This window comes from Nocardia stercoris (genome assembly GCF_003696265.1).
In the GTDB taxonomy this organism is placed as follows: Bacteria; Actinomycetota; Actinomycetes; order Mycobacteriales; family Mycobacteriaceae; genus Nocardia; species Nocardia stercoris.
This window is the reverse complement of sequence record NZ_RFFH01000009.1, coordinates 173,015-265,417: the sequence shown is the minus strand read 5'-3', so window position 1 is coordinate 265,417 and position 92,403 is coordinate 173,015. Positions and strand designations below refer to the sequence as shown.

Here is a 92,403-nt window from a genome sequence, read left to right as displayed (position 1 = left end):
GGCGGCGCGACCGGCGGCGCGACCGGCGGCGCGACCGGAGGAGCCACCGCAGGCCTGGGCGGGGCGACCGGCGGCGCCACCGGCGGGGCCACCACCGGGCTGAAGTAACAGCCACGCCAGAGGTATTCGATCCGGCCGGCGGCCGGGCACCGCGACGGCGCCCGGCCGCCGGTGTGCGTGAGGCGATTCGGTGCGACACCCGGCGCGACGCGCGGTCCCGCACCGAATCTGGCAAATCGTGCATAATCCCTCCGACGCGTATTGCATCTCACGTCCTCGCACCGAGATATGCAGTAGGAGGTCATTCGGTTGCCTGCCCTCGCGGACTTCGGCACGCTTCGCTGGACGACTCCCGAGACCGCGGCGGTGCCACCGCCGAGCAGGCCACACGCCGAACCCGATCCGGTACCTCATGTTCAGGTGTGGCCGTTCGGCGTGGTCGATCTACTCCGCATCCCCGCCGACCCGGCGCACGGTGACTGCGCGGACTGCCCGAACGAAGATCACCGGCCGTCGGTGTCGATCGCGTTGCAGCGCAACACGACAGCAAATCGGGCTACCCCCGAGCACCCGCTCGGTGTGTGCACGCTGATCGACCCGGACCGGCCGGCCGACACGACCACCGGATCGGTCGCCCTGGTCTTGCGACTGCCCCTGGAACGGATCGATCCGCACCTGCGCACGCCCGCCGTCGACGCCGCGGATCTGATCGACAGCCCGCTGCACGATGTCATGGCGTCGCACATGTGGCAGCTGGCCGCCGACGCCGAGAAGCTCAGCACCGACGCGGGTGCCGATGCGATCGGCGACGCGTGCGTCGAGCTGGCGGCCGCGCTGCTGGCTTCGGCGGCGGGCCGGGCGAATCCGAATCCGGCCGCGCCGGATTCACTGCTGGACCGGATCCGGCAGTTCGTGCGGACCGAGGCGACCGATCCCGACCTGAGTCCCGCGACCATCGCCACCGCCCACAACCTTTCGGTGCGCAGCCTCTACCGGCTGTGCGCCGAGGCGGGAATCTCGTTGCGGCAGTGGATCATCGAGGAGCGCGTCGCACACGCCGCAGCACTGCTGACCGACCGCGCCGACCTGACCGTCACCGCCATCGCGCACGCCAGCGGTTTTCGCGACGCCACCCACTTCACCCGCCGTTTCCGCGCCCGCTACGGCGCTACCCCCGCCGCTTGGCGGCACCGGCACCACACCCTCGCCACCCATCCCTCGTCGCCGCGTTCACCTATCGTTCCGCACCTGGCCACGACATCGATATACGCTGCCGCGCAAGTGGTCTGAAGACCCACAACACAGACCGCCCGGTGCCGGTGCCGTCCCCGTTCGCCACCCCCGATCACCGACGTCCGAGCCGCCGGCTCGACGACCACCACCACCGCGCCGCCGGCCCGCCCACACTAGAGATACTCGACGGGACACTGCATACAGCGCGAACCAGCCGGAGGAGTGCGATGAACGTCGGCGACAACACGGTCGTGACCGCCAGATACACCCTGACCGATGCGCAGAACGCCCCCATCGAAACCGATGCGTACCTGACCTACCTGCACGGTGGTTACGGGGGCACGCTGCCCAAGCTCGAGGAGGCCCTCGACGGCAAGGCCGTGGGCGACCGTGTCCTGGTGCAGATCGAGCCCGAGGACGCCTTCGGCGACTACGACGAGAACCTGCTCCGCCTCGAATCTCTCGCCGCCCTCCCCGCCCCCGTGGAGATCGGCACATACATCGAACGCCCACTCCGCGAAGACGACCCGGCCGGCGAAACCGACCAGTTCCTGGTCACCGACATCGCCGAGGGCGCAGTGATCCTCGACGGCAACCACCCCCTCGCCGGCCTCGCCCTGCGCTTCGACCTCGAGGTCACCGACGTCCGCCCCGCCACCGACACCGAACTCGCCGAACGCCGCGTCACCGGCGACACCGCCATCCGCCTCCACCGCCCCTGAGCGGCCAGGCAGCCGATCTCGAGCGGATACGTCTGAACCCGAAGCGGCGCATCCCGTTTGCGGGTGCTACGAACAGCGAGGACAGCGGCGAGACGCGGGACAAGGCCGGACCGTGGACGCACCCACGGTCAGCCGATCTCGAACGCATATTCCGAACCCGAAGCGGCGCATCCTGTTTGCGGGTGCCGCGAACAGCGAGGACAGCGGTGAGGGCGCGGGACAAGGCCGGACCGTGGACGCACCCACGGTCAGCCGATCTCGAGGGGATCGATCTGAACCCGAAGCGGCGCATCCTGTTTGCGGGTGCTGCGGACGGCGAGGGCGGCGGTGAGGGCGCGGGAGAGGGCCGGGCCGTGGGCGCGGTCGGTGCGCAGGATCATGCGTTCCACCTCGGCGGGAGATTCGCCGGCGGAGAACGGTTTCCGGGCGCCGGGTGGGAGCGGGACCGGGCCGAGGATCTCGGTGCCCGGGGGGAGCTGCGCCTCGGCGAGCAGTTCGGCGACCGAATCGGCGGTTCCGTCGAGGGCGGCCAGCCGGACGGTCGGCGGGAAGCAGACCTCGGCGCGGGCGGCAAGTTCGAATGCCGCGTGGCCCACTGGATCCCAGCGGACCAGGGCCTGCACGGTCGGCAGCGACGGTTCGGCCATCACGATCACCTGGCCGGACGGGCGCACCAGGGTGGCGGCGGTCATCCAGCGGCGCAACGTGTCCTCGGCGGCCCGCAGGTCGGCGCGGCCGAGCAGCGCCCAGCCGTCGAGCAGCAGGCCGACACCGTAGCCGCCAGGCACCACCGGCTCGGCGCCGATCGTCGAGACCACCACCTGCGCGCCCTCGGGCACCGAATCCAGTACCGCCTTCCCGCCGGAGCCCCGGATCGGCACTCCGGGGAAGGCGCGGCCCAGCTCCTCGGCGGTCCGCGCGGCACCGATCACCACCGCCCGCAGCGCACGGGAACCGCACGCCGGACAGCGGAACGCCGCCTCGACCTTGCCGCACCAGCGGCAGGCCGGACTGTGCGCGACTTCGCCGGACCCGCTGCGCGACAAGGCGACCCCGAGTTCACGAGCACTGGCCCGCGGCCGCGACTCCTGGTCCCGGCTGCCGCCGGGCAGCTGCGACCAGCCTCGATCCGGTCCGTGCGTCACACCGGAACTGTTGTCCGGCAACGCGAGTGGACCGTTGCAGTGCCGGCAGCGTGCCGGGGTACGGCATTTCGCGCACGACAGCGCCGGAACGTACCCCCGCCGCGGCACTTGGACCAGCACCGGCTCCCCCGCGGCCAATGCCCGCCGCGCGGCAGCGAACGCCACTCCCGGGATCCGGACCGCCCGCGCGACCGGATCCCGCTCCAGCGCGATATCGGTGTCACCGGGCGCACTGATCCGCGGCGCGCACGCACGCACCTCCGCGCGGTCGGCCACGAGATCGTGCGCCCACCCGGATTCCACGATCGCCTGCGCCTCGGCGGTCCGGGCGAACCCGCCGACCACGAAGGCCGCACCCGTCTCGTGGGCGCGCAGCATCGCCACTTCCCGGCCGTGCGGGTACGGCGACCGCGGCTCGGCGTACGTGTCGTCACCGTCGTCCCAGATGACGATCAGTCCCAGATCACGGGCGGGCGCGAACACCGCACTGCGCGTCCCCACCACCACCTGCGCCGTCCCCCGTAGCACCGACAACCACCGCCGGTACCGCGCCGCCGGCCCCAGCCCCGCCGACAGCCCGACCGCCGCCTCCCCCACCATCTCGGTGCACGCCGCCAGCACCCGATCCAGATCCCGCTGGTCGGGAACCATCAGCACCGCCGACCGCCCCCCACCGACCACCACCGCCGCCAACTCCGCCAGCCGCCGAGCCCAGTCCTCCCCCGGCAGCGCCTGCCACGCCGCCCGCGGCCCCTTCCCCTCCCCGAGCGACTGCAGAAACGACATCCCGTGCCGATACCGCCCCCACGCCGCGAATCGCGAAACACCCTGCGTCGCAACCGGATTTGCGCGATCGGCCACATCCCCCACACCAGCCGCACCCACTCCCGACGGGCCTTCACCGCCCGCCCGGAACGTCACTGCCGCGGGCACCACCGATCCGACCCCGGCGACCGGCTCCGGCTCGCCGACGTCCTCAGGGCGGCTGACCGGCTGAGTGCCACCAACCGGCTCCGAGCCACCAACCGCCGAGTCCGACTTCGGGCCTGCGAGAGGCACATTCACCGATGCGGTGATCGACCCTCTTCCGTCCGGCGGGATATCGGATGCGCGGCCGGCCGACGCTGTGCCGACACCGGATTGCTCCAACGCCGCCGGCCCGGGCAGCGTGCCGGAATCTCCCACCCCGACGGCTGGGTGGCCGTGCGGAATCGATGCCGCGCGCCCGGCACGACCCTTCAGGCCATCGTCTTCGGGCGTCCGCTGGTCATCCGACCCCCCCACCGGCCCTGATCCGGCATGCACCGTCGCGACCGACTGGACACCGGCGGCAACGGCGTCCTCATCGCCACCATCCCCAGCCGCCGAGCGCGGTCCATCGCTCGGGGCCTTGTTCCTGACCGCCGTTTCGGAAACTTCCTGTGGCACAGCCGAATCCACATCCGAGGCGGCCGACCCCACCGCCTCGGCCGCGGCCTTCGCGGCCTCGCCCTCGACCTTTGCGTGCCGGGGCGGCACCGCCAGGCGCAGGACGTCGGCGCGGGTACCGGCGTAGCGGGCGGCGACGGCGGTGACCAGGCGCAGGATTTCGGGGGTGAGGACCTGTTCGCCGGAGACGACTCGTTCCAGGCGCATGAGGCGGCCGGTGTGGTCGGACCGTTCCAGGCGTTCGAGGAGGTAGCCGTCGACGAGGCGGCCGGAGAACCGGACGCGGACCCGGACTCCGGGCTGTGCGATCGCATCCAGTTCCGGCGGGACCAGATAGTCGAAGTCCCGGTCGAGGTGAGCGGGTTCCAGCAGCGGCAGGACGCGGGCGATCGGGCGCTCCGGCGTCGTGCCCGGTTCCGGTGCGGCGGACGGCGCGACCTCGGCAGGTCGCGCACCGACCTCCAGCTCGGCTTCGTCCACACAAGGAGGTTACTGGGTGGGACGGACACGACCGCCGAGGCCCGAGCCCGAGTCCGCCCGCCACCAGCGCCGGAGCGGAACCCGTTCCACCACAACGCATCGAGCCCGAGCACTCATAGGTGCCCCGTGCCGCCCGGCCTGAGCGCACAATCATCGCCCCTTCACGGCAAGAATTGCCTCCGGAGGCCCAAGATTGTGCGCTCAGGCCGGGCGGGCCCGGGTAGCGGAGGGACTGCAGCACTCCCGACAGGCCGGGCGCCGGGCGGGCATTCCTGCTCAGCTCGATAGGTCGTCGATCCAGCGCTGCAGGCGGGCGCCTTCCGCCACCATCAGCTCCGGGTCACGGAAGGTGTTGGTGAGCAATGAGATTCCCTGGTAGGCGGCGATCAGGGCGACTGCGAGTTCGGGGGCGTCGGTGCGGCCGAGGGCGGTGAACTGGGCCTGGGCCCAATCCACGAGACGGCGCATGACCTGTGCGAGTTCGCCGGCGGGGCCGTCGGGCCGCTTGTCGAGTTCGGTGGCGAGGGTGCCGGACGGGCAGCCGAATCGGACGGCCACGTCCCGCTGGTCGACCCAGCCCTGGACGAGTGCGCGCAGGCGCGCCGCCGGATCGTCGAGGCGATCGAGTTCGGCGAGCAGCGTCGTGAGGGTGTCGTCGTGGGCGCCGATGGCGGCGTGGACCAGGTCGTCCTTGGTTTTGAAGTAGTAGTACACGTTGCCGACCGGCACTTCTGCCGCCCGCGCGATATCGGCGATGGTCGTCTTCTCCACGCCCTGTTCGTGGAACACCCGGGCCGCCGCGGCGGACAACCGGTCCCGCTTCATCTCCGGGGTCATGCGCGCACCCGCCACTGAGTTAGCCATACAACTAACTATAGACAAACCGGCCCCGGGACTCGTACTGTCGATTTTAGTTAGTCAACCAACTAAGGAGCTCGACATGATCGCAGTAACCGGCGCCACCGGGAACATCGGCCGCACCCTCGTCACCACCCTCGCCGCCGGCGGCGCGAAGGTGATCGCAATCTCCCGCGGCGACAAGGAGATTCAGGTTCCCGACGGCGTCGAACACCGCACCGCCGACCTCGGCGACCTCGGCTCGCTGTCCACTGCCCTGGCCGGCGCGGACACCCTGTTCCTGCTCATCACCGGCGCGCAGCTGGTGTCCGGCCCCGACCCCGACGAGGTACTCGCGACCGCCGCCGCGGCCGGGGTGCGAAAGGTGGTCTTCCTGTCCTCCCAGGGTGCCGCCACCCGGCCGGGCAGCGACGCCTACGCACGCACTCTCGCCTTCGAAAATGCCCTGGCCCGAACGGATCTGGAGTGGACGGTGCTGCGCCCGAGCGGCTTCTTCACCAACACCTACGCCTGGATCGAGCCGGTCCGGACCCGGCGCACCGTCCCCGCCCCCTTCGGCGATGTCGGCCTGCCGGTGGTCGATCCGGCGGATATCGCCGCCGTCGCCGCGGCCGCGCTGACCGAACCCGGTCACGCCGGCCGGACCTACACCTTGACCGGCCCGGCCGTGATCACCCCGCGCGAACAGACGGCCGCACTGTCGGCCGCGCTGGGGGAACCGCTGCACTTCCACGAGCTGACCCGCGCCGAGGCCCGCACCGGCATGCTGCGCTTCATGCCGGAATCCGTCGCCGACCACACGCTGACCATCCTCGGCGAGCCCACCGGCGCCGAACAGCAGGTGAGCGGCGACATCGCGGCCGTACTGGGCCGTCCCGCAACGGATTACGCGACGTGGGCCACTCGCACCGCGGCCGCCTACCGCTGAGCACGGCCCGCGGAACGGCAACGGCCGCCGTGTCCGTCCGGACACAGCGGCCGTTGCAGCCGAAGCGAGTTCCTACAGACCGGCAGCCGCGCGCAGCTTCTCGGCCCGGTCGGTGTTCTCCCACGGCAGGTCCACATCGGTGCGGCCGAAGTGGCCGTACGCCGCGGTGGGCGCGTAGATCGGACGCAGCAGGTCCAGGTCGCGGATGATCGCGCCGGGACGCAGGTCGAAGACCTCGGCGATGGCCTGGGAGATGATCGCCGGGGCGACCTTCTCGGTGCCGAAGGTCTCGACGAACAGGCCGACCGGGGCGGCCTTGCCGATGGCATAGGCGACCTGCACCTCGACGCGGTCGGCCAGGCCGGCGGCGACCACGTTCTTGGCGACCCAGCGCATGGCGTAGGCGGCCGAGCGGTCCACCTTCGACGGGTCCTTGCCGGAGAACGCGCCACCACCGTGGCGGGCCATGCCACCGTAGGTGTCGACGATGATCTTGCGGCCGGTCAGGCCGGCGTCACCCATCGGGCCACCGAGCACGAACTTGCCAGTGGGGTTGACCAGCAGCCGGAAGTTGCTGGTGTCCAACGGGTTCGGCAGCTGCAGCTCGCGCAGCACCGGCTCCACGACGTGCTCGCGGATGTCGGGGGTGAGCAGGTTGTCGAGGTCGATGTCGGCGGCGTGCTGGGTCGACAGCACCACGGTGTCGAGCCGGACCGGGACGTCGCCGTCGTATTCGATGGTGACCTGGGTCTTACCGTCGGGGCGCAGGTAGGGCAGCACACCGGACTTGCGGACCTCGGTCAGCCGGCGCGACAGCTTGTGCGCCAGCGCGATCGGCAGCGGCATCAGCTCGGGGGTCTCGCGGGTGGCGTACCCGAACATCAGCCCCTGGTCGCCGGCGCCCTGGCGGGCGATGGCGTCGTCCTCGCCGCCGACGCGCGCCTCGTGCGACACGTCGACGCCCTGGGCGATATCGGGAGACTGCGCGCCGATGGCCACGTTGACACCGCAAGAAGCGCCGTCGAAGCCCTTGGCGGACGAGTCGTAGCCGATCTCGAGCACCTTCTCGCGCACGATCGTCGGGATGTCGACATAGGCCTCGGTGGTCACCTCGCCGGCCACGTGCACCTGGCCCGTGGTCACGAGCGTCTCGACCGCGACCCGGCTGCGCGGGTCGCGGGCCAGCAGCGCGTCGAGGATCGAGTCGCTGATCGCGTCGCAGATCTTGTCGGGGTGACCTTCGGTCACGGACTCACTGGTGAACAGCCGGCTACCGGATGTGGGCACGGTTCTTCCCTCTCCTCGCATGTTTCTCGTCTCGGACTGCACGGTAGCGATGTCCCGCTACGACACAACCCTTGGATTCAGACTATTCCAAACCACGCAGATGGTGGTTGCGGACCGGCCGCACCCGACCGGAATCGGCCACCGCCCCTTTTTACCGTGGCCGTGAAGTGTTGTCGCTCAGCGCAACAGCGGACCGAGCGCGTCGAGTACCCGGCTCGCCAGCAGCGCCTTCGACCCGTGGTCGAGCGCCTGCTCGGTGCCGTCGGCACCCAGCAGCCAACCGTCGTTGTTGTCCACCTCGAAGGCCCGGCCTTCACCGACGGCGTTCACCACCAGCAGATCGCACCCCTTGCGCTGAAGTTTCGCGCGCGCGTGGGTGAGAACGTCGGCGTGCTCGTCACCGGTCTCGGCGGCGAATCCGACGATCACGGTGCCGGTCAGCTGGCCGTCCCGGCGTGCCTGCACCAGCCCGGCCAGGATGTCGCGGTTCTTGGTGAGCGGAATCGAATCCGGTTCGTTCCCGCTGCCCTTCTTGATCTTCGCGACGGCGACCGTGGTGGGCCGGAAATCGGCGACCGCGGCGGCCATGATGACCGCGTCGGCGCCGACGGCGTGCTTGTCGACGGCGGTGCCCATCTGCTCGGCGGTCGTCACGTGCAGCACGTCGACGGCGGCCGGCGGCTCGATGCCGATGGTGTTGCCGGCGATCAGGGTCACCTGGGCGCCGCGCTGAGCGGCCACCCGGGCCAGCGCGTACCCCTGCTTGCCCGAGCTGCGGTTGCCGATGAAGCGCACCGGGTCCATGGGTTCCCGGGTGCCGCCGGCGGTGATCACGACCCGGCGACCGGTCAGGTCGCGCGGAATCGCGTCGGCGCGTTCGAGCAGCAGCGAGGCCAGGCCGAAGATCTCGTCCGGTTCGGGCAGCCGCCCGGCACCGGTGTCGGCGCCGGTCAGCCGGCCCGAGGCGGGCACCATGACGGTGGCGCCCCGGGATCGCAGCGTCTCGACGTTGGCGACGGTCGCGGGGTGCTCCCACATCTCGGTGTGCATCGCGGGGGCGAAGAGGACCGGACATCGAGCGGTCAGCAGGGTGGCGGTGAGCAGATCGTCGGCGCGGCCCATGGCGGCCCGCGCCATCAGGTCGGCGGTGGCGGGGGCGATCACCACGAGGTCGGCCTCCTGGCCGATCCGCACGTGGGGAACCTCCGGCACGTCGGCGAAGACGCCGGTGTTCACCGGATTGCCCGAGAGGGCCTCGAAGGTGGCCTTGCCGACGAACTGCAGCGCCGACTCGGTCGGAATCACCCGGACCTCGTGCCCGGTCTCGGTGAACTTGCGTACCAGCGAGCACGCCTTGTAGGCGGCGATTCCGCCACCCACGCCGACAACGATCCGCATCTGCCTGTGCCTCTACTCGGGTCCGGTGGGGTAACGCCGGGTCACTCGCCCTCGGAGTGCTCCAGCAGGTCCGAGTGGATCTCGCGCATGGCGACCGACAGCGGCTTCTCCTGCAGGCCGGGCTCGACCAGCGGGCCGACGTACTCGAGGATGCCGTCGCCGAGCTGGTTGTAGTAGTCGTTGATCTGGCGCGCGCGCTTGGCCGCGTAGATCACCAGCGCGTACTTCGACGACGTCCGCGCGAGCAGTTCGTCGATCGGCGGGTTGGTCAGGCCGACCGGGGTGTCGTATGCGGGTACGGCGGTCGTGTCGCTCACTACAGAGGCTCCCTGGGGACGAAGGGTTACGTCTAAATCGAATTTGTGCTAACAAACAACGATACCAACTGCTCGCAGGCAGTCTGCACGTCGTCGTTCACGATCACGGTGTCGAACTCGTCACACGCGGCGAGTTCCACGCGGGCGGTGGTCAACCGCCGTTCGATGACCTCCGGGGTCTCGGTGCCGCGGCCGGTGAGCCGCGCGACGAGCTCGTCCCAGCTGGGCGGGGCCAGGAAGACCTGGTGTGCCTCCGGCATCGACTGTCGGATCTGGCGCGCTCCCGCGAGGTCGACCTCCACGAGAACCGGCTTGCCCGCTGCCAGGGCCGCACGCACCGGCGCTGCCGGGGTGCCCGAGCGCTGCAGGCCGCCGTGGATGTCGGCCCATTCGAGCAGGTCGCCCCGCTCGATCATGGAGTCGAATTCGACTCGGGTGACGAACCGGTAGTCCCGGCCGTCGACCTCTCCGGGCCGAGGGGCCCGGGTGGTGGCCGACACACTGAATACCAACTCCGGCAGCCGCTCGCGGACACAGCGGACCACAGTGGACTTACCGACGGCGGACGGGCCGACCAGGACGATCAGACGACCCTTCTGAGTGTGTGCGACCACCGCCGGATCAGGCCTCGGGCGAGAACTTGGCCAGCAGCGCCTTGCGCTGCCGGTCACCCAGACCCCGCAGACGGCGGGTCGGAGCGATCTCGAGTTCGGTCATGATCTCGGCAGCCTTGACCTTGCCGACCTTGGGCAGGGCTTCGAGCAGCGCCGACACCTTCATCTTGCCGAGCACCTCATCGGTCTCGGCGTCCTTCAGGACCGTCTTCAGGTCGGTGCCGCCACGCTTCAGGCGCTCCTTGAGCTCTGCCCGAGCGCGGCGAGCGGCAGCCGCCTTCTCCAGAGCAGCGGCGCGCTGCTCGTCAGTCAGCTGGGGAAGGGCCACGGTTCCTCCGTCTCATCGTTCAACTGCATAAACTCCCACCGGGTTTAACCGGCAGTCTGTGCGACCGTACCCACGCACTGCGCCGATTGCTAACCCACCCCCCAGGTCAGCGACGGATTCGACAGCGGCTACGGTGCGCCGCGACCGGTCCCGGGCGGCCCCGCGGACCTGCGGCGGGACCAGCGAGCGCTTCCCCGAGAATGCCTGTGACCTGCGGTTTCTCCCCTGTCCAAGGTCACGGATCGGACACCGACCGGGTCGTCCGGTAGCGCCACGCGGATGTGCACATCGCCTACCAGGATGTTTCTCGAAATCATCGGCGTGTCGCGCGAATTCGCTTCCGCGTGTCGCGCCTCGGCGGGCTCCGGACGCCCCTGCCGCGAACTCGTGCACTCCGGGCAATCGGGAGGAAAACATCAGCTGACAGCGGAAAACACAGTGATGTAATTCGCATTCCGGACCGAGGCCGTGGACCCGGAAACGCGAACCGGGCCGGTCGTCGACGACGACCGGCCCGGCGCACCGAACTGGATTTCACAGCCGCACATCGGCGGCCGCGCACCCGACGCACTCGAGCGCCGGGATCGCGCTGTCAGGCCTGCAGGAAGGCGAACGCGTCGTTCAACTCCCGCACCCGGGCCCGGATCGCGTCCACCGACGGACCGGCCGCCAGCACCTCACGAGACACGTTGGGCACCACCGCGTTCAGCGACGCGGCCGGCACCAAGGCGCGGATCGACTCCGGTCCCCCGCCCTGCGCGCCCACACCGGGCATCAGGATCGGACCGTTGAGCTCGCTCAGATCGGGCGCCTCGGTCAGCGTGGCGCCCACGACGACGCCCACCGAGCCGAACTCGGCGCCGGCGTTCACCGCCGCCGCGTCGTCCACCATGGTCTGGGCGATCGTGCGGCCGTCGGCGGCCCGGGTCCGCTGTAGTTGCGCCGCTTCGGGATTCGAGGTGGCCGCGAGGACGAACATGCCGCGCCGGTTGAGTTCGGCGAGTTCCAGGGCCGGCGCCAGCGCACCGAACCCCAGGTACGGCGAGACCGTCACAGCGTCGCTGGCGAGCGGCCCGTCACCGAGCCATGCCTGCGCGTAGGCCGACATGGTCGAGCCGATGTCACCGCGTTTGGCGTCGGCCAGCACCAGCGTGCCGGAGCGCCGCAGCACGTCCGTGGTGCGTTCCAGCACCGCGTACCCGGCCGAACCGTAAGCCTCGAAGAACGCCACCTGAGGTTTCACCAGGGCGACCACACCGTCGAAGGCCTCGACGCAGATCTCGGCGAAGGCCTCGAGACCCTCGGCGTCCTCGGTCAGACCCCAGGACCGCAACAGCGGCGGATGCGGGTCGATGCCCACGCACAGCGGACCGTGGCGGCCCATCGCGTCCCGCAGCCGCACACCGAATGATTTCACCGGGCCGCCGGATCGGCGGCGACCGCCTCGCGGTGCCGCTCGATGTCGCCCTCGCCCTCGGATACCGCGCCGACCACGGCCAGTTCGCGGTCGATCGGCGGGATCTCACGGAAACCGGGCATGCTGTAGCCGCCCACCTTCCGCATCCCGCGCACATCGCCGCCGCCCGAAGGCTCCGGCAACGTGCCTACATCGATCCTGCGTACCCGGCGAGGCTTGACCCGGCCGGCACCTACCGGTCGAGGGCCCGCACCGAACCCGATGGCTCCCACTGATTGTCTCCTGTCAGAACTCGACACGACGTACGCGGAGCCCAATGTGGTGACACACGGCTGCCTCCTCCGGGCTCGTCCCTGAAACGCTGAACGCACTACCGCCGAACGCGCAGCACAGCATGCGCCATCAGATAACGAGCGCACACGTGTGCCATCGTCGATCGTAACGCCGGTCGTGCCCGGATCCGTACTCGGGGGCCATACTTCCCCGCTCGAGAGCCGGTCGCTCCGCGTGTCGCGGTGGCACCGGAACACGCCTGCACCCGGGGTGCGGCGGACCGCACCCCGGGTACCGGTCAGCCGCGCAGCGTCGCGTGCAGTTCCTGCAGCGACCGCACACCGATCCCGCCGCGGATGGTGGCCTCGATGCCCTGCACCGCGGCCGCCGCGCCCTGCACCGTGGTGATGCACGGGATGTTCGCACCGACTGCGGCGGTGCGGATCTCGTAGCCGTCCACGCGCGGGCCGTTGTTGCCGTAGGGCGTGTTCAGCACGAGGTCGATCTCCCCGTCCTTGATCATGTCCACGATGCTGGGCTGGTCACCGGCACCGACCTCGGAGTGCTTGCGCACCATCTCGCAGGGAATACCGTTGCGGCGCAACATCTCCGCGGTGCCCTCGGTGGCCACGATCTTGAAGCCCAGATCGGCGAGGCGCTTGACCGGGAACACCATCGCGCGCTTGTCCCGGTTGGCGACCGAGACGAAGGCGGTGCCCTCGGTCGGCAGCGAACCGTAGGCGGCGCTCTGGCTCTTGGCGAACGCCGTACCGAAGTCGGCGTCGATGCCCATGACCTCACCGGTGGACTTCATCTCCGGCGACAGCAGCGAGTCGACCCCGGTGCCGTCGGGCCGTCGGAACCGGTGGAAGGGCAGGACAGCCTCCTTGACCGCGACCGGCGCGTCGGGGGCGGCGTGTCCGCCGTCGCCCTCGGCCGGCAGCAGGCCCTCCTTGCGGAGTTCGGCGATGGTGGCGCCCAACGCGATTCGCGCCGCGGCCTTCGCCAGCTGTACCGCGGTGGCCTTCGAGACGAACGGAACCGTCCGGCTGGCACGGGGATTCGCCTCCAGCACGTAGAGCACGTCGTCCTTGAGCGCGTACTGCACGTTCAGCAGGCCCTTGACGCCGATCCCGTGCGCGAGCGCCGCGGTGGAGCGACGGACGGCCTCGATGTCGCTGCGGCCCAACGTAATCGGGGGCAGGGCACACGCCGAGTCACCGGAGTGGATACCGGCCTCCTCGATGTGTTCCATGACGCCGCCCAGGTAGACCTCCTCGCCGTCGCACAGGGCGTCGACGTCGATCTCGATGGCGTCCTCGAGGAACCGGTCCACCAGCACCGGGTGGTCCGGGGTGATCTCGGTGGCCCGGGAGATGTAGTCCTCGAGCGAGGCCTCGTCGTAGACGATCTCCATGCCGCGCCCGCCCAGCACGTAGGACGGGCGGACCAGGACCGGATAGCCGATCTCGGCGGCGATCTTCTTGGCTTGCGCGAAGGTGGTCGCGGTGCCGTACTTGGGCGCCGGCAGACCGGCCGCCACCAGCACGTCACCGAACTCGCCGCGGTCCTCGGCCAGGTCGATGGCCGCGGCCGAGGTGCCGACCACCGGCACGCCGGCGTCGGTGAGCCGCTGCGCCAAGCCCAGCGGAGTCTGGCCGCCCAGCTGGCAGATCACGCCCACCACGTTCCCCGACTCCGACTCCGCGTGGTAGACCTCGAGCACGTCCTCGAAGGTCAACGGCTCGAAGTAGAGCCGGTCTGCGGTGTCGTAGTCGGTGGACACGGTCTCGGGGTTGCAGTTGACCATGATGGTCTCGAACCCGGCGGCCGACAGCGTCTGCGCCGCGTGCACACACGAGTAGTCGAACTCGATGCCCTGGCCGATCCGGTTCGGGCCCGAACCCAGGATCATCACCTTGTCCCGGTCGCGCTGCTCGGCGACCTCGGACTCGGCGGCTGGGTCCAGCTCGTAGGCCGAGTAGTAGTACGGGGTCTTGGCCTCGAACTCGGCCGCGCAGGTGTCGACGGTCTTGAAGACCGGGCGGATCGCGAGCCGGTGCCGCAGCGCGCGGACACCCGCCTCACCGGCGAGTTCCGGTCGCAGCTCGGCGATCTGGCGGTCGGACAGGCCGTAGTGCTTGGCGCTGCGCAGCAGGTCGCCGTCCAGCACGGGCGCGTCGAGGATCTCGCGGCGCAGGTCGACCAGTGCGGCGACCTCGGCCACGAACCACGGGTCGACACCGGACGCGGCGGCGACCTCCTCGATGCTCGCGCCGAACCGCAGCGCCCGCTCCACCTGGTAGATGCGGCCTTCGGTCGGCACCTTCAGGTCGGCGAGGATCGCGTCGATCGCGGCCCGCACCGAGGCCGGGTCCGCCGGGTCGGCCGGAGCCCACGGGCCGTCGGCCTGGGTCCAGAAACCGGCGGCCTTGGTCTCGAGCGAGCGCAGCACCTTGCCGAGGGCCTCGGAGAAGTTGCGGCCCAGGCTCATCGCCTCACCGACCGACTTCATGGTGGTGGTCAGCGTCGGGTCGGCGCCCGGGAACTTCTCGAACGCGAACCGCGGCGCCTTCACGACCACGTAGTCGAGCGTGGGCTCGAAGCAGGCCGGGGTCTCCTTGGTGATGTCGTTGACGATCTCGTCCAGCGTGTAGCCGATGGCCAGCTTCGCGGCGATCTTGGCGATCGGGAAACCCGTTGCCTTGGAAGCCAAGGCGGACGAGCGCGACACGCGCGGGTTCATCTCGATGACGATCAGGCGGCCGTCGCGCGGGTCGACCGCGAACTGGATGTTGCAGCCACCGGTGTCGACACCGACCTCGCGCAGGATGGCGATACCGAGGTCGCGCATCTTCTGGTACTCGCGGTCGGTGAGCGTCATGGCCGGGGCGACAGTCATCGAGTCGCCGGTGTGCACGCCCATCGGGTCGACGTTCTCGATCGAGCAGACGATCACCACGTTGTCGCGGCGGTCGCGCATCAGCTCGAGCTCGAATTCCTTCCAGCCCAGGATGGATTCCTCGATGAGCACGTTCGCGGTCGGCGACGCGGCCAGACCGCCACCGGCGATCCGGTCCAGGTCGTCGTGGTTGTAGGCCATACCGGAACCGAGGCCACCCATGGTGAACGACGGGCGCACGACCACCGGGAAGCCCAGTTCCGCAACGGTTTCCCGGACCTCGTCCATGGTGTAGCAGACGCGTGAGCGCGCGGACTCGCCACCGACCTTGGCGACGATGTCCTTGAACTTCTGCCGGTCCTCACCGCGCTGGATGGCGTCGAAGTCGGCGCCGATCATCTCGACGTTGTACTTCTCGAGGATTCCGCGTTCGTGCAGGGCCACCGCGGTGTTCAGCGCGGTCTGGCCACCCAGGGTCGCCAGGATCGCGTCCGGGCGCTCCTTGTCGATGATCTTCTCGACGTACTCGGGGGTGATCGGCTCGACGTAGGTGGCGTCGGCGTACTCCGGGTCGGTCATGATCGTGGCCGGGTTGGAGTTGACCAGCGTGACCCGCAGGCCCTCCGCGCGCAGCACGCGGCACGCCTGGGTGCCCGAGTAGTCGAACTCGCAGGCCTGGCCGATGACGATCGGACCGGAGCCGATCACCAGGATGTGGCGGAGATCTTCACGGCGAGGCATCAGTTCTCCTCCATCAGTCCGGCGAAACGATCGAACAGGTAGGCCGCGTCGTGCGGGCCCGCGGCGGCCTCGGGGTGGTACTGGACCGAGAAGGCGCGGCCGTCGACCAGCTGAACCCCTTCCACCGCACCGTCGTTGGCGCAGGTGTGGCTGACCTCGGCGAGGCCGAACGGGGTGTCGAAGCGCTGCCCGGCCTCGCCCTCGAGCGCGAACCCGTGGTTCTGCGCGGTGATCGAGATGCGGCCGGTGTTGTGGTCGACCACCGGGATGTTGATGCCGCGGTGGCCGAACTTCATCTTGTAGGTGTTCAAACCCAGTGCGCGGCCGAGGATCTGGTTACCGAAGCAGATACCGAACAGCGGCATCCCTTCGCCCAGAATCTCTTTGGTGAGCGCGACGGCGGCGTCCTGAGTGGCCGGGTCACCGGGACCGTTGGACAGGAAGACACCGTTCGGGTTCAGCGCCTTGATCTCGTCGAGGGTGACGTTCGAGGGCACCACGTGCACCCGCATGCCGCGCTCGGCGAACATGCGCGGGGTGTTGGTCTTGATGCCGAGATCGACTGCCACGACGGTGAACCGGTGGTCACCGGCGGGCTCGATGGTGTACATCCGGTCGGTGGTGACCTGGGCGGCCAGGTCGGCGCCCAGCATCGCCTGCTGGCCGTTCACCCGGGCGACCAGGTCCTCCACCGAGTTCGCGGCGGCGGCACCGGAGAAGATGCCGGCCTTCATCGAACCGCGCGAACGCAGGTGCCGCACCACCGCGCGGGTGTCGATGCCCGCGATCCCGACGATCTGCTGGTCCACCAGCTGATCGGCCAGCGTGCCGGTGGCGCGCCAGTTGGAGGCGCGCCGCGCGGGGTCACGCACGGCGTAACCGGCGACCCAGATCCGCCCGGACTCGTCGTCCTCGTCGTTCCAGCCGGTGTTGCCGATCTGCGGCGCGGTCGCCACCACGATCTGGCGGTGGTAGCTGGGGTCGGTCAGGGTTTCCTGGTACCCCGTCATCGCGGTGCAGAACACCGCCTCTCCCAGGGTCTCACCCTCGGCTCCGAACGACGTGCCGCCGAACACCCGGCCGTCCTCCAGAACCAGCACAGCCTTGCTCATGCCTCTCCCGTCCTCTCGCTGCTCGTCGCCGTCCACACCGGGTAGACCGACTTGTCGTCGCCGCGGAACCCGGTGTCCACCTCGGTTCCGGTCGGCAGTGTCCAGCGAATCACCAGCACACCATCTTCTGTCATCACCTTGCCCGCATGGCCACGCTCGGCACGCACCGACGCGATGGCCTCGTGCGGGATCCACAACACCGCGGCACCGCTGCGTTCCAGCAGGATGCCGCGCTCGAAGCGGGTCATCTCCGCGGTCGCGCGGAAGCCCAGATCCCCGGTCTTCACCCGGCTCAGCCAGCTCGGCGCGAAGGTCGTGCCGAGGTACATGCCGGTAGCCGGCTCGGTCAGCTGGGCGCCGAGGTCGGCGGGGACGGCCGGCAGGTCACCGATCGACTCCGCCTGCCGCGCCGCCGCTTTGGTCCAGGCGCGATACATGCCCCAGAGCACCAGCGCGAAGAGTGCGAGCAGACCCAGCACCCACAGTGTTCTCTCCATTACCGTCCTACTTTCACACCGGCGGCTCCGCGTGCGCCGTCCATCTTCCGCACGAGCACGCGACCTGCGCCGCAGTGCTCGGCTACCACCTTCGGCCGGTCACCGCTGGTGCTGTGTCCGTTCCGCGCGATCGACCGGCCCGCGTCGTGACGCCGGTCACCGCTCGTAAGGATGTCCATCTCGACCGGAAACGACCGGCCCGCGGCGTCGCGGACGCCGCTGCTGGTCGCTGCCGGCCTGCTCACGACCGGTCCGCTCCCGCGGTACCGACCTTGCCGTCGCGGGCGGTGACGCGGCCGCGGAGCAGGGTCGTCGTGACCCGTGCCGGCAGCGTCATCGCCTCGAAGGGCGTGTTCGCCGAGATGCTGGCCAGTTCCTTCGCCCGCACCGTCCACGAGGCGTCCGGGTCGACCAGCACCAGGTTGGCGGGTTCGCCGACCGCGATCGGGCGGCCCTGGTCGTCGAGTCCGGTGATGCGGGCGGGGTTTTCGCTCATCACCGCCGCGACGCCGCGCCAATCCAGCAGGCCGGGGGTGACCATGGTGTCGACGATGATCGACAGCGCGGTCTCCAGGCCCAGCATGCCGGGGCGGGCGGCCGCGAACTCGCAGCACTTGTCCTGTTCCGCGTGCGGCGCGTGATCGGTTGCGACACAGTCGATCACGCCGTCGGCGAGGGCCTGGCGCAGCGCGGCCGCGTCTCCGGACTCGCGCAGCGGCGGGTTCACCTTGTTGACCGCGTCGTAGGTCTCGAGCCGCGAGTCGTCCAGCAGCAGGTGATGCGGGGTGACCTCGGCGGTGATCGAGATACCTTGCGCCTTGGCCCATTTCAGCAGCTCGACGGTCCCGGCGGTGGAGGCGTGGCAGATGTGCACGCGCGCACCGGCGTCGCGGGCCAGCAGCGCGTCGCGGGCCACGATCGACTCCTCGGCCGCGCGCGGCCAGCCGGCCAGGCCCAGCCGGGCGGCGTTGGGTCCCTCGTGCGCGACCGCGCCCTTGGTGAGCCGCGGCTCCTCGGCGTGCTGCGCGATCAGGACACCGAGCGAGTTCGCGTATTCCAGTGCGCGGCGCATGATCAGCGGGTCGTCGACGCAGTGGCCGTCGTCGGAGAACATCCGCACCCCGGCCACGCCGGCGTTCATGGTCCCCATCTCGGCCAGCTGCTTACCGTTCAGGCCCACGGTGACCGCGCCGACCGGGTGCACGTCGACCAGCCCGACCTCGCGGCCGCGCCGCCAGACGTAGTCGGTGACCACCGGATTGTCGGCGACCGGGTAGGTGTTGGCCATCGCGAAGACCGCGGTGTAGCCGCCCAGTGCGGCTGCGGCGGAACCGGTTTCGATCGTCTCGGTGTCCTCGCGGCCCGGCTCGCGCAGATGCGTGTGCAGGTCGACGAAACCGGGCAGCAGGATCTGGCCCGCGCCGTCGATCACCTCGACGTCACCGGCGGCGAGGTCCGCGGCGATCTCGACGATCACCCCGTCGCGGACCCGGACGTCGACCGGCTCGCCCTCGCCGTAGGGACGGACGTTCTTGATCAGCAACTCGGTCACTGCGGCACTACCTTTCACGCGACTGCCTCCTCGGTACCGACCAGCAGCCGGAACAGGACCGCCATGCGCATGTGCACGCCGTTGGTGACCTGTTGCAGGACAGCTGCTTTCGTCGAGTCGGCGACCGCGGGCGCGATCTCCATACCGCGCAGCATCGGGCCGGGGTGCAGCACGACCGCACCGTCGTCGAGCAGCCTCATCCGGCGTTCGTTGAGGCCGTAGTGGATCGAGTACTCGCGGGCCGACGGGAAGAATCCGCCGTTCATCCGCTCCGCCTGCACGCGCAGCATCATCACCGCGTCGGCGCCGGGCAGTTCCGCGTCCAGGTTGTGCGAGATCCGCACCGGCCACTGCTCGACCCCGATCGGCAGCAGGGTGCGCGGCGCGACCAGCACCACCTCGGCACCGAGGATCGACAGCAGGAAGGCGTTGGAGCGGGCGACCCGGCTGTGCAGGATGTCGCCGACCAGCACGATCCGGCGGCCGTCGAGCGAACCGAGCCGCTGCCGCAGAGTGAGCGCGTCCAGCAGCGCCTGGGTGGGGTGCTCGTGGGTGCCGTCACCGGCGTTGATGACCGCCGGGCCGGTGCCGGTGTAACCGCCTGCGCCGGTGTTCATCTCGGCGAACCAGCGCGCGATCTGGTGCGCCGCCCCGGAGGCCGGGTGCCGCACGATCAGCGCGTCGGCGCCGGCCGCGTGCAGGGTCAGCGCGGTGTCGCGCAGCGACTCCCCTTTGGAGACCGAGGAACTGGAGGCGCTGACGTTGATCACGTCCGCGCTCATCCACTTTCCGGCCACCTCGAAGGAGACCCGGGTGCGGGTGGAGTTCTCGAAGAACACCGTCATCACGGTGCGGCCGCGCAGCGTCGGCAGCTTGCGCACCTCGCGCCCGAGCAGGGCCTGTTCGAAACGCTCTGCCTCGTCGAGCAATTCGGTGGCGGTGGCGCGGTCGAGGTCGGTGACCGACAGCAGGTGCCTCACTGGCCGCCCTCCTGGGACAGGTAGACGCCGTCGCGGCCGTCGAGTTCGGTGAGCAGCACCGCGATGTCCTCGCTGCGCGAGGTGGGGACGTTCTTGCCGACGTAGTCGGCGCGGATCGGCAGTTCGCGGTGGCCGCGGTCGACCAGGACCGCCAGCTGCACCGCGCGCGGACGGCCCAGGTCGCGCAGCCCGTCCAGGGCCGAGCGCACGCTGCGGCCCGAGAACAGCACGTCGTCGACGAGCACGACCAGGGTGTCCTCGATCCCGCCCTCGGGGACCGAGGTGCGTTCCAGCGGACGGTGCGGCCGGTTGCGCAGGTCGTCGCGGTAGAGGGTGATGTCGAGAGAGCCGACAGCGGGACGGACCCCGGAGAACTCCTCGATCTTGCCGGCGAGCCGGACCGCGAGCGGCGTGCCCCGGGTCGGGATGCCGATCAGCACGACGCGCGGCGTCGCGGGATCGTCGGAGTCGAGGGCGGTCTTCTCGATGATCTGGTGGGCCATCCGCGCCACCGTGCGACCGACATCGGAAGCCGACAACAGTTCGCGCCCGGTGAGCACCCATTCGGGGTCGTGCCGCTGCGAATATTCGGCACCGCTCGACCTGGCAGCCCGATCTTCGGGCACCACCATGCCGACCTCCTTCCCCGCCTCACCGGACGGTCCGTTAAAGGATGTCTGTCAGCGAGCCAGCGTAGCAGTCCCGCGGGGGCGCTCCGACCGGGGATCCCGGCCCGCGCACCCGCCGCGCAACCCGCGGCCCGGCGCGCGGTGGAATGCGTTCGGGCGGCGGCCGATCGGTCCAGCTCAGCGGCCGTTGCCGTGCGGTTCGGTGAGCCGCGACACAGTCGGTGCGATTCCGGTCACGTCCCGGTCGAAAGTACCGCAGCAACCGATCTGCAATCGATGCCGGTACGCCGTCGCGTGCGACCAGAGATCCCTACTGGCCGCTGACCCCGGGCGGCAGCAGGTTGGGCAGGCTGCTGCCCGCCGGGAGCAGGCTGGTCACGCTGCCGCCGCCCGGGATCAACTTGTCCACGCTGCCGGCATTGGTAGCGCCCTCGACCGCGGGCGCGGCACCGGTTCCCTGCAGCGTGTAGGTGTAGGGACCGAGTTCGTACGGTGCGCTGTCGGTCGACAGGTCGCTGCAGTAGCCGTAGATGTCCCAGGTGCCGTCCGGCACGGTGATGCTGGCGGAGCCGCCCGCGCCACCGAAGGGCACCTTGACGTCCTTGCCGGTACCCAGCACGGTCGGGTCGTCCACGGCGGTGTAGGCCAGGTGGCAGTTCGCGAAGGAGTCGGTCGAGCTGATCACACCGGTGAAATGACCGGTCACGGTGTCACCGGCGGTGCTGATGGTGACCGCACCGTTGAACACACCCGCCTCGGCCGCGCCGGCCGCGAGCAGGCCGGCGCCCACGACACCGGCGGCCGAAACCGATACGGCGGCAAGCTTTCTCGGCAGAGATCGGATACGACCGTCGGTTGCGGACTGGGCGGATGAACAGTGACCGTCGGTCGTAGCGCTACGCATCTGGCTGGCGTCCTCTCAAAGATCCGAAAGATATACCGCCACCTTACGAAGAAACGGTCACCTTCCACTCGCGGGCCATCCTCTCAGCTGTGACGGGGAACTGGGAGCCGTTCGGCGAGTCCTGTCCCACACCAGCCGTTTTCAGCGGTGGACGAGATCAGTGCACGACATCGAAGACGTTCTTCTGAATACCGTTGCGGTAGACCGCGTGCTCGACCAGGCGCAGCTGCCGCGCGTCGGCGTCCGCCGTGCTGAACAGGCGCTTTCCGGCGCCGAGCAGCACCGGGAAGACCAACAGGTGATAGCGGTCGATCAGCCCGGCGTCGGACAGGCTGTGGTTCAGATCGGCACTGCCGTGCATGATGATCGGGCCGCCGTCGGTCTGCTTCAGCGCGGCGACCTCGTCCATCGAGCGCAGGATCGTCGTCTCACCCCAGTTCGTCACCAGGTCGGCGTCGACCATGGTGGTGGACACGACGTACTTGGGCATCGCCTTGTAGCCCGCGAATTCCGCCATGTCCGGCCACACGGTGCTGAAGGCCTGGTAGCTGGCCCGGCCCAGCAACAGCGCGGAAGCCTCCTCCTGTTCGGTGCCCTTCAGCTCGTAGGCCTCGGGCACGAATTCGATGTCCTTGAAGGTCCATCCGGCGTTGCGGTAGCCGGGCTCGCCGCCCGGGCCCTCCATGACGCCGTCGACGGAAATGAACGCGGTGCTGATCAGGGTGCGCACGATGTCTCCTCGTGAGTTCGTAGGTCAGTTGTCGGTCAATGTGGCGAGCCAGTGCTGCCACGCGGTTTCGGCGCCGGCGGCGCCGGATCCGAAGAGGTGATGGAAGATCAGGGTCAGGCCGGGGCCGGTGTGGAAGCTGTACAGGCCGTCCGCGGTGCGGATGGCGAAGCGCTCGTCGTCGGCCCAGGTGATCTCGCCGTCGAGCACCGGCAGCCCGACCGGTTCGGCATGAACCGATGCGCCGGGGACGAGCGGGTCCGGCAGGGTCAGCGCCGCGGCGAGCGCGGTGCGCGCGGCGGCGGCCGGCATTCCCGGCGCGACACCGAACACCGGCACACCGGTCCGGCCCCGGAAGTGGGTGAGGTATTCGCGCAGCTCGAACAGGTGGAACGGCCAGCCGCGGCGCAGCGCGTCGTATTCGTCGGCCCAGTCGTCGCCGAGCAGGCCGCTGTGCACGACCCGCAGCACGGTGCTGCCGCCGTCGCGGCCCTCGATCAGGTACTCGAAGGCCGCGAACCGGCCGTCCGGCCCGGGCGCGGTACGGGTGGCGAAGCAGCTGCCGGGCTCGTAGCTGGTGACGACCGCCTCCTCGCGGTGGCCACCGGTGTCCATGGACGCGACCCCGCCGACCCGCGGCTCGACCTCGTTGCGGCCCATGAACCAGGAATCGATGCCGGGGCCGGTGGCGATCGCCGCCCACACCTGCTCCGGACTCGCGGGCAGTGCGATGTCGAATTCGAGCTCGAACGGATGGGTCACTGCCGGTTCTCCTGCGTCGCTTCGGGTTCGGTGGGCTCGGGGGCGGCCGGGACCTGGTGCATGCCGACCACCACCCGATAGGTGCGACCGCCGGGCGCGGATTCGTCGTGATAGCGGCCGACCAGGGTGGCGACGGCCCGGGACAGTTCCGCTGCGAACGCCGCCCGGTCGGCTGCGCCGGCGAACCGTACCTCGGCGTCGATACCGAAGGTGGCGACCCGCCGCTGCGCCTTGGCGGCGCCGGTGATCAGTGTCCCGACCTCCTGCACCAGGCGGGCGCCCAGGGCGAGCAGCCACCGCGCGGAGAGCTGATCGGGGGCACGGGCCGGGTCCGGACTGACCGCCGCCAGCGCGCTGGGCGAGATCACGTAGGAACCGGCGGTGGCGCGGTAGATCCGTTCGGCCACATTGCCTTTGCGTCGCTCCTCGAGCAACTCGACCAGGCCGTGCCGCTCCAGCTCCTTGAGGTGGTAGTTCAGCCGCTGCCGCGGCAGGCCCAGCCGAGTGGCGAGCATGGCGGCCGACGCCGGTTCGGTGAGGGCGGCGAGGATCGCGGACCGGGTGGGATCCAGCGACGCCTCGGCGGCAGCCGGACTTTCGATCACTGCGACATCGAGCATGGTTCCATGATGGTGCCGACAAATAAATTTGTCAAGACAAGAGAGATTGTCGGTCAGCGACTCAGACCCCGGGACCGGCCCCGCCCCGATCTCGTCCACCCAACGACCATCCGATGCCGCGCCGAAAGTTTGCCGATTCCGTTGCGCCGCAACAGCTCTCACAGGTGCGCCGATCCCTCCTCGCCACGGCCCCGGTCCGCGACTAGCCTTCGGAAAGACCCGCCCGCACCGGAACGGAGAGCGACATGGCGTCAGTGAACATCGACGGCAGTGACGTAGTGGTTCGGCTGAGCACCCTGGAGAAACTCGGCGCGTTCCACGGCGACGTCCGCATCCCGCTGCTCGCGATCACCGGAGTCCGGGTCACCGAGAATCCGTGGTCGGAACTGCGCGGAATGCGCTTCCCCGGCACCGGTTTTCCCGGCGTCATCGCCCTGTGCACCCTGCGTGGCCGCGGCATCCACGATTTCGCGGCGGTCTACGGCAAGCGCCCCGGCGTGGTGATCGACGCCCAGGGCGCCGACTTCGAACGCGTGACCGTCACCTGCGACGACCCGCAGACCGTCGTGGACCGGATCACCGCCGCCCGCAACGGATCCGCCCGCTAGGGTCGTCGCAGCGCCGCCACACCGGTGGCCCGATCGACGAGAGCAGTGCCGATTGACTCCGCACGACCCGCCACCGCCGCCAGCTCCCCCGTGGTCGTACGGCCCGGGCGGCTGGCTGGGCCCACTCGACGCCGACGAACAGCCCGGGATACACCCGCCACCAATGGATTCCGCGCCCGGCGGCCACCTGGCACCGATCCCGCCGATCGAAGCGCCGACCGCGGTGTTCGTCTGCGACGCGGGTACGGCGGAGGCCGCGACCCGAGCCGCTGTGCGCGCGGCACTGTTCGGCGTGCGACCGCTGGGCGGGCTGGCCCTGTTGCTCACGATTCCGACCGCGGCATCGGCCTACGTATACGGCCCGCCCGGACTGCTGGCCTTTCCGATCTACTACGCCTTCTACCTCGGACTTCTGCTGGCGCGGTTCGGTTCTCGGGTGCGGAAGTCGCTGCCGTCCCGTCGGCACTGGACCACCGGCGCGGTGCTGGCCACGCGATTCGGACCGGATACCGTGGACATCCAGCAGCCGAACTGCCGCACCCGGATTCGGTACGACCTACTCTCGGTGATCGCCGTCTACGCCGAGCATGTCGTGCTCCGAGTCGGTGCGGTGCCGGCCGCGTACCCGCGCGTGCTGTTCCCGGACCACGCGCTCGCGTATCTGCGGCAGGCCCGCGAGAATCCACCGGCACCGGCCGCCCCTGCGCCGCTGCCGCCACCGGCGCAGCCGACCGTGGCGACGATCGCGCAGCCGGACACGGCTCGGGCGGTGGCCGGGGCCATGGCCGCGGCGACCACCGCGAAATACGCTGTCGCCCTGGGTGTCGCCTTCGCGCTCGTAGCGGAGTTCAGCGTCCTGCCGGTCCTGTTCACGCATCAGCGAGTCGATTGGACGCCGCTGTTCACTGTCGGCGCTATCGGACTGAGCCTGCTCGGACTGGCGGTCGCGCGATACCCGAGAAGGGCCGCGCGGGTCATCGAGCAGCGGGCCCGCAACGGCCTCTCCCCCGGTCAACGGGTCAGCCTGACCGTCGAGGGCGACGCACTGGAGGTGTACTGCGAGACGGATCGCCGGCAGATCCCCTATGCCGCGATCAGCCGGATCGAGGTTCGCGAACACGCGGTCCTGCTCACCACGAACGGGGTGATGTACGGCTATCCGCGCGAATTGTTCCCGGACCATGTGCTCGCGACGATCCGAGCGGCCGCTCCGGACGCGGACCGAACGGGGCCGTGACCCCGCGGTCGCCGCACCGATGGCGCTTCCGCCTCGAATCGGTTCCCGGATCAGGTGCCGCACACAGTGTTCCAGCACGATCCGGTATCGACAGCCGCACGCACACCGGCGGGCCGGGCACTGCCGACCCGCCTGTGATCGTCAGATTCGTTCCGGTGCGGCGATTCCCAGGAGATCCAGGCCCTGCGCCACGGTGTCTCCGGTCAATTCGCACAGCGCGATCCGGTTCTGCCGCACCGCTGGATCCTCCGCCTTCAGGACCGGGCAGGACTCGTAGAAGGTGGTGAACGCCTGGGCCAGGGCGTACAGGTAGCCGGCCAGCCGGTGGGGTTCGAGGGTCTCGGCCACGTCGGTGACGGCTCGGGCGAACTCGTCGAGCAGCAGGGCGAGGGCGCGTTCGGCAGGGTGGAGGGGCAGGCCCGGGTCGACGACCGGGGCCGCAGCGGGCACCTTACGCAGGATCGAGCGGATCCGGGCGTGCGCGTACTGCAGGTAGACGCCGGTGTCGCCGGTGAAGTCGACCATGCGGTCGACGTCGAAGGCGTAGTCCTTGATCCGCGATCCGGACAGGTCGGCGTATTTCACCGAGCCGATTCCGGCTGCCTCCGCGACCGCCTCCAGGGTGTCGGCGTCCAGGTCGGGGGCCTTCTCCGTGAGCACCTTCCGCGCCCGGTCGACGGCGGAGTCCAGCAGTTCGGCCAGGGGAATCGTCGAACCGGCCCGGGTCTTGAACGGTTTGCCGTCCGCGCCGAGGATCGTCCCGAACGGCACGTGGATCGCCTCGACCGCGTCGGGCAGCCAGCCGGCCCGCCGGGCCGCGGCGAAGACCAGTTCGAAGTGTTGCGCCTGCCGGGCGTCGACCACATAGAGGATCTTCGTCGCGGCCAGGGTCTGCACCCGATACCGGAGGGTCGCGAGATCGGTTGCCGCATAACCGTATCCGCCGTCGCTCTTGCGGACGATCAGCGGGACCGGCTTGCCGTCGGGGCCGGTGGAACCGGCGGAGAACACGCACAGCGCGCCCTCGCTCTCCACCGCGACCCCCAGCCGGGTCAGTTCCGCGGCAACCTCGTCCAGGAACCCGTTGTAGGTCGATTCCCCGGATACGTCCTGCGGAGTGAGCAGCACCCCCAGCCGGTCGTAGAGCGCCTGGAAGGAGCGCTGCGACGCGGTGACCAGGCCGGCCCACACCGCCGTGGTGGCGGGGTCACCGCTCTGCAGCGCCACGACCCGGGACCGGGAGCGGTCGGCGAAATCGGCGTCGGCGTCGAACTTCTGCCGTGCCTGCCGGTAGAGCCGGTCCAGTGCCTCGATCGGGGTGTCGGCATCGGCCTGCTGCCGCGCCGCCGGGTGCTCGTCGAGGTACTGGATGAGCATCCCGAACTGAGTTCCCCAGTCGCCCAAGTGGTTCTGCCGGATCACGGTCGCGCCCAGGAACGACAGGACCCGCGCCAGCGCGTCGCCGATGATCGTGGTCCGCAGGTGCCCGACGTGCATCTGCTTGGCGACGTTGGGCGAGGAATAGTCGATGACGATCCGTTCGCCGGTGAGCGGCCGGCCGACGCCGACCCGCTCGTGGTCGGCCCGCGCCGCGACCTGCGACCAGATCGAGCGGTCGGTGACCGTGATGTTCACGAAGCCCGGTCCGGACACCCGCGCGCTCGCGATCACGTCGGCATTCAGGTGTCCGGCGATCGTGTCGGCGATCGCCCGCGGCGGCGTACCCAGCCGCGCGGCGGACGGCAGCGCGACGTCGGACTGGAAGTCCGCGTGGTCGGAGCGGCGGACGAGCGGGCCGATTCCGGCAGCCGCGGCGGGTAACGCGGCGCTCAGGCTCCGCGACACCGCCTCGGCGACTGTGGCCGCGAGCGGCCGCACCGATTGCCCGTTCTCCGTCATCGTCCGTCCGATCCTTTCCGTTGTGCCGGTATCCATCGACCATGCAATCGCATGCGCGACATAGGAACCACCGGTTTTCAGCTACCCTCCCGCGCCGCGTCGTACACCTGCCGAGGGCGCGCGGGGACGAACCGGACGAGCTTCGATTCATAAGCAACCGATGGTTGCGCATTGCGCGCCGAGCGACTACCGTCATACGCAACCAAACGTTGCACATGAGAGGAGTTACGCATGGAGTACGGGCGCATCGAACGGGAACTGTGGATCGACGCGGCCCCGGAGGTCGTCTTCGACGTGGTCAGCAATCCCGAACACATCACGCACTGGTGGCCCGACGAGGCCGACTACGAACCCACCCCGGGCGGCACCGGCGAGGTGGTGTTCCACCACGAGGGACAGCGGATCACCGAGACGTTCGAGGTCGTCGACGCCGAGCCGTACCGGATGTTCTCGTTCCGCTGGACGCAGCCGAAGGGCGAACCGGCCCGGCAGGACAACTCGTACCTGGTGGTCTTCGAACTGACCCCGGAAGGCACCGGCACGCGACTGCGCATGACCGAGGACGGATTCCGCGAACGCGGCTGGGAGGCAGCGGTTCTGGAGGCCGCCTACCTCGACCACAGCACCGGCTGGGACTACCACCTGGCGCGGCTGGCGCCCTACATCGCGTCCTACGTCGGAGCGTCGTGATGACCGGCACGTTCGACGACGAACTGTGGTCGGCCATCGGGGATCCCACGCGCCGCCGGATGCTCGACATCCTGCTCGCCGACGGCCCCGCCACCGCGACCACCCTCAGCACCCGCCTACCCGTCACGCGGCAGGCGGTGGCCAAACACCTGGCCGTCCTGGACCGCGCCGGACTGGTCCATCCGAACACCGCGGGCCGGGAGAAGCACTACCGGCTCGATGAAGCCCAATTCGAACGGGCCGTCGCCCAGCTCGCCGCCGTCGGCGCCAGCTGGGACCGGCGCCTGCAACGGATCAAGAAACTCGCCGAAGCGATCGAGAAAGCGAAGAAGGAGAAGAACGACAATGGTTGACATCCTGCACCGGATCGGCGCGAAAACCACCACGCCGCAAGCGATCTACGAAGCCCTCACCACCGTCGACGGCCTGTCCGCCTGGTGGACCCGGGACACGAAGGGCACCCCCGGCGAGGTCGGCGGCATCACCGAATTCCGCTTCCCGCCGGTCGGCGGATTCGACATGGAGACCGCCGAACTCGTCGACGGCAAGCGAGTCGTGTGGCGGGTCGTCGGCGAAAGCCCGGAGGAATGGCTCGGCACCACCATCGAATTCGATCTGAGCCAGGACGGCGACTACACGATCGTGCTGTTCAAGCACTCCGGCTGGCGCGAACCCGTCGAATTCATGTACCACTGCAGCACCAAGTGGGCCTCGTTCCTGCTGAGCCTGCAGCAGCTCGTCGAAACCGGCACCGGCGCACCGGCTCCCGACGATCAGCGGATCAGCAACTGGCACTGAGCTGTGCCGCGACCCGGTGCCACCGTTGTGGCGCCGGGTCGACGCCCGACCACGGGCCGGGGTCACCAGGCGGCCCGTGACCGGGCCGGACGCCGTCGCGTCTGGCCGGGTCGTACCCTCGACCTCACCGATGGAAGGCATGGGGGCCGCGATGACTGATCCCGCTCGTCGAACTCGAGTTCTCGACCGTTCCGGCGTCGTGTTGCGCGGTGAGGAGGCGGGTGACGGGCCGACCGTGTTGTTGCTGCACGCCGGTGGCGAGGACCGCGCGGTGTGGCAGCCGGTGATCGATGTCCTGGTCGGTGCCGGATTGCGTTGTGTGGCCTTCGATCAGCGCGGCCACGGCGCCAGCGGCGGCTCCGCGGACACGCTGGAACCATGTGCGGCCGACGTCGCCGCGCTGGTGTGCGCCGAACCCGCCGGCTGTGTCCTGGTCGGCGCCTCACTGGGCGGGTACGCCGCGCTCGCCGCCCTGGAGGCGACGGCCGTGCGGGAGCGGGTGGCCGGGCTGATCCTGGTGGACGTCCCACTGAGCTTCGACCTCGACCGGGTGGTCGGGACCGCGAACGCCCGGGGACTGGACGACACCCGGATCGTCGCGGACATCCATACCCATATTCCCCGGCTGCAACGGATCGTCGCCGCGCTCGACCTGCCGATCACGCTCGTCCGTGGCGGCCGGCGGTCGTGGGTCGCCGACGACCGAGTGGCCGAACTGCTCCGGCTGGCACCGCACGCCGAGGTCGTCCCGATCCCGGGCGCGGGCCACCTGGTCGCCCGCGACTGCCCGGCCGCGCTCGCCGAAACCGTTGCCGCCCAGGCGACCACCTGGCCCGCACTCGCCCTGCTGCGCGAGCTGGGCGCCCACACCGTAGACCATCCCGGCGGGAACCTGCTCGACCACCTCCGCCGGGTCCACGCCGCGCTCGGCGCCCGCGGCGCCCGCCCGGCCACCTGCCTGGCCGGACTCTGCCACGCCACCTACGGCACCGACGGATTCCCGCATCCGCTGCTCCCGCTCACCGAACGCGACCGCCTCCGCGCGGCGATCGGAGCCGAAGCCGAGGCCATCGTCTACCGCTACGCCGCCTGCGACCGGGCCGCGACCTACGCCGCGCTCGGCACGCACCCGCTCCCGCTGACCGACCGATTCACCGGCGGCACAACGGTTCTCACCGACACCGAGTTCGCCGACTTCGCGCTGCTCACCATCGTGAACGAACTCGACGTCGCCGAGCACGCCGACCTCACGCCGGAGGTGCGCCAGGGCATCGGGGCGCTCGTGGACGCGTTGTCCGTGCGGGTACCGCCGGGCGCCGACGGGAACTCTCCGGCCCCGGCCTGAGCGCACAACATTCGGCCTTCCACGGCAATTCTCGCCGCCTCGGCCCGAAGAGTGTGCGCTCGGGCCGAGACCCATCGCTGTCCCGGCAAGCATCGCCCGACCCGTCCGTATCTGTCGGACCCACGGCCTATATTCCTGACCGGCACGGCGATCGGGGAGGGGCGGGACCAGCCGAACGGATTCCCAGCGATGGCGAACCTTGCGAAACGCAAGCGTTCACAATGGACGGCTCATGGGTGCGGCCGAATCGACCCCGCCGCACCGGAACTCAGTCACCGTGTACCTACGAGAGAGGATCGCCATGACCGAGTTGTTGCCGACCACCGCCGTTGTCCGGGTCGCCCGCGCCAGCTTCGACCCGAACCGGTTCGCCGAGGTCGACGCCGTGAACACCGAGGTCTCGCGGTACCTCATCCCGGCCATCAACGCGCTCCCCGGCCTGCTCTACTACTACGTCGGCGTCGCCCCGGAGGGCTCGATGGTCCACGTCAGCGTCTGGGGCACCGACGAGCACGCGACCCAGATGAACCGGCTGAAGGAGATCGTGGTCGACGCGCGCGCGGACTTCGAAGCGGTCGGGGTGACCTTCGACCCGATCGTGAACTACCCGGTCAACTGGACCATCTGAACGGCGGGGCCGGATGCGGCCGCTACCCCGACGTCCCGGCTATCGCCGGACCGGATCGCCGACCTGGGCGTCCGGCTGGATCAGTTGCACCAGCAGCACCCCGGCCAGCATGAGTATCGCGCCGAACAGCTGGTCGGGCCCCAGCGACTGCCCCAGCAACAGCCACGCGAGACCCGCGGCGACCAGCGGTTCCACGACCGCCAGCACCGCGGCGAAGGCGGCCGGCAGCTCACGCAGCGCCCGAAGTCCCGCCACATACGGCAGCACGGTTCCGGCCACCACCAACACGAGCAGCACCGACCACACCGGGATCCGCACACCGCCGACTGCCGCCGGAGCTTTCAGCGACCGGAGCGGCAACGCCAGCGGTGGCGTGAGCACCCACGTCACGGCGGCACCGACGGTCAAGCCGATCGCGGTCAGCCCGAGCGGGTCGTACCGGCTCGCGGCCCGCTCCCCCAGCAGGAAGTAGCCCGCCGAGCAGACCGCGGAACAGAGTCCGGCTGCCACACCGAGCAGGTCGAGCTCGGTCCCCTGCCGGATCCGAGCCACCAGAGTCAGTCCGGCCACCGCCGATCCCAGGCCCAGCCATACCTGGACCGGTACCCGAGTACGCCGCACCACCTGCACCCACACCGCGACCAGAAGCGGCGCCAGACCGACGAGCACCATCGCCACACCCACCGGAACCCGTTGCACCGCAACGAAGAACAGCAACTGAACGCCCGCGACACCGAGTACGCCGTAACCGAGCAAGAGCCACAGGTCGCGGCGACGGCACCGCAGTGCCCGCGGCCGGAACGCCGCTACCACCGGCAGGAGAAGTACTGCGGCCGAGGCGATCCGGACCGAGGTCACCGCCGCCGCGGACCAACCGGCCGCCATCACCGCCGCGGCGAGCGGTCCGGAGGTCGCGAACAATGCCCACGAGGTCACACACCATCCGGTCGCCCGCCCTCGGGCCCCGATCGCCATGGGTGCAGTGTGAACCACCGATCGTCGACCGGACCACAGGTTTTCCGGTGCTCGCGGGACCGGTCCACGCCGACGCGGAACGCGGCCCGGTTCGGCGCTAGAGTGCGGGAATGCCGGAAAAGATCATCCGAAATACGTTCGTAGTCGCAGCACCCGTGGAAGCCGTCTACGAGCATCTGGCCCGGCCCGAGAACTACATCGGACTGTCACCGCTGGTCGTCGCGGTCGAGAACGTCCAGGAGGGTTCGTATGTCGCGGTCGAACGGTTCCGCTTCCTCGGACTGAAGTACGACAACCGCATTCAGGTCCGCTTCCACACCGCGCCCGGCAAGGCCGTCTGGGGCGACGTCGACAGCCCCGGCCGCGTCCACATGGATTGGCGCTTCGACCTCACCGCCGACCCCGACGGCACCCATGTCGACGACGAACTCCGACTGCGAACCCCCTTCGGCCTCATGGCTTTCGCGTCCGGTCAGGCCCGCAAGGTCCAGCTGGCCCGCGCCGAAATTCTGGCCGATCGCCTCCGCACGGACTGAACGCGGCCGGACCGGACCCGCACAACTGCGACGGTCGAGCGGGGTCAGGACGGGGGCGGGACCACCGGGGGCTGATTCTGGCTCAGGGTGCCGCAGGCCAGGCGGTCCGGGGTGTCGCCGGCCGCGGCCAGAGGCGGCAGGACCGGGAACGTGGGGGTGCGGGCGGCGAGGGCGTCCAGGTCCAGGAAGTCGGTGAGATCGTTGGCGTTCGCGTCGCGGTAGGTGAGGGCGGGCAGGTTCCATTTGCGCTCGATCATGGCCAGGATCGAGGTGTGGTCGTAGAGCTTGTGGCTCACGTGATCGGGTTTCGCATACGGCGACACCACGACCGCCGGGACCCGAAAACCGTAGCGGCCGAATCCCTCATAGGTCTGCAGGCCCGGCCGCAACACGGGTGCGGCCCCGTCCGGCGGCAGTGCCGGCGGCGGCGGGACATGGTCGTAGTAGCCGCCGTGCTCGTCGTAGACCAGCACGAACAGGGTGCGATCCCACGCCGGTGAGGCGCCGATCGCCTCGACCACCCGCGCCAGCACCGCCTCACCGACGACGATGTTCTGCGGATTCTCCTGCGACTGGGCCTCGAAATCGGGGTCCAGCATGCTCACCGCGGGCAGGGTGCCGGCGGCCGCGTCGGTGAAGAACTGCTCGAACGGGCGGGCGTGCGTCAGGATCGGGAGGGCGTCGTTGATCGGGTACAGCAGCGGCGTTGTGCCCACCGGTACGTCGGTGACGTAGTCGGCCCACCCGATGCCGTACTGGTCCAGCCGCTGGAAGATGGTGGCGCACGCGGGATCCAGCAGCAGCAGGTCCTCGGTCAGATTCTTGGGCGAGGTCCCGATATCGTCGACCATCCCGAGCGAGGTCGCGGCGATCAGGTAGCGGCGATTGGGATCGGTCTGGCCCATCGAGGAGGCGAACCAGCGATCCGCGATCGGGAAGGTACGGGCGAGGCTGTAGGTGAAGGGCAGGTCGTCGCCGGTCCAGTAGCCCATGGCGACCGGGGTGGGCGTGCGGGCGGGATCGTTCGCGGTGCTGACGAAACCGTCCATCGCGCCGCCGTTGTAGGACTCCCAGCAGAGCTTCCACTCCTGGCCGGGCGAACCGTGCAGCTGGCAGGTGTTCGACATGTGGAAGGCCCGTTGCAGCTTCCCGTCCGGGAGCGGATTCGCCGCCGTCGGCTGCCCGGTGGCGTCGAGCGTGAAACCGTCGCCGCGGCCGAGCATGCCGAGGAAATTGTCGAACGAGTGGTTCTCCAGCATCAGCACGACGATGTGCTCGATCCCGGGCAGCGTGTCGGTGCCGGCCGGGCGGTCGGGGAATGGTCGAGATCCCGGTTCCCGCAACGTAGTCCGGCCCAAGGCTTGCAGTGCGGGCCCGACCGGTCCGGTCGGGCCACCGGCCGCCGACCCGGCGGATCCGGAAGACCCGGCCGACCCCGAATCCGGGCTCGCGCCGGCTCGCGGGCCGGCGCCGGACATTCCCGCGGCCGTCACACCGGCGAGACCGGCGAGCGAGAGGAAGCCGCGGCGCCCCAGCGCTCGCGGAAGAAGTGAAACCATGTGCAGTCCTGTATCGATCACCGGGGTGCGGTTTGTCGGGAGCATCCTTTCAGTGCCGGCCGGGCAATGTCAGAGATTCGCCTATCGAACATGCATTCGAATATGGCGTATGCTGCAGATGTGTCCATCCCATTGCAAGGTTCACTCTTCGACACCGGCGGTGAGATCGCGCTGGGCCCGCTGGACGGGCTGCGGCGCACCGATCTCGGGCTCGGGGCGTGGGTCGACGTGCTGCCGGGCTGGTTGAGCGGGGCCGACGAGCTGTTCGACCGGCTGGTCACGCGGGCGGCGTGGCGGGCCGATCGGCGCACGATGTACGACCGGGTCGTGGACGTCCCGCGGCTGGTGGCGTCCTACGGCGAGCGCGAACAGTTACCGGATCCGATCCTCGCCGACGCGCGGGCCGCGCTCAGCGACCGTTACGCCACCGAGCTGGGCGAGCCGTTCAGTACCGCGGGGCTGTGCTGGTACCGGGACGGCAACGACAGCGTCGCCTGGCACGGCGACACCTTCGGCCGGGGTGCCACCATCGACACCATGGTCGCGATCCTCTCGGTGGGTGCCGCGCGGCCACTGTTACTGCGGCCGCGCGGGGGCGGCGCGTCGCTGCGCTACCACCTGGGTCACGGCGACCTGCTGGTCATGGGCGGTTCGTGTCAGCGCACCTGGGAGCACGCCGTGCCCAAGACGCGCCGTCCGATCGGGCCCCGGATCAGCATCCAGTTCCGGCCGCGCGGCGTGTTCTGACGGTTCCGGCCGGCGTGCGCCGCGCGCAGTAGCCTTGGCGGGATGCAGACCGCCTTGCCGACACATGTGGCCGCGGCCAACCGGCTGACCGCGCGCTGGTGCACCGTGGCCGGATCGCGCGACTTCGTGGTGTCCGGCTGTGGGGTGTGGCCGCTGCTGGCGGTGCTGGCCGAATCAGCACGGGGCCCGGCGCGTGCGGAACTGGCGGACGCGGCGGGCGTCGCGGCCGACGACGGGATCGCGGCCGCCGCCCGGATGTGGCGGGAACTCGATACCGCGCAAGGTATTTCGGCCGCGCTCGGCGTCTGGCATCAGAGCGGCCTGCCGATCCACGACGCGTGGCGGTCCGCGCTCCCACCGGACACCGTCGGCACGCTCACCGACCAGGCCGCGCTGGACGCGTGGGCGTCCCGGCACACCGACGGGCTGATCGACTCGTTCCCGCTGCAGCTCTCCCCCGACACGCTGCTGGTACTCGCCACGGCCCTGCTGGCCCGCACCGGATGGCAGGATCCGTTCCAGGACAACGTATTCGAACCAGGCTCCGGCCCATGGCGGGGTCACCGTGGTCCCGGCCTGGCCCGCTTCACCCGCAACCTCGACGACGTATCGGTACTGGCCGCCGCGGAGCCGGTGACCCGGATGGTCGTGCGCGGCGACAACGATCTCGACGTCCACCTGCTGCTCGGTGCCGACTCCCCGGCCGATGTGCTCAGCGCCGGTTTCGGCGCCCTCGACGGCTCGATTCTCGCCGGCGGCCCACCCCGGCCCGGCACCACCGGCCCGGGTCTGCGCGTGCGCGAGGTGACGGCGACCGGGAACAGCGTCGAACTACAGCTGCCCCCGTTCGAACTGCACGATCACCACGACCTGCTGGCCCACGCCGGCCTCTTCGGCCTGCGCACCGCGACCGACCGCGGTCACGGCCACTTCCCCGCCGTTTCCCCTGAGCCACTGGCGATCTCACAGGCCGCGCAGGAGGTCCGGGCCCGGTTCCACGCGACCGGATTCGAGGCGGCGGCGGTCACCGCGATCGGCATGATGCGGGCGGCCATGGTGCTGCCCCACGCCGCGCTCAGCGTGGAGGTCACCGTGGACCGCCCCTTCGGGTTCCTCGCCGTGCACCGCCCGACCGGCACGGTGATCGTGGCGGGCTGGGTCGCCGAACCGCCGGCGGCGTGAGCCGCGCGCTCACCGGGGCAGAATCGAATCCACCACCTGCCGGTAGGCGGCGAACAGCCGCTCCCGCTGACCGGCCCGCACCATCTGCGGGAGCAGGTCGCCACCGAGTGGGGCCAGCAGCAGCGAACCGACGATCTCGGCGTCCAGATCCGGGCGCACCTCGGCCAGCAGGGCGGTGAGATGGGCGCCCCAGAAGGCGTGCATCTCGTCGCGCTGCGGGTGCGGCGGCATCGACCGGTAGGCGGTCACCAACTCCACGTTGTCGGCGATCATGTGCGCGAATGCGTCCAGGAAGGCGCGCAGCCGATCACCCGGGGGCGCGCCGGGCCCGAGCGGCGGCGGCCCGTCGGTGACCGCCTGTCGCAGGGTCCGCGCCATCTCCGAGATCATCTCGTCGAGCAGCCCGGCCCGGCTGCCGAAGCGGTGGAAGACCGTACCCTTCCCGACGCCCGCGGCGGCCGCGACGCGCTCCATCGTGACCGCGCCGGCGCCGTGTTCGGCCAGCAGCGCGGCCGTGGCGTCGAGGATGGCGCGCCGGTTCCGGGCGGCGTCGGCGCGCTCGCGCGGCCGCGACTCGCCTGCGCCACCACGGCTTTCGGGATCCATTCCTGCTCCTCCGTTGACAACTGGACCGGCGGTCCATATCGTCGAGACGACAACTGGACCAACGGTCAACTTATGGAGTTTTCGATGCAGGCAATCGTAATGACCACCGCCGGCGCCCCCGACGTGCTCCAAGCCCGCGAGGTGGACCGCCCCGCCCCCGGCCCCGGCGAGATCTCCGTGCGAACCACCGCGATTCCGGTGCTGTTCGGCGAGACACTGCTCCGCTCGGGCGCTTTCCCCACCTGGGTGCCGCTACCCGCGATCTTCGGCCTGCAGGCGATCGGCGTCGTCGAAGCCGTCGGACCCAGCACCGACACCGGACTGCTGGGCCGGCGCGTGGTCGTCTCCACCGCCGGCAGCGGCGCCTATGCCGAATTCGTCTGCGTCCCAGCGGCAGTCGCGGCCCATATCCCGGACGAACTCACCGATGAGGATGCCGCGGCGGTGTCGATGAGCGGGTCGGTCGCCACGCAGCTGATCGACACCGCCGGTCTGCGTGCCGGGGAAACGATCCTCGTCCAGGCGGGCGCCACCGGCGTCGGGGCGTACCTGATCCAGCTGGCGCGGGCCGCCGGCGCGGGCCGGATCATCGCCACCGCGGGCGGTCCCGCCAAACTCGCCCGCGCCCGCGCATTCGGCGCCGACGACGTGGTCGACCACAACGATCCCGGCTGGCCGGAGGCCGTCGGGCGAACGCTGGGCCGGTCGACCCTCGACGTCGTGTTCGACGCGTTCGGTGGTGACCCGACCCGGCAGCTGCTGGACTACACCACACCCGAACGTGGTCGTGTCCTCAGCTACGGACAGCTCTCAGGTGAACCGGCAAGCGTTGCGCCGGAAGATCTTTCGGAACACAAGATCACACTCACGCACTGCGGTGGACCGGACTGGCTGGCCCGCGTCGCGCCGCGGCGCGCGACCGCGATGACCGCCGCGGTCGCCGGCACCCTGACCCCGCTGGTCGACCGGATCCTGCCGCTCGCCGAGGCGGCCCGGGCGCATCGGCTCGTCGAGGAGCGGGCGACCACCGGCACGATCATCCTGCGACCGTGACCGCCGCCCGGCCGCTCAGTGCGGGCCGATCTGAACCTTCACGTGGCGGTGCACGGCCTCACTGACCCGCAGGCCGGAGTTGCTCGGGAAGGAACAGAGCAGGTCGACACCACCGCGCGCGAGGTCGACGAAGCCGGCGGCCGGTTCGCCCGCGCCGGGGTCGTACTCCTGGATCACCTTGGCGACGATCAGCCGCTTCTGGTCGGCGTTCTGCGTCAGGTACTCCCGGCACGTGACGTCGCTACTGTGTGCCGGTGCGGTGGAGACCGGCGCGGGTGGCGGCGACGCGTTCGGCTTACCGTCGCCCGGATCACAGGCACTGATCCCCGCCAGGGCCACCACCAGTGCGGCCACCCGGTATACCGATCGCCATGGTTGTGCCGCCATCACCACTCCGAACTGCGTGAACACGAACGACCCGAGCCTACGCGCATCCCGGACCAGCGAATCCGACTCCGCCGAATCCGGTGTCGAAGCCGGAATTTCCGACACCGCTGATAGCCTGCGTGTATCAATTGACCGCTCGGGCACACGTCGCCTACCGCGCAGAGGACCGGAATGCTGGATCGGCGTGCACTGCTGTGCGGCGCGGCCGGGTTCGCCGGCACGGTCGCGCTCGGCGGGTGCGGCGACGACCCGCACGCGCTGACCGTCTTCTTCCAGGCGGCACCCGAGGAGGCGCGGGTCCGGCGGCGGATCATCGACGAGTTCCGGCGGGCCCGTCCCGATATCCCGGTCCGGGTGCAGCTCTCGGGTCCCGATCCGCAGCAGCAGATCCTCACCTATTGCGCCGGCGGCCGCTGCCCGGACGTGCTCATGACCTGGGAATCGTATGCGCGCTTCGCCGAACTCGGTGTGCTGCACGATCTGGGACCGCTGGTGCGACAGGACCCCGGCAGCGCCGCCGACCTCGCCGCCCCGCTGACCGAGACCTTCCGGTTCCGCGGTGGGCTGTACGCGCTCCCCGAACAATGGGCCGGGGTCTTCCTCTACTACAACACCGACCTGTTCGCCGCCGCCGGGCGGCCGGCACCGCCCGCACGCTGGAGCGACACCTGGACCTTCGCCGAATTCCTCGACACCGCACAGGCACTCACCGTGCGGGACCGCGACGGGCGGACCTCCCAGTGGGGATTCGCCGACGCCTGGCCGGTGCCGCGCTATTCGGCCGCCATCTTCGGGATGAACAACGGCGGTGACTGGTTCACGCCGCCGATCGGGCCGACCCGCACCGGGATCGGCGAACCACGATTCGCGCAGGGGTTCCAGTTCTACGCCGACCTCGCGGTGCGGCACCGGGTCGCCCCCAGCGTCGCCGACGCCGAATCACAGTCCGCCATCGACCTTTTCGGCTCGGGCCAGGCGGCCATGGTACTGACCGGGCACTGGATGTACAGCACGTTCACCGCGGTGCCCGGTTTGAACTTCGATGTGACCGTGCTGCCGGTCGGCCCGCACGGCAGTACGGCGAAATCCGATATCGGCACCACCGGGCTCGGTATCGCCGCGTCGAGCCCGCGCAAGGAACAGGCCTGGGAATTCGTGAAATTCGCGACCGGGCCGATCGGGCAGACGCTCGCGGCCGGCTCCGGATTGTTCGTCCCGGCCGCCACCACCGCCGTCCACTCCCCCGAATTCGCTGCGGCACACCGGCACATCCGCAATCTCGAGGTACTCACCGGCGGCCCCGCCAACTCTGCCCACATCCCGGTCTCCCCCGCCTGGGCCCGCGTCGACGCCGCCTTCCGGCGGGCCAGCGACCGGGTCCTGCGCGGCGCGGCCGACGCCGACTGGTTCGCCGACGGTCCGGCCCAGGAGATCGACGGTCTGCTCCGGGATTCCGCGTGATCGGCGCGCGCCGCCGGGCCCGCGCCGGATGGTGGTTCGTCGCACCGAATCTGCTGGCCGTCCTGGTGTTCCTGGCCTTCCCGCTGGCCTTCTCGATCTATCTCAGCTGCCATGCGTGGGACCTGTTCCACGCCCCGCGCTTCGTCGGCGCGGCCCAGTTCCGGCGGCTGTTCGCCGACCCGATGTTCGGTGTCGCACTGCGCAATACGGTGATCTACACCGTGGTCACGGTGGTCGGAACCACGGTGATCGGGCTCGCGGTCGCCGCGGTGCTGCAGGCGAAGGTGGCCGGAATCGGGCTTTTCCGCGGTGCGGTCTTCCTGCCGCTGGTCGCCTCCACCGCCGCCATGACCGTGGTGTGGCGCACCATGTTCGACACCGACACCGGTGTGCTGAACCGGTTGCTCGGCTGGATCGGGATCGATCCGGTGCCCTGGCTGGGTGATCCGGTGTGGGCGTTCACCGCGCTGTGCCTGGTCGGTGTCTGGCGCGGTGTGCCGTTCGCGGCGGTCGTGCTGCTCGCCGCGCTACAGGCGGTGCCCCCGGTGCTGCACGAGGCCGCGCGCATCGACGGGGCCGGGCGGTGGCGGCGGTTCCGCTGCGTCAGCCTGCCGCTGATCCGGCCGGCGCTGGGATTCGTGGTGACCATCTCGATCATCAACTCGTTCCAGGCATTCGATCAGGCGTACGTGCTCACCGGCGGCAGCGGCGGACCCGAATCGGGCACCTACCTGCTGGGCATCATGATGTTCCAGAACGCCTTCGTCTTCGACGATCCCGGTTACGCGGCCGCGCTGACCTGGGTGATCGTCGCGGTCCTGCTGCTGGTCACCGCGCTGCGGCTGCGCGCCGCTCGTTCCGGGGCCGTCTGACCGGTGTCCACCGCCGACCGCCGCGTCCTGCGCCGCACGTGCGGCGGGCTGCTGATCTACGCGGCGCTCGTGGCTGTCGCGTGGTGCGCGCTGGCCCCGGTCCTGTTCGCGGTCGCCGGGTCGCTGCAACACACCGGCGCCACCGGCGCGAATCCGGTTCCGGGACAACCACGATGGTCGAACTATCGCCTGGTGTTCGAATATCTGCCGTTCGGCCGGATGCTGCTGAACACCGTGCTGTACGCGGGCTGTGTCACCGTCGGGCAGGTGTTCTTCTGCTCGACGGCAGGCTATGCGTTCGCCCGCCTGCCCTTCCGCGGCCGAGACCTGATCTTCCTGGGTTACCTGGGCACCCTGATGATTCCGGCGACCGCGACCGTACTGCCGCAGTTCATCCTCATGCGGGCCCTCGGGTGGGTCGACACCCCGCTGGCCATGGTCGTGCCCGGACTGTTCGGCAGCGCGTTCGGCACCTACCTCATGCGGCAGTTCTATCTGAACCTGCCCGTCGAACTGGAGGAGGCCGCCACCCTCGACGGCTGCTCGGTATGGCAGACCTATCGAAAGGTGGTGGCGCCCAATGCCCGGCCCGCCATGCTGGTGCTGGCGGTACTGACCTGGGTGACGGTGTGGAACGACTTCCTGTGGCCGCTGGTGATGATCCAGCGCGACAGCATCTCGACGGTCACCCTCGGGCTGGTGTGGATGCAGGGTCAGTACGCCACCCAGCGACCGGTGTTACTGGCGGCGTCGGTGGTGATGCTGGCACCGATGGTGGGCATCTACGCACTGGCGCACCGGGCTTTCGTGCGCGGTGTGATCACCACCGGACTGCGCTGACAACATTCGTGGTGTACGGCCGGTCGACGTCGGCGGTGGCCGACCGGTCTTTATTCGGGATAGCCGAAAATTATTCGGTCCCGGCCCCACAACCGGCCGGGACCACGAAAAACAGATCGTCGGCCCGCACCGGCACGCACGCACCGTGGGCCACACCCCGAGTGCCGGGCGGCCGACGACTTCCCCTTTCCGCTACCGGATCACAGACACCAGACCAGGGCTGCCGATCCGGGCATCGGGATCGAGAAGCAGATACCGATCGACCCGTCGGTCGGCGTAGTCGCCGGTGGGGCTGCGGACGCGGACGGCGCCACGAGCGCCACGAGCGGGACTGCCACCGCAGTGATGACGGACCAACGTGCAATTCGTGTAAGCATCTCTTCAACTCCTGTCACGCGAACGAGCACACCGATAACGGGTGCCGGAGAAAATGCAACATCGTGACACTAGCATTTGCCTGAGTGGCAAAAAAATAATTGGTGCGATTGTTTTTATCTTTACACCTGACGATGAGACACAAACAACACCGGAATTTGTGGCCGACGAAAGCACTGCCGATTTTTCGGCCGGTCAGGTAATGGATCTCGGCCGCGCCACCGGATCCGCAATATTTACCGAAAAACGGCCCGAGACGGCTTTTCGGTAAATATTGGGACTCGCGCGCATAACCACGCCGATCCACGACCGGTTACCGCCCCGCCGACGATAACCGGCCGTTGCACGCGCGCAGCGGTCGGGACCACACTGAAACGTGCCCCCACCGTCAGGAAGGGAAGTGCGCGATGCCGCTGTACATGGATATCCACAACATGCCGGGTCCGATCGACCCCGAAGAGGTCGCCCGGGCACACCAGGCGGATCTCGCCGCCCAGGGCATCCACGGCGTGGACTACCAGCACTACTGGGTGGACCCGGCCGGCGGCCGGATCTTCTGCCTGGTCTCAGCCCCGGACCCGGAGACCGCGGCCCAGGTCCATCGGGAAGCCCACGGCCTGGTTGCCGACTCGATCTACGAAGTGGTCGAAGGCGCCTGACCGGTCAGGTCGTGACGTTCCACTCGTAGACCGTCAGCGCCGACGCGCCGGAGGTGTGGATCGGATCGGTGTGCACCAGAGCCGTTGCCGCATCCAGACTTTCGGCGCGGATCACGTACGCGCCGCCCGAGCCGTCGGTGAAACCGCCGGTGCGGTCGAGCTCGCCGCGCTCCCGGAGCGCGGCGAGCCAGTCGCGGTGCGGTTCGATGACGGCGTCGTCCCACCGGGACGTCCGCATCGCCAGCACCAGATAGGTGTTCGTCACCGGGCCGAGTCACCCCGGTCGGTGCTACGAGTGGCCGCCGCGGCCGCCCGCACCTGCGGTGCCACATCGACCACCCGCCCGAGCACGCCGTTCACGAAGGCCGGCGAATCGTCGGTGGACAGGGCCTTGGCCAGCTCCACCGCCTCGTCGACCGCCACCACCGGCGGCACATCGGTGGCGTGGAACAGCTCCCACACCGCCACCCGCAGAATGGCGCGGTCCACGGCCGGCAGCCGCCCCAGCGTCCAATCCTGCAGGTAGGACTCGATGGTGCCGTCCACCCGGTCCAGGTCGTCGGCCACGCCTTCGACCAGGGTGCGGGTGTAGGGGTTGATCGGTGCGACCGCGTCGTCACCGGCGGCCAGCGCGACACGATCGGCGATCAGATCCGCCGGGTCGACGTCGCGGGCCTCGGCCTCGAACAACAGGTCCACGGCCCGGCGCCGAGCCTTGTGGCGCGCGCCGAGCTTCTTGTGCGGGGCCTTCTTGTCCCCGGCCGAGTCGGACACAGTCACTCGATCAGGAGTTCACGCGGCCGAGGTAGCTGCCGTCGCGCGAGTCGATCTTCAGCTTGTCGCCGATGTTGATGAACAACGGGACCTGGACCTCGGCGCCGGTCTCCAGGGTGGCCGGCTTGGTGCCGGCGCTGGAGCGGTCGCCCTGCAGGCCCGGCTCGGTCTGCGCGACCACGATCTCGACGGTGACCGGGAGCTCGACGTAGAGCACCTCGCCCTCGTGCATCGCGACCTGGACCTGCATGTTCTCCAGCAGGAAGCCGGCGCCCTTGCCCAGCTTCACCTCGTCGATACCCATCTGGTCGTAGGTGTCGCCGTCCATGAAGATGTAGTCCGAGCCGTCGTGGTACAGGTAGGTCATGTCGCGGCGGTCGACGGTGGCGACCTCGACCTTCACGCCCGCGTTCCAGGTCTTGTCGACGACCTTGCCCGAGACGACGTTCTTCAGCTTCGTGCGCACGAACGCCGGACCCTTACCGGGCTTGACGTGCTGGAACTCGATAATCTGCTGCAGCTGATTGTCGATCTTCAGCACGAGGCCGTTCTTGAAGTCGCTGGTGTCCGCCACTGTCCTCGGATCTCCTTGTAATAGTCAACACTTGTGGGCGCCGGCGTCATCCGACGACAGCCAGGTCCTTGCTCGTGAGCGTGAGCAGTTCGGGACCCCCCTCACGAACGACGAGGGTGTCCTCGATCCGAACACCGCCACGGCCGGGGAAGTACACACCTGGCTCGACGGTGACCGCCACGCCATCGAGCAGTGTACCCGTGGCGGTTTTGGCCACTCCCGGAGCTTCGTGGATCTGCAACCCGACGCCGTGTCCGAGGCCGTGCACGAACAGATCCCCACGTCCGGCCGCATCGATCACACCACGCGCGGCCGCGTCGACGGCCGCGCAGGCCGCACCCGGGCGCAGCGCCTCGCGACCGGCGCGCTGGGCGGCGGCGACCAGGTCGTACACCTCGCGCTGCCAGCCGGCGGGCTCGCCCAGGACCACGGTCCGGGTCATGTCGGAGTGGTAGCCGCCGACCACCGCACCGAAGTCGAACTTCACGAAATCTCCGGCCGCCAGTACCGCGTCGGTCGGACGGTGGTGCGGCACAGCGGAATTCGGGCCCGCCGCCACGATGGTCTCGAAGGCGACCGCGTCGGCGCCGTGCTCGAACATGAGCCATTCCAGCTCGCGGGCGATCTGCCGCTCGGTGCGGCCGGGGCGGACCGAGCCGCGCTCCAGCAGCTGCGCGAGCGCGGCGTCGGCGGCCGCGCAGGCGGCACGCAACCGGCCGATCTCGTAGTCGTCCTTCACCATTCGCAGCTGTTCGACCAGCCCCGAGACGGGCGCGAGTTCCAGTCCGGTGGCCTGACCTTCGAACCCCTGGTGCTGGGCCACGGTGACGACGTGACTCTCGAAGCCGAGCCGGCCCATCTTCCACTCCCCCGCCAGTTCCACCAGCCGCGGCGCGCTGGCGCGGGCGATCTCGGCCCGCAGGTCGGGGACCTGCAACTGCACCTGGGTGATGTAGCGGCCGTCGGTGCACAGCAGGGTGCGGTCCTCGGCGCCGTCCCAGGCGTCGACCACGAGCGCCGCGTTCGATCCGGTGAAACCGGTGAGGTAGCGGATATTGACCAGGTCGGTCACCAACAGCGCGTCGACTCCGGCTTCGACCAGCAGGGCCCGCAGAGCGGCCCGGCGGGAGGCATGGTCGGGTCGCGGCGCGGCGTGTGCAGGCATGTGACCAACGCTACGCGACCAGCCATGGAACAGACGGTGTTCACAACGCGGGATTTCATCCCCAGATCACGCGACGGGCACCGCGGGCCGCCGATCGCGGCGCACGCTGAGACCATGACGACACCATTCGCGGTCCTGCTCGCCTGGTGTGTGCCCTTGACCGTGATCGATGCGCGCACCCGCCGGCTGCCCGACCTGCTCACCCTGCCCGGCGCCGCCGGGACACTCGGGTACGCGGCGGGTGGCGGCCGCCTCGCGCCGGCGCTCGCCGGGGCGTTGCTGCTGGCCGGCCCGTACCTGCTGATCCACCTCGGGGCGCCGAGCGCGTGCGGCGCCGGTGACGTCAAACTCGCGGTCGGGCTCGGCGCCGCGGCCGCTCTCGGCGGTGCGCGGGCCTGGCTGGCCGCGGCGATCGCCGCGCCGATACTGACCGCCCTGGCCGCGACGGCGTTGCTCACGCGGGGCGCGCCGCGCGGGCAACCGGTCCCCCACGGTCCGGCCATGTGCGGGGCGACGCTGCTGGCCCTGGCTCTGAGCGGGTGAGACGGCCGCCACCTCCGGATCGCGTCCACGGGCGCGCGCCGGACCGGATGTCCGCTCCAGGGTGCTGACGTGGAAAGATGGTGATCGTGTTGCGCTGGATTACTGCAGGTGAGTCTCACGGTCCCGCCCTCGTGGCCCTCCTCGAGGGCATGGTCGCCGGGGTCGAGGTGACCTCCGCCGACATCGCTGCCCAGCTCGCGCGCCGCCGCCTGGGCTACGGCCGCGGTGCCCGAATGAAGTTCGAGGCCGACAAGGTCACGCTGATCGGCGGCGTGCGCCACGGCCGCACCCTCGGCGGCCCGATCGCGATCGAGATCGCGAACTCGGAGTGGCCGAAGTGGACCCAGGTCATGTCCCCCGACCCGGTCGACCCGGCCGACCTCGCCGATATGGCCCGCAACGCGCCGCTCACCCGGCCCCGGCCGGGCCACGCCGACTACTCCGGCATGCTCAAGTACAACTTCGACGACGCCCGCCCGGTCCTGGAGCGCGCCAGCGCGCGCGAGACCGCGGCCCGGGTCGCCGCCGGCACGATCGCCCGGCAGTTCCTGCGCCAGGCGCTGGGCGCCGAGGTGGTGTCGCACGTGGTGTCGATCGGCACCGCCGCCGACACCACCGGGCTGGTCCCGGGCGCCGGCGATCTGGCCGCCATCGACGAATCCCCGGTGCGCGCGTTCGACAAGGACGCCGAGGCCGCCATGATCGCGGAGATCGAGGCCGCCAAGCGCGACGGCGACACCCTCGGCGGTGTGGTCGAGGTCGTGGTCACCGGTCTGCCCGTCGGCCTGGGCTCGTTCGTCAGCGGTGAGCAGCGGCTCGACTCGCGACTGGCCGCGGCCCTGATGGGCATCCAGGCGATCAAGGGCGTCGAGGTCGGCGACGGTTTCGAGACCGCGCGCCGCCGCGGCAGCCAGGCCCACGACGAGATGCGCCCGGGGCCCGACGGTGTGCTGCGCTCCACGAACCGGGCCGGCGGGCTCGAGGGCGGCATGACCAACGGCGAGGCGCTGCGGGTCCGGGCCGCCATGAAGCCGATCTCCACCGTGCCGCGCGCGCTGGCCACCGTCGACATGGCCACCGGCGCGGAAGCCGTTGCCATCCACCAGCGTTCGGATGTGTGCGCGGTCCCGGCGGCCGGTGTCGTCGCCGAGTCCATGGTGGCGCTCGTGGTGGCGCAGGCCGCGCTAGAGAAGTTCGGCGGCGACTCCCTCGCCGAGACCACCGACAACCTCGCCGGATACCTGAAGCGGATCGCCGCGCGCCCGCACCTGCCGCGGGAGTCGTGATGTCGCGGCCCGAACCGTCGCGGGCGACCCGCGTCCGGCGGCTGTGATCGTCATGACCGACCCCCGGCGGCCGGCTGTGGTACTCGTCGGACCGCCCGGTGCCGGCAAGTCCACGATCGGCCGCAAGCTCGCCAAGGAGCTGGGGGTCGAACTGTTCGACACCGATGCCGGCATCGAAGCCGATACCGGACGCACCATTCCCGAGATCTTCGCCACCGACGGGGAACCGGAGTTCCGTCGCATCGAGGAGCGGATCGTCAAGCACGCCGTGCAGACCCACCCGGGCGTGGTGTCGCTCGGCGGTGGCGCGGTGCTGTCGGCGAGCACCCGGGAACTGCTGCGCGGGCGCACCGTGGTGTATCTGGAAATCAGTGTGGCTGAGGGACTTCGGCGCACCGGGAACAGCACCAACCGGCCCCTGCTGGCGGTCGGCGATCCCGACGCCAAGTACAAGGAGCTGATGCGGATCCGGCGGCCGCTGTATCGGGAGGTCGCCTCGGTCCGGGTCCGGACCGACGGCCGCAGCCCCGGGCGGGTGGTCCGCAGCATCCTCACCAAACTCGGCATCGAGCCGCAACCAGAGCCCGCGAGCACGCCCAGCACCGGGTCGTCCGGGCGGCGGCCCTCCCGCCGCCGGCGCGGTCGCGGCGAGGCCGCTGCCGGTACGCCGAAGGCGCCGGAGACCGGGGATACGGCCGCCGAAAGCGTTGCGCCGTCGCGGCGGCGGCGAGCTCGGCGTGGTGGACGCAATCGCTCCGCCGCTGTCCCGCCGGTGGCCGGCACTCCGGAGGGAACGGAATCGGCGAGCGAGGCGCGGGGCGACACGGTCGCGGTGCGGCCCGAGCGTGCCGCCGGTACGCGGTCGCGCCGGTCTCGCGGTGGGCGCGGCCGTGGTGGTGATCGCGTTGCGGGGAAAGGCATTACCGCCGACGCGGACCGCGGTGCGGCTTCGGGCGGAGGCCAAGGTGCGGCGACGGACAGCACCACCGGCGGAGGCCGAGGCACAGCGACGGGTAGCGCAACCGGCGGAGACCGCGGGGGCGCGACCGTAGCCACCGGCGGCACAACGGTCGCCGCCCCTGCCGCGGCGAGCAGCGCGGCAGGCGATCGGATCACGGTGTCCGGCAACCGATCTCGACGGCGCAGCGCGTCCCGCCCGGCCGGCGCGCCGACGGCACACAGTGCGGCGACGTCGGGGGGCGAGATCCCTTCCAGTGGCGGATCGCGCGCCGACAACCCAACGGTCACAGTCGGTTTCGACACAAAAGGCGCGACGGGTGCGGCAGTCTCGGGTGGCGACGCCCGGCCGGTGGGTGGCGAGCTCGCCGGATCCCGCGCCGGAACGGGTACGGCCGCGGGCAGCGGCGGCACGATCCGCCCGGCGGGTGCGCCGGGCGCGCGTAGTGCGGCAGCTTCCGGCGGCGACGTCCGCACAGCGGTCGGCGAACCCACCGGCGCCGGATCGCATATCGAGACCCGAACGGCCGCAATCGGTGACGACGCGTCCCGCGCCGAATACCGGGCGAGCTCCCCGGCTGTCGGGTCCGCCGCTGCCGCGACACCCGGCCGGTCGCGCCGTGCCCGTTCCCGCCGGGCCCGCACCCGAACCGTATCCGCACCACGAGAATCGGAGACCCGCACCAATGACTGAGCCGACCCGCATCGAGGTCCGCACCGCCGACCCGTACCCGGTCATCATCGGCCGCGGGCTGCTGGGTGACCTGGTCGATCAGGTCACCGCTCGCAACGGCGTGCGGACCGTCGCGATCTTCCACCAGCCGCCGCTCACCGAGACCGCCGAGGTGGTCCGGAAGGCGCTGGCGGACAAGGGGATCGACGCCCACCGGATCGAGATCCCGGACGCCGAGGCCGGGAAGGACCTGGCCGTCGCCGGCTTCTGCTGGGAGGTGCTGGGCCGGATCGGCCTCACCCGCCAGGATGTGGTGATCAGCCTCGGTGGCGGCGCCGCCACCGATCTGGCCGGTTTCGTGGCCGCCACCTGGATGCGCGGCGTGACCGTCGTCCACGTGCCCACCACGCTGCTGGCGATGGTGGACGCCGCGGTCGGCGGCAAGACGGGCATCAACACCGAGGCCGGCAAGAACCTGGTGGGCTGCTTCCACGAACCGGCCGCCGTCCTGGTCGACCTCGCGACCCTGGAAACGGTGCCGCACAACGAGATCGTGGCCGGCATGGCCGAGATCATCAAGGCCGGTTTCATCGCCGACCCGGTGATCCTCGACCTGGTCGAAGCCGACCCGCAGGCCGCGCTCGACCCCACCGGCGACGTGCTGCCCGAGCTGGTCCGCCGGGCCATCCAGGTCAAGGCCGACGTGGTGGCCGCCGACCTCAAGGAATCGAGCCTGCGCGAAATCCTCAACTACGGGCACACTCTCGGCCACGCCATCGAGCGCCGCGAGCGCTACCGCTGGCGCCACGGCGCCGCGGTCTCGGTGGGCCTGGTGTTCGCCGCCGAACTCGGCCGCCTCGCCGGCCGCCTCGACGACGCGACCGCCGACCGGCACCGCACGATCCTGGAGAGCGTCGGCCTGCCCACCACCTACGACGCCGACGCGCTCCCGCAGCTGATGGATTCCATGCAGGGCGACAAGAAGACTCGCGCGGGCATGCTCCGCTTCGTGGTCCTCGACGGCCTGGCCAAGCCCGGCCGCCTGGAGGCCCCCGACCCGTCCCTGCTGGCCGCCACCTACGCCACCATCGCGCGCGACGCGAGCCCGTCCGGCGGGGCAATCCTGCTGTAGGGCTCCGACGCCACCCGAACCGGGCAGATCCCGCCGATCTCGCCCGGTCGGGCCACACATTGCCGCAGATCGAGGTGCCTCGGCGTACAGTGACCCCATCACTTCGGTGATGGTGGGCGGTAGGACGCCGCTGCGAACGACGTCCTACCTGCGGGGTTCCTATCTGCTCCACATCCAGCGGACCAGAATAAGCACCCCGGCGATTACGGCACTTGCTGCAAACACGATGCCGTAGTCGACCGGGGCGTTACCCTTCGGTCGTCGATGCTTCGCCATCCCACCAACTGGTGCGCCTCTTCCGACGGGCTGCAGGTCTGCAACAAACTCGCCGCAACCGTCGCGGTACCGCACTTCGCATCCAATCGAGCCACTGGATCGCATGCGCTGCGGGTCAAACTATCTCGAATCCCCACCACCTCCTCCCTGGGCGCGATGCCTGGACCGTGTCCATCGCCCCTCGGAAGGAAGTAGCAGCCACTCTACTGCAGGATCGAGCTAGTTTCACACTTACGCAAGACAATTCGCGTCAAGAATGAACTAGATGTCCTGGCTTCCATTGTTGGCGTTGTGTTTCGCGTTGGCATTCGCGATGGCGGTGGCGTTGATGGCGTGAAAGCCGGTGTCCCAGGAGGAGATCAGGGCGCGGGCGGGGTTCACGTCGTCTGCGGGGTTCAGCACCGGTGGGCTGGGCGGGACCGGCTTCGGGGCGGGCGGCACCGGCTTCGGGGCCGGGGGCCAGGGGCCCGCGCTCTGGGCGGCGGCGGCCTCCATGTCGGCCAGTATGCGGCCGACGGTCCGGGTGCTGACGCCGAGTTCGGCGGCTATCTCCGCGGTGGGTTTGTCGGCGGCGCGGAGTTCGCGGACGCGAGCGCGGACCGCCGGGTCACGGCGGACCTTCTGCTGGCCGGCCGACATCGGACCGTTGCCACGAGATTCGTCGTCCGGCAGCGGGTTCGGCCGCACGCGGGCCGGCGCGGAGTCGGCCGGAGGGCGTCCCGTCCTGCGGCGGGCACCGGTCCGTGGCTGCGAGGTCTCATCCGGTCCGGCCTCCGGCTCGGAAGCGGACTGTCCCACCGGATCGAGGGGAGCGTTTTCGGCTGGGGCGGTGCCTCGTCCCTGCGCTCGGCTCGCGTCCGGGTCGGCCTCGCCGCTTGGAGCAGCACCCGGCTCCAAGCCGGCGTCCTGAACACGGTTCCCGGTGCCGTCCGCGCGCGAAGTTGCACCAGGGCCGAAGCCGTTGCCCTGCACCCGGTTCGCGACCGGGGCACCCGGCCCCAAGGCGTTGCCCTGCACTCGGTTCGCGACCGGCTCGGCCTGGGCACCCGGCCCGAAGCCGTTGCCCTGCAACCGGTTCGCGATCGGCTCGGCTTGGGCACCCGGCCCGAAGCCGTTGCCCTGCACCCGGTTCGCGGTGGGCTCGGCCTGGGCACCCGGCCCGAAGCCCAGGTCGCCCGTTCGGTCGGTGACCGGATCGGCGGCCGCAGCGCCGCCCGCCCCGGAACCGTTGCCTTGCACCTGGTTCGGATCCGGATCACCGTCATGCGCGACCCCGGGGATAGGGACTCGTGGGTCGCTCCCAGCGAATCCGTTGCCCCACATGGCTGCCGGGTTTCCGGATGGCACTGCTGCGGCACTGCCGTCGGGGAGCTGTAAACCGTTCCCCCACACCCCGTTCGGCCGGACTCCGTGCGCGGCGCGCGGCACCACATCATCACGCACCGGCACGGAACCGTTGCCCAGCAACATGTCCGGGCGGGCGGCAGTGGAGATCGGTGTCCGGTCCGGGGCGACTCCGGGTCGCGCCGCGGGTTCCGCGATCCACGGGTCGGCGAGTTCGAGGTCGAGAAGTGCTGTGGCGCCGGACAGGACGCGCAGATTGTCGAGCAGCACCTCGCGGGGCGCGCGCTCGTTGTCCACCAGGCCGCCGTCCTCGACGGCACGGCGCATGGACTTGCGGAGCTTGCGGACCGCGCCTTCCATCCGCCGGCCGCCGACACCGGTCGCGCGCAGGGTGCGGGCGTGGTCGGCGGCCAGCGCCACATCGACCAGGCGGCGGGCGGTCGCCACCTGGCTCGCGGTGCGGTCGGTCGGATCGGCCAGTCCCAAGCGGATCAGGATGCGCTCGGGCGTGATCCGCCAGTGGACGCCGTCGCGCTTGCCGCTGCGGCGGCGCTCCAGCGCCATGCTGCGTTCCCAGCCCCAGGCGGCCACCAGCGGCGCGGTGAGTCGGATCGCGACGGTGCCGATATCGTCGGCGTCGGTGGCGGCCAGCACCGCCGACAGACAGGTGAGCACCCACATCGCGATGCCGTCGGCGCCCGCGCTGCCGCCGTCCTGCTGGGCGGCCCGGGCCCGCAGTGCGGAGGTGAGCACCATGATCTCCAGGAAGGCGAAGAACATGATCCGCAGCGACAGCGTCAGATGCAGTGAGCGGCCGAAGAACACCCACATACCCTGCGCGCTGACCCCGGTCGCCAGGGCCGCCGACAGCAACGTGCCCGCACGTTCGGCGGTGATGCCGTGCCGGCGGCCGGCTCGCACCAGGGAACCGATCGCGACCACCGCTCCCATCACGAACAGACCGGCGATACCCGCGCCCACCGCCGGATGCTCGTGCAGGAGCGTGGACAGCCGGTCGGAGTCGATCATGTGCGGATTTCCTTCTGTTGCCTAGCACCGAGCCCAGTGATGGTCTCGCGATCCGGGCCTCCGCGCATCCGGATGGCCGAACAACGACACAGTCGACCTATCCGGCCAGCGTAGTGAAGGTGGCCATCATGGCCATATCCTCGTGCTCGAGGTTGTGGCAGTGCAAGACGAACCGGCCGGCGTAATCGGTGAACCGGACAGCGATCTCGGCGGTGCCGGTCGCGGTCAGATACAGCGTGTCCTTCCAGCCGCGGTCGGTGCGGGCGGGTGCGCCGCCGTTGCGGGACAGCACCTGGAACTGGTTGAGGTGCAGGTGGATCGGATGGTCGAGGTCGGTCCACAACTGCCAGATCTCCACCTGACCGAGGGCGGGCCGGGCGATCGGCGTACCCGGATCGTAGGCGCGGCCGTTGATAAGCCAGCCCGACGCGGCGCCGTCGGTGCCGCGGCGGAAAGCGAACCGGCGGGTGGTGACCGCCGCCGACCGGTCCAGCGTCTCCACCGCGGCGAGCCGGTCGGGAACGGTCGAGGTGTCCGTCACCCGGTCGGTGACCTCGAAACACATGACGCGCGTGGTGGTTCCGGCACCGAGATCGTTGTGGACGGTGATCCGGTCCCCGACCGCACACCCGGAGAAGTCGACGACCACGTCGTAGCGCTCGCCGGGCGCTATCGTGAGTTCCGCCAATTCCTCTGGGCCGGTGAGTAATCCACCGTCAGAGCCGATCTGCACGAGCGGCACCGCACCACCGGCCCGGTCGAAGCGCAACCGGTAGACCCGGGCATTGGATCCGTTCAGCAGCCGCAACCGGTAGCGGGCGGTCGCTACCCGGTGCAGCGGCCAGGGCGCCCCGTTCACCAGCACGACGTCTCCGAGCACGCCGCGCTCGAATCGGCCCGTGGCGCCGGGCTGTGGTGAGCGCATGGGTTCCGGAGCCGGGTAGCTGAACGCGCCCTGCGCGTCGAATGCCCGGTCGGCGAGCAGCAATGGGAGATCCCGGTCCCCCGTCGGCAGTCCCAGGCGAGATTCGTGTTCGTCGGTGACGAGATGGAATCCGGCCAGTCCGCGCCACACCGCCGGGCCGGTGTAGTCCATCCGGTGGTCGTGATACCAGAGCGTGGCGGCCGGCTGCCCGGCCGGATAGCTGTAGTCCCGCTCGCCGATCGCGGTGTGCGCCAGCGGATCCGAGTGTGCCGCCATGCCCGGCATGCCGATCATCTGACCCGAATCGCCCACCGGGTACAGCAGATCCGTCGGATAACCGTCCGAGTCCTCGGGGACGTGGCCGCCGTGCAGGTGCACCACCATCGGCACCGGCAGCTCGTTGCGGTGCGTGACGACCGTCCGCCGGGATCGATCCGATACCACCGTGGGCCCGGGGAACACCCCGTTGTAGCCCCAGATCCGCGTCGAATACCCGGGCAGCACAGTCACGTCGGCTGGACGTGCGGTGATCCGGTAGTAGTCGGTTGTCGCGTCGCGCGATACCGGCGCCAGCACCGGCGGTAGGGGCAGCGGGACCGTGAACGGTTCCGGCAGCCGGGCCGCGCTGGTCAGATGCAAGCGGTTCGCGGGCGAGTCGGCCGACAGCTGCCAGGCACCGGCCGCGCCCGCGACCCCGAGCGCCGCGGCCGCCCGCAGCAGGGTCCGTCGGCTCACGCGCGTCGAATTCACCGGGCCACCATCGCGATCGGGTTCGCGGCGGCGCGCCACACCTGGACGGTCAAGGCCAGCTGCCCCGCCACCAGCGCGACACCCAGCGGGATGTGCGCGGCCAGCGCCATCCGGAAGCCCAGCGCGATCTGCGCACCGGCGGCCACCGCCAGCAGCGCCGCCACCACGACCCACCAGGCCGGTACACCCGCGTAGCGCCGCGCCGCCGCGAAACACACTGCCGCGAGCAGCATTCCGGCTGCGGCGAGCATCGCGTTCACTCGATGCGCGTCGAGGGCGTCGTAGCTGCCGGCCATGAACCGGCCGGCGAACATCGCCTGCGCGAACAGGTCGAGCGTGACCAGGGTCGTCGCGGCACGCAACAGGCTCCGCCAGGTCCGAGCGGTCACGGGGCACCTCCTCAATAGTTCAAATTTCTGAATAGTTCAGAAGTTTGAACTTGTATGCTGGTGCCTGTCAAGAGACCGAGAGCCGTCGGGAGGCACAGTGGAACGAGCGGTCGACACCGAACTCCGGGACCGGCTGACCGTGGTGATCCCGTTGATCTCCGCGTTCCTGCGCGGCGCGCGCCAGGACATGCCCGCGGGAATGCGGGAAGCATTCGAGGCCGCCGGCCTGGGCCCCCGCCACGGCGCGGTCCTGGCCTACGTGTGGAGTTCCGGGCCGGTCGGCGTCGGCGAACTCGCCCGGCAACTGAGCCTGAGCCTCACCAACACCAGCCAGCTCAGCGGCGAACTCACCCGAGCCGGCTGGCTCCGCCGCGACAACGACCCCGCCGACCACCGGCGCACCCTGCTCAGCGTTCCCCCCGAACGCCACCACGAATTCGGCCTGTTCCTCGACCGCCGCACCGACGTGCTGATGCGGGCCGTGGCCCGCCTGACCCCCGCCGAACGCGACGGATTCCTGGCCGGCCTGAACGCGTGGGCCGACGAGATCGAATCCGATCGGGGCTGAAAAGAGAAAAGACCCGCGCCGCACACTGCGACACGGGTCGAACCGGAACGGTCAGGCCGCGACGGCGCCCCGATGGCCCCGATCGGCCAGCTTGTGCCCGACCGCGGTGCCGATCATGCCCGGGATGAAGATCAACAGAACGATGAACGAGGCACCCGCGGTGAGCTCGAACAGCAGCGGGTTGCCACCCAGGCTCAGCGCCGGGATGAAACCGAGCAGCCACGCGACCAGACCCGAGCCCAAACCACCGACCACGGCCGCGCGCAGCCAGCGCATCAGCAGGTCGGTACCCGGCCGGTCCGGGTCGGGCTGCCGGCGGCGATCCGCCAGACCGTCCAACACACCCCAGGCCACGACCGCCCCGACCAGCACGATCAGGCACGAGACCCGCATCAGCGAGCCGTGAGTCGGGTAATGAATCATGCCGAAACCGAGCACGACCCGTAGTGCCACCGTCAAGGCACCCAACCCTGCCCCTCGAACCAACCAAGCGTTCATACGGTCCACACTAACTCGCCGGGCGCCCGAATCCAGAACAATGCCCGAGCTCGGCCGGTCCGGGCCGCCGGATCAGGCCACCGGCTCCCGCGCCGCCGCGGCCATCTCGGCACGCGGCGCCGGCTTACCGGTGAACTGTTCGACCTGGCCGTAGGCCTGGTTCAGCAGCATCTCCAGCCCGCTCACCACCGTGTGCCCGGCCCGGGTCACGGCCGCGGCCAGCGGCGTCGGCCAGGGGTCGTAGATCGCGTCCAGGACGACAGGCGCCGCGGCGACCGCCTCGGCCACCGGCGCGGCACCGGCCGCCGGAACCGTACTGACCGCCACGTCCACCTGCGAGCACACGAAAGCCAGTGCGTCCGGGTCGAATCCGATCACCTCGGCCGACAGGCCCAGCAGCTGCGCCAGTTCCAGCGTGTCGGCGGCCCGGCCGCGGTCGCGTGCCACGATCGTCACCGTGTGCGCGCCCAGCTCCGCCAGCGCGAGCAGCGCCGGCCGGGCCGTACCGCCCGCGCCCAGCACCACCGCGCGTTCGATCTCCGCCACCCCGCCGCCCTGCAGCGCGCCCCGCACCCCGTCGACGTCGGTGCAGTCCGCCCGCCAGCCGCGCTCGGTGCGCACCAGCGTGTTCGCCGAACCCACCAGCTCGGCCCGATCGGTCCGTTCGGTGGCGTAGTTCAATGCCGCGACCTTGCCGGGCATGGTCACCGACAGTCCGACCCACTCCGGCCCGAGACCGTCGACCAGCCCGGGCAACTGCTCACCCGTGCACTCGATGCGCTCATAGGTCCAGTCCAGCCCCAGCGCCCGGTACGCGGCCAGATGCAGCTGGGGCGAACGGGAATGCGCGATCGGGAAACCCAGCACCGCCGCACGACGGATCCCCGACACCGGCTCAGCGTCCACTGTCGAGCACTCCGTTCTGCTGGGCGAGCGAAATATTGTGCAGGTGCTCGCTGTAACTGTCGGTGAACTTGGTGTCACCCTGTTTGTCGACCGTGACGAAGTACAGCCACGGGCCGGGCGCCGGACTCTCCATGGCCTTCAACGCGGCCGCGGACGGCGACGAGATCGGTGTCAGCGGCAGACCGCTCATCGCGTAGGTGTTCCACGGCGTCTTGTGCGCGCGGTCGGAGTCGGTGGTGGCGACCTCGGTCGTGTCGAGGGTGTAGTTCACGGTCGAGTCGAACTGCAGCGGCTGCTGCGCGGCGAGCCGGTTCACGATCACCCGCGCGACCTTCGTCATGTCCTGCGGCAATGCTTCCCGCTCGACCAGCGAGGCCCCGATCAACGTCTGATACGGGTTGAGGCCGTTGGCATTACCCGATTGCAGCAGGCCCGAGGCCTCGTAGGACTGCACGCTCTCGGTGACCAGCTGGTTCAAGATCTGGGTCGGAGTCGCGGACGGATCGAAATCCCACGTGCCCGCGCCGATCAGGCCTTCGAGCTGCCGGGTGCGATCCGGGTCGCCGCGCACCGAGTCCGACGCCCACGCCGGCACGCCGAGCGCCGCGAGATCGGTACTCGCACCGGCCTGATCGAGTTGCTCGTAGGTGACACACTTCCGGTCCGCGCCGGTACCCAGACAGCTGGCGTCGGCGATCTTGCGGTAGATGCCCTCGTTGCGGGCACCGGTATTGACGTCGTTGGAGTCGTGCAGCCGACGGCCGTCGGAGATCACCACATTGCCGACCCGCGCGTCCTTGCCGACCATCGCCGTCACCGCGTCCTCGCCGCGGCTGTGCGTCGGCAGCGCGTAGTAGCCGGGCTGCACCTTCTGGAACTGCGAATTACGTGCCGCCGCTTGATAGAACGCGCCGGTACTGGCCACCACGCCCTTGTCCACCGCGGTCTTCGCGATCTCGGACGCGGTATCGCCGCTGTGCACCTGGACCACTACGAGCGGGCCGGTCGGACCCGAGAAGTCCTCCGGGCCATTCAGTTTGGCGATCAGCTTCCAGCCCGCGTAACCGGCGGCCACCACGAACAACACCGCCAGCACCGTGCCAGACAACCACATGGTGCGGCGGCGCCGCCGGCGCTCGGCGGCCTTGCGGGACGCGGCGCGCGAGCGGCGGGACTTGCCGCCCGGTCGGCCCTTACCGCCCCGCTCGGCGGCCGGCACGGACCGGCCGACCCGGCGCGGCGCGGACCGCTGGTCGTCGCCGGCGCGAGAGCGCGGCTGCGGTTCGGGTTCGGGATCCCGATAGACCGGTCCCAGGTGCGGATCGGTGAGTTCCTCGGCCGCCGGCGGATCCACGTGGGCACGAAAGCCGACCGGGGGCTGGTCGTCGTCGACATAGACGGGGAGCACGTTGGTGTCCCACTCGTCCGGCGATGTGGCCGCGGCGTGCCGGGAGCCGGTGTGGGCCGGTGGCTCGTCGTCCCAGTCGTCGGGTTCGGCGCGGTGCCGCCGGCCGGTGGTGGGTGGCGGGGACCAGTCGTCGTCCTCGTCCCACTCCGGCTCGTCGTAGTCCCAGCTTTCGGGCTCGGCCGGCTCGTCGGCGTAGCGGTGGCGGCGACCGGTGTGCTCCGGCCGGCCGGTACGCATGCGACGGTCACTCATCGGGATCCCCCGCTGCCGGTTCCGCCGCCTTCAACACCGCGCTCCGTTCGTCCAGCCAGCCCTGCAGAATCGCGACAGCGGCCGCCTGGTCGATCATCTGCCGCTGTCCACGCGCGCGAACACCGCTGTCCCGCAGGGCCCGCGCAGCAGACACCGTAGTCAAACGTTCGTCGGAAAACCGGACAGGAATTTCCCCGATCACCCTCCGCAAACGATGAGCAAAGTCGGCGGCGAGGCGGACCGAAGACCCACTCTCGCCGCGTAACGTGCGGGGAAGGCCGACGATCACCTCGACGGCCTCATACTCCCGCACAATTTCGGCTACCCGGTTGATGTCGGCCGCGGGAGCGTTCTTGGCGCCGCCTTTCGCCCGCACGACAGTCTCGACCGGAGTCGCGAGTATGCCGTCGGGATCACTCGAGGCGACCCCGATACGCACCGTTCCCACATCGATACCGATGCGCCGGCCACGGCCGGGATCGGTTCCGGGATCCGGGCGTTCGGCCACGGGACGAGCCCGGCCGTGCTCGGCCGAATCGGACGTATCCATCAGCCGGCGAGCTCGACCACCCGTGCCCGCACCGCGGTCAGACCCGCGGCGATACCCGACGGATCCGAACCGGAACCCTGCGCCATCTCCGGCTTACCGCCGCCACGCCCGGCGATGCTGGGACCGAAGCTCGCGACCAGATCACCGGCCTTGATCCCCAGATCCTGCGCTGCCTTGTTGACGGTGACCACGAACGGCACTTTACCGTCGGCGTTACCCAGCAGGACGACGATTGCGGGCTCGGAACCGAAGCGGCCCTTGACGTCTGTGGCCAGCGTGCGCAGATCGCCCGCGCCGACCCCCTCGGGGGCGGCCGCCGCGACCAGCAGCACCGACCCGATCCGCTCGGCGTCGTCGACGAACTTCGCGCCCTGGGCCAGCACCGCCGCGACCTTGGTGCGCTCGAGTTCCTTCTCGGCCACCTTCAGCCGCTCCACCAGCTGCTCGACCCGGCCGGGCACCTCGTCCGAGGGCACCTTCAGCGAGGACGCCACACCGGCCAGCAGAGCCCGCTCCTTGGCCAGGTAACGGTAGGAATCCAGGCCGACGAAGGCCTCGACGCGCCGCACACCGGAACCGACCGACGACTCGCCCAGCAGCGTGATCGGGCCGATCTGCGACGAGTGCTGCACGTGGGTACCACCGCACAGCTCCATCGAGAACGGGCCGCCGATCTCCACGACCCGGACCTCGTCGCCGTAGTTCTCACCGAACAGCGCCATCGCGCCCATCGCCTTGGCCTTGGGCAGATCGGTGACGAACGTGTTCACCGGATAGTCGGCGCCGACAGCGTCGTTGGACAGCGCCTCGATATCGGCTTTCTGCTGCTCGCTGAGCGCGCCCTGCCAGTTGAAGTCGAAGCGCAGGTAACCGGGCTTGTTCAGCGAACCGGCCTGCACCGCGTTCGGGCCCAGCACCTGCCGCAGCGCGGCGTGCACCATGTGGGTACCCGAGTGGCCCTGGGTCGCGCCGCGCCGCCAGGCCGGGTCCGCCTGCGCCACAACGACATCGCCCTCGGTGAGCTGCCCCTGCTCGACGGTGGTCTTGTGCACCCACAGCGACTTGGCGATCTTCTGCACATCGTCGACGCGCACCTTGAGGCCGTCGGCGGTGATGGTGCCGCGGTCGGCGATCTGGCCACCGGCCTCGGCGTAGAGCGGGCTGCGGTCCAGGATCACCTCGACCTGAGTTCCGGCCTGCGCCACCGGAACTCGCACCCCGTCGGCGATCAGGGCGAGCACCGTCGCCTCGGAGGTCAGCTCGTCGAACCCGGTGAACTCGGTGGGGCCCCGGTCGACGAACTCCTTGTAGATCGTCAGGTCGGCGTGCGCGTGCTTGCGGGCCTGCGCGTCCTCCTTGGCGCGGCGGCGCTGCTCGGCCATGAGCGAGCGGAAGCCGTCCTCGTCGACCTGCAGACCGGCCTCGGCGGCCATCTCCAGGGTCAGGTCGATCGGGAACCCGTAGGTGTCGTGCAGGGTGAACGCCTCGGCGCCGCCGATCCGTGCGCCACCGGCGGTCTTGACCTCGGCGACCGCGTCGTCGAACAGCTTGGTGCCGGTCGCGAGGGTCTTGAGGAAGGCGGTCTCCTCGCCGACCGCGACCGTCTCGATCCGGGTGAAGTCGGTGCCCAGCTCGGGGTAGGACGGCGACATGAGCTCGCTGACGACCTTCATGAAGGCCGCCATCACCGGCTGGTCGGCGCCGAGCAAGCGGGCCGAGCGCACGATCCGGCGCAGCAGCCGGCGCAGCACGTAGCCGCGACCGTCGTTGCCCGGGTTCACGCCGTCGGCGATGAGCATGGCCGCGCTGCGGGCGTGGTCGGCGATGACCCGGAAGCGGACGTCGTCGGCGTGCTCGATGCCGTACGACTTGCCGGTCAGCTCCTCGGCCTTGGTGATGATCGGGCGCAGCAGGTCGGTCTCGTAGACGTTGTCGACGCCCTGCAGCAGGAACGCGACGCGCTCGACACCCATGCCGGTGTCGATGTTCTGCTTCGGCAGCGGGCCCAGGATCTCGAAGTTGTCCTTGCCCCGGCCCTCACCGCGCTCGTTCTGCATGAACACGAGGTTCCAGATCTCGAGGTAGCGGTCCTCGTCGGCCTCCGGGCCGCCCTCGGCGCCGTACTCCGGGCCGCGGTCGAAGTAGATCTCCGAGCACGGGCCGCACGGTCCCGGGATACCCATGGACCAGTAGTTGTCGGCCATGCCGCGGCGCTGGATGCGCTCGGCGGGCACGCCCATGTCCAGCCACATCTGCCGGGCCTCGTCGTCGTCGAGGTACACCGTGACCCACAGCCGCTCGGGGTCGAAGCCGTAGCCGCCGTCCTCCACCGACGAGGTCAGCAGCGACCAGGCCAGCTCGATGGCGCCCTTCTTGAAGTAGTTGCCGAAGCTGAAGTTGCCGGCCATCTGGAAGAAGGTGTTGTGCCGGGTGGTGATGCCGACGTTCTCGATGTCGAGGGTGCGCACGCACTTCTGCACGCTGGTCGCGGTCGCGAACGGCGGAGTCTGCTGACCCAGGAAGTACGGCACGAACGGAACCATGCCTGCGTTGACGAACAGCAGGTTGGGGTCGGCCAGGATCAGCGAGGCACTGGGCACCTCGGTGTGGCCGGCACGGACGAAATGGTCCAGGAAACGCCGTCGAATCTCGTGGGTCTGCACAAGTATCCAGCCTACAAGGGTGGCGCCATCGCATTACCGGGGAGGTTGCCCGGTCGGCCCGCGCCGCGGACCGGCTCGGCCAGGGCGGCGGCCGCGGCGCTCGCGACGGGTCGCCTGACCGGCTCAGACCAAGGTCAGCACCACATTGCCGGGCAACGGACCGCCGGGGCGGTGCTCGCGGATGATCTCGGTGATGGTGTCGAACAGGGTGGGCCCGCGCCCGTGTTCGGCGTGCGCGATCCGGGCCCGGAAACCGCGCGCGTTGTCAGGATGCACGTGTGGCAACGCCGCGCGCAGCAGGTCGGCCTGCGCTCGGTGGCCGAGGACCCGGCGGGAGCGGTCGGAGTGGTCCCAGCGCAGAGTGAATCCTTCCTCGGGCGTACCGAAACCACCGCTGAGGATGTCGCTGAAGGCGTCGAGGTTGCCGTGCCAGCGATGGTCGTCGAGCAGGCTGGAGAACTCCCGGGTGAAGCCTTCGTAGTCGTCGAACCGGTCGCCGTCGATCACCAGCACCGGGGGTTTCCGCGTGACGTTCACCTCAGCAGGTGTACCACGCCCGCCCGGCGGCGAGCGGCACCCGCCGCGCCCTACCGTGTGCCGCGCACGATGCGGCGCAGCTTGGTGACCCGCGCGCCGACCTCCCGTTCGTAGCCGTGGTCGGTGGGCCGGTAGTAGTCGGCGCCGACCAGTTCGTCGGGCGGGTACTGCTGGGCCAGGACGCCGTCGGGGTGGTCGTGCGGATAGCGGTAGCCCTGGGCGTTGCCGAGCGCGGCGGCGCCGGGATAGTGACCGTCGCGCAGGTGTGGTGGGACCGGGCCGGCCTTCCCGAACCCCACATCGCGTTGTGCGGCGTCGATCGCGGCGACGATCGCACCGGACTTGGGCGCGGTCGCGATGTGGACGGTCGCCTGGGTGAGCGCCAGCCGTGCCTCCGGCAGACCCACCAGCTGTACCACCTGGGCGGCGGCGACGGCGGTCTGCAGTGCGGTGGGATCGGCCATGCCGACGTCCTCGCTGGCGTGGATCATCAGCCGGCGCGCGATGAACCGTGGGTCCTCGCCCGCGCTGAGCATGCGGGCCAGGTAGTGCACGGCGGCGTCGACGTCCGAGCCGCGCATGGACTTGATGAAGGCGCTGATCACGTCGTAGTGCTGGTCACCGGCCCGGTCGTAGCGGACGGCCGCCTTGTCGACGCTGGCGGCGACCAGGTCGGCGTCGACGGTTCCGTCCAGCGACGATTCGGCCGCCGCCTCCAGCGCGGTCAGCGCCCGGCGGGCGTCGCCGCCGGCGATCCGCACGATGTGGTCCAAGGCGGCGTCGGTGACGGTGTACTCGCCGGCGAGCCCGCGCGGGTCGGCGGCGGCGCGCAGCAGCACCGCCCGCACGTCGGCCTCGGTGAGCGAGCGCAGCTGCAGCACCAGTGAGCGGGACAGCAGCGGTGCCACGACCGAGAACGACGGATTCTCCGTGGTGGCGCCGACGAGCAGCACGATCCGGTTCTCCACCGCGGCCAGCAGCGCATCCTGCTGGGTCTTGGAGAAGCGGTGGATCTCGTCGATGAACAGCACGGTCCGTTCCCCGTTGGCGAGCCGGCGCCGCGCGGTGTCGACCACCGCCCGCACCTCTTTGACCCCGGCGGTCAGAGCGGACAGCGCCTCGAACCGCCGCCCGGTCGCCTGCGACACCAGCGAGGCGAGCGTGGTCTTGCCGGTACCGGGCGGCCCGTACAGCAGCACCGACGCCGCGCCCGACCCCTCGACGAGCCGCCGCAGCGGCGACCCGGACCCGAGCAGATGCCCCTGCCCGAGCACCTCGTCGAGGCTGCCCGGCCGCATACGCACCGCCAGCGGCGCCGATCGCCCGGCCGCCGCGGCCATGGTGAACTCACCACCGCCCACCGGCGTCTGCGCGCCCGGTGTTTCGAACAGGCCGTCAGTCACGACGCACCCCGGCACCCTCGCCTACTTCTCCCACGTGCCCGACGGTACCGACCACCCCCGACATGTCGGTGCGGACGGGCCCGGTCCGAGCCGGACGCGGCTGCGATCGGCTCGGGCGGCCGGCTTCAGATTCGGCGTACCTCCAGGATGTTGTCCGGCGTGGTGGTCTCCACGCGCCGCACCAGTTCCAATCCGTTGGCGCGGAACAGGTCTCGATAGCCCTGCTCGGTGCGTTCCCGGCCGCCCGTGCCCAGCAGCATCTCCAGGTCGAGCAGATTGCCGAAGTGGCGGCGGTTGTCGTCGGGCAGCACCAGCTCGATGACCAGCAGCCGGGCGGTATCGCTCATCGCGGACCGGATGTTGGCCAGGATGCGTGCCACCTCCGCGTCCGGCCAGTCGTGGACGATGTGCTTGAGAATGTAGGCGTCGGCGCCGGCGGGCACCGAGTCGAAGAAGGACCCGGCTTCGACGCGGCACCGGTCGGCCAGCCCGTCGCGGGCCAGTACGGCGGGTACCGGCTCGACCACTTCGGGCAGGTCGAACAGGATGCCCTCGGCGGTGGGCGTGTGCTGCAGGATCGCGGTGAGCAGCCGGCCCCGGCCACCGGCCACGTCGACGATGGTCCGGTACGGGCTGAAGTCGTAGGCCGTCAACGTCGGCTCGAGGGCCAGCTCGGAGAAGCTCGTCATCGACGAATCGAACAGCTCGCCGAACTGCCGGTCGCGGGCGAGAAAGTCGAAGAACGGCATGCCGAGCACCCGATCCGCCATCGTCGAACCGGTCCGCACCGACTCGGCCAGCCGCGACCACCACTCCCGGTGCTTCGATGAGCCGAAGAACCGGGCCGCCGACCGCATGGATACCGGGCCGTCGGACCGCAGCGGCTGGGCCAGGCCGGTCATCCGGTAGACGTCACCGGTGTGGGCGAAGATGCCCTCGGCGACCAGCGGCCGCAAGAGCCGGGCGAGCGCGTCCGGATCGGCGTCGACCCGCGACGCCAGCGTCTCGATCGGCATCGGGCCCTCGGCGAGGACATCGGCGACACCCAGCTCGGCGGCCGTACACAACACTTGGGCCAGGAAGCCGCCCTGCAGGATCTCCAGCAGAGCCACCGGCGCGGGCACCGAGCGCCGCTGTGCGACGACCAGGGAATCTCGAAGTCGCCCCATCATGTGCAGCACCGGTAGGGGCGGAAGAGTGGGGCGAACTGAGACCATCACGAGCTCCTTCGAGGGGAGACGAGACTGAGGCCGATCCACCGCGGGGACGCGGCCTACCCAGTGTGGCACCAGCGTCCCAGGAACGGCACCCGCGCGACACAGCCGCACACCGGACCGCGCGGATTACTCTTCCCAGTGCTCCTCGAAGGTCGCCGCCACGTCTTCGGCGAAGTCACCGAGGGCGTCGTCACCGATCACCCGCGCGTCCTCGGCCAGGGCGGCCCAGCGGTTGATCAGGGCCGCGGACCGCGGAATGGACAGGCCGTGCTCACGCGCGGCCGCGATCCGGGTGTGGTCGGCCGGCAGGAACCAGTAGGTGGTCAGCCACACCCAGATGAGCCGGGCCTCCAGGATCCGCTCGGCCAGCACCGCGTCGTCTGCCAGGGCCGGCCACACACCGACCACCTCGGACCGCCACGCCTCGACCATCTGCCGGGCCCGCTCGCGAGACAGCTCGATATCGCACAGGCATCCCGGGAAGGACACCAACGCGTACGCGATATCGAGCGTGGCGTCGCGGAACCCGCCCCACTCGTAGTCCAGGAACCGCGCGCCCTCCCCGTTGAGGATGACATTGTCCGGGCACAGGTCGGACGGGCTGAACGCCCGGCACCGGCCGGCGGTGAAGAGTCTGTTGCCGGCGACGATCCGTTCCGCGATCTCCCCCGGCACCTCGATGCCGACCTCGCGGCGCAGCAGCCCCGGCACCTCACCGATCGCGGTCTGCGCCTGTTGCGCGATCCCGTCGGTGCGGTGGGCGACGTCGACCCGGCGCAACAGCGCGACGAAGTCGGCCTCGCGGCCCCACCGTGGCGGCGTGCATGCGGCCCAGCGCCTGCGCGAACGCCATCAGCGCGTTGCGGCCCGCGGCGACGTCGCCGGACTGCAGGACGGAGGTGAGCGAGGTGTTCTCGCCCAGGTCGCTGAGAATCAGCAGCCGCTCGGGCAGGCTGTAGCCCAGCAGGTAGGCCCCGGGTCTGTGGTCGCGGCCCAGTGCGGTGGTGAACTGATAGGACACCGCCTCGCGCAGGAACGCGGAGTCGATATTGGCGACTCCGGGCGCCATGCCTCCGAGACGGCGATCGGCGGCGGCACCCCGCATCTGTTTGATGATGAGGGTCCGCGGTAGCGAGAATGCGTTTTCCGCGACACGCACACGGAGAACCGTGGTTCGTCCACTTCCGCTGAGCTCGATGGGATCGCTCAGCTTCACCGCAGCACCCATTCGCTTTGTGAGCAACTGCTGTGCCGCGGACACGACTTCGGCGGCGCGTTCGGCCAATAGTGCGGTCATCGCGTCCCAAGGTACTCGCACCTGGTCACTTTCAGCGAGCAGTTCCGCAACCTTTCGCGCGTCGCCCGGCGTGTCCGGTCTGAAGTCTTTGCCGACACTGCGAAATTCGGTCACCTGGGGTGACAGTGATACCGGCCACCACGGTGCGCGACCGACATCGGGCCGGCGTGCTTGACACAGTTGCGCCGGTCCGGTTTTCTCAACGTCAACTGCTCTGCGCCACACCGAAACCCAGGTGATTTCGAAAGGCCTCAGGATGACCGACACCCCTCCGTCCGCGCCCGGCGGCCCTTCGACCGAAGATACCGACGCGCGTTTCGCGGCACGGCCCGGGCAGCACGAGAACCCGGATCCCGCGCCCATCCCGCCGCCGTCGACCGGCGGGAGCAGGCACGGTATGGCCGGAGCCGCCGGATATCCGCTGTTGGCCGGTCGGGGCGCACCGCAGTACGGCACCGAACCACTCGAGCCCGCACCACCGTTGACGCCACCGCACGGCGGTGCCGCGGTTCCGCCGCCGAGTGGGCGCGCACCGCAAAATCCCGGCACTCCGGGCACTTTCGCGCCGAGCGGCCCACCACAGGCCGGGCCGGTACCGCCCGTTCCCCCGCCGGGCTACCCACCGATGGGCGACAACCCGGTCCCGCCGCGGGACGTCCCCGCCCCGCCGTACTCGAGTTTCGCACCGCCACAGGAGAGTTACGCCCCGCCCGGCCCGGCCACCGAGCAGATGCCCCTTCCGCCGCAGAGTGGCTACGTGCCGGCGTACGTCCCGGCCGCCGACGGCGTGGTGTCGGTCCCCGAGGCACTCGGTTACGGCTGGAATCGCTTCCGCGCCAACCCCTTTTCGTGGATCGCGATCACATTGGTCGGGTTCGTCGCATATCTCGCCGTCGCTTTGGTGGTGAATGTCGGGAATATGACGTCGGTTCCGGCGCTACTGCTGCTGTTCCTGGTGGTGTCGATCGTGATCTGGTTGCTGCAGGCGGCCATGATTCGCGGCGCGCTGTTCGAAACCGACGGCAATCCGCCGGACTTCCAGGCTTTCTTCGGATTCACCGACGCCGGCAACGTACTGATCACCGCACTGATCGTATTCGTCGCCACCGTAGTCGGTTTCGTCTTGTTCGTGCTGCCGGCGATCGTGATCGGCGTGCTGTGCATGTTCTCGCTGCACTTCGTGATCGACCACAACGCGGATCCGTTCACCGCGATCAGGTCCAGCGCTCGGCTGGTGCTGGGGAACCTCGGCACCGTGGCGGTGCTGGTGCTGTGCGTGGCGGCCATGACCGTCGTCGCGATGATCCCGTGCGGTCTGGGCCTACTGGTGGTCGGCCCGGTGACCATCATGGCCGTCACCTTCGCCTACCGCCTGCTCACCGGCGGCCGGGTGGTCTGATCAGGTAATACCCGCCGAACGAAGGAGGCCGCCCGGGTGACTCATCCGGGCGGCCTCCTTCGCACTGTCCTACTTGGCGGCCTTGACCGGCTTGCCGTTCTCGTCGAGCACGACGTCGAGGCCGGCTTCCTTGCGCTGCTGCGCGGTGATCGGCGCGGGCGCCTCGGTCAGCGGGTCGACACCACCACCGGACTTCGGGAAGGCGATCACCTCCCGGATGGAGTCCACACCGGCCAGCAGGGCCGTGATGCGGTCCCAGCCCAGCGCGAGACCACCGTGCGGCGGCGCGCCGAAGGCGAAGGCGTCCAACAGGAATCCGAACTTCTCCTGCGCCTCGGCCTCGCCGATGCCCATGACCTGGAACACCCGCTCCTGGATGTCACGCCGGTGGATACGGATGCTGCCGCCGCCGATCTCGTTGCCGTTGCAGACGATGTCGTAGGCGTAGGCCAGCGCCGAACCCGGGTCGGTGTCGAAGGTGTCCGCGCACTCCGGCTTCGGCGAAGTGAAGGCGTGGTGCACCGCGGTCCACGCCGAATACCCCAGTGCCACATCGCCACTGGCGGTGGCGTCGGCGGTGGGCTCGAACATGGGGGCGTCCACGATCCAGACGAACGCCCAGGCGTTCTCGTCGATCAGGTCGCACTTGCGCGCGATCTCGCCACGCGCCGCGCCCAGCAGCGCCCGGCTGGACTTGACCTCGCCGGCGCCGAAGAAGATGCAGTCGCCGGGCTCGGCACCGACGTGCTTGGCCAGGCCCTCACGCTCGGCGTCGGACAGGTTCTTGGCGACCGGGCCGCCGAGCGTGCCGTCCTCCTGCACCAGGATGTAGCCCAGGCCCTTGGCGCCGCGCTGCTTGGCCCATTCCTGCCACGCGTCGAGCTGGCGGCGGGGCTGGCTCGCACCGCCGGGCATGACGACCGCGCCGACGTAGGGCGCCTGGAACACCCGGAACGGGGTCTCGGCGAAGAACTCGGTGCACTCGGTGATCTCGATGCCGAACCGCAGGTCGGGCTTGTCGGAACCGAAGCGGCGCATGGCTTCCGCGTAGGTCATGTGCGGGATCGGGGTGGGGATCCGGTAGCCGATCAGATCCCACAGTGCGACCAGGATGTCCTCGGCCAGCAGGATCACGTCCTCCTGGGTCACGAAGCTCATCTCGAGGTCGAGCTGGGTGAACTCGGGCTGACGATCGGCGCGGAAGTCCTCGTCGCGGTAGCAGCGGGCGAGCTGGTAGTACCGCTCGATGCCCGACACCATGAGCAGCTGCTTGAACAGCTGCGGGCTCTGCGGCAGCGCGTAGAAGGTGCCGGGCTGCAGGCGGGCGGGCACCAGGAAGTCGCGCGCGCCCTCCGGGGTGGACCGGGTCATGGTCGGGGTCTCGACCTCGATGAACGCGTGCTTGGCCAGGACCTCGCGGGCGGCGGCGGAGGCCTGCGAGCGCAGCCGGATGGCGCGGGCCGGGCCCTCGCGGCGCAGGTCCAGATAGCGGTACTTGAGGCGGACCTCGTCGCCGGGCTCGTCGTCGAGCTGGAACGGCAGCGGCGCGGCCTCGTTGAGCACCTCGAGCTCGGTGACGTTCACCTCGATGGCGCCGGTCGGCAGGTTCGGGTTCTCGCTGCCGTCGGGACGCTGCTCGACCACACCGGTGACCTTCACGCAGTATTCGGCGCGCAGCTTGTGTGCCTGTTCGGCCGGCTCGCCCTCGCGGAACACCACCTGCGACACACCCGACGCATCGCGCAGATCGATGAAGATCACGCCACCGTGGTCTCGCCGGCGGGCCACCCAACCGGTGAGGGTGACGGACAGACCGGCGTGCTCGCTTCGCAACGAACCAGCCAAGTGGGTGCGCAGCACGATATTCCTTTCGACGTGCGGGAGCACCGGGAGGTCGACCTGGTGCCAGCCCATCCTAGAGAGCCGCCACGACCCGGCGGAAACCGATATCCTGCTACGGTTGCGACGTTTGTCGCGTGACCTGGTGATTCATCGCCCCACAGAAGGTGGAAAACGATGACGTTCAACGACGGTATGCAGCTGAACACCGATGGTGTCAGTACGAGCAGTGGCGGTGGGGGCCTGGGTCCCGGCGGCATGATGCTCGGTGGTGGCGGCGGCCTGATCGTCCTCGTTATCGCGTTGTTGTTCGGTGTGAATCCCGGCAACATCACCAGCGGCCTGACCGGCGGGAACAACTCGTCGCAGAGCGGCGCGGCGCCCGACATCTCGATGTGCAAGACCGGCGCCGACGCCAACCGTAACGTCAACTGCCGGGTGGTGGCGACCGCCAACAGCGTGAACACGGTGTGGTCGGTGGAACTGCCCAAGCAGACCGGCGTCCAGTACGTGCCGCCGAAGGTGCGGTTGTTCACCGGTTCGGTGTCCACCGGCGGCTGCGGCACCGCCACCAGCGCGGTCGGCCCGTTCTACTGCCCGGCCGACCGGACGGCCTATTTCGACACCGGTTTCTTCCAGGAACTGAAGGACCGCTTCGGCGGCAGCAACAATCCGCTCGCCCAGGAGTACGTCGTCGCACACGAATTCGGGCACCACGTGCAGAACCTGCTGGGCGACAGCAACCGCGCGAGCCGCGATCCCAAGGGCCCGCAGTCGGGTTCGGTGCGCATGGAGCTGCAGGCCGACTGCTATGCGGGCATCTGGGCCGGGCGGGCCGACAAGCAGGCGGCACCGGGCTCCAATCAGCCTTTCCTGCAACCGATCACGCAGGCGCAGCTGCAGGATGCGCTGTCCGCGGCCGCCGCGGTCGGTGACGACCGGATCCAGAAGGCCGCGACCGGGCGGGTGAACCCGGAGTCGTGGACGCACGGGTCGTCGGACGAGCGGCAGAAGTGGTTCATGGTCGGGTACAAGACCAGCAACGTCAAGATGTGCGACACCTTCTCGGTGCCGGACGTGAGCAATCCGCCTGCCGTCGGCTGAATCCGCCTGCGGCCGAACCTTCCTCGATCACCCCGCTGACCGACCGTGCGCGCCCGCGCGGCCGGTACACAGCACTCGATCCGGTCGCAACGGTCGGCTATATTGAGCCCAGTCGCGACGCCGAGGTCGGGCGCGATGCGGCAGCTCGGGGGTGCTTCTCGAAAGACGTTCCCTCCGACGGGGTCCCGACCGTTTTCATGACGACATGGGGGGTGCGGTTCGATGGTCGATCTGAACCTGGATATCTCGGAAGTGCAGAAGTTCGCCGTGACGCACGAGGACGTCGCGACGGCCGTCAAGCAGGCGGGCCAGTTCAACACCGGCCAGAACGTGGCGGCCATGACACCGGTCTTCGGGCTCATCGGGGCCGACTATCTGGCGCTGTACGCGGTGGCGGAGGCCGCGCACGGCACCGACATCCAGAACCTGGGCAGCAAGGTCAGCGATCTGGCGCAGGCCACGTTCAACACGGTCGCGGCGCTGCAGGGCACCGACACCGAGTTCGGTGCCGCGGTGAACGCCCAGACCGCGCAGCTGGAGGCCTGAGATGAGCACTCTGTCCGACGGCATCATCGGCGGCGCACCGGCCGTGGCGGCGCCGGCGCCGGCCGCGGTCGCTCAGCCCGTCGCGCAGTCCGCGCAGGCGGGCCCGATCATGGATCTCGCGCTGCCGCAGTTGCCCGCCGACCTGCCGCCGATCGAGCCGCCGGCGTTCACGATCGCCCGCAAGGAATTCGAGGACAACGCGAATTCGGGTGCCGCGCCGCATCTGCCCGGGTTCGGCGGTCCGGGGCACGACGACGGCGCCGCCATGCACACGGCGGGCTACGCCGGCTCGCCGCTGGTCGACGGCGCCAACGGTGTGCTCGACGGCGCCCAGTCCGCGCTGATCAACGTCGGCAGCACGGTCGACGGCGCGATCCACAACGCGCAGACCGCGCTCGACGGCGCGCGCGCCACGCTGTCCGGGTCGGCGCCGGCCGCGACCTCGACCGCCGCGCCCGCGACGCCACCCACCACCGACACCCAGTCGACCGCGGCGGCGGCCACCGCGGCCACGGGAACGCCGACCGATCCGATCTCGCAGCTGCTGAGCAGCCTGAATCTGCCGTCGATTCCCAATATCGAGCAGCTGTTCCAGCCGTTCGCGTCGCTGCTGCAGAGCTTCGGCACGGGCTCGCTGAGCTCGCTGGGTTCGTCGAACCCGACCAGTGCGCTCAACTCGTCCTCGTCGGTGATCTCGCAGGTCATGTCGATCGCCGAGCAGGCGCTCAAAGCCGTCGAGAGCAGCTGGACGGGCCAGTCGGCGAACGCCGCGCAGACGAGCGGCCAGTCGGCCCAGTCGCACAGTCAGACCACCGTCGACCGCGGCAACGACATCTCCAGCCTCACCCAGCAGGCCGCGGGTGTGGTGCAGAACGGCAACACCCAGCTCACCGCGGTGACCAATGCGTTCGTCGCGCAGGCCACGGCGCTGGCGCCGGTGGCCTGGACGCCGCCGGGGCAGGCCGCGCTGATCACGGCCGCCACCGACTCGCTGAGTCAGGCGGTCGCCGTGGTCAACGCGACGCGCGGCGAGCTGGGCACCTATACCGGCCAGTTGGCCGGCGTGGTGAACGATCTGGTCGCGCAGAACGCGCCGGCGGCGCTGCAGACGGCCGAGTCGCTGGCGCAGAACGTCGCCGAGCCGCTGCTGAGCGAGGCCTCGCAGTCCTTGACCAGCGGCAATTCGACCAGCACCGGCAACAATTCGACGTCGACCACGAACGGTTTCCCGTCCCTGGGTACGCAGACCACCACGGCCGGCTTCCCGGGTACGAGCACCACCGGTTCGCCGAGCGACCTCGGCAGCCTGGGCTCGCTGGGCAGCCCGAGCCTGTCGACCGGTCCGGGTTCGCCGGGCTCGCCCGGTTTCCCGAGTGTGCCGGGCAGTCCGTCGATCTCCGCGGGCCCCGGATCGGCCGTGCCGGGTCTGACGGCCGGCCTGCCGACGTCGGCCACCGGTATGCCGTTCGGTCCCACAGGCAGCGCGAGCACGCCGGGTTCGCCCGGTTTCATGGGTGGCACGGGTGCGGCCGCCCAGCGTGGCGAAGGCGACGACGAGCACACCAGCAAGGTGCAGCCCTACTTCAGCCCGACCGGTTCCGACGATCTCGCCGGGGCGCTCGGTGAGGCCAGCCCGGACGTCATCGGCGCCACCAACACCGAGGACATCATCGACGGCTACGACCCGAACGGGTTCCAGAGCCCCGGCTCCACCATGTTCTGATCGCCGCGCGCGGCAGTACGGCCCACCCGGCCCCGGACGGATCGCGTCCGGGGCCGGCGCCGTGACGGGGGCGAATGCGATCGGCGCGACGCAATCCGGCCCGTTTCGTTGCGCATCGGCCCGCAGACCACGAAACTAGAATCAGTTTCAGTTTTTGCTGCGAGAGGAAACCGATGCGCTTCACCTATGCCGAGGCGATGACCGACCCGGCCAACTACGTGCCGCTGGCCAAGGCCGCCGAAGAAGCCGGCTTCGACTGCATGTCGATTCCGGACAGCGTCGCCTACCCGGAGGAGTCCAGCTCCACCTACCCGTACACCGCCGACGGCAACCGTGAGTTCCTCGCCGACAAGCCCTTCATCGAGACCTTCGTGCTGGCCGCCACCCTCGCCGCGGTCACCACCAAGCTGCACTTCGTGCCGTTCGTGCTCAAGCTGCCGATCCGGCCGCCGGTCCTGGTCGCCAAGCAGACCAGCTCACTGGCCGCGATCAGCGGCAACCGGTTCTCGCTGGGCGTCGGGATCAGCCCGTGGCCGGAGGACTTCGAGATCATGGGCGTGCCGTTCGAGAAGCGCGGCAAGCGGATGGACGAGTGCATCCAGATCGTGCGCGGGCTGTGCGCGGGCGGGTTCTTCGGATTCAAGGGCGAGTTCTACGAGTTCGACCCGATCTCGCTCACCCCGGCCCCGACCGAGCCGGTACCGATCCTGGTCGGCGGCCACAGCGAGCCCGCGCTGCGCCGCGCGGTGACGCTCAGCGACGGCTGGATGCACGCCGGCGGCGACCCGGTCGAACTCGACAAGATGCTGGACCGGATCACTGCGCTGCGCGCCGAGCACGGCATGACCGGCCCGTTCCAGATCCACGTGGCCTCGCTCGACGCCTACACCACCGACGGCATCAAGCGCCTCGAGGACAAGGGGGTCACCGACGTGATCGTGGGCTTCCGCTACCCGTACGTGGCGGGCCCGGACACCGAGCCGCTGGCCGACAAGATCACCCACCTGCAGCGGTACGCGGACAAGGTCATCGCTCGCAGCAAGTGACTCCGCCCGGGGCCGGCGAACGCGCCGGCCCCGGCGTCAGCCCAGCGCCGCGATCTCGGCGGCGGCCAGGACGACCGGCTGGACACTGTAGCGGGCCCGCACCGACCGGGTCGCGCGGTACAGCGGCCGGTGCTCCAGATCGGCGTCGGCGATCTCGGCCTGTATCTGGGCCACGAGCACTCCCGACACCGCGAGCGCGGTGGGCAGCGGCGCGGCCGCGAGCGCGTCGGCGAGCCGGCGCAATCCGAGCAGATGCATCTCGCGACCGCTGCCGGCGTCGGTGTAGAGCGCGACCGGCACGATCTGGGCGTCGCCGCCGACCGTCACCCGGACCGCGACCCGGCTGAGCCGGCCCGGATACACGAGCATCTCCGCACCAGACGCCTGAGCGAGGTCGAGGCGCCGATGCCGCCACAGGGTGCGGGCGTGCAGGACGGTGGCGGTGAGCCACAGCCGCCGCCGGGCCACCGCGAGGGCGTAGAGCGCGGTGGGGGCACCCAGCACCACGCCGGAGACGACCGCGACGGGCCAGGCCACGATCACGGCCAGCAGCAGTCCGGTCCCCGCACCCAGACCGAGCGCCAGCAGGGCCAGTCGCGCCAGCACCGGCGCGAACCGCTCGGGCGCGATCAGATCGAGGCCGATCGGTTGCGCCACTTCGGATATCGGTTTTTCTCGCACGCCATCGCATTCACTCGCCGGATACCTCCGACGCTACTCCCCCAGCGCAATTCGGGCGCCCGCAGCCATGATTCGGTGGTTCGCGGCCACTAAGGTGATTCCGGTGGCCGCCCGCGTGCTGCGCCGGCCGGTCAGCCGAGCGCGGCGGTCACCTCGGCCACCACGTCGCCCAGCGGGATCTGTCGCTGCTCGCCGGTGCTCAGGTCCTTGAGCCCGACCTCGCCGGCGGCCAGGTCGCGATCGCCCAGCACCAACGCGAACCGCGCACCGGACCGGTCGGCGGCCTTCATCGCGCCCTTCACACCGCGGCCGCCGTAGGACTGCGATACCCGGATCCCGGCCGCCCGCAGCCGCCCGGCCATCGCGACCAGCTCCCGCCCGGCCGCGGCACCCAGCGGGACCCCGAACACGTCGACCTGCGCCGGATCCGGCAGGCTCTTGCCCTCGGCCGCAAGCGCGAGCACCGTGCGGTCGACGCCGATCCCGAAGCCGATCCCCGACAACGCGGGCCCGCCCAGCCGTTCCATCAGGCCGTCGTAGCGACCGCCGCCGCCGATGCCGGACTGCGCGCCCAGCCCGTCGTGCACGAATTCGAAGGTGGTCTTGGTGTAGTAGTCCAGCCCGCGCACCATCCGCGGGTTGAGCACGTACGAAACACCCAGGGCGTCAAGGTATTCCAGCACCTGATCGAAGTGCGCCTTGGCGGACTCGGACAGGTGGTCGACCATCAGCGGCGCATCGGCGGTCAGTTCCCGCACCTCGGGCCGCTTGTCGTCGAGCACCCGCAGTGGGTTGATCTGCGCGCGGCGGCGAGTGTCCTCGTCGAGCGGCAGCTTCGCCAGGAACTCCTGCAGCAGTTCGCGATACGCGGGCCGGCAGGTGTCGTCGCCCAGCGAGGTGACCTCGAGCCGGTACCCGGTCAGGCCGACGGCCTTGAATCCCGCGTCGGCGACCGCGATCACCTCGGCGTCCAGCGCCGGATCGTCGATCCCGATCGCCTCCACGCCGACCTGCTGCAGCTGCCGGTAGCGCCCGGCCTGCACGTTCTCGTACCGGAAGAACGGGCCCGCGTAGCAGAGCTTGACCGGCAGCTGGCCGCGGTCCAGGTTGTGCTCGATAGCGGCCCGCATCACACCCGCGGTGCCCTCCGGCCGCATGGTGACGCTGCGGCCGTTGCGGTCGTCGAAGGTCCACATCTCCTTGCTGACCACGTCGGTCGACTCGCCGACGCCGCGCGCGAACAGTCCGGTGTCCTCCAGGATCGGCAGCTCCACATGCCCGAACCCGGCCAGACGGGCGGCGCCGACGAGCGCGTCGCGCACGGCCACGAATTGCCCGGAGTTGGGCGGCAGGTAATCGGGGAACCCCTTCGGGGCGGTGAAGGTGCTGGTCTTGGTCACGAGGATCAAGTCTGGCAAATGCCCGCGCGCCGCGTCCAACCAGTTCCCCAGTCGTGTCCGCCGCGTCCGTACCGACGGGCAGTAACCCTTCTACAGGAACGTCTCAGCTCGAGATGGCAGACTCTTGCAGCGGAAGCCAACCGAAACGGAGGATCTGGTAGTGCCGACCAACGAACAGCGACGAGCAGCGGCCAAACGGAAGCTGGAGCGCCGACTGGAACGGCAGGCTCAGCGGGCCCGCAAGCGTAAGGCCCTCGCCATCGCCGGATCCGCTCTGGGCGTCGTCCTGGTCGCCGCCGCGGGCGTCGGCATCTGGTACCTGAACAAGGACAACAGCGACTCGTCCTCCGACGCCGCGCCCACCACCACCGCGGCCCCGATCACCGCGCCGGCGCCGCCGAGCCCGAAGCCGCGGCCCGCGACCGTCGGCTGCGACTACCACGACGCGCCGAACCCGGCCAAACAGGGCATCAACAAGCCGAACACCGCGAACGTCACCGCGGCGGGCAACACCAAGGTGTCGCTGGACACCAACCAGGGCCCGATCAGCCTGACGCTGAACAACGCCGAGGCGCCCTGCACGATCAACAGTTTCGTGAGCCTGGTGTCGCAGAAGTATTTCGACGGCTCCCCCTGCCACCGCCTCACGACCGCCGACGGCCTGAAGGTGCTGCAGTGCGGCGACCCGACCGGCAAGGGCACCGGCACCCCGGGCTACGGGTTCAAGAACGAGTACCCGAACGACCAGGTCGACCCCAACGACCCGAATTCGGCTCAGCCGGTGAAGTATTCGCGTGGCGTGGTCGCCATGGCCAACTCCGACCGGCCCGGCATGCCCACCGAGGGCACCAACGGCAGCCAGTTCTTCCTGGTCTTCGGCGACTCCGAACTGCCGCCGAACTACACCATTTTCGGCACCGTCGACGAGAGCGGCCTGTCCACCCTGGACAAGATCGCCAAGGCGGGTACCCAGGACGGCAGCCAGGACGGTCAGCCGAAGAACGCGGTCACGATCAACACGGCCAAGGTCGGCTGATCCGGGCGGGGGCGCCGTTCGCCGGCGCCCTTGCCACGGAAGTCTTTCCGCCCGTCCCGAGATGCCGGGTCCGCCGGACGGGTAGGCTCGCCCGGCGAGTGGGAAAGCGGAGGACGTTGTGCAGGTGCAGCCCGGATCGATGCTCGGCGGGTACACCGTCGTCCAGCCGCTGGGGGCAGGTTCCGCCGGCACGATGTTCCTGGCCCGGCGGCCGGGCGGGGCCGGCGAGCTCCCGATCGAGGTGATGCCGGCGGCCTGGGCGGAGGTGCCGGCGATCCGGGCCGCGGTCGAGCAGTCGGCGCGGTACTCGGGGGTGAACAATCATCCTTGCGTCGCACCGGTTTTCGACCGCTGCATGCCCGCGGATCCGGTGTTGTGGCTGGCGTTGCGCCCGATCCCGGCCGGCTCGTCGGTGTCCGCGGTCGGTAACCGGCCCGCGCGGATGGAACCGGACCGGGCGATCCGGATCGTCGAGCAGCTGGCCGGTGCCCTGGACTACGCGCACGAGCGCGGCATCGTGCACGGGAACGTGACCCCGGCGGCGATCCTGGTGCAGCGCGACGAGTCCGGCGAACGCGCGTTGCTGTCCGGATTCGGGCTCGCCCGCCGGCTCGAGCCCGCGGGCGCCGGTCAGGTGGCCGACCTGGGTTGTACCGCACCGGAACGCTGGACTCCCGGCGCGGTCCTCGGCGCCGGGGCCGACGTCTATTCCCTGGGCTGCACGCTCTTCCAGCTGCTCACCGGCGTACCCGTGGTGTCGGGTGACGACCCGGGGGCCGTGGGCGCGGCGCATCGGTACGCCCCGCCGCCGTCGCCGCGCGAGCTGCGCCCCGATCTGCCGGCCGCGCTCGACACGGTGATCGCCACCGCCCTGGCGAAGGAGCCGGCCGATCGATACGCGACGTGCGGGCAGCTGGCGGCAGCGGCCCGGCAGGCGCTCGACGCGGCAATGCCGTCCGCACCGGGGCTCGCTCCGGCCCGGCCGGACGCCCAGCCGGCTTCGTCTGCCCAGCCGGCTTCCGCTGCCCTGCCGGACTTCTCAGCCCAGGAGGATTCCTTGACCCAGCCGAATTCCGATGGACTTCCCTCGGCCGCAACCGATTTCGCCGCTCTGGGCGATCTCGCGGCGCAGCGGCGCGTTTCCGCGCATCCGCCCGGTCCGGGCCGCGGCGAGAAGATCGCGGTGATCGCCTTGGTCACCGCGGCCGTCGGCACCGTGGTCGCGGTCTCCGCCGCGGCCGCCGGAATCCGCCCCGCCACCGAGGATCACCCGGCGGCCGCAGCTCCGGTCGCCTCGACCACCGCGGCGCCCGCACCGGCGAAGCCGCTTCTGCCCAGCCCGAATCCGCGCCCGGCGACGGTCGACTGTAGCTATCACGCCGCACCGGCCGCGGTACCCGGCATCACCCAGCCCGCCACGGCCGGCATCAGCACGGCCGGTACCGCACAGGTGGCTCTGGACACCGGCCAGGGCCCGATGTCGCTGACCCTCGATCGGTCCGAGGCGCCCTGTACGGTCGACAGCTTCCTGAACCTGGTGGCGCAGAACTACTTCGACAACTCCCCCTGCCACCGCCTGACCGATGCCCCGTCCCTGAAGGTGCTGCAGTGCGGCGACCCGACCGGAAAGGGAACCGGCACACCGGGATACGAGTTCGCGAACGAGTACCCGAGTGACCAGATCGCGCCCGACAACCCCAATGCCGGTCAGCCCGTGACCTATTCGCGCGGCGTCGTCGCCATGGCCAACTCCGACCGGCCCGGCATGCCCACCGAGGGCACCAACGGCAGCCAGTTCTTCCTGGTGATCGGCGACTCCGAACTGCCGCCCGACTACACCGTCTTCGGCACCGTCGACCCCACCGGCCTGGCGACCCTGGACAGGATCGCGGCCGCCGGAACCGCCGACGCGAGCCAGGACGGCGCGCCGGCGAACCCGGTGGTCATCGCGACCGCAAGGGCGCAGTAGCCGGTCCGAATCTCGGCCTACGGCGGCCTGTCGAGTGGCACACCGGCGTGCGATCCGGCAAGGTTGACGGCGGGTTTCGACCGCCGTCCAGTCGTGCCGGATTTGTACGACATGTTCGGTTATGTCCCGTGACAACCAAGGCTGCCCTGTGCTGCCGCTGGTAACCTCGGGGTACGGAGTGCGGCGAGCGAGGCCCGACTTCATTCATCCGTAGTCACAACTGCAGCATCGGGAGCAGGCAATGGCCGAAGAACTCGACGATATCGGGCGCGAAACCGCTGCGGTGATGAGACAGATGCTGCAGCTGGCGACCCTGGTCGCCCTCCGCACCCGCGAACGGGGTCAGAAGGAAGCCGAGGCGCGCGCCAAGGTCACCGAGACCCGCATGAAGGAGACCCGCGAGCGCGCGCTGCGCGAGGCCGCCGAATCGAAGGCGAAGGACCCGCGCAACCAGGAGCTGGCGCGCCTGCTGGCCCGGCCCGCGGCGACGCAGGGCATCTCGCTGGAGAAGGACCGTTCGATGGTGCAGTCGCTCGCCGCCGAACCACCGGTCCGCTACGACTCCCGGGAACGCCGGGAAGCGTTGGCGCAGCACCTGTCTCGCGCCGGAGTGGCACCGGATCTGGTGTCGGTACGCATGCTGCTCGACGTCGGCCAGGCCACCCCGGCGCAAGAGGCGGCCCGCACCGTCGCCGAGGACCTGGCGAAACGCCAGACGCGCGAAGCAGCCGCGCGGGCGCTGGAGCGGTCCCGCACGCGCTGAGCTACGAAACCACGAGCGGCCCGGGTGATCCCGGGCCGCTCGTGTTCCACTGGGCGGGTGCGCTCGCGCGGTCAGCGGCCGAAACCCTGCGCGCCTTCCAATTCGGCGTCGCCCGGATCGGACATGAACTCGGCCGGCGGCCGCAGCATCGGCAGCGGATGCTCGGTCAGATAATTGCTGTGCCCGTTGCGAACCGAGCAGAACCGGAACGGTCCCTTGGGGCTGAACAGGATTCTCATCTGAGGATCGGCGTGGTCGATGAACCATTCGCTGATCCCGACGGCCCCCTGGTTTCGCTTGAAATACCAGCTCTCCCACAGACCCAGCATGCGCGCACCGGCCTCGGCGTGCCGCCACCACTCCGGGCACCACACCACGTCCACCGAGTCCGTCACCTGACGCCGGTACACCTTGCAGATGTACTCCTCCACGAATTCCGCCACCGACCCGTACGGCTCGATGTCGTCGACGGCGAACAGGCCTTCCGGCGGCTCGACCACCGGCAAGGGGCTCAACATGTTTCGGTGACCACCACGTCCACTGCAATAGCGGAAGGGCCCGGCCGGGTCGAACAGGACGTCCATGTGCCAGTCCACATGGTCGACGAACCAGTTCGCCATCCCGGTGTTCGGGTTCAACCGGTAGTGCTCCCAGGCCCGCCAGATGGCGTCGAACCGGGCCAGCGCCTCGGAGTGGCGCCACCATTCCGGGCACCAGGAGACCTCGTTGGTGTCGGTCACCTGCCGCTGGAGCACGTGGCGAAAATATTGGTCGACGAACTCGATCACGTTCGGGTAGTACAACAGACCCGTATCCTGCTCGCTCACAGCGGCTGAACCTCCTCGGGCTGACCGTAAGTCGCCGGCGGCGTCACCGTGGTCAGCGCCTGTTCCTCGATCACATCACTGGCCAGGTTGTGGTGGCCCGGCTCGTGCCGCGCGATCGAGTGCTCGACCGCCTCCGCGTACGGGCCCTCCCACCAGGGCACGGTCCGCACCAGTACCGCCGGCGCACCGGAGGTGAACACTACGACCCGCCCGCGCGGCATGGTCACCAGCGCGTTCACGTTGAAGGTCTTCGAGGCACTCAGCGACCGCGAATAACTCTTACCACCACTGGATTCCGACATCGACTGCGCGATGTACTCGTAGTCGCCGATCGCCTCGGACCGGTCGGTCAGGAACCTGGTGTCGTCGATCCCGCTGCCGATCACCTTCACGTTGGCGGCCGACCAGAGGGCGGCCATCCCGTCCTCGCCCCAGCAGCGCGCGCCCTGCGCCCACGACTGGAGGACCGTCATCACCACGATGCCGCGCGAACCGAAGTGGCTGTACTGCTTGGGCAGATCCTTCCAGCGGACCACGTTGGCGGCCTCGTCCAGGACCGCGAGCAGCGGCACCGGGAGCCGGCCGTGTGGCGAGCGTGCCGCCTCCCGCATGGCGGTGTCGATCACCGCGGCGGTGAGCGCGCTGACCAGCGGGGCCGCCGAGCCGCGCCCCTCCAGCGACAGACTGTAGAGCGTGCCGTTGGCCTGCAGGAACGCCAGTTCGTTGAATTCGGTGCCGCCCTTGCGCGGCGACACCCACGGGATGACGTCGGACATCTTGAGGCAGTTGATCATCTGCTTGGCTGTGCCGAAAATGCCGCTGCGCGTGCGCGGGTCGGTGTTGTACTGCTGCGACAGGCCCGAGGCCGCGACCTCGAGGCCGGGCGCGTCCACCCAGGTGCGGTAGCCCTGGCGCAGGATCTCGATCGGTTCCGGGTTCTGGACGTTGGTGACCCATTCCCAGACGGTCATGACCGTCCACCGATCGGCCTGTTCGGGGTGCAGCGCCGCCGCGGTGGACGCGGCGAGGAACAGGCTGGCCAGCAGGTCCTCGGCCTCCTGGTCGAAGTAGGCGTCGCCCTTGCTGTCCGAACCGCCGTTGTCGGCGTCGGCGAAGTGCCCGGCCAGCTGCGCGGCCCGCATCTCGCAGCCGGGTCGCGGCGCGTTGACCCAGCGCAGCGGATTCCAGTACCAGCTCGGGGTTTCCGTTCCCGCGACGCCCTGCGGGTCGAATACGAACACCGGAGATCCCTTGAGCTCGCGCACTTCCCGGGTCGCGTCCACGACGTCGCGCTTGTTCGAGGTGGCCACGATCGGCCCGTCGGCGGCCAGGATCGCCGGGATCACCCGGGAACTGGACTTGCCCTGCCGCGGCCCCCAGATGTCGATGTGCAGGTCCTCCATGGACCCGTACAGCGGAACCCCGTCCGCCACACCGACTCCCAGCGGCACACCGGGCACGACGGGCAGACCGGTGATCCGGTCCGGGCGGCCGCGGCTCAGGCCGAGGTCGGTGCGCACGTCGAGCTGCTTGGCCTTCTCTCGCACGCCGCTCTCGAACAGGGCGCCGATCGCACTGCCCTGGCCCATGTAGTCGGCCTTGTCGTCGACGGCCAGCCGGCCGATCTGCTTGCGCTTGGCGCGTTCCTTGCGCACCATCAGCCACAGCACCCCGGACGCGATGATCAGGAACACGACGATCGTGGACTGGGTCGGCCAGTGCAGCTGGTCGCGGAACATGGCCGCCACGATCGAGATCGGGTTGTAGATCGGCCACGGGCTGGGTGAGCCGGCGAGCCAGTTACCGACCTGGAAGGCCACCCACAGGGTTCCGATCACCGTGGCCCCGAAGTAGATCAGTTGCAGGGTGCGGTCGGGACCGACTTCGGCTGGGTCCTTCAACTTCTTCGCCATCGGGAGCCTCCTGTGCTGACCGTGTCCGTCGCTGCTTGCCGCTCAGTGGAATTCGTCGAGTCGCCAGCCGTCGGCGGTGCGCACGACGGTGGCGATGACCGTGGCCGGGGCCAGCTGGTCCCGGTGGCCGTCGGGGTAGACGGCCGTCTGCTCGATTCCGATCTTGTACTGCTGGTGGTCCGGATCGGCGCCGGGCGGCGCCTTCTCCCCCGAAGCGAAGGTGAAGGCCTCGACCTGCGCCCGAGCCCGGGCCCAATCACCCCACTGCAGTGAGGGTTTCGGGCCGGCATCCGACGCGGGTGTATCCAGTATCCGGATCAGGTTGGGCCCCAGCCACTTCCGGGCCCGCTCCAGGGACGCACCGGGCATCTCGTCGGCCGGGTGCCAGGTGTAGATCTCCCGCAGCGCGGCCACCGCCACGCCGTCGGGCGACGCGGGATCCGGCTGCGGCGCCGCCTCCAGCCGGCGGGTGGTGGAACTCACCGCGACGGAGGACGTGGCGGAATCGCCACTGCCGCCCGCACATGCGGCACTCACCGACGCGACGCCGACCATCAGCATCACCACCAGACTCGCGCGAACGATCGGATACCTCCAGGCTAACGGTCGCGAACGACTAGGGACCATCACAACACCCGCCGCAATCGGGCATCACCGGGAACCGAGGCCGCGGCGACCCCGGTCCCCGGCGCGGCGTACAGCATGCTGCCGTTACCCAGGTAGATCCCGACCTGCGCGGGTCCACGCGGGCCGAACGAACTGAACACCAGATCCCCGGGCCGAGCCGCCTGCCACTTCACCTCACCGCCGAACTCCCACTGCTGTTCGGCGGTGCGCGGCAAGGTGACCGCGCCCTGAGAGGCGGCGAACACCGCGGCCGAGGTGAGCCCGGGCCCGTCCAGGCCGCCGTTCGACGGCCCCTGCGGGCCACCGGCACCCCACACGTACGGCGTCCCGGTCCACTGCTGTCCGGCCTGCACGATCTGGCTGCCCGCGGTGCCGTTGCCCGGCTCGAACCGGCCCTCGGAACCCGCCGCGCGATACTGCGGTTCCATCGCCAGAATGTTGGCCACGTAGGGCTGGGTCTCGGAGAAGTGCGCGGCTACCTGGTTCGGCATCCCGCCCGACGCCAGCACCGCGCCGCTGCCGGCGTTGTAGGCGGCCAGCGCCAGCGGGACCACCTCACCGCGGACCCGGCCCTCGGCGATCCACCGTTCGATGCCGTGCGCCAGCGCGCACATGTAGCGGCCCTGCGCCATGATCGCGTCACCGTCGTCCCACAGGCTCGCGTTACCGTTGCCCTCGGCGTCGATGAGATACGGCTTGCCGTCGTCGGGATCGATCAATTGTGCGGTGGAGGGCAGGAACTGGGCCAGGCCGACAGCACCGGCCGGCGAGGTGAGACCGCGCCGGAAACCCGACTCCTGCCGCCCCTGCGCCGCCAGCACCGAGGGCGCGATCTCGGGGCACAGGGAACCGGCCCGGCGATACCACAGGTCGAGTTCCGGCGGGACCTTGCCGTCGGCCAGCGCCCCGCCCGCGGTGCCGAAACCCATGCTGCACATCGGATTCGCCGAGAACGGCCAGGCCCCGGAGGATTGCGGGGTGGGTGCGCCGTCCAGCCAGGGCAGCGGGTCGATCTGGTGGCCGCCGGTCAGCCGGCCGCCGGGCACGATCTCGAAATGCAAGTGCGGGCCGGTGGATTGACCGGCGCTGCCGATATTGCCGATCTGCTGGCCGGCCTTCACCTGGTCTCCGACGTGCACCCGCACCCCGGAAGGCCATTCGTGCCCGTACACCGCGGAGAACGGCCGCCCGTTGACGTCGATCGAGTCGATCACGATCCAATTGCCGAAGCCCGCCGCCGGTCCCGCCGCGACCACCCGCCCGTCGGCCACCGAATAGATCGGGGTCCCGTCCGCGCCGGCCAGGTCCACACCCAGGTGGGTGCCGTTGCGTGCGCCGAACACATCGGAGATGGTGAAGGTGCCCGCCGCCAGCGGCCAGGTTCGCCGGATCGGACCCAACGGCGGTGTGCCCGAGGTGATCGCGGCCACCGGCTGCGGGGCGGCCACGGTGGCCGGGGTGTCGGGCGCGCTCGTGGCGGGGTTCTGCGATTCGATCGGAACCGGTACCGGCGCAGTGCTACTCGTCGCCGTGGTGGACGACAACGCGGCCGTAGCCGACGTCGAGCCGTCGCCCGCGGTCGACGTCGGGCCCGCCGAGGTGGCCGCCGCCAGATTCGGATCCCCTTGCGCCGTACTGCTGTTGGTGACGGTCGGGGAATCGGCGCACGAGTCGTCGGAGGCCGGGAGCACGATCACGACGACCAGCGTGATCAGAGCGAGCACACTGCCCAGCGTGAGACCGACCATCGTCCGCGCGTTCACGGGCCACCGGTGCCGGAACGCGGCCCACCGATCATGTGGCCCGGTTGGTTTCGTTCAGCGAATCGACCAGGGAACGGTTCATCTCCGCCGCGGCGGCCAGCTGCTGCTGCAGCAACGCCACCTGGCGGCGCAACGCACCCGCGTCGAGCCGATCCAGGCCCGGTCGTTCGGCCGCGCGAACCCAGTTGCGCACCGAATTGGTGTGCACGCCGATCTGTTCGGCCACCACCCGGCAGGCCTCCGACTCGCTGCGCAGCTTGCCGGTCAGCGCCACCACCTGCTCCACCGCCGTCTGTCTGACCTGCGGCGAAACCCGCCGATACGACCGGTGCGGCATCATGCGGCACCACTCCCCTCGTCGCCGCGGCGATCGGTGGACTCGTTGAACTCGCTGAACCGCTGGTTGGTGTCGTGGATTCCGCTCTCCTTCTCCGAGAGCGTGAACTCCATCTGGAACGGGATGCCGGGGCGCCGGTCCTCACCGATCTTGAGCAGGAACTTGCCGGTACCCGGTGCGGGCGGCCGGGTCTGGCCGGGCTTGAGCGCCTCACCGGTCAGGGCCTGCGGCGCCGACCAGCCGGTCACCATCTCCTCCTCGGCGACGGTGAACGGCACCGTCGAGTCCAGCCGCTTGATCTCCTCCGGCGGTAGTGCGCCGAAGATCTTGGCCCGCGCGCGTTCCAGGAAGCCGACCGCCTTCGCGATCGCCGCCTCCGAACCGAGCGACTGGAGGTCCTTGATGGTGTGGCTGATCATGATCAGCGACGTGGCCAGGCCACGCTGCAACCGGGTCAGCTCGTCGACCCGGTCGACCATGAAGTCGCCCAGGCCCAGCACCTGCCACAACTCGTCCATGACGACCTGGAAGTACCGCTGCGGACCCAGCTCGGCGTCGGCCAGCACGTGCGCGGCCTCCACCGAGGCGAAACCGTCGGCCCAGCAGGCCAGCATGACCGCGGCCTTGAGTTTCTTGTCCCCGTTGGGGATGTGCGAGACGTCGATGCACACCGCCACCGAACCGGTGTCGATCGGAGTCGTGGTCTGCCCGTTGAAGATCGCGCCGAACGGTCCGGAGGTCAGCGCCCGCAGCGAACGCCGCAGGCCCTTGATCGACTCCTGGTATTCCCCGGGGGTGTCGGCACCGGCGTCCAGCATGAGCTGGTCACCGCCCGCGACGATCACCTCGAGCAGGTTCTCCATGATCGGCGGCTCGGCGGCGGTGAAACCGCTGCCCTCCCGGTACAGGATCCGCAGCGCGGTGGAGACCAGGGTCTCCTCGAAATCGCGGACCCGCGAACCTCGAACCAGTTCCACCAGACCCGCGATCAGGGTGACCTGCCGGGCGCGTAGTTCCTGCAGCACCTGCTCCTGCACCTGCGGCAGATGGTCGAGCTGCGGCACGATCGCCCCGAGCACACCGCCGGCCAGCGGATTCAGCTGGCCATGGCCGTAACCCAGGTCGATGACCTGGCCGCCGACCAGTTCGACCAGCTTGCGGTAGTCGGGCTTGACGTCGGCCAGCACCAGCGGGGTGATCCCCTGCGCCACACCGCCGAGCACGATCCGCCGGACCAGCGAGGACTTACCGAAACCGTTGAGGCCCAACACGAACAGGCTCGGCGCGGTGATGAAACTGCCGCGCATGAACCAGTTCATCGGGTCGAAGCAGACCGGCGCGCCGGTGTGCAGATGCGAACCCAGCGGGGTGCCGATCAGCGGCGCGCCCGCGCCGACCGACCACGGCCACAGCCCCGCGACCTGCGCGGTGGTGGCCCGGTACTCCACCGGGCGGCCGACCACGCTCATCCGGCCGCCACCCGGTCCGGCGTAGCCGCGATCGGTGAGCGGCAGGGTGTCGCGGTCGAAACCGTCCTCCACCACCGCCTCCAGGCGAGCGGCGGCGTTCATGCGGCGCAGGTCGTCGGTGCGGATCCGGAAGGCCGCCCACGCCGCGCGCAACCCGCCGCGCTCACGGGCGATCGCCTCGTAGTTGGCGCGGGTGACGTCGTCGAGCAGCGGCGGGCCGGAACGCTGTTGCCGCGGCCGTTGTGCCCCGCCCTTACCGCGCTTGCCCCGCTGCGGGTCCGGTGCGACCTTGCGGCTGCGGGCCACGGGGGCGGCCGTGCCGCGCTCGCTCGGCCGCCGCTCGGTGCCGGGCCGGGCCGCGCTGCCTCCGGCCGGACGCCGGGGAGCGCCCGGGAACCGGCCCGGCACCGCGCGCCGCGGTGTTGCGGGTTCCTCACCCGCACGTGCTGTGGTGGAACCGCCCTGACGCATCTCGCCCTGCCCCTCGGCCATACCGCTGGACATACCCGTTTCCGCGGACCGAGACTCCGACCGCCGGCCACCCGGGGCCTGCCGCCGAGCCCCCGGCTCGGCCTGCCGCCCCGCCGCACGCCCCTTGGGCGCCCGGCCTTTTCGCGCTACAGGCGGCGTGTTCCCTGCTCGCGCCGCAGGATCGACACCGTCGGCCCGCATATCCGAACCGGCAGTGCCGAATTCCCCTCCACCGGCCTGGACCACACCGGACTCGGCGGAAGTTTCCTGCGCCGAGCCGGCCTGCCCCGCAACTACCGCACGGGAATCCGAGTCGACCGCCGAATCAGGCTGCCCCGCAGCAGCGCCACGGCCGATACCCGGTGCGGACACATCAGCTTCCGAGCCGCGCCGCCGACCGGTCGCTGAATCAGCCTGCCCAGCAACAGCACCGGGACGGCCATCGGTACCCGATTCCGCCGCAGGTTTCTCCGGCGTCTGTCCGAGACCGACAGCCGCATCGGCGTGTCCGGCGTCAGACAGTCGATCGCCCTCGTCCGTACCAGGCTCGGCCCCACGGCCCGCCGCAGCCGAACCTGCTGGCCCAGCAGCGCCGCGTCGGCCACCGACGCCCGACTCCGGCACACCTGCATCCGGCGAGCGCCGCAGACCGGCTGACGACACCGCGGAACCAGCGGAATTCCTGACGCGGTCCCCATAGGTACCCGACTCCGGCACTCCGGCATCCGGCGCGCCCCGCGGACCGGCTGACGACTCCGCGGAACCAGCGGAATTCCCGACGCGGTCCCCATAGGTACCCGGCTCCGGCACTCCGGTTTCCGAGCCGCGTCGCAGACCGGCCGCCGACTCCGCCGGACCAGCGGAACTCCCGAGGCGATCTACATCGGAATCCGACCCCGGCACTCCGGTTTTCGAACCGGGGCGCAGGTCGGCCACCGACTCAGCGGAATTTCCGACGCGGTCCCCATAGGTACCCGACTCCGGCACTCCGGTTTCCGAGCCGCGTCGCAGACCGGCCGCCGACTCCGCCGGACCAGCGGAACTCCTGAGGCGATCCACATCGGAATCCGACCCCGGCACACCGGCTTCCGAACCGCGTCGCAGCCTGGATCCCCGTCGGCCGCTCGGCGCCGGGGCGGCGATCTCGTCGATGCCGAACTCTCCGGGCGCCGGACCGGAGTCGACTGCCGCGCCTTCCACCGGCGAGCCGAGGTCCGAGCGCTCGGCGACACCGCGTGCGGCGGCCGGGCCGCGCGGGGCGCCGAAGTCGTCGGGGAAGGCGGGTGCCGACGGGCCGGGCGCGCCGAGGCGGGCGGAGTCCCGGTCGCCGAGCACCTGCCCGCGCAGTCCCGGCGGCGGCAGAGGTGCCCGGTAGATGGCGCGATCGCTGTCGAATCCGCTTGCCGGCGGGCGCATTTCGTTCCCACCGCGCCGATCGTCGGCCCGGCGGTCGGGCACATCGCGGTACCGGTCCCCGCGGCCGGATATCCGTTCCGCATCCCGGTCGATATCGGTGATCGGCCGGCGGGCGCGGTCACCGTCCGCGGCCGGGCCGCGGCGTTCGGTGGCCGCGCGCTGTGCGTGTTCGTCGTCGCGGCGCCGGCGGCCGGCGTCCCCGGCGAGCCGACCGGCCCGGCGCCGGCCCTCGTCGTCCGCGCGGCGGCCCCCTTCGGGTCCCGCTACCCGGCTAGGACGCAACTCGTCCCCGTCCGCACCCCGGCGGCCGTCGGCGCGCGGATCGCGCTCGGTCCGCCGTTCCCGTGGATCATGTTCGGCGGCACCGCGACTCGCCGTGCGCGGGTCCCGGTCGTCCCGCCGATCGCGGCCGTCCCGCCGCGCCCGCTCGTCACGGCGCTCCAAGTCTTCCCGGCGCTCGCGGTCGTCACGCCGACCCCGATCCTCACGGCGATCCAGACCCTCGAAGCGCTCACGGTCATCCCGCCGACCCCGATCCTCACGGCGATCCAGACCCTCGAAGCGCTCACGGTCATCCCGCCGACCCCGATCCTCACGGCGATCCAGACCCTCGAAGCGCTCACGGTCATCCCGCCACACCCGGTCGTCACGACGGTCCAGATCGTCCCGTCGTTCCCGATCACCACGCCGGTCCCAGTCGTCCCGCCGCTCCCGCACATCACGTTCGGGCCGGCGCGGACGCATCTCGTCGCGACCCGGGCGGTCCTGCGGATGCGGACCCCGATCCCGCGGATCGACCTCGGCCGCGTCGGGCCGCGCGCGGCGGCCGGGCGGCGCGCCCCGGCCCGGATCCCGCGCCGGGCGGCCCAGATCCTTGGGTACATCGCGTAGCCGAGGTTCAGCGGTGTTGTCGCGTCCCCGGTCCGACAGCCACCGGCGCAGCCGGCCACCGGACTTCTCCGGCACCGCCCGGGCGGGCAGGTCGACCGCCCACGCCGGCGCGGGCGCCGGTTCGCCGTCGCCGAGCGCCCGCAGCGATTCCCGTTCCGCCGCAGCGGTGTGCGCGCCCCGGCCGATCGGGTCGGGGTTCGCGGTGTCGACGATCCGCTCCCGGTAGCGGGGCGGCGCGCCCCGCCGGCGCGGCTGCAGGTCCTCCTCGGTCACGCGACGCTCACCCCGCCAGCGCGTTCGGGATCGACGCGTGCTCCGGCAGGATCACCCCGCACCCCAGCGACGCCGCGAACGCGGCCGCCTGGTAGCGGTAACACCGCCGGATCTTCAAGCGCGCCTGAGTGGACAGGTCCCGGGTGATGGATTCGATCCGGGGCAGGTCACCGCGCAGCGGCTCGGTGATGGTCACCAGGGCACCGAAGCGAGTGACACCGTGGCCGCGGGCTTGTTCCTCGCGGGCCTGCTGGGTGGCGCCGACCCGCAGCGTGGCCGCCGCGGACACCACACCACGTTCGCTCTGCTGGGCGACGAGGGCGTTCTTGTAGTCGTCGTCGACGATCTCCGCGGCGTCGGCGGCCGAATGCGGCCGGTAGACGATCGCGATGCGCTTGCGCGGCACTTCGGGATTCGGTGCCAGCAGGCGCTGCAGCACCCGTTCGTCGACCGCGCCCTCGGGGGCGGTGTCCATCTCCCAGGTCACCGACCGTCCGCCGTCGTGCAGGAAGTGGTCCCAGCGCTCCTCGTGCGAGACCGGGCCGGCGTCGGCCCAGTCCAGGCCATGGCCACCGGGCTCACCGGCCGCCACCTCCAGATCCGCTTGCGAGGCGGGGTCGTAGCTGCGGCGGATGAACGAGATCACCTCGTCCGCCGACATCGGCTGCGCCCGCACCCCGGCCTCGGCCAGCGCCGCGCAGATGCCCGGCAGCCGGCGGCCGATCTCGACGGCCTCCTCGGCGGGGTTCTTGCGCCGCTCGGCCGTGGTGGCCTTGAACGTGATCGACACCCTGGGCAGCAATTGCACACGCTCCTGGGGCAATTCGGTCGCCAGCTCGAACATCACCTGCTGCGCCAGATCCGGCGCCTCGGGATGGGTGATGGTCGACACCTCGGTGAGCAACCGGTTGCCGGTCTCGGGGACGGTGTCGATCACCGGTACCACCGCGACGATGTCGGAGGTCTGCCCCAGCGAGGCCAGGAAGGTGCCCCACGCCGACACCCAGCGGTCGATCACCGGCTGGTCGACGGCCTCGTGGCCCTGCGGCCAGGCCCGCAGAACCACGGTGTAGTGGGCGAACTGGGGCAGGTGGATCATGCCGAAGCTGTAGCCGCCGGCGTCGATCCCCTCGTACAGCTTGGAGGGTGCCATCAGACCGGGCAGCCGGGCCATCCCGCCGGGGATCCGCGAGAAGCGACCGCCACGGTAGACGTGCTCACCGTTACTGCGGCCGCGCAACCAGTGGAACATCATCCATCCCGTCTCGTAACCGGAGCGGCCCCCCGTCCGCCACACCAGTGGAACCATGACCACCACACCGACACCCGCGACGGCGAAGGCCGGTTGCGGCCCCGCGATCAGCGCGGTCATCAGGGCGGTGAGCACGACCACGAACCCCAGCACGGTCTCGCCCCAGCGCAGCCCGAAAAGGCCTGCGCTGCGTGGCTTCTGCCACAGGCCGTACGAGCGGCGCTCGTATTCGTAGCCCACCCGGCCGGTGGATTCGGTGGTCGTCATCGCGGAATCGTATTCCCGCCGAGGTCCGGAGCCCGGTTGGCCCACCGATCACCGGCGACGTCACCCATTCCGGCTTCGGCGCGGCTCAGTCCCTGGGTGGCCGCCCGCGCGGCCGCGACGTTGTTCATCACGCGGGTCGCGCCCGAGGGCTGGGAACTCGCGGGCGCGCCGCCGCCCTGCGGACCGCGGGGCGGAACCTGTGGCCGGGGTGCTCCCCCTCCGCGCGGCCCCGAACCGCCCGGAGGCCGCCGCCCGCCACCGCGGCCGACGTAACCGGGCGAACCCGCCGCGGCCGCACCACGCACCGAGACGGCCTTGGTACCGACCGCGCCCAGCGCCGCCGCACCCAGCGCCACACTGCCGGCCGCGGCCAGACCCGAACCGCCGCTACCGACGATCGCCACCGCGGGCGTCACCAGGCGCATCAGGGCGGGCAGCACGAAGGCCACACTGCACAGCAGCACGATCGCCACCAGCATCCGCTGCGCCTCGTCGGCATCGGGCAATCCCGCACCGGCACCGCTGTTGTCGGTGTCGGCGACCGCCACGAACGCGATCATGTAGACGATGGCCGCGACCGGCTTCCAGAGCATGAACGCGATGATCCAGCCGATCAGCTTCGGATAGGCCTGCCGCCCGGTCTGGGTGCCACCGGCCGCCGCCGCCAGCGGCAGCACTCCCGCCGCCACGACCAGCAGACCCTGACGCACGATGGCCAGCACGATCTGCGCGAGCGCCCCGAGCAGGCCGACGATCGCGATGATCAGCACCAGACCCGGCGAGAATGCCTGCAGCTTGGACGTTTTCACCAGCAGTTCGGCGATGTTCTTGGCATTGCCGTTGGTGGCGTCCTGAATCACCCAGGAGGAGAAGCGGTCCGACGCCTGCGTACCGGCCACGACCACCGCGCCCAGCATCCAGGAACTGAAGATCACCCGGGCGAACATCCGGAACGATTCGGTGGCCTCCGACAGCACCGCGCCGCGCCTGGCCTCGGCCAATCTCGCCCCGGACAGGATCACCGACACTATGAGCAGCAGGATCTGGGCTTGATACGTGTAATCGTTTATCTTGCTGAATAATTGGCCGGTATCACTGATCCGGTCGGCAGGCACCTTCATCCAGAAGGTCAGCGCCATCACCAGCGCTTGGCCCAGACCGCTCATCAGCGAGTCGACCACCTTGCCGAAGGTGGAGTCCCACGCCTTGTCCCGGACCGTCGCCGCGGCGTCACCCGGGTGGGTCGCCACGTTGCCGGCCTTGCAGGCCGCCGAGGCCGCGTCACCGAGCGACAGTCCCGGCACCCCGAGGTTGTCGAGCGCGTCGTGAATCTCGTTGCAGGACTGGTCGAATCCGTATTCCTGACCGTAGGCCACAGTCGGTGTCGCGATCATCACGGTGAAGATCACCGCGAAGATCGTCATCAGCCGCCTGAACAGCATCGTATTCGGCCTCCTGTCGCGTCGGTCGGCAGCGCGAACCGCGCCGCGTTCATTCCGCTGGATCACCATTTCGTCCATCCCGTCAGCGAATCCACGTAGTCGCTGTGGCCGGCGGCGCCGTCGGTCGGCTTCAGCCGCCAGTCCCCGTCTTCCCACACCATGACCAGGCGTACGGCTGCCCACATCTGTTTGCCGTCGGTCACCGGGCCGCGCGCGGCCAGGCGGACGATGGCGAGATCGTCGGCATAGTTCTCGATCTGGAACGCATCCGGTGCCACCAGGTACCGGGTGACGCGTTCGGGTTGCTGGTCGGGCAGTTTCCCGTCCGACCGGGCCTTGTCGTACGCGGCGATCTGCGCTGCCGTGACCCGGACCTGTCGCACGTACAGGTCCCGGTCGGCCGGACGGGCATTGAGCCGGTAGGTGATCTGCGCCGCGGCCAGCGCCGCCCCCTGCGGGGTGTGGCTGTATCCGACGGCCAGGCCGTTGTCGATCCGGGCCGGTCCGTCACTGGTGGAGAAC

At 70.3% G+C, this 92,403-nt stretch carries 82 protein-coding genes and 2 pseudogenes (1 of these 84 running past the window's edge); 32 read left to right on the top strand and 52 right to left on the bottom strand.

Features of this window, described 5'->3' with window-relative positions; genetic code table 11:
• Positions 1–435: 435 nt before the first annotated feature.
• Together EBN03_RS21750 and EBN03_RS21745 are read left to right on the top strand one after the other, a co-directional pair.
• Positions 436–1,290: a helix-turn-helix domain-containing protein gene (locus EBN03_RS21750; protein ID WP_158675704.1), complete on the top strand. Its 855-nt coding sequence runs from the start codon at positions 436–438 to the stop codon at positions 1,288–1,290.
• Between the two features lie 170 nt (positions 1,291–1,460).
• Positions 1,461–1,955, top strand: coding sequence for an FKBP-type peptidyl-prolyl cis-trans isomerase (locus tag EBN03_RS21745; RefSeq protein ID WP_122189915.1), 495 nt, complete (start codon positions 1,461–1,463; stop codon positions 1,953–1,955).
• Positions 1,956–2,203: 248 nt separating this feature from the next.
• Here EBN03_RS21745 and EBN03_RS35165 read toward each other — a convergent pair whose 3' ends face one another.
• Positions 2,204–4,918 (bottom strand): primosomal protein N', encoded by a 2,715-nt coding sequence (locus EBN03_RS35165; RefSeq protein ID WP_233608524.1) that lies wholly within the window; start codon positions 4,916–4,918, stop codon positions 2,204–2,206.
• Between the two features lie 366 nt (positions 4,919–5,284).
• Complete coding sequence (locus EBN03_RS21730) at positions 5,285–5,872, bottom strand: TetR/AcrR family transcriptional regulator (RefSeq protein WP_233608520.1); 588 nt, start codon at positions 5,870–5,872, stop codon at positions 5,285–5,287.
• Between the two features lie 76 nt (positions 5,873–5,948).
• Here EBN03_RS21730 and EBN03_RS21725 point away from each other — a divergent pair, with 76 nt between their 5' ends.
• The gene (locus EBN03_RS21725; protein ID WP_122189914.1) at positions 5,949–6,794 is read left to right on the top strand and encodes an SDR family oxidoreductase; all 846 of its coding nucleotides are present in this window, start codon (positions 5,949–5,951) and stop codon (positions 6,792–6,794) included.
• 72 nt (positions 6,795–6,866) lie between these two features.
• On the opposite strand, the gene metK is transcribed toward EBN03_RS21725, so the two are convergent.
• The 17 genes from metK to EBN03_RS21640 form a co-directional block, all read right to left on the bottom strand.
• Positions 6,867–8,081 carry a methionine adenosyltransferase gene (metK, locus tag EBN03_RS21720; RefSeq protein WP_122189913.1) on the bottom strand — a complete coding sequence of 405 codons (1,215 nt, stop codon included), beginning with the start codon at positions 8,079–8,081 and terminating at the stop codon, positions 6,867–6,869.
• Between the two features lie 177 nt (positions 8,082–8,258).
• Positions 8,259–9,479, bottom strand: coding sequence for a bifunctional phosphopantothenoylcysteine decarboxylase/phosphopantothenate--cysteine ligase CoaBC (gene coaBC / locus EBN03_RS21715; RefSeq protein WP_122189912.1), 1,221 nt, complete (start codon positions 9,477–9,479; stop codon positions 8,259–8,261).
• 41 nt (positions 9,480–9,520) lie between these two features.
• Positions 9,521–9,796: a DNA-directed RNA polymerase subunit omega gene (gene rpoZ, locus EBN03_RS21710; RefSeq protein ID WP_122189911.1), complete on the bottom strand. Its 276-nt coding sequence runs from the start codon at positions 9,794–9,796 to the stop codon at positions 9,521–9,523.
• A 32-nt stretch (positions 9,797–9,828) separates the two neighbouring features.
• Positions 9,829–10,410, bottom strand: coding sequence for a guanylate kinase (gene gmk, locus EBN03_RS21705; RefSeq protein ID WP_122189910.1), 582 nt, complete (start codon positions 10,408–10,410; stop codon positions 9,829–9,831).
• 7 nt (positions 10,411–10,417) lie between these two features.
• Positions 10,418–10,738, bottom strand: a complete 321-nt coding sequence (gene mihF, locus EBN03_RS21700) for an integration host factor, actinobacterial type (RefSeq protein WP_122189909.1) — start codon at positions 10,736–10,738, stop codon at positions 10,418–10,420.
• 592 nt (positions 10,739–11,330) lie between these two features.
• Positions 11,331–12,155 (bottom strand): orotidine-5'-phosphate decarboxylase, encoded by an 825-nt coding sequence (gene pyrF / locus EBN03_RS21695; protein ID WP_122189908.1) that lies wholly within the window; start codon positions 12,153–12,155, stop codon positions 11,331–11,333.
• Entirely contained in the window at positions 12,152–12,301 is a 150-nt protein-coding gene (locus tag EBN03_RS34275) for a hypothetical protein (protein WP_158675703.1), read from the bottom strand. Before EBN03_RS34275 ends, pyrF begins: the two co-directional genes overlap by 4 nt.
• 425 nt (positions 12,302–12,726) lie before the next feature.
• The gene (carB, locus tag EBN03_RS21690) at positions 12,727–16,071 is read right to left on the bottom strand and encodes a carbamoyl-phosphate synthase large subunit (protein ID WP_122189907.1); all 3,345 of its coding nucleotides are present in this window, start codon (positions 16,069–16,071) and stop codon (positions 12,727–12,729) included.
• Positions 16,071–17,183, bottom strand: a complete 1,113-nt coding sequence (carA, locus tag EBN03_RS21685; RefSeq protein ID WP_122189906.1) for a glutamine-hydrolyzing carbamoyl-phosphate synthase small subunit — start codon at positions 17,181–17,183, stop codon at positions 16,071–16,073. The genes carB and carA overlap by 1 nt, the downstream gene beginning before the upstream one ends.
• The gene (locus EBN03_RS21680; RefSeq protein WP_122189905.1) at positions 17,180–17,680 is read right to left on the bottom strand and encodes a PH-like domain-containing protein; all 501 of its coding nucleotides are present in this window, start codon (positions 17,678–17,680) and stop codon (positions 17,180–17,182) included. The genes carA and EBN03_RS21680 overlap by 4 nt, the downstream gene beginning before the upstream one ends.
• Positions 17,681–17,921: 241 nt before the next feature.
• A complete protein-coding gene (locus EBN03_RS21670; RefSeq protein WP_122189903.1) occupies positions 17,922–19,232 on the bottom strand; it encodes a dihydroorotase in 1,311 nt (436 codons plus the stop codon).
• Between the two features lie 14 nt (positions 19,233–19,246).
• The gene (locus EBN03_RS21665) at positions 19,247–20,212 is read right to left on the bottom strand and encodes an aspartate carbamoyltransferase catalytic subunit (RefSeq protein ID WP_122189902.1); all 966 of its coding nucleotides are present in this window, start codon (positions 20,210–20,212) and stop codon (positions 19,247–19,249) included.
• On the bottom strand, positions 20,209–20,844 hold the full coding sequence (gene pyrR / locus EBN03_RS21660) for a bifunctional pyr operon transcriptional regulator/uracil phosphoribosyltransferase PyrR (RefSeq protein WP_122189901.1): 636 nt from the start codon (positions 20,842–20,844) through the stop codon (positions 20,209–20,211). Before pyrR ends, EBN03_RS21665 begins: the two co-directional genes overlap by 4 nt.
• 307 nt (positions 20,845–21,151) lie before the next feature.
• A complete protein-coding gene (locus EBN03_RS21655) occupies positions 21,152–21,745 on the bottom strand; it encodes a hypothetical protein (RefSeq protein WP_158675702.1) in 594 nt (197 codons plus the stop codon).
• 157 nt (positions 21,746–21,902) lie between these two features.
• Positions 21,903–22,475, bottom strand: coding sequence for a dihydrofolate reductase family protein (locus EBN03_RS21650; protein WP_122189899.1), 573 nt, complete (start codon positions 22,473–22,475; stop codon positions 21,903–21,905).
• 24 nt (positions 22,476–22,499) lie between these two features.
• Positions 22,500–23,234 (bottom strand): SRPBCC family protein, encoded by a 735-nt coding sequence (locus tag EBN03_RS21645; RefSeq protein WP_122189898.1) that lies wholly within the window; start codon positions 23,232–23,234, stop codon positions 22,500–22,502.
• Entirely contained in the window at positions 23,231–23,854 is a 624-nt protein-coding gene (locus tag EBN03_RS21640; RefSeq protein ID WP_122189897.1) for an ArsR/SmtB family transcription factor, read from the bottom strand. The genes EBN03_RS21645 and EBN03_RS21640 overlap by 4 nt, the downstream gene beginning before the upstream one ends.
• 245 nt (positions 23,855–24,099) lie before the next feature.
• Between EBN03_RS21640 and EBN03_RS21635 the strand changes: the two genes are divergently transcribed.
• On the top strand, positions 24,100–24,462 hold the full coding sequence (locus EBN03_RS21635; RefSeq protein WP_122189896.1) for a PH domain-containing protein: 363 nt from the start codon (positions 24,100–24,102) through the stop codon (positions 24,460–24,462).
• A 163-nt stretch (positions 24,463–24,625) separates the two neighbouring features.
• Positions 24,626–25,699, top strand: a complete 1,074-nt coding sequence (locus EBN03_RS21630; protein WP_122189895.1) for a hypothetical protein — start codon at positions 24,626–24,628, stop codon at positions 25,697–25,699.
• A 141-nt stretch (positions 25,700–25,840) separates the two neighbouring features.
• Here the strand turns inward: EBN03_RS21630 and argS are convergent, their stop codons facing one another.
• Positions 25,841–27,598, bottom strand: coding sequence for an arginine--tRNA ligase (argS, locus tag EBN03_RS21625; RefSeq protein WP_122189894.1), 1,758 nt, complete (start codon positions 27,596–27,598; stop codon positions 25,841–25,843).
• 231 nt (positions 27,599–27,829) lie between these two features.
• On the opposite strand from argS, the gene EBN03_RS21620 reads away from it, so the two are divergent.
• The 5 genes from EBN03_RS21620 to EBN03_RS21600 all read left to right on the top strand — a co-directional run bounded on the left by EBN03_RS21620 (position 27,830) and on the right by EBN03_RS21600 (position 31,059).
• The gene (locus EBN03_RS21620) at positions 27,830–28,288 is read left to right on the top strand and encodes an SRPBCC domain-containing protein (protein ID WP_122189893.1); all 459 of its coding nucleotides are present in this window, start codon (positions 27,830–27,832) and stop codon (positions 28,286–28,288) included.
• Entirely contained in the window at positions 28,288–28,641 is a 354-nt protein-coding gene (locus EBN03_RS21615) for an ArsR/SmtB family transcription factor (protein ID WP_122189892.1), read from the top strand. The genes EBN03_RS21620 and EBN03_RS21615 overlap by 1 nt, the downstream gene beginning before the upstream one ends.
• Positions 28,634–29,086 (top strand): SRPBCC family protein, encoded by a 453-nt coding sequence (locus tag EBN03_RS21610; RefSeq protein ID WP_122189891.1) that lies wholly within the window; start codon positions 28,634–28,636, stop codon positions 29,084–29,086. The genes EBN03_RS21615 and EBN03_RS21610 overlap by 8 nt, the downstream gene beginning before the upstream one ends.
• Positions 29,087–29,237: 151 nt before the next feature.
• Positions 29,238–30,431 carry an alpha/beta fold hydrolase gene (locus EBN03_RS21605; protein WP_122189951.1) on the top strand — a complete coding sequence of 398 codons (1,194 nt, stop codon included), beginning with the start codon at positions 29,238–29,240 and terminating at the stop codon, positions 30,429–30,431.
• Positions 30,432–30,732: 301 nt separating this feature from the next.
• On the top strand, positions 30,733–31,059 hold the full coding sequence (locus EBN03_RS21600) for a hypothetical protein (protein ID WP_122189950.1): 327 nt from the start codon (positions 30,733–30,735) through the stop codon (positions 31,057–31,059).
• 39 nt (positions 31,060–31,098) lie between these two features.
• On the opposite strand, the gene EBN03_RS21595 is transcribed toward EBN03_RS21600, so the two are convergent.
• Positions 31,099–32,034, bottom strand: a complete 936-nt coding sequence (locus EBN03_RS21595; protein ID WP_122189890.1) for an EamA family transporter — start codon at positions 32,032–32,034, stop codon at positions 31,099–31,101.
• 110 nt (positions 32,035–32,144) lie between these two features.
• Here EBN03_RS21595 and EBN03_RS21590 point away from each other — a divergent pair, with 110 nt between their 5' ends.
• On the top strand, positions 32,145–32,570 hold the full coding sequence (locus tag EBN03_RS21590) for an SRPBCC family protein (RefSeq protein WP_122189889.1): 426 nt from the start codon (positions 32,145–32,147) through the stop codon (positions 32,568–32,570).
• Between the two features lie 44 nt (positions 32,571–32,614).
• Here EBN03_RS21590 and EBN03_RS21585 read toward each other — a convergent pair whose 3' ends face one another.
• Positions 32,615–34,129, bottom strand: a complete 1,515-nt coding sequence (locus EBN03_RS21585) for an alkaline phosphatase family protein (protein ID WP_158675701.1) — start codon at positions 34,127–34,129, stop codon at positions 32,615–32,617.
• Between the two features lie 102 nt (positions 34,130–34,231).
• Between EBN03_RS21585 and EBN03_RS21580 the strand changes: the two genes are divergently transcribed.
• Positions 34,232–34,876, top strand: a complete 645-nt coding sequence (locus EBN03_RS21580; protein ID WP_199742901.1) for an alpha-ketoglutarate-dependent dioxygenase AlkB — start codon at positions 34,232–34,234, stop codon at positions 34,874–34,876.
• A gap of 42 nt (positions 34,877–34,918) precedes the next feature.
• Complete coding sequence (locus EBN03_RS21575; protein WP_122189886.1) at positions 34,919–36,058, top strand: serpin family protein; 1,140 nt, start codon at positions 34,919–34,921, stop codon at positions 36,056–36,058.
• Positions 36,059–36,067: 9 nt separating this feature from the next.
• On the opposite strand, the gene EBN03_RS21570 is transcribed toward EBN03_RS21575, so the two are convergent.
• Positions 36,068–36,664: a TetR/AcrR family transcriptional regulator gene (locus EBN03_RS21570; RefSeq protein WP_122189885.1), complete on the bottom strand. Its 597-nt coding sequence runs from the start codon at positions 36,662–36,664 to the stop codon at positions 36,068–36,070.
• Positions 36,665–36,748: 84 nt separating this feature from the next.
• On the opposite strand from EBN03_RS21570, the gene EBN03_RS21565 reads away from it, so the two are divergent.
• The gene (locus EBN03_RS21565; RefSeq protein WP_122189949.1) at positions 36,749–37,717 is read left to right on the top strand and encodes a quinone oxidoreductase family protein; all 969 of its coding nucleotides are present in this window, start codon (positions 36,749–36,751) and stop codon (positions 37,715–37,717) included.
• A gap of 15 nt (positions 37,718–37,732) precedes the next feature.
• Here EBN03_RS21565 and EBN03_RS21560 read toward each other — a convergent pair whose 3' ends face one another.
• Positions 37,733–38,128, bottom strand: coding sequence for a hypothetical protein (locus tag EBN03_RS21560; RefSeq protein ID WP_147471660.1), 396 nt, complete (start codon positions 38,126–38,128; stop codon positions 37,733–37,735).
• A gap of 147 nt (positions 38,129–38,275) precedes the next feature.
• Between EBN03_RS21560 and EBN03_RS21555 the strand changes: the two genes are divergently transcribed.
• The 4 genes from EBN03_RS21555 (at position 38,276) to EBN03_RS21540 (ending at position 42,311) form a co-directional block, all read left to right on the top strand.
• A complete protein-coding gene (locus tag EBN03_RS21555; protein ID WP_122189883.1) occupies positions 38,276–39,565 on the top strand; it encodes an ABC transporter substrate-binding protein in 1,290 nt (429 codons plus the stop codon).
• Positions 39,562–40,437, top strand: a complete 876-nt coding sequence (locus tag EBN03_RS21550) for a carbohydrate ABC transporter permease (protein WP_122189882.1) — start codon at positions 39,562–39,564, stop codon at positions 40,435–40,437. Before EBN03_RS21555 ends, EBN03_RS21550 begins: the two co-directional genes overlap by 4 nt.
• 3 nt (positions 40,438–40,440) lie before the next feature.
• Positions 40,441–41,277, top strand: a complete 837-nt coding sequence (locus tag EBN03_RS21545) for a carbohydrate ABC transporter permease (RefSeq protein WP_199742900.1) — start codon at positions 40,441–40,443, stop codon at positions 41,275–41,277.
• 782 nt (positions 41,278–42,059) lie between these two features.
• Positions 42,060–42,311 (top strand): DUF4242 domain-containing protein, encoded by a 252-nt coding sequence (locus tag EBN03_RS21540; RefSeq protein ID WP_147471659.1) that lies wholly within the window; start codon positions 42,060–42,062, stop codon positions 42,309–42,311.
• A gap of 4 nt (positions 42,312–42,315) precedes the next feature.
• Here EBN03_RS21540 and EBN03_RS21535 read toward each other — a convergent pair whose 3' ends face one another.
• From EBN03_RS21535 to EBN03_RS21520, 4 genes are read right to left on the bottom strand one after another with little or no spacing between them, the layout of a single operon-like run.
• Positions 42,316–42,576: a YciI family protein gene (locus EBN03_RS21535; RefSeq protein ID WP_233608519.1), complete on the bottom strand. Its 261-nt coding sequence runs from the start codon at positions 42,574–42,576 to the stop codon at positions 42,316–42,318.
• Positions 42,573–43,085: a transcription antitermination factor NusB gene (gene nusB / locus EBN03_RS21530; RefSeq protein WP_122189881.1), complete on the bottom strand. Its 513-nt coding sequence runs from the start codon at positions 43,083–43,085 to the stop codon at positions 42,573–42,575. Before nusB ends, EBN03_RS21535 begins: the two co-directional genes overlap by 4 nt.
• 10 nt (positions 43,086–43,095) lie before the next feature.
• Positions 43,096–43,659 carry an elongation factor P gene (gene efp / locus EBN03_RS21525; protein WP_122189880.1) on the bottom strand — a complete coding sequence of 188 codons (564 nt, stop codon included), beginning with the start codon at positions 43,657–43,659 and terminating at the stop codon, positions 43,096–43,098.
• Between the two features lie 46 nt (positions 43,660–43,705).
• Positions 43,706–44,824 carry a M24 family metallopeptidase gene (locus tag EBN03_RS21520; RefSeq protein WP_122189879.1) on the bottom strand — a complete coding sequence of 373 codons (1,119 nt, stop codon included), beginning with the start codon at positions 44,822–44,824 and terminating at the stop codon, positions 43,706–43,708.
• Positions 44,825–44,938: 114 nt separating this feature from the next.
• Between EBN03_RS21520 and EBN03_RS21515 the strand changes: the two genes are divergently transcribed.
• The 4 genes and pseudogenes from EBN03_RS21515 (at position 44,939) to aroB (ending at position 49,415) form a co-directional block, all read left to right on the top strand.
• Positions 44,939–45,367 (top strand): prepilin peptidase, encoded by a 429-nt coding sequence (locus EBN03_RS21515; RefSeq protein ID WP_122189878.1) that lies wholly within the window; start codon positions 44,939–44,941, stop codon positions 45,365–45,367.
• 86 nt (positions 45,368–45,453) lie between these two features.
• Entirely contained in the window at positions 45,454–46,653 is a 1,200-nt protein-coding gene (aroC, locus tag EBN03_RS21510; protein ID WP_122189945.1) for a chorismate synthase, read from the top strand.
• Positions 46,654–46,705: 52 nt separating this feature from the next.
• Positions 46,706–47,215 (top strand): annotated as a pseudogene (locus EBN03_RS34610) (shikimate kinase); the annotation flags it as partial.
• A gap of 1,081 nt (positions 47,216–48,296) precedes the next feature.
• A complete protein-coding gene (aroB, locus tag EBN03_RS21500; RefSeq protein ID WP_122189877.1) occupies positions 48,297–49,415 on the top strand; it encodes a 3-dehydroquinate synthase in 1,119 nt (372 codons plus the stop codon).
• Between the two features lie 537 nt (positions 49,416–49,952).
• On the opposite strand, the gene EBN03_RS21495 is transcribed toward aroB, so the two are convergent.
• From EBN03_RS21495 to EBN03_RS21485, 3 genes are all read right to left on the bottom strand, one after another.
• Positions 49,953–52,064 (bottom strand): hypothetical protein, encoded by a 2,112-nt coding sequence (locus EBN03_RS21495; protein WP_122189876.1) that lies wholly within the window; start codon positions 52,062–52,064, stop codon positions 49,953–49,955.
• Positions 52,065–52,161: 97 nt separating this feature from the next.
• Positions 52,162–53,739 (bottom strand): multicopper oxidase family protein, encoded by a 1,578-nt coding sequence (locus tag EBN03_RS21490; protein WP_233608518.1) that lies wholly within the window; start codon positions 53,737–53,739, stop codon positions 52,162–52,164.
• Positions 53,736–54,128 (bottom strand): hypothetical protein, encoded by a 393-nt coding sequence (locus tag EBN03_RS21485; RefSeq protein WP_122189875.1) that lies wholly within the window; start codon positions 54,126–54,128, stop codon positions 53,736–53,738. Before EBN03_RS21485 ends, EBN03_RS21490 begins: the two co-directional genes overlap by 4 nt.
• A 97-nt stretch (positions 54,129–54,225) precedes the next feature.
• On the opposite strand from EBN03_RS21485, the gene EBN03_RS21480 reads away from it, so the two are divergent.
• Positions 54,226–54,696: a MarR family winged helix-turn-helix transcriptional regulator gene (locus EBN03_RS21480; protein WP_122189874.1), complete on the top strand. Its 471-nt coding sequence runs from the start codon at positions 54,226–54,228 to the stop codon at positions 54,694–54,696.
• Positions 54,697–54,747: 51 nt separating this feature from the next.
• On the opposite strand, the gene EBN03_RS21475 is transcribed toward EBN03_RS21480, so the two are convergent.
• The 9 genes and pseudogenes from EBN03_RS21475 to EBN03_RS21435 all read right to left on the bottom strand — a co-directional run bounded on the left by EBN03_RS21475 (position 54,748) and on the right by EBN03_RS21435 (position 65,427).
• Entirely contained in the window at positions 54,748–55,194 is a 447-nt protein-coding gene (locus EBN03_RS21475; RefSeq protein WP_122189873.1) for a B-4DMT family transporter, read from the bottom strand.
• A 72-nt stretch (positions 55,195–55,266) separates the two neighbouring features.
• Positions 55,267–56,100, bottom strand: a complete 834-nt coding sequence (locus EBN03_RS21470) for a shikimate dehydrogenase (protein ID WP_122189872.1) — start codon at positions 56,098–56,100, stop codon at positions 55,267–55,269.
• Positions 56,090–57,760, bottom strand: coding sequence for an endolytic transglycosylase MltG (mltG, locus tag EBN03_RS21465; protein ID WP_122189871.1), 1,671 nt, complete (start codon positions 57,758–57,760; stop codon positions 56,090–56,092). Before mltG ends, EBN03_RS21470 begins: the two co-directional genes overlap by 11 nt.
• Positions 57,753–58,310: a Holliday junction resolvase RuvX gene (gene ruvX, locus EBN03_RS21460; RefSeq protein ID WP_122189870.1), complete on the bottom strand. Its 558-nt coding sequence runs from the start codon at positions 58,308–58,310 to the stop codon at positions 57,753–57,755. The genes mltG and ruvX overlap by 8 nt, the downstream gene beginning before the upstream one ends.
• Positions 58,310–60,973, bottom strand: coding sequence for an alanine--tRNA ligase (alaS, locus tag EBN03_RS21455; protein ID WP_122189869.1), 2,664 nt, complete (start codon positions 60,971–60,973; stop codon positions 58,310–58,312). Before alaS ends, ruvX begins: the two co-directional genes overlap by 1 nt.
• A 123-nt stretch (positions 60,974–61,096) precedes the next feature.
• Positions 61,097–61,510 (bottom strand): barstar family protein, encoded by a 414-nt coding sequence (locus EBN03_RS21450; protein WP_122189868.1) that lies wholly within the window; start codon positions 61,508–61,510, stop codon positions 61,097–61,099.
• A 50-nt stretch (positions 61,511–61,560) separates the two neighbouring features.
• A complete protein-coding gene (locus EBN03_RS21445; protein WP_407671204.1) occupies positions 61,561–62,913 on the bottom strand; it encodes a replication-associated recombination protein A in 1,353 nt (450 codons plus the stop codon).
• Positions 62,914–63,038: 125 nt separating this feature from the next.
• On the bottom strand, positions 63,039–64,130 hold the full coding sequence (locus EBN03_RS21440; RefSeq protein WP_122189867.1) for a methyltransferase: 1,092 nt from the start codon (positions 64,128–64,130) through the stop codon (positions 63,039–63,041).
• Between the two features lie 126 nt (positions 64,131–64,256).
• Positions 64,257–65,427: pseudogene (locus tag EBN03_RS21435) on the bottom strand (phosphotransferase family protein).
• 256 nt (positions 65,428–65,683) lie between these two features.
• Here EBN03_RS21435 and EBN03_RS21430 point away from each other — a divergent pair.
• On the top strand, positions 65,684–66,826 hold the full coding sequence (locus EBN03_RS21430) for a hypothetical protein (protein WP_122189866.1): 1,143 nt from the start codon (positions 65,684–65,686) through the stop codon (positions 66,824–66,826).
• A gap of 69 nt (positions 66,827–66,895) precedes the next feature.
• On the opposite strand, the gene aspS is transcribed toward EBN03_RS21430, so the two are convergent.
• Positions 66,896–68,686, bottom strand: coding sequence for an aspartate--tRNA ligase (aspS, locus tag EBN03_RS21425; protein WP_122189941.1), 1,791 nt, complete (start codon positions 68,684–68,686; stop codon positions 66,896–66,898).
• A 156-nt stretch (positions 68,687–68,842) separates the two neighbouring features.
• On the opposite strand from aspS, the gene ypfJ reads away from it, so the two are divergent.
• The 4 genes from ypfJ (at position 68,843) to EBN03_RS21405 (ending at position 73,084) form a co-directional block, all read left to right on the top strand.
• Positions 68,843–69,769 carry a KPN_02809 family neutral zinc metallopeptidase gene (ypfJ, locus tag EBN03_RS21420; protein WP_122189865.1) on the top strand — a complete coding sequence of 309 codons (927 nt, stop codon included), beginning with the start codon at positions 68,843–68,845 and terminating at the stop codon, positions 69,767–69,769.
• Positions 69,770–69,991: 222 nt separating this feature from the next.
• The gene (locus EBN03_RS21415; RefSeq protein WP_122189864.1) at positions 69,992–70,315 is read left to right on the top strand and encodes a type VII secretion target; all 324 of its coding nucleotides are present in this window, start codon (positions 69,992–69,994) and stop codon (positions 70,313–70,315) included.
• 1 nt (position 70,316) lies between these two features.
• Positions 70,317–72,038: a hypothetical protein gene (locus EBN03_RS21410; RefSeq protein WP_122189863.1), complete on the top strand. Its 1,722-nt coding sequence runs from the start codon at positions 70,317–70,319 to the stop codon at positions 72,036–72,038.
• 173 nt (positions 72,039–72,211) lie between these two features.
• Positions 72,212–73,084, top strand: coding sequence for a TIGR03619 family F420-dependent LLM class oxidoreductase (locus EBN03_RS21405; RefSeq protein WP_122189862.1), 873 nt, complete (start codon positions 72,212–72,214; stop codon positions 73,082–73,084).
• A gap of 36 nt (positions 73,085–73,120) precedes the next feature.
• Here EBN03_RS21405 and EBN03_RS21400 read toward each other — a convergent pair whose 3' ends face one another.
• Positions 73,121–73,741, bottom strand: coding sequence for a hypothetical protein (locus tag EBN03_RS21400; RefSeq protein WP_233608516.1), 621 nt, complete (start codon positions 73,739–73,741; stop codon positions 73,121–73,123).
• Positions 73,742–73,896: 155 nt separating this feature from the next.
• Positions 73,897–75,165, bottom strand: a complete 1,269-nt coding sequence (gene hisS / locus EBN03_RS21395; RefSeq protein WP_122189940.1) for a histidine--tRNA ligase — start codon at positions 75,163–75,165, stop codon at positions 73,897–73,899.
• 160 nt (positions 75,166–75,325) lie between these two features.
• On the opposite strand from hisS, the gene EBN03_RS21390 reads away from it, so the two are divergent.
• From EBN03_RS21390 to EBN03_RS21380, 3 genes are all read left to right on the top strand, one after another.
• On the top strand, positions 75,326–76,201 hold the full coding sequence (locus EBN03_RS21390) for a peptidylprolyl isomerase (protein ID WP_122189860.1): 876 nt from the start codon (positions 75,326–75,328) through the stop codon (positions 76,199–76,201).
• A 118-nt stretch (positions 76,202–76,319) separates the two neighbouring features.
• On the top strand, positions 76,320–78,170 hold the full coding sequence (locus tag EBN03_RS21385) for a peptidylprolyl isomerase (RefSeq protein WP_122189859.1): 1,851 nt from the start codon (positions 76,320–76,322) through the stop codon (positions 78,168–78,170).
• 241 nt (positions 78,171–78,411) lie between these two features.
• The gene (locus EBN03_RS21380) at positions 78,412–78,933 is read left to right on the top strand and encodes a hypothetical protein (protein WP_122189858.1); all 522 of its coding nucleotides are present in this window, start codon (positions 78,412–78,414) and stop codon (positions 78,931–78,933) included.
• 71 nt (positions 78,934–79,004) lie between these two features.
• Here EBN03_RS21380 and EBN03_RS35160 read toward each other — a convergent pair whose 3' ends face one another.
• From EBN03_RS35160 to EBN03_RS21350, 6 genes are all read right to left on the bottom strand, one after another.
• A complete protein-coding gene (locus tag EBN03_RS35160; protein WP_233608515.1) occupies positions 79,005–79,760 on the bottom strand; it encodes a DUF4913 domain-containing protein in 756 nt (251 codons plus the stop codon).
• On the bottom strand, positions 79,757–81,673 hold the full coding sequence (locus EBN03_RS21370) for a type IV secretory system conjugative DNA transfer family protein (protein WP_122189857.1): 1,917 nt from the start codon (positions 81,671–81,673) through the stop codon (positions 79,757–79,759). The genes EBN03_RS35160 and EBN03_RS21370 overlap by 4 nt, the downstream gene beginning before the upstream one ends.
• Positions 81,674–81,715: 42 nt before the next feature.
• On the bottom strand, positions 81,716–82,234 hold the full coding sequence (locus tag EBN03_RS21365) for a hypothetical protein (protein WP_233608514.1): 519 nt from the start codon (positions 82,232–82,234) through the stop codon (positions 81,716–81,718).
• Positions 82,235–82,299: 65 nt separating this feature from the next.
• The gene (locus EBN03_RS21360; RefSeq protein ID WP_122189855.1) at positions 82,300–84,063 is read right to left on the bottom strand and encodes a peptidoglycan DD-metalloendopeptidase family protein; all 1,764 of its coding nucleotides are present in this window, start codon (positions 84,061–84,063) and stop codon (positions 82,300–82,302) included.
• Between the two features lie 31 nt (positions 84,064–84,094).
• Positions 84,095–84,349: a transposase gene (locus EBN03_RS21355; protein WP_233608513.1), complete on the bottom strand. Its 255-nt coding sequence runs from the start codon at positions 84,347–84,349 to the stop codon at positions 84,095–84,097.
• Between the two features lie 50 nt (positions 84,350–84,399).
• Entirely contained in the window at positions 84,400–86,373 is a 1,974-nt protein-coding gene (locus EBN03_RS21350; RefSeq protein ID WP_233608512.1) for a chromosomal replication initiator protein DnaA, read from the bottom strand.
• A 1,548-nt stretch (positions 86,374–87,921) separates the two neighbouring features.
• Between EBN03_RS21350 and EBN03_RS21340 the strand changes: the two genes are divergently transcribed.
• Positions 87,922–88,647, top strand: a complete 726-nt coding sequence (locus tag EBN03_RS21340) for a hypothetical protein (RefSeq protein ID WP_122189852.1) — start codon at positions 87,922–87,924, stop codon at positions 88,645–88,647.
• A gap of 280 nt (positions 88,648–88,927) precedes the next feature.
• On the opposite strand, the gene EBN03_RS21335 is transcribed toward EBN03_RS21340, so the two are convergent.
• The 3 genes from EBN03_RS21335 to EBN03_RS21325 form a co-directional block, all read right to left on the bottom strand.
• The gene (locus EBN03_RS21335; protein WP_122189851.1) at positions 88,928–90,439 is read right to left on the bottom strand and encodes an SCO6880 family protein; all 1,512 of its coding nucleotides are present in this window, start codon (positions 90,437–90,439) and stop codon (positions 88,928–88,930) included.
• Positions 90,436–91,881: a hypothetical protein gene (locus tag EBN03_RS21330; RefSeq protein WP_233608511.1), complete on the bottom strand. Its 1,446-nt coding sequence runs from the start codon at positions 91,879–91,881 to the stop codon at positions 90,436–90,438. Before EBN03_RS21330 ends, EBN03_RS21335 begins: the two co-directional genes overlap by 4 nt.
• A gap of 62 nt (positions 91,882–91,943) precedes the next feature.
• Positions 91,944–92,403, bottom strand: partial view of a hypothetical protein gene (locus EBN03_RS21325; protein ID WP_122189850.1) — the 3' portion only. 386 nt of this gene lie beyond the right edge of the window; only the last 460 of its 846 coding nucleotides appear in the window; its start codon lies beyond the right edge, outside the window — the gene reads right to left on this strand; the stop codon is at positions 91,944–91,946.

What these genes read in the sequence shown, in the direction of transcription:
- EBN03_RS21745 (WP_122189915.1), top strand. Translation starts at nt 1,461, where the DNA reads ATGAACGTCGGCGACAACACGGTCGTGACCGCCAGATACACCCTGACC.
- EBN03_RS21730 (WP_233608520.1), bottom strand. Translation starts at nt 5,872, where the DNA reads ATGGCTAACTCAGTGGCGGGTGCGCGCATGACCCCGGAGATGAAGCGG.
- EBN03_RS21725 (WP_122189914.1), top strand. Translation starts at nt 5,949, where the DNA reads ATGATCGCAGTAACCGGCGCCACCGGGAACATCGGCCGCACCCTCGTC.
- coaBC (WP_122189912.1), bottom strand. Translation starts at nt 9,479, where the DNA reads ATGCGGATCGTTGTCGGCGTGGGTGGCGGAATCGCCGCCTACAAGGCG.
- EBN03_RS34275 (WP_158675703.1), bottom strand. Translation starts at nt 12,301, where the DNA reads ATGCGGAAGGTGGGCGGCTACAGCATGCCCGGTTTCCGTGAGATCCCG.
- carB (WP_122189907.1), bottom strand. Translation starts at nt 16,071, where the DNA reads ATGCCTCGCCGTGAAGATCTCCGCCACATCCTGGTGATCGGCTCCGGT.
- carA (WP_122189906.1), bottom strand. Translation starts at nt 17,183, where the DNA reads ATGAGCAAGGCTGTGCTGGTTCTGGAGGACGGCCGGGTGTTCGGCGGC.
- EBN03_RS21680 (WP_122189905.1), bottom strand. Translation starts at nt 17,680, where the DNA reads ATGGAGAGAACACTGTGGGTGCTGGGTCTGCTCGCACTCTTCGCGCTG.
- pyrR (WP_122189901.1), bottom strand. Translation starts at nt 20,844, where the DNA reads ATGGTGGTGCCCGAAGATCGGGCTGCCAGGTCGAGCGGTGCCGAATAT.
- EBN03_RS21655 (WP_158675702.1), bottom strand. Translation starts at nt 21,745, where the DNA reads ATGCGTAGCGCTACGACCGACGGTCACTGTTCATCCGCCCAGTCCGCA.
- EBN03_RS21640 (WP_122189897.1), bottom strand. Translation starts at nt 23,854, where the DNA reads ATGCTCGATGTCGCAGTGATCGAAAGTCCGGCTGCCGCCGAGGCGTCG.
- EBN03_RS21635 (WP_122189896.1), top strand. Translation starts at nt 24,100, where the DNA reads ATGGCGTCAGTGAACATCGACGGCAGTGACGTAGTGGTTCGGCTGAGC.
- EBN03_RS21630 (WP_122189895.1), top strand. Translation starts at nt 24,626, where the DNA reads ATGGATTCCGCGCCCGGCGGCCACCTGGCACCGATCCCGCCGATCGAA.
- argS (WP_122189894.1), bottom strand. Translation starts at nt 27,598, where the DNA reads ATGACGGAGAACGGGCAATCGGTGCGGCCGCTCGCGGCCACAGTCGCC.
- EBN03_RS21620 (WP_122189893.1), top strand. Translation starts at nt 27,830, where the DNA reads ATGGAGTACGGGCGCATCGAACGGGAACTGTGGATCGACGCGGCCCCG.
- EBN03_RS21615 (WP_122189892.1), top strand. Translation starts at nt 28,288, where the DNA reads ATGACCGGCACGTTCGACGACGAACTGTGGTCGGCCATCGGGGATCCC.
- EBN03_RS21610 (WP_122189891.1), top strand. Translation starts at nt 28,634, where the DNA reads ATGGTTGACATCCTGCACCGGATCGGCGCGAAAACCACCACGCCGCAA.
- EBN03_RS21605 (WP_122189951.1), top strand. Translation starts at nt 29,238, where the DNA reads ATGACTGATCCCGCTCGTCGAACTCGAGTTCTCGACCGTTCCGGCGTC.
- EBN03_RS21600 (WP_122189950.1), top strand. Translation starts at nt 30,733, where the DNA reads ATGACCGAGTTGTTGCCGACCACCGCCGTTGTCCGGGTCGCCCGCGCC.
- EBN03_RS21595 (WP_122189890.1), bottom strand. Translation starts at nt 32,034, where the DNA reads ATGGCGATCGGGGCCCGAGGGCGGGCGACCGGATGGTGTGTGACCTCG.
- EBN03_RS21590 (WP_122189889.1), top strand. Translation starts at nt 32,145, where the DNA reads ATGCCGGAAAAGATCATCCGAAATACGTTCGTAGTCGCAGCACCCGTG.
- EBN03_RS21585 (WP_158675701.1), bottom strand. Translation starts at nt 34,129, where the DNA reads ATGGTTTCACTTCTTCCGCGAGCGCTGGGGCGCCGCGGCTTCCTCTCG.
- EBN03_RS21580 (WP_199742901.1), top strand. Translation starts at nt 34,232, where the DNA reads ATGGCGTATGCTGCAGATGTGTCCATCCCATTGCAAGGTTCACTCTTC.
- EBN03_RS21575 (WP_122189886.1), top strand. Translation starts at nt 34,919, where the DNA reads ATGCAGACCGCCTTGCCGACACATGTGGCCGCGGCCAACCGGCTGACC.
- EBN03_RS21570 (WP_122189885.1), bottom strand. Translation starts at nt 36,664, where the DNA reads ATGGATCCCGAAAGCCGTGGTGGCGCAGGCGAGTCGCGGCCGCGCGAG.
- EBN03_RS21565 (WP_122189949.1), top strand. Translation starts at nt 36,749, where the DNA reads ATGCAGGCAATCGTAATGACCACCGCCGGCGCCCCCGACGTGCTCCAA.
- EBN03_RS21555 (WP_122189883.1), top strand. Translation starts at nt 38,276, where the DNA reads ATGCTGGATCGGCGTGCACTGCTGTGCGGCGCGGCCGGGTTCGCCGGC.
- EBN03_RS21540 (WP_147471659.1), top strand. Translation starts at nt 42,060, where the DNA reads ATGCCGCTGTACATGGATATCCACAACATGCCGGGTCCGATCGACCCC.
- EBN03_RS21520 (WP_122189879.1), bottom strand. Translation starts at nt 44,824, where the DNA reads ATGCCTGCACACGCCGCGCCGCGACCCGACCATGCCTCCCGCCGGGCC.
- EBN03_RS21515 (WP_122189878.1), top strand. Translation starts at nt 44,939, where the DNA reads ATGACGACACCATTCGCGGTCCTGCTCGCCTGGTGTGTGCCCTTGACC.
- aroB (WP_122189877.1), top strand. Translation starts at nt 48,297, where the DNA reads ATGACTGAGCCGACCCGCATCGAGGTCCGCACCGCCGACCCGTACCCG.
- EBN03_RS21495 (WP_122189876.1), bottom strand. Translation starts at nt 52,064, where the DNA reads ATGATCGACTCCGACCGGCTGTCCACGCTCCTGCACGAGCATCCGGCG.
- EBN03_RS21475 (WP_122189873.1), bottom strand. Translation starts at nt 55,194, where the DNA reads ATGAACGCTTGGTTGGTTCGAGGGGCAGGGTTGGGTGCCTTGACGGTG.
- mltG (WP_122189871.1), bottom strand. Translation starts at nt 57,760, where the DNA reads ATGAGTGACCGTCGCATGCGTACCGGCCGGCCGGAGCACACCGGTCGC.
- ruvX (WP_122189870.1), bottom strand. Translation starts at nt 58,310, where the DNA reads ATGGATACGTCCGATTCGGCCGAGCACGGCCGGGCTCGTCCCGTGGCC.
- EBN03_RS21440 (WP_122189867.1), bottom strand. Translation starts at nt 64,130, where the DNA reads ATGGTCTCAGTTCGCCCCACTCTTCCGCCCCTACCGGTGCTGCACATG.
- EBN03_RS21430 (WP_122189866.1), top strand. Translation starts at nt 65,684, where the DNA reads ATGACCGACACCCCTCCGTCCGCGCCCGGCGGCCCTTCGACCGAAGAT.
- ypfJ (WP_122189865.1), top strand. Translation starts at nt 68,843, where the DNA reads ATGACGTTCAACGACGGTATGCAGCTGAACACCGATGGTGTCAGTACG.
- EBN03_RS21415 (WP_122189864.1), top strand. Translation starts at nt 69,992, where the DNA reads ATGGTCGATCTGAACCTGGATATCTCGGAAGTGCAGAAGTTCGCCGTG.
- EBN03_RS21410 (WP_122189863.1), top strand. Translation starts at nt 70,317, where the DNA reads ATGAGCACTCTGTCCGACGGCATCATCGGCGGCGCACCGGCCGTGGCG.
- EBN03_RS21405 (WP_122189862.1), top strand. Translation starts at nt 72,212, where the DNA reads ATGCGCTTCACCTATGCCGAGGCGATGACCGACCCGGCCAACTACGTG.
- EBN03_RS21380 (WP_122189858.1), top strand. Translation starts at nt 78,412, where the DNA reads ATGGCCGAAGAACTCGACGATATCGGGCGCGAAACCGCTGCGGTGATG.
- EBN03_RS21370 (WP_122189857.1), bottom strand. Translation starts at nt 81,673, where the DNA reads ATGGCGAAGAAGTTGAAGGACCCAGCCGAAGTCGGTCCCGACCGCACC.
- EBN03_RS21365 (WP_233608514.1), bottom strand. Translation starts at nt 82,234, where the DNA reads ATGCTGATGGTCGGCGTCGCGTCGGTGAGTGCCGCATGTGCGGGCGGC.
- EBN03_RS21350 (WP_233608512.1), bottom strand. Translation starts at nt 86,373, where the DNA reads ATGTCCAGCGGTATGGCCGAGGGGCAGGGCGAGATGCGTCAGGGCGGT.
- EBN03_RS21335 (WP_122189851.1), bottom strand. Translation starts at nt 90,439, where the DNA reads ATGACGACCACCGAATCCACCGGCCGGGTGGGCTACGAATACGAGCGC.
- EBN03_RS21330 (WP_233608511.1), bottom strand. Translation starts at nt 91,881, where the DNA reads ATGCTGTTCAGGCGGCTGATGACGATCTTCGCGGTGATCTTCACCGTG.